The sequence below is a fragment of the Actinoplanes sp. NPDC023801 genome (assembly GCF_040639655.1).
Lineage (GTDB): Bacteria > Actinomycetota > Actinomycetes > Mycobacteriales > Micromonosporaceae > Actinoplanes.
The window spans coordinates 156,642-258,086 of record NZ_JBFAAI010000012.1 but is presented as its reverse complement, the minus strand read 5'-3'; the positions used below and the strand labels follow the sequence as shown (position 1 = coordinate 258,086).

Annotated in this window: 84 protein-coding genes and 1 pseudogene (1 of these 85 cut by a window edge); 53 read left to right on the top strand and 32 right to left on the bottom strand. The window is 71.7% G+C overall.

All coding sequences use genetic code 11. From position 1 onward, the window contains the following. Nucleotides 1–261: 261 nt before the first annotated feature. The 4 genes and pseudogenes from AB0G04_RS22830 to AB0G04_RS22815 all read left to right on the top strand — a co-directional run bounded on the left by AB0G04_RS22830 (nt 262) and on the right by AB0G04_RS22815 (nt 4,567). Nucleotides 262–1,599: an HlyD family efflux transporter periplasmic adaptor subunit gene (locus tag AB0G04_RS22830; protein WP_360986021.1), complete on the top strand. Its 1,338-nt coding sequence runs from the start codon at nt 262–264 to the stop codon at nt 1,597–1,599. After that, nucleotides 1,596–2,264, top strand: a pseudogene (locus tag AB0G04_RS22825) (ABC transporter ATP-binding protein); the annotation flags it as partial. The gene AB0G04_RS22830 and the pseudogene AB0G04_RS22825, both read left to right, overlap by 4 nt. Next, complete coding sequence (locus AB0G04_RS22820; protein WP_360986018.1) at nt 2,260–3,444, top strand: ABC transporter permease; 1,185 nt, start codon at nt 2,260–2,262, stop codon at nt 3,442–3,444. The pseudogene AB0G04_RS22825 and the gene AB0G04_RS22820, both read left to right, overlap by 5 nt. Nucleotides 3,445–3,538: 94 nt before the next feature. Beyond that, the gene (locus AB0G04_RS22815) at nt 3,539–4,567 is read left to right on the top strand and encodes a GGDEF domain-containing protein (protein ID WP_360986015.1); all 1,029 of its coding nucleotides are present in this window, start codon (nt 3,539–3,541) and stop codon (nt 4,565–4,567) included. Between the two features lie 9 nt (nt 4,568–4,576). Here AB0G04_RS22815 and AB0G04_RS22810 read toward each other — a convergent pair whose 3' ends face one another. The 5 genes from AB0G04_RS22810 to AB0G04_RS22790 form a co-directional block, all read right to left on the bottom strand. Further along, on the bottom strand, nt 4,577–11,173 hold the full coding sequence (locus AB0G04_RS22810) for a hypothetical protein (RefSeq protein WP_360986012.1): 6,597 nt from the start codon (nt 11,171–11,173) through the stop codon (nt 4,577–4,579). Between the two features lie 928 nt (nt 11,174–12,101). Beyond that, on the bottom strand, nt 12,102–12,287 hold the full coding sequence (locus AB0G04_RS22805) for a hypothetical protein (protein WP_360986010.1): 186 nt from the start codon (nt 12,285–12,287) through the stop codon (nt 12,102–12,104). 90 nt (nt 12,288–12,377) lie between these two features. Beyond that, nucleotides 12,378–12,692 (bottom strand): hypothetical protein, encoded by a 315-nt coding sequence (locus AB0G04_RS22800; protein WP_360986007.1) that lies wholly within the window; start codon nt 12,690–12,692, stop codon nt 12,378–12,380. 92 nt (nt 12,693–12,784) lie between these two features. Next, the gene (locus AB0G04_RS22795; RefSeq protein ID WP_360986004.1) at nt 12,785–13,261 is read right to left on the bottom strand and encodes a PPOX class F420-dependent oxidoreductase; all 477 of its coding nucleotides are present in this window, start codon (nt 13,259–13,261) and stop codon (nt 12,785–12,787) included. A gap of 11 nt (nt 13,262–13,272) precedes the next feature. After that, a complete protein-coding gene (locus AB0G04_RS22790; protein ID WP_360986001.1) occupies nt 13,273–14,697 on the bottom strand; it encodes a DUF2252 domain-containing protein in 1,425 nt (474 codons plus the stop codon). 253 nt (nt 14,698–14,950) lie between these two features. Here AB0G04_RS22790 and AB0G04_RS22785 point away from each other — a divergent pair, with 253 nt between their 5' ends. The 5 genes from AB0G04_RS22785 (at nt 14,951) to mmsB (ending at nt 21,764) form a co-directional block, all read left to right on the top strand. After that, nucleotides 14,951–15,934 (top strand): LacI family DNA-binding transcriptional regulator, encoded by a 984-nt coding sequence (locus AB0G04_RS22785; protein ID WP_360986042.1) that lies wholly within the window; start codon nt 14,951–14,953, stop codon nt 15,932–15,934. 337 nt (nt 15,935–16,271) lie between these two features. Beyond that, a complete protein-coding gene (gene araA / locus AB0G04_RS22780; protein ID WP_360985998.1) occupies nt 16,272–17,756 on the top strand; it encodes an L-arabinose isomerase in 1,485 nt (494 codons plus the stop codon). 27 nt (nt 17,757–17,783) lie between these two features. Further along, nucleotides 17,784–18,911: a multiple monosaccharide ABC transporter substrate-binding protein gene (gene chvE / locus AB0G04_RS22775; RefSeq protein ID WP_360985995.1), complete on the top strand. Its 1,128-nt coding sequence runs from the start codon at nt 17,784–17,786 to the stop codon at nt 18,909–18,911. A gap of 79 nt (nt 18,912–18,990) precedes the next feature. After that, a complete protein-coding gene (mmsA, locus tag AB0G04_RS22770) occupies nt 18,991–20,526 on the top strand; it encodes a multiple monosaccharide ABC transporter ATP-binding protein (protein WP_360985992.1) in 1,536 nt (511 codons plus the stop codon). Further along, the gene (gene mmsB / locus AB0G04_RS22765) at nt 20,523–21,764 is read left to right on the top strand and encodes a multiple monosaccharide ABC transporter permease (RefSeq protein WP_360985989.1); all 1,242 of its coding nucleotides are present in this window, start codon (nt 20,523–20,525) and stop codon (nt 21,762–21,764) included. Before mmsA ends, mmsB begins: the two co-directional genes overlap by 4 nt. A 194-nt stretch (nt 21,765–21,958) precedes the next feature. On the opposite strand, the gene AB0G04_RS22760 is transcribed toward mmsB, so the two are convergent. From AB0G04_RS22760 to AB0G04_RS22750, 3 genes are all read right to left on the bottom strand, one after another. Continuing rightward, nucleotides 21,959–22,393, bottom strand: coding sequence for a hypothetical protein (locus tag AB0G04_RS22760; protein ID WP_360985986.1), 435 nt, complete (start codon nt 22,391–22,393; stop codon nt 21,959–21,961). Between the two features lie 138 nt (nt 22,394–22,531). Next, the gene (locus AB0G04_RS22755; protein WP_360985983.1) at nt 22,532–23,800 is read right to left on the bottom strand and encodes a DUF1501 domain-containing protein; all 1,269 of its coding nucleotides are present in this window, start codon (nt 23,798–23,800) and stop codon (nt 22,532–22,534) included. Between the two features lie 6 nt (nt 23,801–23,806). Then, nucleotides 23,807–25,342 (bottom strand): DUF1800 domain-containing protein, encoded by a 1,536-nt coding sequence (locus AB0G04_RS22750; RefSeq protein WP_360985980.1) that lies wholly within the window; start codon nt 25,340–25,342, stop codon nt 23,807–23,809. Between the two features lie 115 nt (nt 25,343–25,457). On the opposite strand from AB0G04_RS22750, the gene AB0G04_RS22745 reads away from it, so the two are divergent. After that, the gene (locus AB0G04_RS22745; RefSeq protein ID WP_360985977.1) at nt 25,458–26,501 is read left to right on the top strand and encodes an ROK family protein; all 1,044 of its coding nucleotides are present in this window, start codon (nt 25,458–25,460) and stop codon (nt 26,499–26,501) included. Here AB0G04_RS22745 and AB0G04_RS22740 read toward each other — a convergent pair. Together AB0G04_RS22740 and zwf are read right to left on the bottom strand one after the other, a co-directional pair. Continuing rightward, on the bottom strand, nt 26,488–26,823 hold the full coding sequence (locus AB0G04_RS22740) for an STAS domain-containing protein (protein WP_360985974.1): 336 nt from the start codon (nt 26,821–26,823) through the stop codon (nt 26,488–26,490). The two genes, AB0G04_RS22745 and AB0G04_RS22740, sit on opposite strands and share 14 nt — an antisense overlap. 85 nt (nt 26,824–26,908) lie before the next feature. Beyond that, nucleotides 26,909–28,402 carry a glucose-6-phosphate dehydrogenase gene (gene zwf, locus AB0G04_RS22735; protein WP_360985971.1) on the bottom strand — a complete coding sequence of 498 codons (1,494 nt, stop codon included), beginning with the start codon at nt 28,400–28,402 and terminating at the stop codon, nt 26,909–26,911. 192 nt (nt 28,403–28,594) lie between these two features. Between zwf and AB0G04_RS22730 the strand changes: the two genes are divergently transcribed. Further along, a complete protein-coding gene (locus AB0G04_RS22730) occupies nt 28,595–29,533 on the top strand; it encodes an exopolyphosphatase (RefSeq protein WP_360985968.1) in 939 nt (312 codons plus the stop codon). A gap of 176 nt (nt 29,534–29,709) precedes the next feature. On the opposite strand, the gene AB0G04_RS22725 is transcribed toward AB0G04_RS22730, so the two are convergent. Further along, entirely contained in the window at nt 29,710–30,519 is an 810-nt protein-coding gene (locus AB0G04_RS22725; RefSeq protein WP_360985965.1) for a DUF1775 domain-containing protein, read from the bottom strand. 99 nt (nt 30,520–30,618) lie between these two features. On the opposite strand from AB0G04_RS22725, the gene AB0G04_RS22720 reads away from it, so the two are divergent. The 4 genes from AB0G04_RS22720 to AB0G04_RS22705 all read left to right on the top strand — a co-directional run bounded on the left by AB0G04_RS22720 (nt 30,619) and on the right by AB0G04_RS22705 (nt 32,926). Then, nucleotides 30,619–30,828, top strand: coding sequence for an RNA-binding S4 domain-containing protein (locus tag AB0G04_RS22720; protein WP_360985962.1), 210 nt, complete (start codon nt 30,619–30,621; stop codon nt 30,826–30,828). 43 nt (nt 30,829–30,871) lie between these two features. Beyond that, nucleotides 30,872–31,759, top strand: a complete 888-nt coding sequence (locus AB0G04_RS22715) for a hypothetical protein (RefSeq protein WP_360985959.1) — start codon at nt 30,872–30,874, stop codon at nt 31,757–31,759. Nucleotides 31,760–31,825: 66 nt separating this feature from the next. Next, nucleotides 31,826–32,332, top strand: coding sequence for a hypothetical protein (locus tag AB0G04_RS22710; protein WP_360985956.1), 507 nt, complete (start codon nt 31,826–31,828; stop codon nt 32,330–32,332). 36 nt (nt 32,333–32,368) lie between these two features. After that, nucleotides 32,369–32,926 carry a helix-turn-helix domain-containing protein gene (locus AB0G04_RS22705; protein ID WP_360985953.1) on the top strand — a complete coding sequence of 186 codons (558 nt, stop codon included), beginning with the start codon at nt 32,369–32,371 and terminating at the stop codon, nt 32,924–32,926. A gap of 45 nt (nt 32,927–32,971) precedes the next feature. On the opposite strand, the gene AB0G04_RS22700 is transcribed toward AB0G04_RS22705, so the two are convergent. Further along, on the bottom strand, nt 32,972–33,502 hold the full coding sequence (locus AB0G04_RS22700; RefSeq protein WP_360985950.1) for a GNAT family N-acetyltransferase: 531 nt from the start codon (nt 33,500–33,502) through the stop codon (nt 32,972–32,974). 80 nt (nt 33,503–33,582) lie between these two features. After that, nucleotides 33,583–33,951 (bottom strand): FKBP-type peptidyl-prolyl cis-trans isomerase, encoded by a 369-nt coding sequence (locus tag AB0G04_RS22695; RefSeq protein ID WP_360985947.1) that lies wholly within the window; start codon nt 33,949–33,951, stop codon nt 33,583–33,585. Between the two features lie 120 nt (nt 33,952–34,071). Here AB0G04_RS22695 and AB0G04_RS22690 point away from each other — a divergent pair, with 120 nt between their 5' ends. From AB0G04_RS22690 to AB0G04_RS22665, 6 genes are all read left to right on the top strand, one after another. Continuing rightward, entirely contained in the window at nt 34,072–34,965 is an 894-nt protein-coding gene (locus AB0G04_RS22690) for a lytic polysaccharide monooxygenase (RefSeq protein ID WP_360985944.1), read from the top strand. A 103-nt stretch (nt 34,966–35,068) separates the two neighbouring features. Then, nucleotides 35,069–35,344 (top strand): hypothetical protein, encoded by a 276-nt coding sequence (locus AB0G04_RS22685; protein ID WP_360985942.1) that lies wholly within the window; start codon nt 35,069–35,071, stop codon nt 35,342–35,344. Between the two features lie 38 nt (nt 35,345–35,382). Then, complete coding sequence (locus AB0G04_RS22680) at nt 35,383–36,774, top strand: DUF4331 domain-containing protein (protein WP_360985939.1); 1,392 nt, start codon at nt 35,383–35,385, stop codon at nt 36,772–36,774. A 23-nt stretch (nt 36,775–36,797) separates the two neighbouring features. After that, the gene (locus AB0G04_RS22675; protein ID WP_360985936.1) at nt 36,798–37,172 is read left to right on the top strand and encodes a phospholipase; all 375 of its coding nucleotides are present in this window, start codon (nt 36,798–36,800) and stop codon (nt 37,170–37,172) included. Nucleotides 37,173–37,182: 10 nt separating this feature from the next. Next, nucleotides 37,183–38,196, top strand: a complete 1,014-nt coding sequence (locus AB0G04_RS22670) for an AraC family transcriptional regulator (RefSeq protein WP_360985933.1) — start codon at nt 37,183–37,185, stop codon at nt 38,194–38,196. 113 nt (nt 38,197–38,309) lie between these two features. Continuing rightward, on the top strand, nt 38,310–38,813 hold the full coding sequence (locus AB0G04_RS22665; protein WP_360985930.1) for a hypothetical protein: 504 nt from the start codon (nt 38,310–38,312) through the stop codon (nt 38,811–38,813). A 138-nt stretch (nt 38,814–38,951) separates the two neighbouring features. On the opposite strand, the gene glgC is transcribed toward AB0G04_RS22665, so the two are convergent. Beyond that, entirely contained in the window at nt 38,952–40,184 is a 1,233-nt protein-coding gene (gene glgC / locus AB0G04_RS22660) for a glucose-1-phosphate adenylyltransferase (RefSeq protein ID WP_360985927.1), read from the bottom strand. A gap of 87 nt (nt 40,185–40,271) precedes the next feature. Then, complete coding sequence (locus AB0G04_RS22655) at nt 40,272–42,473, bottom strand: bifunctional diguanylate cyclase/phosphodiesterase (protein ID WP_360985924.1); 2,202 nt, start codon at nt 42,471–42,473, stop codon at nt 40,272–40,274. Nucleotides 42,474–42,648: 175 nt separating this feature from the next. Between AB0G04_RS22655 and glgA the strand changes: the two genes are divergently transcribed. Together glgA and AB0G04_RS22645 are read left to right on the top strand one after the other, a co-directional pair. Further along, nucleotides 42,649–43,866 (top strand): glycogen synthase, encoded by a 1,218-nt coding sequence (gene glgA, locus AB0G04_RS22650; protein WP_360985921.1) that lies wholly within the window; start codon nt 42,649–42,651, stop codon nt 43,864–43,866. After that, nucleotides 43,863–45,479, top strand: a complete 1,617-nt coding sequence (locus AB0G04_RS22645; RefSeq protein WP_360985918.1) for a family 10 glycosylhydrolase — start codon at nt 43,863–43,865, stop codon at nt 45,477–45,479. Before glgA ends, AB0G04_RS22645 begins: the two co-directional genes overlap by 4 nt. Before the next feature lie 23 nt (nt 45,480–45,502). Here the strand turns inward: AB0G04_RS22645 and AB0G04_RS22640 are convergent, their stop codons facing one another. Next, a complete protein-coding gene (locus tag AB0G04_RS22640) occupies nt 45,503–47,125 on the bottom strand; it encodes an ABC-F family ATP-binding cassette domain-containing protein (RefSeq protein WP_360985915.1) in 1,623 nt (540 codons plus the stop codon). Between the two features lie 56 nt (nt 47,126–47,181). On the opposite strand from AB0G04_RS22640, the gene AB0G04_RS22635 reads away from it, so the two are divergent. Next, a complete protein-coding gene (locus AB0G04_RS22635; RefSeq protein WP_360985912.1) occupies nt 47,182–48,969 on the top strand; it encodes a Xaa-Pro dipeptidyl-peptidase in 1,788 nt (595 codons plus the stop codon). Here AB0G04_RS22635 and AB0G04_RS22630 read toward each other — a convergent pair. After that, nucleotides 48,962–49,777, bottom strand: coding sequence for a PhzF family phenazine biosynthesis isomerase (locus tag AB0G04_RS22630; RefSeq protein ID WP_360985909.1), 816 nt, complete (start codon nt 49,775–49,777; stop codon nt 48,962–48,964). The genes AB0G04_RS22635 and AB0G04_RS22630 overlap by 8 nt on opposite strands. Before the next feature lie 112 nt (nt 49,778–49,889). On the opposite strand from AB0G04_RS22630, the gene AB0G04_RS22625 reads away from it, so the two are divergent. The 12 genes from AB0G04_RS22625 to AB0G04_RS22570 all read left to right on the top strand — a co-directional run bounded on the left by AB0G04_RS22625 (nt 49,890) and on the right by AB0G04_RS22570 (nt 61,754). After that, nucleotides 49,890–51,314 (top strand): sigma 54-interacting transcriptional regulator, encoded by a 1,425-nt coding sequence (locus AB0G04_RS22625; protein WP_360985906.1) that lies wholly within the window; start codon nt 49,890–49,892, stop codon nt 51,312–51,314. Nucleotides 51,315–51,319: 5 nt separating this feature from the next. Then, the gene (locus tag AB0G04_RS22620; protein ID WP_360985903.1) at nt 51,320–53,287 is read left to right on the top strand and encodes a VWA domain-containing protein; all 1,968 of its coding nucleotides are present in this window, start codon (nt 51,320–51,322) and stop codon (nt 53,285–53,287) included. Nucleotides 53,288–53,470: 183 nt separating this feature from the next. Then, complete coding sequence (locus AB0G04_RS22615) at nt 53,471–54,073, top strand: CDP-alcohol phosphatidyltransferase family protein (RefSeq protein ID WP_360985900.1); 603 nt, start codon at nt 53,471–53,473, stop codon at nt 54,071–54,073. Beyond that, nucleotides 54,070–55,038: a DUF881 domain-containing protein gene (locus tag AB0G04_RS22610; protein ID WP_360985897.1), complete on the top strand. Its 969-nt coding sequence runs from the start codon at nt 54,070–54,072 to the stop codon at nt 55,036–55,038. Before AB0G04_RS22615 ends, AB0G04_RS22610 begins: the two co-directional genes overlap by 4 nt. Further along, the gene (locus AB0G04_RS22605; RefSeq protein ID WP_106320077.1) at nt 55,035–55,367 is read left to right on the top strand and encodes a small basic family protein; all 333 of its coding nucleotides are present in this window, start codon (nt 55,035–55,037) and stop codon (nt 55,365–55,367) included. Before AB0G04_RS22610 ends, AB0G04_RS22605 begins: the two co-directional genes overlap by 4 nt. A 9-nt stretch (nt 55,368–55,376) precedes the next feature. After that, nucleotides 55,377–56,411, top strand: coding sequence for a DUF881 domain-containing protein (locus tag AB0G04_RS22600; protein ID WP_360985894.1), 1,035 nt, complete (start codon nt 55,377–55,379; stop codon nt 56,409–56,411). A gap of 15 nt (nt 56,412–56,426) precedes the next feature. Next, on the top strand, nt 56,427–56,807 hold the full coding sequence (gene gcvH, locus AB0G04_RS22595) for a glycine cleavage system protein GcvH (protein WP_106320073.1): 381 nt from the start codon (nt 56,427–56,429) through the stop codon (nt 56,805–56,807). A gap of 209 nt (nt 56,808–57,016) precedes the next feature. Next, nucleotides 57,017–57,466, top strand: coding sequence for an FHA domain-containing protein (locus AB0G04_RS22590; protein ID WP_360985889.1), 450 nt, complete (start codon nt 57,017–57,019; stop codon nt 57,464–57,466). 68 nt (nt 57,467–57,534) lie between these two features. Beyond that, nucleotides 57,535–58,203 carry a MerR family transcriptional regulator gene (locus tag AB0G04_RS22585; RefSeq protein ID WP_360985886.1) on the top strand — a complete coding sequence of 223 codons (669 nt, stop codon included), beginning with the start codon at nt 57,535–57,537 and terminating at the stop codon, nt 58,201–58,203. A 99-nt stretch (nt 58,204–58,302) separates the two neighbouring features. Beyond that, entirely contained in the window at nt 58,303–58,767 is a 465-nt protein-coding gene (locus AB0G04_RS22580) for a bifunctional nuclease family protein (RefSeq protein WP_092540989.1), read from the top strand. A gap of 143 nt (nt 58,768–58,910) precedes the next feature. Then, on the top strand, nt 58,911–59,459 hold the full coding sequence (locus AB0G04_RS22575; RefSeq protein WP_360985883.1) for a MerR family transcriptional regulator: 549 nt from the start codon (nt 58,911–58,913) through the stop codon (nt 59,457–59,459). A gap of 39 nt (nt 59,460–59,498) precedes the next feature. Continuing rightward, a complete protein-coding gene (locus tag AB0G04_RS22570) occupies nt 59,499–61,754 on the top strand; it encodes an excinuclease ABC subunit UvrA (protein ID WP_360985880.1) in 2,256 nt (751 codons plus the stop codon). Between the two features lie 139 nt (nt 61,755–61,893). On the opposite strand, the gene AB0G04_RS22565 is transcribed toward AB0G04_RS22570, so the two are convergent. After that, complete coding sequence (locus tag AB0G04_RS22565) at nt 61,894–62,685, bottom strand: alpha/beta hydrolase (RefSeq protein ID WP_360985877.1); 792 nt, start codon at nt 62,683–62,685, stop codon at nt 61,894–61,896. A 99-nt stretch (nt 62,686–62,784) separates the two neighbouring features. Here AB0G04_RS22565 and AB0G04_RS22560 point away from each other — a divergent pair, with 99 nt between their 5' ends. Further along, the gene (locus AB0G04_RS22560; protein ID WP_360985874.1) at nt 62,785–63,780 is read left to right on the top strand and encodes a sigma-70 family RNA polymerase sigma factor; all 996 of its coding nucleotides are present in this window, start codon (nt 62,785–62,787) and stop codon (nt 63,778–63,780) included. Here AB0G04_RS22560 and AB0G04_RS22555 read toward each other — a convergent pair. Both AB0G04_RS22555 and asnB read right to left on the bottom strand, forming a co-directional pair. Continuing rightward, a complete protein-coding gene (locus AB0G04_RS22555; RefSeq protein WP_360985871.1) occupies nt 63,679–64,125 on the bottom strand; it encodes an STAS domain-containing protein in 447 nt (148 codons plus the stop codon). The genes AB0G04_RS22560 and AB0G04_RS22555 overlap by 102 nt on opposite strands. A gap of 378 nt (nt 64,126–64,503) precedes the next feature. Beyond that, nucleotides 64,504–66,438, bottom strand: a complete 1,935-nt coding sequence (gene asnB, locus AB0G04_RS22550) for an asparagine synthase (glutamine-hydrolyzing) (RefSeq protein WP_360985868.1) — start codon at nt 66,436–66,438, stop codon at nt 64,504–64,506. A gap of 155 nt (nt 66,439–66,593) precedes the next feature. On the opposite strand from asnB, the gene AB0G04_RS22545 reads away from it, so the two are divergent. Together AB0G04_RS22545 and AB0G04_RS22540 are read left to right on the top strand one after the other, a co-directional pair. After that, nucleotides 66,594–67,298: a response regulator transcription factor gene (locus AB0G04_RS22545; protein ID WP_360985865.1), complete on the top strand. Its 705-nt coding sequence runs from the start codon at nt 66,594–66,596 to the stop codon at nt 67,296–67,298. After that, nucleotides 67,295–69,082 (top strand): ATP-binding protein, encoded by a 1,788-nt coding sequence (locus AB0G04_RS22540; RefSeq protein WP_360985862.1) that lies wholly within the window; start codon nt 67,295–67,297, stop codon nt 69,080–69,082. Before AB0G04_RS22545 ends, AB0G04_RS22540 begins: the two co-directional genes overlap by 4 nt. Before the next feature lie 95 nt (nt 69,083–69,177). Here the strand turns inward: AB0G04_RS22540 and AB0G04_RS22535 are convergent, their stop codons facing one another. Together AB0G04_RS22535 and AB0G04_RS22530 are read right to left on the bottom strand one after the other, a co-directional pair. Then, complete coding sequence (locus tag AB0G04_RS22535; protein WP_360985859.1) at nt 69,178–72,117, bottom strand: AAA domain-containing protein; 2,940 nt, start codon at nt 72,115–72,117, stop codon at nt 69,178–69,180. Next, the gene (locus tag AB0G04_RS22530; protein WP_360985857.1) at nt 72,104–74,590 is read right to left on the bottom strand and encodes a DUF3516 domain-containing protein; all 2,487 of its coding nucleotides are present in this window, start codon (nt 74,588–74,590) and stop codon (nt 72,104–72,106) included. Before AB0G04_RS22530 ends, AB0G04_RS22535 begins: the two co-directional genes overlap by 14 nt. 177 nt (nt 74,591–74,767) lie before the next feature. Between AB0G04_RS22530 and AB0G04_RS22525 the strand changes: the two genes are divergently transcribed. Next, the gene (locus AB0G04_RS22525; RefSeq protein WP_360985854.1) at nt 74,768–75,358 is read left to right on the top strand and encodes a DUF1707 domain-containing protein; all 591 of its coding nucleotides are present in this window, start codon (nt 74,768–74,770) and stop codon (nt 75,356–75,358) included. A 46-nt stretch (nt 75,359–75,404) separates the two neighbouring features. On the opposite strand, the gene AB0G04_RS22520 is transcribed toward AB0G04_RS22525, so the two are convergent. The 4 genes from AB0G04_RS22520 to AB0G04_RS22505 all read right to left on the bottom strand — a co-directional run bounded on the left by AB0G04_RS22520 (nt 75,405) and on the right by AB0G04_RS22505 (nt 78,160). After that, complete coding sequence (locus AB0G04_RS22520; protein WP_360985851.1) at nt 75,405–76,157, bottom strand: hypothetical protein; 753 nt, start codon at nt 76,155–76,157, stop codon at nt 75,405–75,407. Continuing rightward, entirely contained in the window at nt 76,157–76,438 is a 282-nt protein-coding gene (locus tag AB0G04_RS22515) for a hypothetical protein (RefSeq protein ID WP_360985848.1), read from the bottom strand. Before AB0G04_RS22515 ends, AB0G04_RS22520 begins: the two co-directional genes overlap by 1 nt. Before the next feature lie 91 nt (nt 76,439–76,529). After that, complete coding sequence (locus AB0G04_RS22510) at nt 76,530–77,069, bottom strand: hypothetical protein (protein WP_360985845.1); 540 nt, start codon at nt 77,067–77,069, stop codon at nt 76,530–76,532. A 68-nt stretch (nt 77,070–77,137) separates the two neighbouring features. Next, on the bottom strand, nt 77,138–78,160 hold the full coding sequence (locus AB0G04_RS22505) for an ROK family transcriptional regulator (RefSeq protein WP_360986039.1): 1,023 nt from the start codon (nt 78,158–78,160) through the stop codon (nt 77,138–77,140). A gap of 54 nt (nt 78,161–78,214) precedes the next feature. Here AB0G04_RS22505 and AB0G04_RS22500 point away from each other — a divergent pair, with 54 nt between their 5' ends. Both AB0G04_RS22500 and AB0G04_RS22495 read left to right on the top strand, forming a co-directional pair. Continuing rightward, nucleotides 78,215–80,722, top strand: a complete 2,508-nt coding sequence (locus AB0G04_RS22500) for a glycoside hydrolase family 2 protein (protein WP_360985842.1) — start codon at nt 78,215–78,217, stop codon at nt 80,720–80,722. Beyond that, the gene (locus AB0G04_RS22495; protein ID WP_360985839.1) at nt 80,716–81,567 is read left to right on the top strand and encodes a substrate-binding domain-containing protein; all 852 of its coding nucleotides are present in this window, start codon (nt 80,716–80,718) and stop codon (nt 81,565–81,567) included. The genes AB0G04_RS22500 and AB0G04_RS22495 overlap by 7 nt, the downstream gene beginning before the upstream one ends. 105 nt (nt 81,568–81,672) lie before the next feature. On the opposite strand, the gene AB0G04_RS22490 is transcribed toward AB0G04_RS22495, so the two are convergent. After that, the gene (locus AB0G04_RS22490) at nt 81,673–82,197 is read right to left on the bottom strand and encodes a DoxX family membrane protein (protein ID WP_360986036.1); all 525 of its coding nucleotides are present in this window, start codon (nt 82,195–82,197) and stop codon (nt 81,673–81,675) included. A 334-nt stretch (nt 82,198–82,531) separates the two neighbouring features. Then, on the bottom strand, nt 82,532–83,392 hold the full coding sequence (locus AB0G04_RS22485) for a universal stress protein (protein ID WP_360985836.1): 861 nt from the start codon (nt 83,390–83,392) through the stop codon (nt 82,532–82,534). A gap of 339 nt (nt 83,393–83,731) precedes the next feature. Between AB0G04_RS22485 and AB0G04_RS22480 the strand changes: the two genes are divergently transcribed. The 3 genes from AB0G04_RS22480 (at nt 83,732) to AB0G04_RS22470 (ending at nt 85,139) form a co-directional block, all read left to right on the top strand. Beyond that, nucleotides 83,732–84,004 carry a hypothetical protein gene (locus AB0G04_RS22480; RefSeq protein ID WP_360985833.1) on the top strand — a complete coding sequence of 91 codons (273 nt, stop codon included), beginning with the start codon at nt 83,732–83,734 and terminating at the stop codon, nt 84,002–84,004. A gap of 53 nt (nt 84,005–84,057) precedes the next feature. Beyond that, nucleotides 84,058–84,630: a histidine phosphatase family protein gene (locus tag AB0G04_RS22475; RefSeq protein ID WP_360985830.1), complete on the top strand. Its 573-nt coding sequence runs from the start codon at nt 84,058–84,060 to the stop codon at nt 84,628–84,630. Nucleotides 84,631–84,734: 104 nt separating this feature from the next. Continuing rightward, nucleotides 84,735–85,139 carry a hypothetical protein gene (locus AB0G04_RS22470; protein ID WP_360985827.1) on the top strand — a complete coding sequence of 135 codons (405 nt, stop codon included), beginning with the start codon at nt 84,735–84,737 and terminating at the stop codon, nt 85,137–85,139. Here the strand turns inward: AB0G04_RS22470 and AB0G04_RS22465 are convergent. Continuing rightward, nucleotides 85,136–87,733: a LuxR C-terminal-related transcriptional regulator gene (locus AB0G04_RS22465; protein ID WP_360985824.1), complete on the bottom strand. Its 2,598-nt coding sequence runs from the start codon at nt 87,731–87,733 to the stop codon at nt 85,136–85,138. The genes AB0G04_RS22470 and AB0G04_RS22465 overlap by 4 nt on opposite strands. A 191-nt stretch (nt 87,734–87,924) precedes the next feature. Between AB0G04_RS22465 and AB0G04_RS22460 the strand changes: the two genes are divergently transcribed. Together AB0G04_RS22460 and AB0G04_RS22455 are read left to right on the top strand one after the other, a co-directional pair. After that, complete coding sequence (locus AB0G04_RS22460; protein WP_360985821.1) at nt 87,925–88,803, top strand: alpha/beta hydrolase; 879 nt, start codon at nt 87,925–87,927, stop codon at nt 88,801–88,803. A gap of 74 nt (nt 88,804–88,877) precedes the next feature. After that, entirely contained in the window at nt 88,878–90,137 is a 1,260-nt protein-coding gene (locus tag AB0G04_RS22455; protein WP_360985818.1) for a hypothetical protein, read from the top strand. Nucleotides 90,138–90,268: 131 nt separating this feature from the next. On the opposite strand, the gene AB0G04_RS22450 is transcribed toward AB0G04_RS22455, so the two are convergent. After that, nucleotides 90,269–91,501 carry an MFS transporter gene (locus AB0G04_RS22450; RefSeq protein ID WP_360985815.1) on the bottom strand — a complete coding sequence of 411 codons (1,233 nt, stop codon included), beginning with the start codon at nt 91,499–91,501 and terminating at the stop codon, nt 90,269–90,271. Nucleotides 91,502–91,636: 135 nt separating this feature from the next. Beyond that, nucleotides 91,637–92,851, bottom strand: a complete 1,215-nt coding sequence (locus AB0G04_RS22445) for an MFS transporter (protein WP_360985812.1) — start codon at nt 92,849–92,851, stop codon at nt 91,637–91,639. Nucleotides 92,852–92,925: 74 nt separating this feature from the next. On the opposite strand from AB0G04_RS22445, the gene AB0G04_RS22440 reads away from it, so the two are divergent. The 6 genes from AB0G04_RS22440 to AB0G04_RS22415 all read left to right on the top strand — a co-directional run bounded on the left by AB0G04_RS22440 (nt 92,926) and on the right by AB0G04_RS22415 (nt 99,843). After that, the gene (locus tag AB0G04_RS22440; RefSeq protein WP_360985810.1) at nt 92,926–93,927 is read left to right on the top strand and encodes a LacI family DNA-binding transcriptional regulator; all 1,002 of its coding nucleotides are present in this window, start codon (nt 92,926–92,928) and stop codon (nt 93,925–93,927) included. A 43-nt stretch (nt 93,928–93,970) separates the two neighbouring features. Next, on the top strand, nt 93,971–94,498 hold the full coding sequence (locus AB0G04_RS22435; protein WP_360985807.1) for a hypothetical protein: 528 nt from the start codon (nt 93,971–93,973) through the stop codon (nt 94,496–94,498). A 154-nt stretch (nt 94,499–94,652) separates the two neighbouring features. Next, nucleotides 94,653–97,379: a LuxR family transcriptional regulator gene (locus AB0G04_RS22430; protein ID WP_360985804.1), complete on the top strand. Its 2,727-nt coding sequence runs from the start codon at nt 94,653–94,655 to the stop codon at nt 97,377–97,379. A gap of 160 nt (nt 97,380–97,539) precedes the next feature. Continuing rightward, the gene (locus AB0G04_RS22425; protein ID WP_360985801.1) at nt 97,540–97,776 is read left to right on the top strand and encodes a hypothetical protein; all 237 of its coding nucleotides are present in this window, start codon (nt 97,540–97,542) and stop codon (nt 97,774–97,776) included. 421 nt (nt 97,777–98,197) lie between these two features. After that, a complete protein-coding gene (locus AB0G04_RS22420) occupies nt 98,198–98,899 on the top strand; it encodes an RNA polymerase sigma factor (protein WP_360985798.1) in 702 nt (233 codons plus the stop codon). Next, nucleotides 98,896–99,843: a CU044_5270 family protein gene (locus AB0G04_RS22415; protein WP_360985795.1), complete on the top strand. Its 948-nt coding sequence runs from the start codon at nt 98,896–98,898 to the stop codon at nt 99,841–99,843. Before AB0G04_RS22420 ends, AB0G04_RS22415 begins: the two co-directional genes overlap by 4 nt. A gap of 115 nt (nt 99,844–99,958) precedes the next feature. On the opposite strand, the gene AB0G04_RS22410 is transcribed toward AB0G04_RS22415, so the two are convergent. Further along, nucleotides 99,959–101,445: the 3' portion of a beta-1,3-glucanase family protein gene (locus tag AB0G04_RS22410; protein ID WP_360985792.1), read on the bottom strand. It continues 133 nt past the right edge of the window; 1,487 of the gene's 1,620 nt are visible here — the last part of the coding sequence; its start codon lies beyond the right edge, outside the window; the stop codon is at nt 99,959–99,961.

The following is a 101,445-nucleotide window of genomic DNA, read 5'->3' as shown; positions in this document are numbered from 1 at the left end:
ACCGCCGCCTGAACAACCCGACCTCACCCGGCTCCGCTGCGCTACGCCGGGCGCTGCCGCCTGCCCACTTACTCACCTATTTTCGAGTCAGCGGTGCGGGCCGGCCGGTGATCACCGCATATGCCCGGCGGTCGCGCTGTCGGCCCGGACCCGGCGCCCGCGTCGCGGTGTGGCCCCGGTACCTCCTCGTGGCCGTACGATATGAGGCTTTTGATCTGCCATCGGCGAGCCTGAATGGTAGATCGGGATAGAGTGGCGGCTGTGTATCACGCCCGCTCACGTGCAGTGATCGTCGCCGCCGGTGCCCTGGTGCTGCTCCCGCTGACCGCTGCCTCCTGCGACGAGCAGGCGAGCCCCGTCCGGCTCGGCAACGCCGAGGTCGGCACGGTCGACGAGATCGTCGAGGCGCCCGGCTCGGTGACCGCGCGCACCTCCGCGACCCTGACCGCGCCAGCCGCCGGCACCCTTCGCGAGCTGTACGCCGAACCCGGCCAACAGGTCCGCAAGGGCGACGTGCTGGCCGTCATCGACTCGCCCGAGCTGACCAGGCGGCGCGACGCCGCGCGGGACGCCGTCGAACAGGCGCCGTCCGGCTCGGCGGTGACCGTCGGCGGGACGGCCGAGTTCGCCGCGGTCCGCCGGCGCACCGACAAGCAGGCCGCCGACGCGTTCGAGCAGGCCCGGTCCGCCGCCGGGAAGATCGCCGACCCGCAGGCCCGCAAGGCCCTGACCGACCAGGTGGACGCGGCCGAACGCAACTACGAGACCGCCTCGGACGCCTCGGCGGCGGCGCTGCGGTCGGTTCAGCGGGGCGTGGCCTCGCTCGGGCGCGCGATGGGCACCCTCTCCGCCGCCCAGCGGTTGCAGGCCGAGCAGGCGTACGCGCTGGCCGACGCGGCCGTGGAGGCGCTGACCCTCAAGGCGCCGGTGGCCGGTGTGGTGCAACTCGGCGGCCCGGCGCAGAGCGGCGGCGGCAGCTCCCTGGCCGGGCTGCTGGAGGGCGGGCAGGTGCCCACCGTCTCCGGCGGCACCGCGCCCGGGGTCGACGTCGCCGTCCCGGAAGGTGGATACGTGGCGGCCGGCACACCGGTGGTGACCGTGGTCGACACCGCCCGGCTCGGGCTGTCCGCCGAGGTCGACGAGACCGACGTGCTGCTCGTCGAGGCGGGCGTCGCCGCCGACATCGAACTGGACGCCGCACCCGGCGCCGCCTACCCGGCCAAGGTCAAGGCCGTTGACCTGCTGCCCACCACCTCGGCGCGCGGCGGAGTCTCGTACCGGGTCCGTCTCGAACTGGGCGAAGGCTCCTATCCGGACAGCGGGGAGGCCGCACCGGTGCCACGGCCCGGCATGAGCGCCGTCATCCGGTTGAAGGTCCGGCAGGCCACCGGCGCCGTGACCGTCCCGGCGTCGGCCGTGGTCAGTACCGACGGGCGCGACACCGTCTGGACGGTCCGGGACGGCCGCTACACCGCGGTGCCCGTCCGCCTCGGCGTGCAGGGGGAGGAGACCGTGCAGATCGTCTCCGGCGTCGGCGCGGGCGAGCGGGTCGTCGTCGCCGGGGCCGACCAGGTCGCGGCCGGCGACGAGGCACCGTGACCGCCGCGATCGTCGCCGACGACGTCAGCCGCACCTACGACCTGGACGGCGTCTCGGTGTCCGCGCTGCGCGGCGTGTCGCTGACCGTCGAACCCGGCGACTACGTGGCCATCGTCGGCAGCTCCGGCTCCGGCAAGTCGACGCTGATGCACCTGCTCGGCGGGCTCGACCGGCCGACCGGCGGCACCCTGCTGATCGGCGGCCGCGACGTCAGCAAGCTCAGCCCCGACGAGATGGCCGAACTGCGCAACACCACCATCGGGTTCGTCTTCCAGAGCTTCCACCTGCTGGCCCGCACCACCGCGCAGGACAACGTCGCGCTGCCGCTGGTCTACCGCGGTGTCGGCCGCCGGGAACGCCGGGAACGCGCCACCGCCATGCTCGAACGGGTCGGCCTCGCCCACCGCGTCACGCACCGCCCCAACCAGATGTCCGGCGGCGAGCAGCAGCGCGTCGCCATCGCCCGCGCTCTGGTCACCGGCCCGTCGGTGCTGCTCGCCGACGAACCGACCGGCAACCTCGACTCGGTCACCGGCCAGTCCGTCCTGGCCCTGCTCGAATCGCTCAACGCCGACGGTGTCGCCGTCGTGCTGGTCACCCACGACCGGGACGTCGCGGCCCGCGCGCACCGGCAGATCGTGATGAAGGACGGGCTGATCAGTGCGGCTGGCTGAGGCCTGGCGGGTCGCCCTCGACGCGTTGCGCGCCAACCGGCTGCGCAGCATGCTCACCATGCTCGGCGTGATCATCGGGGTGGCCGCGGTCGTCGCCCTCGTCGCCATCGGCACCGGCACCAAGCAGCAGATCGAGAACCAGGTCGAAGGACTCGGCTCGAACCTGCTGCTGGTCGTGCCCGGCCGGATCGAGGCGGGTTCGGCACCGACCTCCTCGCCGCTCACCCTCGACGACATCGACGCGATCAACCGGGTGGTCGGCGACCGGACGCGGGTCGCGGTCACCATCGCGTCGGGCGAGACGGTACGCGCCGGCTCGCGCACCCGGTTCGCCAGCATGCAGGGCGTCCTCGAGACCACGCCGACCGTATTCGTCCGCCGGCTCGACCGGGGCAGCTACCTGACCAGGACCGATGTCAGCACCGGCCGCCGGGTGGCGGTGCTCGGCGCCGGCACAGCCCGCGATCTTTTCGGCGACCGCGACCCGATCGGCCGGCAGGTCACCATCGGTGGTGTCCGGTTCCGGGTGATCGGCGTGTTCGAACCACTCGGGCAGAGCCTCGGCGTCGACCGGGACGGCGAGGTGCACGTACCGGTCACCGCGGCCCAGCGCCTCCTCGGCACCGAACGCATCGACGGCATCGCCATCCGCGCCCCCGACCGGGAACGGATCGGCGAACTCGCCGACGCCGTCGTGGCGACCCTCGCCGACCGCCACCCGGACACCGACTTCTCCGCCGTCACCCAGGAGCAGATCCTCGGCGTGCTCGGTGACATCCTCGGTGTGCTCACCGGCGTGCTGGCCGCCATCGCCGGGATCAGCCTGCTCGTCGGCGGCGTCGGCGTCTCCAACATCATGCTCGTGTCGGTACGCGAGCGGACCAGGGAGATCGGCCTGCGCAAGGCCGTCGGCGCCCGGCCCCGCGACATCGGCGTCCAGTTCCTCCTCGAGGCGGTGCTGCTCACCACGACCGGCGGGATCCTCGGCATGGCGCTCGGCGGCGGTACGGCGATCCTCGTCGACCGGTTCAGCCCGGTCCCGGCCGCCCTCACCTGGTGGTCGATGGCGCTGGCCTTCGGCGTGTCCGCGGCTGTCGGCATCGTGTTCGGCGTCGTTCCCGCCCAGCGGGCCGGCCGCCTCGACCCGGTCGTCGCGCTGCGCACCGAGTAGCACCCGGCTGGGCTCCGTCCCCACAGGGGAAGACCTCAGGTGAGGGCCATCCGAACCGAATGGTGGTTTCGGACCGGACTCGGAGGAGCATGCCTTGGCCCATCAGTTGCGCGACATGCACGGCGCCGCCCGTGCCGTCGCCTACCTGATGCTGGCCGCCGCGCCGTACAACCTCGTCACCGGCGTGCTGATGAAGCTGGGCGACCCACTCCCTGAACTGATGGCGCTCGGCGTCACCTCGATGGCGATGCTAGTGGTGGGGTTGGCCTGCCTGCGCCGCCCGGCAACCCTGCCCCGGCTGTTCTGGCTGCTGATGCCGTTCGCGGCGGCGGGCGTGGTCACCGGGCTGAACGTGGTCACCGAGGACGCCACCATGGGACCGCAGCTCTTCTACCTGTGGCCGCTGCTGTACGCCGCGATGTTCCTCAACCGTACGATCATCGCCCTGACCCTCGTGCAGATCTCCGCCGGGCACGCTCTCACCGCGTTCCAGTACCAGGACAGCGCCCAGGCTCTCCTCGACTGGATCGCGATCACGGTGGCCATGACGATGACCGCCGTCGTCGTCGCCGGCCTGCGGGAACGCAACGACCGGCTGCGCAGGGTCCTGGAGAGCCAGGCCACCTCCGACTCGCTGACCGGGGTGGCCAACCGGCGGGCGTTCGACGCCGAACTCGGCCGTGCCGTCGGTGCCGCCGGACCCGACGACCCGCTGGCCCTCGTCATGATCGACGTCGACCATTTCAAGACGATCAACGACACGTGGGGGCACGCGGTCGGGGACCAGGCGTTGCGTACCGTCGCCGACGCCCTCCGCGACGCCGCCCACGACCGCGAACACATGGTGGCCCGCCTGGGCGGCGACGAGTTCGCGGTGCTGCTCCGCGCCGCGCCCTACACCGCCGTCCGCTTCGTCGAGCTGGTCCGTACCCGCGTCCGCGAAACCACCGGCCTGCCCTGCGGCCCACCGAGCCTCAGCATCGGCATCGCGGTCGCCCCCGACCACGCCCACACCGCCGACGACCTGCAAAAAGCCGCCGACGCGGCCCTCTACCGGGCCAAGGAGGGCGGCCGCGGCCGCAGCATGATGGCCCACCTGCCCGCCGTCAGCCGCGCGGCCTGACCCCTTCCACTACTGCGCCACCGCGTCCCCCGGCACACCGTCCGCAGCCGGACGCCCGGTCAGCGGTGTCAAGATCTCCGGAGACCTTCTGGGGTACGGACCCCAGCCGTCCCGCAGCACGTGGATGTAGACCGCCTCCAGGCAGACGCCGATCCGCTCCACCAGGTCGGTGTCCTCCGCCGCGCCCAGCCGGACCGCCCGCGCGAAGTGATCCAGCGCCTCCATGTGCCGGCCCTGGTCGAAACAGCTGCGCCCGGCGTTCTCGTGCACCACACTGCGCACCGCCGGCGACACGTCGGCCTCCACCGCCCGCTGGAACAGCCGGTCGGCCTCCATGTAGTCGCCCCGCAGCCGCAGCACATGCGCCAGCTCGGCCTGCGCGATCACCATCGACTGCAGATCGTGTGCCGACTCGGCATGGGCCAGGGCCAGCCGGCTCGCGGCCGCGGCCATGCCGAGCTCCCCGAGCAGGCGATACACCTCCGCGCGTACGCTCAGAAGCCCTGCCTTGACGATGTTGTCCGCCTCGTCGGCGAGCGGGCCGTCGAGGCGTTCGCCCAGCTCCCGCAGAGCATCGCGGTTGTCGACGACCTCGCGCAGCGTGGCCCCGTCCAGCCGCCACCGGATGGCGGAGAGGTCGGCCGCGGTCAGCGGCAGATGGGGCGCCAGTTCCGGGCCCTGCAGCACCGCCTTGCCGTCCCACGGGGTTCCGCCGGAGGTTCGGGGCTTCTCGGCCGCTGCGTCACCGGCCCGCTTCCCGTCACCCGGCATGCTGCCGTCGGTGCCGCTGTTCGTGGCCTGTCGCGTGCCGGTGGGCCGCTCCTTGCCGGTGGGCCCCTCCTCGCCGCCGGGTTCCTCCTTGCCGGCCGCGGGGTCACCACCCTGCCCGGCGTGGCCGCCCGGACTGCCGGTCTTGTCCGCGCCGGTTCCGGTCCCCGTCTCCGTGCCCGGCGATCGGTCACCCTCGCCCGGGGCTGCCGCGCCGCCGGCGTTGCCCCTCCCGCCGGATGTGGCGGTGTCGCTGCCGTTCGTCCCCACCGCTCCGGAACCGGCTGGTTCGCCCGAGCCGGTCCCGTCCGTCTTCGCCGGCGCCTTGCTGACGAACCACCCACTGCCGAGCGCGGTGTCCGAGTACCGCCGGGGCTCGGTGTCCGGCCCCGACGTCGCGAGCCGCGCGATCGGCTTCAGGTTGTGCAGGGTGCCGTCGGGATCCATGTACGGCCGATCGGCATCCTCCGGCGCCGGGCGTACCAGCGGGAATCCGAGCTTCTCCCGCCCGGCATCACCGGTGGGCACCGTCCCCGCACCGCCCGGACCGGGGCTGGCGACGGCAGGCCGTTCACCGGTCGCCCCCGCCGTGGCGACGGGAGGCCCTTCGCCGGTCGGCCCCGCCATGGCGACGGCAGGCCGTTCGCCGGTCGGCCCCGCCGTGGCGACAGCAGGCCGTTCGCCGGTCGGCCCCGCCATGGCGACGGCAGGCCCTTCGCCGGTCGGGCCCGCCATCGGCGGACGTGTCCCGGCCGAAACAGTTGCGGTCGTCTCCGGGCCTCGGGCCACTGGTTCTCCGGCACCATCAGGGCCGTCCGGCCGCACCGGCTCACCTGCGGCCTGCGGCGTGGGCGCGTTCCAACCACTGGGCCGGGAAACGTCGGGGACAGCACCGTGCGGCGCGGCGGTGCCGTTCCCGGCCTCCGGGCGCTCTTCGGCGCGATGCGAGGCCCGCCCCGGCGCGGGATTCCCGCTGACCGGGGTGACGGCCGCCGCGGAGGGCGCCGGGGACATGGTGGACGGGGACGCGGCGTTCCATCCGCCGGCGGGCAGCGCCGACGCGGGCGTGACACCGTCCCGGACGGCCATCGGACCCGGCTCCCGGGAAACCGGGCCTGGTACGGATGGTGCCGATCGCGGCGTGGCGTCGTTCCAGCCGGCGCCCGCCTGAGGCGTGACACCGTTGTCCGCGGCCGCCCGCGGACCACCCGACGTCGGCGCGGGCGGCGCCGACCGCGGAGCGCTGCCGCCCGGCGTCTGTCCCGGCACGGGGCCAGCCGGCCGGCCGGATCCCGGCACGGACATGCCCGGCGTCTGTCCCGGCGCGGGCATGCCTGGCGTCTGTCCGGGCATGGGCATGCCCGGCATCTGTCCCGGTGCGGAGCCGCTTGGCCGGCCTGTTCCCGGTCCGGCCGGTGACTGCGGCCCGAAGCCGTTCCACGAGGTGTGCGGCCCGCCCGAGGTGGGAGCCGGCCCGGCCGGACGTGGTGCCGCCGGTGCTGCCATCGGGGGTGCCGAATGTGGTGCGGCCGGAGTTCCCGCCGGCCCGTTCCAGGCATCTGCCAGTGGCACGTCGGGCCGGCCGTCCTGCGGCGACGTGAGGCCCGATCGCGGACCACCCTGCGAGTGCGGCCCGGGCCCGTGCGACGGGACCGAGGGCCATCCGCCGGTCGGCGTACCCGCCGGGTTGCCGGCGACCGGCGGTTCGCCATGCCGCGGCGAGCCCACCTCGGGCGTGACGGACCCGGGACGGTCGGGCGGCCAGGCGTCGGCGGCGGCGTGCATCGGAACGCCTCCGGCACGTGCGGCGGGCGGCCAGGCCGTGGCCGCGGTGGGCTGCTCGCCGACGCCCGGCGTAATCGGCCCACCGGGTTGACCCGGAGCAGCCGCGTGACCCGGAACGGCCGGGTGACCCGGAACGGCCGGGTGACCCGGAACGGCCGGGTGACCCGGAACGGCCGGTTGACCCGGAGCAGCCGTTTGACCCGGAGCAGCGAGTTGACCGGGAACAGCGGGCTGAGCAGGCCGGCCGGGCTGATACGGCGCCGTACCCGGACCCGGGACCACGTGCTGCTCGGCCGTCCCGGCGGGAACCGGCCGTACGGCGGGCGGCCATGCGGCAGCCGGTGACGGCTGACCGGCCGGCCCCCCGGCATTCGCGGCCGGTGCCCACTCGCCGGGTGCCACCGGCCGGGCCGGGGAGACCGGCCGCGCACCGGGAGACGGCTGCGCCTCGTCCGGCACGATGGCCCACGGACCGTCCCCTTCGGAGAGGAACACGTGAGCCGCCCGCGGCGACCGCCGGGCCCGCTGCTGCGGAACATCGGCGCGCCCAGCCTCGTCCGGGTAGCCGCCGTCCCCGCGCCGGATCTCGCCGGTGGTGTAGGGGCTCAGCTGCTCGGCACCGGGATACCCCGGCCGGCCGCCACCGGCCCCGGAAGCACCCGCCCATCGGGCATCGCCCGGACCGGAAGCTCGGTGTGCCGCCGGGTCCAGGCCGTCCGGTGCGGCGACCGGGCCGGGGCCGTGGTGTGCCGCCGTTTGGTGGTTGTCCGGTGCGGTGATCGGGCCGGGGCCGCGGTGGGCCGCCGGGTCGCGGCTGTCCGGTGCGGCGACCGGACCGGAGTCGCGGCTTCCCGCTGCGTCGCGGGCGGGAGGTGCGGCGATGGGGGCACGCTGGGCTACCACGTTGCCGTCGGACGCGGCGGCGGCGTTCCCGCCCGGAGCCGCGTCCGGGTCCTGGGCCCCTGACTCGGCGGGCGTCCGGGCCCCGTTCGGCCCGATCACGCGCGCCGGCGGAACCGGGGCGGGCGCCGCGAGGACCCGCGGCGCAACCGGCGGGTCGGCCTTGACCACGCGCGGCACGGGAGGCGGTGTGGCGGTGCTGACAACCTTCGGCGGTACGGGCGGTTCCGCGCGCCGGAGCACCCGCGGCCCGGAGTCCGCCGCACCCGGAGCAGGTACGCCCGTTCCGGAAGGCGGCATCTGCGTCGCGCCGGGATGCGGGGCCTGACCGGGACCGTCGTGCGATCCGTCCCGGCTACCGAGGTCGACCGCCGGTTCGGCCTGCGTGGACCCCCGCTGCCCCGGCACGAGGCGTGCCACCGCGGACCGCCATCCGCCGCGCCCCTTCCGGTCGTTCCTCCCCGGGTCGCCCTGCTCTGCCGCGCCCGGCCCGCTGCCGTGCGGCGCCGCGGGTTCGCCATTCCCGTCCCGCCCGCCGACGCCGGGACCAGCGGTCCGGTAACCACCGTCGGCAGCGGCACCCGACGGCTGTTGCTGAGGCATGCCCCAGCCGTTCGCGTCCTGCTGCGGCACCATCGGCACGGACGCGCCGTGTTGCGGCACACCGGGTCCGGGCATCGGCGCACCGTGTTGCGGCACACCAGGTCCGGGCATCGGCGCACCGTGTTGCGGCACACCAGGTCCGGGCATCGGCGCACCTTGCTGCGGCACACCGGGGATGGGCCCACCGTGCGGTGGCCCACCGGCTGTCGGCGCGCCGTACTGTGGCGCACCCGTTGCCGGGGTGCCCGTCGCCGGATTGCCGGCGCCGGCCGCCATGGAACCGTCGGCGCCCGCACCGTTCAGTACGGCCCCGCCCCTGTTCTCCGAGCTGCCGGGCTCCCCGGCTCCGCCCGCCGGACCGCGCCCTGCCATGTCACGGGTAGGACCGTCATCCGGTTCGGAAGCCGTGGGAGCGGGCGCTGTGGCATAGCCGTCCCTGAGATCACGGCCGTCGCCGAAGTCACGGCCGTCGCTGAGGTCACGCGACCCGGTACCGGGATCCTGAGCCGGACGCCCGGCCGAGCCACCGTCGTCGGCGCGGGTCCTTTCCGCAGCGGCAACGTCCGTCTGTCCACGTTCCCCGCCGGCCCATGGCGTGTTCGCCGGCTCCGTGGCGGCCCATTGCGTGTTCGTCCGGTCCGCGTTCGCCCGGTCTGCCTCGGCCAGTGCGGCGGCGTCGGCCCGGCCCGGCAGGTCACGGTGCTCGGTGCGCGGCGTACCGCCGGTCGCCACGACCTGAGCGCCTGGGAACGGGACCTCGGCGCGGACGCCCCGGCCAAGGTCAGCGTCTCGGGCCGCCAGCTCGGGATCGTCTCCGCCGCGGCCCGTGGTGAGGTCGTCGGCCCATGCCCCGGCCCCGGTCGGACGGCGTTCGCCCAGGTCCGGGATGCCCAGGTCCGGGGTGCCCGGGTCCGCGGTGGGACGAGCGTCCGCCTCGACGGGCCGCACGGCTTCCCGGCGGGGCTCGCGGTCCTGGCGGTAGCGGTCGTACGACTCGTCGCCCGCTCCGAGTCCCTGGTCGAAACCGTCGGAGCCCGGCGCCGGCACCTGGGCGCGCCCGGTGACCGCGTAGTCGTCACGGCGTACCGGACCAGAACGCCGGGGGTCGGCCTCGTCACGGCGGGAGCGGCGGCCACCGGGCGGGCGGATGGGGCCGAAGTCGTCGTCCTCCCAGGCCCCGGTGGCGCGGGCACGCCCACTGGCGGTACGTCCCTGCTGGTCACGGCGCCGCTCGGCATCGCGGGCCGGCTGCTCTTCCCAGTATTCGTCGGCACCCAGCTCGATGGTGCGGCCGATGCCCGGACGGTCGTCGTCGTGCGGCGTCTCGCCGGTCTCCCAGCGTTCGTCGGCCCGGCCGCGGCTGACCCGGCCCTCGTCCCAGAGTTCGTCGGCACGGATCTCGACACTCCGGCGCCCGCGGCCCGTGAGGTCGTCCCGCGGGTCCAGCCGCTCGTCCCGCGGGTCCAGCCGACCTTCACGCGGGTCCGGCCGACCGTCCCGCGAGTCTTGGCGAGCGTCACGGATGTCTCGCGCCCCGCGGGACTCCAACGGTCCGCCGACGTCCCGGAGGTTGCGGTCGTCCGGCAGAGAACGGAAGTCGCGGTCCCCGGCTGCGGAGCGGTCTCCCGGCAGGGAGCGGTCTCCCGGCAGGGAGCGGATGCCCTGGTCCTCGGAGCGGACGTCACGGTCGCCGGTACGGAGGTCGCGGTCGCCCGGCGGGACACGAAGGTCACGCGGGTCCCGGTCGTCGCGGGCCGGGCGGGTGTCACGCGGATCGCGGTCGTCACGGGGTGCCCGCGGGTCACGGACGTCCTGTTCACGTCCGTCCCAGGCCGTGCGGGAACCCCGGCCGCCGCGGGTGTCACCGGTTCCCGGGCGGCGGCCACGGTCGTCCCAGCGGTCGTCCGGGATGTCCCGGTCGTCCCAGCGCGCTTCGGGCCGGGACGGCGCGTCGTCGCGGCGGCGCTCCCGCGGACCGGCGGGTTCGTCACGGCGGCGGTCCCGGTGTTCCGGGGTGTCGTCCCAGCGGTCTGAGCCGTCAGCCCAGCGGTCGGAGCCGTCGTCCCGGTATCGGGAGGCCGCGTAGCCACGGTCGGCGCGGGACGGTTCGCGGTCGTCACCGTGGCGCGCGTCGGACGTACGGTCATAGCGATTTTCGCCGCCGCGACGCCGGCTCGCGGGACCTCGCCGTAGTTCTGGGCGCGCCGCGGGGTCGACGATCGGGAAGTCCGGCTTGTCGAAGTCGACGCCGAGTTCGGGGCGGTTGAAGTCGATGTCGTCGAACTCGTCGCCGACCAGGTTGTCGACGGAAGTGTCGATCGGCTCGAAGTCGGGGTCGTCGAGCCAGCTGGGCCGTTCCGCGTCGAAGGGCGCCTTCCCGGGCCGGCGGGACGAGTCGTCCGGGCCGGCACTGCCGCGGCGGCGCGTGGGCATGACCGGGTCCGGCGCGGTGCGCTTGGTGTAGTGCTTCTCCTGCTTGACCGCGGAGCTGGGCATGAAGGAGTACTCGTCGTACTCGTCCGCCCAGTACTCGTCGTCCTCGAAGCTCATGACGCGGCCCCGAATCGGCTGGGGAAGGACCCAACGCCCCGAAGCCGCATCCGTGCCACCGTCCTCACCGTGTACCACCTCCGCACCCCGGTGCCCGCCCCTCGCGCCCGTGATCCATACCTGCCACGTGGTGGATGTGGAAGGTTAACCACGGATTTGCGCGGTGCGCCACCGCCCTGCGGATCCCCGTCACCGGCCTCGCGGACGGCCCGCGAGCGTCGATCGCATCGGCGCCGCAGCCCGCCGATTATGTGCGACCACCGGGATATACGTCCGGCGGGCGGTCCTGGTTCAACGGGTTGAGCAGTGACTATGACGGTGTTCCGGCGGGTCCTGTCAGGCGGCCGCCGGAGCTGCCCGGATCAACGTCGATCACTGCCGGGAGGTGATGGTTCCGGCTGTGACTTAAGAACTTTTTAAGCTTCCCTTCAGCGCAACCACGGACTGGCGGACGACCCTGAACAGGTGATGGCCGCCCGTCCCTCCTCCTTCGTCGATCCGATCGACGGTACGGCCAGGCCCGCACCGGGTGGCCTCTGCGCGAACGATCGCCTACCCTGTGTGAGGCCCGCAGCATGCCGTATGCGTGACGGGTCGGCGGCTCGCATGTGGACATCCGGTTTCCGGAGAGTGCCCAGCGGGTGGCGAAGGACACGGTCCGTTATCGCGGATCATGGGAGGGTGATCTGTCACGGTGGATGAGCGGCCCCATGGGGCCGGATCCACGAGCCCCTTGCACACGACGCGACACCTCGGCTTCCCGGCCCACGGCCGCCGCCCCCCCCAGTTTCATGGCGGCCGGACCGCGCCCGAGATTCTCCGCTGAGGCGACGCCCCCTCGTCCTCTCGCGGCTGGCGATTCTTGGCGCGCGGCCGGGACGGGAGGCAGCGGCGGGAGCCCATCTCCCGCCGCTGTCTCTCCCGTTGCTCAGAACCTGCCGTCCGTGGTGAAGCCACCGACGCGGGCGGGAAGTACCAAGCCGGCTGAGGCAAGGGCGGTGAGCAGGGCGGAGATCTCGGTGCGGGTGAGCGACGACGCCCGGTCCGGGTGGGGATGCGGGACCTCCAGCGCCGTGGCCGCCTCGATGGCCCGCGCGCTGATGGCCGCCTCCACCGCCCACAGCCGACCTTCCGCCCGCCCTCGCCGTCCGTCAACGCACTTTGTGCGACTCGCGGAACGAACCGGCACGGCGCCGGCCCGCCATCACCGTGACGGGAGCGGCGGCAGTCCGGCGATAGTGACGACGGCCCGGGCCACCGACTCCGGTGCGGCACCCGTCGCCACCGGCAGGGCACGGACGGATCGGGCGTTCCGGCCGGCCGGATCATCGATGGTCAGCAGGTACCAGCCTCGATCCTCGGACCAGCCTGCCCCCGCCTCGTCGTGGTCCCACACCGGCCGGCCGTGCAGGAGTACCTGCCGGGCGAGATCGAACGGTATCCAGCCCTCCCGGACCGCACCGTCGTCGGACCGCCAGTCGGCCACCGGTACGCCCGCCGCCTCGAGTGCCGCAGCCACCGCCCGGATGTAGGCCGCATGCCGCAGCGGTGTTCCGTCCGGAGTGCCCGGTCCGAAGCGTTCGGAGCCGTGAGGCGATCCGGGCGAGACACTCATCCAGCCGGAGAGGAGGCAGCCGGAGAGGAGGCGGCCGGCGAGGAGGCGGCCGGGGAAGGGCCGGAGGCCGAGGGCAGCAGTGACGCCGAACCCAGGATGCGGCTGACCGAGACCTCGATGACCACCCGCGCGGGATTGGGGCCGGGCTGGCGGTAGCGGGCGGCGTACCGGCGTTCGGCGTCGGCAACCGAGTCCGGGTCGTCGCGGATGACGGCGATGCCTTCGACGGTGCTCCAGCGGCGGCCGTCCACCTGGCAGATAGCCACCCGCTGCCGGCCGCGCAGCACGTTGCGGACCTTGGTGGAGTTGCCGGACGTGATCACCCGGGCCAGTCCGGTCCGCGGGTCGAGGGTGGCCCCGACCGCGACGACGTGCGGTGATCCGTCGGCGCGCAGTGTGGTGAGCGTGCACAGGTGACGCTCGGTCCAGAACTCGGCGAGGGCGGGGGAGTCGATCGGGATGGTGCCGCTCATGTCAGTACCTTTCAGAGGGCCGGCTCGGCCGGGAGTTCGCCGCGGCGGACAGCCGCGACCAGGGCCGCATGGTCGCTCTCGACCTGGTCGGCGTAGGCGCGGGCGAACCGGGCGAGGGACTCGTCGAGTTTGCCGCCGCTGCCCACGTACCCGGCGATCATGGACGCGCCGCTGCTGCGGGCGTGCGACTTGGCCAGCAGGTATCCGCAGATGCCGGCGTAGTCGGCGAGGGACCCGGCGTCGACGTCCTCGACGACGATGGCTCCCTTCATGTCGCGGAACTGGCGTACGTAGTACTGGTACTCGCCGACGGTGGTCCACCCGAGCAGCGGGTCGCTGACCGTCTGCAGCACCTGCTGGTATTCGACGACCCGCTGACCCTGGTGCCGGTGCCAGGCCAGGGCGCCGTGCTGATGCCGGGCGACGACCGAGCGGCGGGCCTGTTTGAGCTGCAGGAACAGCACGTCGTCGGGGCTGCTGGCCTCGCACAGGGCGACGTAGGCGCGCAGTCCCACCGACCCCACGCCGACGACCTTGTGGGCGATGTCGACGATCCGGTAGCCGCCGAGGATCCGGGCCCAGTGCGGTCGCAGCGTGCTCAGGTAGCCGTCGAGGGCCTCGGCCAGCTGCTCGCGTTCGTCGGCGGGCAGCCGGGTGATCAGCGGCGGTTCCTCGACCAGCCGCTGGGCGCCGTCGCTGCGTTCGGTGAACCGGGGCAGGGCCCGGTCGCTGGTGCGCCGGCGGGCCCGGCGTGCGGCGCGTTCGATCGACTCGCGGAAGCTGGCCTTGGTGGCGGCCGAGCGCATGGCCTCGACGTCGAGCCGGTCGAAGGAACGGGCCAGCAGTGGCTGGTCGGCGAGGTGGGCGATGTGTTCCCGGTACGACTCGACGCAGTGCTGCACGGCGTCGGAGCAGGCGTTCTCCCGGAAGCCGTTGACCCGTCCGGCGACGTGCACGCTCACCGTGAGGCGGCGCAGGTCCCACTCCCACGGCCCGGGATGCGCCTCGTCGAAGTCGTTGAGGTCGAACACGAGTTCACGCTCGGGGGAGGCGTAGAAGCCGAAGTTGCCGAGGTGGGCGTCGCCGCAGATGACCGGGGTGATGCCGGTGCTCGGCAAGCCGGCGAAGTCGTCGGCCATCAGGCCGGCGGTGCCGCGCAGGAACGTGTACGGCGAGACGATCATCCGGCCGATGCGCACCGGGATGAGCCGTTCGACCCGGCCGTCGTGTGCGGCGACGACCTGCCGGACCGGGTCCGGGCGGCGGTCGGGCACCCGCCAGAGCGCCATGTCGGAGCGGGGTGACCGGTCACGCAACGACCGGCCGATCTCATAGCGCTCGGCCCGGGGAGCGGCGGCCCGGCGTAACGAGGAGAATCCCTCGTCCGCTAGGCTGCCGAGCACGCCCGGGCCGTCGTTCTTTGAAGACGGTTCCATCGCTGCCGAGGGTACGTGCCACGGAAGATCGTCCGCGCGGGGCTCGTGAAAAGCGGATGTTATCGATAACATTTCTGGATCTGTGAGCTACTGCGGGTAACCGCTACGCTCCATCAGAACTTGAACTGTTCTCAACGTGGCCAGGTCGCGGCTGCCCGGCGCCGGACGGCGCATCCGGACCGATGCCAGGTTGAAAATAGTCCACCGGATCGGACGAGGTGCGCAAGTGGACAAGGGATCCCGTAGCCCGGCGATGACGGACGTTGCCCGTCTGGCGGGAGTCTCCCATCAGACCGTCTCGCGCGTTCTCAACGATCACCCGAACGTCAAGGAGCAGACCCGTATCCGGGTCCGCGCCGCGATCGCCGAGCTCGGCTACCGGCCCAACCGCGCCGCGCGTGCCCTGGTCACCGGGCGTTCCCAGCTGATCGGGGTGGTCGCTCGCAACAGCACGCTGTTCGGCCCGGCCACCATGCTGAGCGAGTTCGAACAGGCCGCCGCGGACGCCGGGTTCGCGGTCAGCGTGGGCAGTGTGCGCGAGCTGGACCGGTCCTCGATCTCCGCCGTCGTCGACCGGCACCTCGACCAGCGGGTCGCCGGGCTCGTGGTGATCGCGAACACCGCGTCGGCCACCGAGGCGCTCGCCGAGATTCCCGGCGATCTGCCGGTGGTCTTCATCGACGGCGATCCGGACAGCGGGCGCCCGCTCGTGACGGTGGACCAGGTGGCCGGTGCCCGGGCGGCGACCCGGCACCTGCTGGACGCGGGTCATGAGACGGTCTGGCACGTCTCCGGCCCGACCGACTGGTTCGACTCGGCCGGCCGGATCCAGGGCTGGCGGCAGACCCTGGAGGAGGCGGGCGCCGAGGTGCCGCCGCTGCTGTCGGCGGACTGGTCGGCGGCCGAGGGTTACCGCACCGGTCAGATGCTGGCCCGGATGCCCGAGGTGACGGCCATCTTCACGGCGAACGATCACTTGGCGCTGGGCATTCTGCGAGCGCTGCACGAGCGTGGCCGGCGCGTCCCGCACGACGTGAGCGTGGTGGGGTTCGACGACGTGCCCGAGGCTGCCTACTTCATTCCGCCGCTGACCACCGTCCGGCAGGCTTTCGGTGACGTGGCCCGGGCAGCGTTGAGCCTGCTCCTGGGCCAGATGCGGGACGAGAACGGAACCGCGAACCAGATCGTCGTACCGCCGCAGCTGATCGTCCGGGAAAGCGCGCCCCGGCGGGTCTGACCGAATTACCGCACCGGCGTTAATAGGCCGTTACCGCGTTGTTGCCGAGGGCGCGTTGACACGCTATTTGTTAGCGATAACACTGAGATTCTCCCGCCGGGATGTGGCCGCGGCCACCGCGCCGGCTGTCGCGAACTGCCGCTGAAGAGGTGGGCCCATGTCCGACCGTGTGTGCCGGTGTGCGAATGTGACCGGATGCGTACCGCGGCGGACGTAAGATCACAGGGACGCCCGGGGCATCTCACCCGCGGTGACCCGATGAAGAGTCGCCGGAGTCCGGCGGCAAAGGGCCGATTACGAGTGTGCGCCTGAACTTCCTCGACCGAAGGACCAACCGATGAATCCGCAGATCTGGTTCCTGACCGGAAGCCAGCATCTCTACGGTCCGGAGACCCTGGCGCAGGTCGCCGGCCAGTCCGCCGAGATCCAGCGGACCCTGGCCGCCGGTGGGCTCAACGCGGAGATCGTCGGCAAACCGGTGCTGACCGACGCGCGCGCCATCAAGCAGGTCATGCTCGAGGCCGGCGCCGACCCCGACTGCATCGGTGTCGTCGCCTGGATGCACACGTTCTCGCCGGCCAAGATGTGGATCGGCGGCCTGGACGCGCTGCGCAAGCCGCTGCTGCATCTGCACACCCAGCACAACGCGTCGCTGCCGTGGTCGACCATCGACATGGACTTCATGAACCTCAACCAGGCCGCCCACGGCGACCGCGAGTTCGGGTTCATCCAGGCCCGGCTCGGCGTGCCCCGCAAGGTGGTCGCCGGGCACGTGTCGGACCCGGCGGTGGTCCGGCGTATCGGCGGGTGGGCCCGGGCCGCTACCGGTCTCCAGCACCTGCGCAGCCTCCGGGTGGCACGCTTCGGCGACAACATGCGCGACGTCGCGGTCACCGAGGGCGACAAGGTCGAGGCGGAGCTGCGGTTCGGCGTCTCGGTCAATACGTACGGGGTGAACGACCTGGTCAAGGTCGTGGACGAGGTGTCCGACGCGGAGATCGACAAGCTCGTCACGGAATACCGGGACCTGTACGACATCGACGCGTCCCTGCTCGGCGAGCGGCACGAGTCGCTGCGCTACGCCGCCCGGATCGAGGCCGGCCTCCGTCAGTTCCTCACCGACGGCGGCTTCGGCGCGTTCACCACCAACTTCGAGGACCTGGGCGGCCTGCGCCAGCTCCCGGGTCTCGCCGTGCAGCGGCTGATGGCCGACGGTTACGGCTTCGGCGGCGAGGGTGACTGGAAGACTTCGGTACTTGTCGCCACGGTCAAGGCGATGGGTGCCGGAACGGGACGTGGTACCTCATTCATGGAGGATTACACCTACCACTTCGGTCCGGGCGAGCCTAAGATCCTCGGCGCACACATGCTCGAGGTCTGCCCGTCCATCGCATCGGCGAGGCCGCGCGCCGAGATCCACCCCTTGGGTATCGGTGGCCGGGAGGATCCCGTGCGTCTTGTCTTCGACGCCGCCGACGGCCCGGCGGTCGTCATGGGCATGGCTGACATGGGCGACCGGTTCCGCCTGGTCGCGAACGAGATCGAGGTGATCCCGCCGGACGAGCCGCTGCCGAACCTGCCCGTGGCGCGCGCGGTGTGGAAACCTCTTCCGTCACTCTCCACCTCCGCGGAGTGCTGGATCACCGCCGGAGGGCCGCACCACACGGTCCTCACCCAGGCCGTCGGCGCGGAGACACTGCGCGACTTCGCCGACATGGCCCAGACCGAACTTCTGATGATCGACGAGCGCACCACCACGGCCGATTTCTCTGACCGGGTGCGCTGGAACCAGGCTTACCACCGCCTGGCTCGCCCCCTGTAACGCCCGTTCTCGAAGAGGAGATCCACCGTGAAATATCCCCGGCTCGCGGCCGTACTGACCGCTGCCACCATGGTCGCCACCCTGGCCGCCTGCGGTGACGCCGAGAAGACCGTCGACAAGGAAGCCACCAGCGGCGACAACAAGGGCGCGCTGGTCGGCATCACCATGCCCACGCGTACCTCGGAGCGCTGGATCCATGACGGCGACAACCTGAAGAAGCAGCTCGAGGAGCTGGGCTACAAGGTCGACCTCCAGTACGCGGAGAACGACATCCCCACCCAGACCCAGCAGCTGGACAGCCAGATCACCAAGGGTGCCAAGCTCCTGATCATCGCGTCGATCGACGGCGAGGCGATCACCAGCCAGCTGGACAACGCGGCCAAGGCCGGCATCAAGGTCATCGCATACGACCGGCTCATCCGTAAGAGCCCGAACGTGGACTACTACGCCACCTTCGACAACTTCAAGGTCGGCGTGCAGCAGGCCACCTCGCTGCTGACCGGTCTCAAGGTCGTCGACGCCACCGGCAAGGACCTCGGCGTCAAGGGCCCGCTGAACATCGAGCTGTTCGCCGGTTCGCCGGACGACAACAACGCGACGTTCTTCTTCAACGGTGCCATGAGCATCCTCAAGCCGTACATCGACAAGGGTGTTCTGAACGTCAAGAGCAAGCAGACGGACTTCCAGACCGTCTCCACCCTGCGCTGGGACCCGGAGACCGCGCAGAAGCGTATGGAGAACATCCTCACCTCGACCTACAAGGACGGCTCCAAGGTCGACGGCGTCCTCTCGCCGTACGACGGCATCTCGATCGGTATCCTCTCGGCCCTGAAGTCGGCCGGTTACGGCACCGGCACGCAGGCCTACCCGATCGTCAGCGGCCAGGACGCCGAGGTCACCTCGGTCAAGTCGATCATCGCGGGTGAGCAGTACTCCACCATCTACAAGGACACCCGCCAGCTCGCCAAGGCGACCGGTGAGATGGCCGACGCCGTGCTCAAGGGCCAGGCGCCGAAGACGAACAACACCACCGACTACGACAACGGTGTGAAGGTCGTTCCCTCGCAGCTGCTCGAGTCGATCATCGTCGACAAGAGCAACTACCAGAAGGAACTCATCGACAGCGGCTACATCTCGGCCGACGCGCTGAAGTAGGTTCCACGGTTCCGTGCCCCGCCCGGATCTCCGGGCGGGGCACGGCCCCTCACCGGCCCATGAGAGGAGCGCTGCTCGAATGAGCGACACGATCCTGCGTATGCGGGGAATCACCAAGACGTTCCCGGGCGTCAAGGCGCTGCAGGACGTCAACCTGGAAGTACGCAGAGGCGAGATCCACTCCATCTGCGGGGAGAACGGGGCCGGGAAGTCGACCCTGATGAAGGTGCTGTCGGGTGTCTACCCGCACGGCACCTATGAGGGCGACATCGAGTACGAGGGTGACATCTGCCGGTTCTCCGGCATCCGCGACAGCGAGCACCGTGGCATCGTCATCATCCACCAGGAGCTCGCGCTCGCGTCGAATCTTTCCATCGCGGAGAACATCTTTCTCGGCAACGAGCAGGCCAAGCGCGGCTGGATCGACTGGAACAAGACCAACGCCGCCGCCGACGCGCTGCTGCGCCGGGTCGGCCTGGGCGAGCGGTCCGTCACGCCGGTCATCGAGCTCGGCGTCGGCAAGCAGCAGCTGGTGGAGATCGCCAAGGCGCTCTCCAAGGAGGTCAAGCTGCTGATCCTCGACGAGCCCACCGCGGCGCTCAACGACGAGGACTCGGCGCACCTGCTCGACCTGCTGCGCGGGCTGCGTGACGAGGGCATCACCTGCGTGATCATCTCGCACAAGCTCAACGAGGTGATGGGCATCTCGGACCGGGTCACCATCCTGCGGGACGGTAAGACGATCTGGACCGAGGACACCGCGAACCTCACCGAGGAGAAGATCATCTCCGGCATGGTGGGCCGCGACATGGACCACCGGTACCCCGAGCACACGCCGACGATCGGTGCGGAGGCGCTGCGGATCGAGAACTGGACGGTCTACAGCCCCACCCAGCCCGACCGCGCCCTGGTCCGCGACGTCAACCTGACACTGCGCCGCGGCGAGATCGTCGGGCTGGCCGGCCTGATGGGCGCCGGCCGCACCGAACTGGCGATGAGCGTGTTCGGCCGCTCCTACGGCCTCAATATCTCCGGCCGGCTGATCAAGGACGGCAAGGAGATCAAGGCCCGGAGCGTACGGGAGGCGATCAACCACGGCATCGCCTATGCCACCGAGGATCGCAAGCGGTACGGCCTCAACCTGATCGAGGACATCAAGCGCAACGTCTCGGCCGCCGGCCTGTCCAAGCTCGCCAGTGGCGGCTGGGTGGACGGCAACGAGGAGCGCCGGGTCGCCGACGAGTACCGCGCCAGCATGAACATCAAGGCGCCGAGTGTCGAGGCGGTCGTCGGCAAGCTCTCCGGCGGTAATCAGCAGAAGGTCGTACTCTCCAAGTGGATCTTCACCGATCCGGACGTGCTGATCCTCGACGAACCGACCCGGGGCATCGACGTCGGCGCGAAGTACGAGATCTACACGATCATCAACCGGCTCGCCGACGAGGGTAAGGCCATCCTGGTCATCTCGTCCGAGCTGCCCGAGCTGCTCGGGATCTGTGACCGCATCTACACCCTCTCGGCCGGCCGGATCACCGGCGAGGTGCCGCGCGCCGAGGCCACGCAGGAGAGCCTGATGACCCTCATGACGAAGGAAGTACAGGAGGTAGCGCCGTGACGGCCGCACCCGTGCAGACCGGCAAGGGACCGGCCGCGCCCCCCGCCGGCCGCGCACCCCGGAAGGTCAATTTCGACCTGAAGGAAAGCGGCATCTTCATCGCGTTCGCGATCACGATCGTGGTGTTCACCATCCTGACCGAGGGTGTTCTGCTGTCGCCGCAGAACCTCAGCAACATCATCGTGCAGCAGTCGTACATCCTGGTCCTGGCGATCGGCATGGTGCTGATCATCATCGCCGGGCACATCGACCTGTCGGTCGGGTCGGTGGTCGCCGCGGCCGGGGCGCTCGCCGCCGTGATGATGGTCGACATGAACATCCCGTGGCCGCTCGCGGTGCTGCTCACGCTGGTCTTCGGCGCTGTGGTCGGCGCCTGGCAGGGCTACTGGGTGGCGTACTTCGGCATCCCCGCGTTCATCGTCACCCTGGCCGGCATGCTGCTGTTCCGCGCGGTCACCTACGCGATCCTCGGCAACCAGGGTATCGGCCCGTTCCCGGAGGCCGTCCGGTCGCTGGCCAACGGCTTCCTCCCCGGCTTCCTCGGCAACGTGGGTCTCGGCTCCCTCGGTGGCGCCGACCTGTTCAGCATCATCTGCGGCATCGTCGTGGTCGTCGCCATGGCGTTCGTGCAGTACCGCACGCGGGCCGGCCGGATCCGCTTCAAGCAGGCCGTCGACCCGATGTGGCTGTTCCTGCTCAAGGTCGTCCTCCCGGCCGTCATCGTGATCTTCCTGGTCGTGCAGCTCGCCCGGTTCCGCAACCTGCCGTGGGTGCTGGTGCTGCTCGCTGTGCTGGTCGTCGGCTACACGCTGGTCACCAACCGTGCCGTGTTCGGCCGCCAGATCTACGCCGTCGGCGGTAACCTGCAGGCCGCCACGCTGTCCGGCGTGAAGGTCAAGTCCGTGGTGTTCTGGCTGTTCGTCAACATGGGCGTGCTCTCCGCCCTAGCCGGCATCATCTTCGCGGGCCGCCTCAACCTCGCTGGGCCGACCGCGGGCAACAGCTTCGAGCTGGACGCCATCGCTGCCGCGTTCATCGGTGGTGCCGCCGTCCAGGGTGGTGTCGGCCGGGTGGTCGGCGCGATCACCGGCGGTCTGATCATGGCCGTCATCAACAACGGCATGGGTCTGATGGGCGCCACCAAGCCCCAGCAGGTCATGCTCGTCAAGGGCCTGGTGCTGCTCGCCGCGGTCGCCTTCGACGTCTACTCGAAGCGCCGCGCCGCCGGCGCCAAGTGACGATCCGGCCCGGCGAAAGCATTCCCGATCGCTGGGCCGTTTCAATTCTGGGCTGCCGTTCCGGGTAGGAACGGCAAATGGGGCCGGCGCTTCTGGGAGAGGCGCCGGCCCCGCCATTTCGGCAATGGCGCACAAAATTGGCGATCACCCCTCGGGTGATCGCCAATTTCATTCCGTCACGGGCGGCCGGTCGGTCAGCCGCAGTTGATGCGGTACCCGGTGCCGGGGGTGTTCCAACAGGACCACGAGCCCTGGATCTTGCGCCAGCTGTCGCCGTCGACCAGCTCGGTGCCGTTGTACAGCCAGTCCCAGTAGGTCTTGATGAAGTCCGCGTCGCAGACACCGGCGCCCAGCGCCGTGCCGCCGTTGCGACCCACCGCGACCTCGACGGTCTTGTACTTGGCCTTGCCGGCCGAGTCCTTGCCGACGTACTTGTCGCCCTTGACCATGATGGTCTGGTCGGTGTTGTTCTTGAACTTACCCGCGAAGGTGCCCGGCTTGGAGCCGTTGCAGCGCGGCGCGGCCTGAGCCGGCGAGGCCGTCGCGAGCGTGAGACCGGCAGCGGCCAGCGTCATCGACGCGGCAGTCGCCGCCACGGTGCGCAGGACACGAGTATTACGGATTTGCAAGGTGTTTCCTCCCCGTTGCATGAAAACCTCGGCTCATGCTATTTGGGGATCAATTGTTTCCGCAAGTTGAAATAGGCGTCGGTCGACCCCGCCGATCGGCTGGAAATATCATTTGTCAACCCCGCCGATCGGCGGGTGTCAGCGGGCGGCGGCCAGACCGAATGCCGACGGTTTCACTCCCGGGAAGACACGGTCGAGAGCGCCGATCCCGCACCGCTTCTGCAACACCTCGCCGATCACCGATCGGTAGTCGGTGGTCACCGCCAGGTCGCCCTGGATCAGCGCCGCCGGAGCCAGGCCGGGCCAGTTCCCGTACACCTTCCCGCCCCGTACGCCGCCGCCGAGCAGCATCATCGCGTTGCCGTGCCCGTGGTCGACGCCGCGTGAGCCGTTCTCCTTCACCCGGCGGCCGAACTCACTGATCGTCAGCACGGTCACGTTCTTCATGCCGGCCTCACCGAGGTCGGTCACGAACGCCGCGAGTGCCGTGGCCAGGTCGGTCAGGTTGTCGAACATCCGCTGGCCCTTGACCGCCGGGCCGAGCCCGTCGTGCATGTCCCAGTCGCCGCAGTCGACCGCGGCCGTGACCAGTCCCGCCTTCGCCCGGATCAGCCGGGCCACGTCCCGCAGCGCGCCACCTAGGTCGGTGTCCGGGTAGACCGCGCCGTTCGCCGGCGTGTAACCGCCCTTCACCGAACCGGCGGCCGCAAGGGCCCGGTCGGCGGCCAGAGCGGGGCCGGCCAGCAGCGGCGGGGCGTCCGCGTACATCGCCCGCAACGCCGCTGCCATCGGCTTGCGGCCGTCCCCGGCCAGCTCGAAATCGTCGACGCCGACCATCGACAGGTCGGCCGCCGGCCCGGCCAGCAGCCGGGACGGCATCGACGCACCGAGCGACACCCCGGCGAGCGGACCGGTGGCGCCGGTCATGCCGAGCATCCGGTCCAGCCAGCCGGTACGGATCGACGAGCCCGGCGCGGCGTTCTCCATGGCCTCCATGGCGGCGAAGTGCGACCGGGTCGGATTCTGCTGGCCGACCGCGTGCACGGCGGCGAGCCGGCCGGCCTTCCACTGCGGCAACAGCGGGGCCAGCGCCGGATGCAGGCCGAACATGCCGTCCCCGGCGATCACCTTGGACTTGGGCACGGCGATGCCGGGACGGGCCTTGTAGTAGTCGGCGTCCCCGATCGGCGCGAACGCCGACAGGCCGTCGAAACCGCCGTGCAGCGACAGCACGACCAGGGTGTCCCCGGTGTACGTCCCGGCGGCGAAGGCGAGGTTGGTGCTCAGGGCCTCACCGGCCAGACCGGCGAGGGCGGCACCCCCACCGGCGGCCGCGGCGCGCCCCAGCAGACCCCGCCGGGTGAGCTGAGCCTTCTCGTTCTCGTCACAGCAGAGCAGTGTCGTCATGGAATGTCACCTCAGCTGGAAGGACGGCGAGTCCAGGACGAGTGCGATCAGGTACGGCGCGGCGCCGGCGAGCGACTTGTCCTTGGCGGTCAGAGGACTGGTCGGCACCTTGCCCGCGACACTGAGCACGGCCGCGGTGTGCCCGGCCGGCAACTTCACGCCGACGAGCCGCGTGGCGATTGCGTCGACAAGCGCCCCGTACGTCGCCGGCAGCACCGGCACCAGCGACCTCAGCAGGTCGGCGGGCCTGGTGAGCTGCTTGGGGTACCAGCCCGCGGCCAGGTTGAGGTGCAGGTTGCAGCGCAGCAGGAACGCCGACGGCGACGCCCAGGCGGCGGCCACGTCCGGGTACCCGTTCGGCGCGCTCCACCGGAACGGCGCGTTGCCCATCGACACCAGCGCGTTGTAGAGCGCGTCGAGCGACTTCACGCCCGAGGCGTCCGGTCCGAGACCCAGCGCGCGGACCGTGGCGACGGTGTCCTCGAACGGCGTCCGGGTCTTGCTCCCCGCCGACGCCGCGAACTCCGCCGAGGTGAACAGGGCACGCAGCACCGGAACGATCGCGGTGTCGTTGTCCAGGTAGACCTTCGCGAGCCGGGCCACCAGCGACGCGGGTGCCTCGTCGGCGACGAACCGGACGCACAGCTTGGTGGCGATCCGCACGGCGGTCAGCCGGTGACGGGCCAGGTGGTCGACGAACGCCAGCGCGGCGGCCTCACCGTCGGTGGCGGCGTTGGCGTGCCGGAACCCGAGGATGTCGACGGCGCCGGTGGCGTGCAGCGAGGCGTCGTAGACGTACGCGCGGGACGACTTGCCGACCGTCATGCCGGTGAGCAGGCGGGCCGCGGCCAGCACGTCCGGCTCGGTGTAGTGGTCCACGCCGACGGTGTGCAGCTCCATCAGCTCGCGGGCGTAGTTCTCGTTCGGGTGCGCCTTGGTCGACGACCGCTGGTCCAGGTAGGTCAGCATCGCCGGGTGCCGGGCACTGGCCTTGAGCATGTCGGCGAACCTGCCGAAAGCGTGCTTGCGGATGACCGTACGGTCGTAGTCGGCCCGGGTGTCCCAGACGCCGCTGGCCGGAGCCGTGACGTGCAGGTGGTTCGACCAGAACGCGACGACCTGCTCGAACAGCTGCCGCTCGCTCCACGCGGCCCGCGCGATCGCGGCGCGGCCGAGGTGCTTGAACGAGTCGTACGAATCCTTCGACGACTTCGCCCGTACGGTGGCCGGGTCGGCGCCGGCCAGCGGCAGCCGCGCGACGACCTCGTCGCACCGGGTGTCGGCGATCCGCGCCGGGTCGAGCTGCCGGTCCAGCCATCCGGCCACGCCCAGCTTCCGAGCCTCGGCCAGCGAGACCGGCGTCGCGCCGAAGGTGGCGCGGCGCAGCAGGTGGGCGACCGGGTCGGCGCCCAGGGTCCGGGCCAGGTCGGCGGTGCCCCCGGCGGCCGCGGCGGCCGGGGTCCCGGCGGTCAGGCCGGTGGCGGTGAGGGCGGCGGTGGCGACGGAACCGGCGAGCACGGTACGGCGGGTCGGCTTTGTCATGCCAGACTTTTCGGCCCGGCAGCCGTCGCGAGGCACGGCTGCAACCGTGACTAACGGATCCGCAATCCGGGCGCACCCGTGACCGGAAACGGGGTACTGACCTAGTCTCAAGACCGTGGATCAGGCTGAAACGGTACGCACTCCCTCCTCGTGGGTCGTCGTCGGGCTCGACAACGGCGGCACCTGCAACAACGCCACCGTCCTCGATGCGACGGGGCAGTTCCTCGTCAACAACCTCGTGGAGAACCCGAGCCGGGTGCTCGACGGGCCGGAGTCGGCTGTCGAGGCCCTCGCCGACGCGTTCAACGGCATCCTCCAGCTGACCAGCACCCCGCTGTCGCTGGTCCGCGCGGTCGGCCTGGACACGCCCGGCCCGGCCAGCGCGCACGGGGTCATCTCGTCCAAGGGCGCGACCAACTTCAACCAGGTCTCCTGGCACGGGTTCGACATCCGTGGCGCTCTGGAGGCTCGCCTCGGACTGCCCGTGGTCTACAACAACGACGGCAACGCGGCCGCCCTGTACGCCCACCACCGGCACTTCGGCGCCGCGGCGCCGGAGCACTCCTCGGTCTCCGCGATCGTCGGCACCGGCCTGGGCGGCGGTGTGGTCGAGGCCGGGCAGGTGGTCCGCGGCGCCGCCGGGATGGCCGGGGAACTCGGGCACGTGCAGATCCCGCTGCACGGTGTGCTCGAGGACGGCCAGCCGGTCCCGCAGTGCAATTGCGGCTTCGCCGGTGACGTGGAGAGCATCGCCTCACTCACCGGCATCAAGAACAATCTGCTGCCGTACTGGCTGACCCGCTTTCCGGACCACCCGCTGAACGACGAGCCGATCGCGAAGGCGGCCAAGGCGCTGCGCGGTTACGGCGAGAAGGACGACGCTCTCGCCCTCGCCGTCTTCGGTCAGCAGGCCAAGGCGATCGGCAAGCTGTTCACCATCGCCGCGAACTTCACCGATCCGTCTGCGTACTTCCTCGGTGGCGGAGTGGTCGAGGCGGAGCCGCACTTCCGGCAGTGGTTCCTCAACAGCGTGCGGGAGGCCACCGCGCTGCGTGACGAGCAGAAGGCGGTCGCGACCTTCGCCCTCGTCCCGGACCGCGACATGGCCGGGGCCCGGGGCGCCGCCGTGGCGGCGCTCAACCAGGTCAGTCCTCTTTGAGTGCCGCCGCCACGTCCGGGAACATCGGCAGGTAATCGCTGAGCCCCAGGGTGTCGAAGAGGCGGCGCAGGAATCCCGACGGGGCGGCCAATCGCACCCAGCCGCCCCGTTCGGCGGCCCGGCCGTGGGCGGTGACCAGCACGCCCACGCCCATCGAGTCACAGAAGTCGAGCCCGGAGACGTCGACCACCACGCGCGGGGCGGGGCGCTCGACGAGACGGCTCAGGTTCGCTTTGAGGGCCGGCGCGGTGTCGATGTCGAGAGATCCGCGCAGGACCAGCACGGCCGTGTTCGGTGGATGATGCGCGACCGAGACCTGCATATTCGGATGTCCTTTGCGTGGAACGGGCTCACCGGGGATCGATGAATACCCTATGCGAGCCCGTCACCACGCGCAGGTGCGCCACTCAGGCGGCGTTGCGCCACTTGCGCCCGTTGCGGCCGATCAGCCGGTCGGCGTCGGTCGGGCCCCAGGACGCCGCCTCGTAGGTCGGGATCGGGGATGTGTCCTTGTTCCAGTGCTCGATGATCGGGTCGACGATCCGCCAGCTGTGCTGAACCTCGTCGCTGCGGATGAAGAGCGACGCGTCACCGATCAGCGCGTCCAGCAGCAGCCGCTCGTAGGCTTCCGGGGACTCCTCGACGAACGTCTGATCGTACGAGAATTCCATGCTCGCCGTCCGCACCCGGAAGGAATGGCCGGGCACCTTGGCGCCGAAGCGCAGCGAGATGCCCTCGTTCGGCTGGATGCGCAGGATCAGCGCGTCGGCGTCGAGGCCGGTCAGCTGGTCGGTCGGGATCGGGAGGTGCGGGGGCCGCTGGAACTGCAGCGCCACCTCGGTGAGCCGGGCCGGCAAGCGCTTGCCGGTCCGCACGTAGAACGGCACCCCGGCCCAGCGCCAGTTGTCGACGTTCAGGCGCATCGCCGCATACGTCTCGGTGCGCGACAGCGGGTCGACGCCGACCTCCTCGCGATAGCCGGCCATCAGCTCCTCGCGGGTGCCGCCACGGGTGTACTGCCCGCGGACCGCGGCTTCGGCGATGTCGCGGTCGGTGGGCAGCCGGATCGCCTGGAGCAGTTTCACCTTCTCGTTGCGCAGGCCCTCGGCCTCGAACGACGCCGGCGGCTCCATCAGGGCGAGCGCGAGGACCTGGAGCACGTGGTTCTGCACGATGTCGCGCATCGCGCCGGCGCCCTCGTAGAAGCCGCCGCGGGTGCCGACGCCGAGCGTCTCGGCCACGGTGATCTGGACGTGGTCGACCCAGGAACGGTCCCAGATGGGCTGGAAGATCGAGTTGGCGAAGCGCAGCGCCAGCACGTTCTGGACGGTGTCCTTGCCCAGGTAGTGGTCGATCCGGAAGACCTGGTGCTCCTCGAACGCACCGTGCACGATGCCGTCGAGTTCCCGCGCGGTGGCCAGGTCCCGCCCGTACGGCTTCTCGATGACCAGTCGTGCGAAGGAGCCCTCGGTGGCCTGGTTGAGCCCGGCGCCGGCCAGCCCGGTGATCACCGGCTCGAACGCACCGGCCGGGGTGGACAGGTAGAACAGCCGGTTACCGGAGGTGCCGCGGACCGCGTCCAGCTCGTCGAGGGTCTCGGCGAGGCGCTTGTACGTCTCCGGGTCGTCGTAGCCACCGGCCACGTAACGCACGCCACCGGCCAGCTGCCGCTTCTCCGAAAGGCTGCGGCCACCCAGCGCGCTCTCGGCGAACTGTTCGTCGCTCATGGGTGTGCGGGCGACGCCGACCAGCGCGAACTGGTCGGGGAGGCGGCCGTGCCGGGCCAGGTTCTCGACCGCCGGCAGCAGCTTGCGGCGGGTCAGGTCGCCGGACGCGCCGAAGATCACCAGCGTGGCTGGCGGAGCGTTGCGCTCCTTGATGAGCTGAGGTGCGTGGTCCATGGTCTGCGAGTCCTCCGACCGGGTCGTAACCGTCCGTCTGAACCTTACGGCCGGTGACCCTCGGACGGTTCACCCGCTTCCTGGAAAGCGGGACAACGTGGCGGTGAACACGTCCTTACGTCGATGCAGGTCGGGCGATAGCGAAAAAAGTGGCAAACTGGTTCCAAAGGTGTGGCAACCGAGGGGGACCCTGTGAAGTACCGGCTCGTGACCCGTAGCGACTTCGACGGTCTCGTATGTGCCGTGCTCCTGCGCCATCTCGACATGATCGACGACATCCTCTTCGTGCATCCCAAGGACGTCCAGGACGGCGCCGTCGACGTCACCGACCGGGACATCCTGACCAACCTGCCGTACGACGCACGCGCCAACATGGTCTTCGACCACCATCACTCGGAGACCCTGCGCAACACCGGTGAGCTGGGCAATCACGTCATCGACGCGGACGCCCCGTCAGCGGCCCGGGTGATCTACGAGCACTTCGGCGGCAAGGAGCGGTTCCCGAAGGTCACCGACGACCTGATGCGGGCCGTGGACCAGGCCGACTCGGCCGACTACACACTCACCGACATCCTCAGCCCGACCGGCTGGACGCTGCTCAACTTCCTGATGGACAGCCGCACCGGCCTCGGCCGGTTCCGCAACTTCCGGATCTCCAACTACCAGCTGATGATGCAGCTCATCGACGCGTGCATCCAGCACAACGACGTCAGCGAGATCCTCGCCCTGCCCGACGTGATGGAACGGGCCGAGCTGTTCCACGAGTGCTCCACCCGGTTCGTCGAGCAGTTGCACCGTGTCTGCCGGATGGACGGCGACGTGGTGATCGTCGACCTCCGCGACGAGGAGGTGATCGAGGCGGGCAACCGGTTCATGGTCTACGCGCTGTTCCCGGAGTCGCGGGTGTCGGTGCACATCATCTGGGGGCGGCAGAAGCTCAACACCGTCTTCGCGTGCGGCAAGTCGATCCTGGACCGTACGTCACCGGTGGACGTCGGCGAGGTGATGCTGCGCTACGGCGGTGGCGGGCACCTCGCGGCCGGCACCTGCCAGGTCCCGCACGACGAGTCCGACCGGGTGGAACGCGAGATCATCGACGCGCTGCGCACCGAGCGGGTCGTCCCGGTCTGACCGCACGGACGGGGCTGTCGTGCAGCCCCGCCCGTGCGGCACGCGGATCACGGGCCTTGCCCGGGCCCCACCCGCCGGTCGTGGTTTCGCGCCCCACGCGCTTGCCCACGACATCCCCCACGCCCACCCGCGTGGAGGTTTTCCCAGTGCAGCAGGCCCGGCCTGCCGTGGGAGTCTCAGCCTTGGTAACTCCACTTGGAGTCGCCCGCGGCCACGGGCTCCTTCTCTCCGTCGTCCTCGGCGGCGTTGTCGCCGGCCGGGGTCTCGTCGGGCTCGCCCGGCTCCTCCTCGGCGCGGTGCCGTCCGCGAAGCATCGCGACGCCCGCGGCGAGCAGCGCCAGAGCGGCCACCACCCAGCCGCCGATCGACAGCAGCGACGGCCCGTCGTCCTTCGCGGCCTGACCGGCGAGCTGCTCGAACAGCGCCTCCTCGGCCGCGGAGCCGTCCGTGCCGGTCGCGGCGCCACCGTGGTGGGACACCGGCAGGCCGCCGTTCGACGGGGTCGTCGACACCGAGGCGGGCATGGTGGGCCCGGCCTTGCCGTCGGCGTACTTGGTGTCCACCGTGAACCGCACCGAGCTCAGCGACGGCATCGGCCCGAGCGCGACGGTCAGATCAGCCGACTTGCCGGGCTGGATCGACGTGCCGTTGACCGCGAGCCAGACGATCGAGTCGGACGCCTCGGTCACCGGGGTGCCGCCGTGGATGGTGTCCAGCGGCACGCTCAGCTTCCGGTACATGATCCGTGGCGCCCAGTTGTCCACCGACAGCGGGTACACCTCGGCGATCGGGGTGTCCGCCGGGATCTTCAGCGTCACCTCGGTGATCGGCGCGGTGCCCTCGTTGGTCACGTGGAAGCTCAGGTTCGCTCCACTGCCCTGCGGCACGCTCGCCGGGTTCACCGTCACGTCCGCCGCGGCCGGGCCGGCGGCGAACAGCACGCCGACGGCGGTCACAGCGGTCATCACGCCCGCACGGCGGGCCATCCCCAGATGCCTCACGACATGTAGTTCGGATCACCGGCCCCGATGGTTCAACGCCGACCCAGAAGATTTCGGGGAGATCTCGTGACGGATGATGAACCCATGCGTGACGTGCCCATCGACGGCGACATGATCCGGCTGGGCCAGTTCCTCAAACTGGCCGATCTCATCGACACCGGCGGGGAGGGCAAGATCCTCATCGCCAACGGGGACGTCACCGTCAACGGCGAGGTCGACGTGCGGCGCGGCCGGCAGCTCCATCCGGGGGACGAGGTGGAAGTCCTCGGGCGCAGGGCCCGGGTGGTTTCTTGACGGAGGCCGGAACCTCGGCAGGGTCCGTTTCGTCGTACTCGTCATGACCATCAACCGCGGGCTCATGACCGCTGTCGCCGTCCCCATCCTGCTCCTGGGCGCGTGCGCGCGGCCCGGCGTCGCCGGCGAGTCCGGCACACCCGGCTCCGCCGCGCCGGTCACCGAGAGCACCACCGCCGATCCGGCCGCCATCGCCCTGCGCGTGGAGTACCGCGGCGGTTTCGTCCCGGCCGAGACCATCCCCTCCCGGATCCCGCTGTTCACCTTCTACGCCGACGGGCGCGCGGTGACCGAGGGCCCGGTCACCCTCATCTATCCCGGCGCGGCCCTGCCGAACATGCAGGAAATCAAGATCAGCGCCGACCGCCTGCGTGAGCTGACCGATGCGGCGGTCGCCGCGGGCGTCAAGTCCGGAGCCGACTTCGGTACGCCCGGAGTCGCCGACATCCCCAGCACGAGGATCAGCGTCGTCACCGCCGGCGGCGAGCAGGTCGTCGAGGTGATGGCGCTGAGCGAGGCCAGCCCCGACGACCAGAACCTGACCGCGGCGCAGCAGGCCGCCCGCAAGCGCCTGACCGAGTTCCTGGCAACGCTGCACGCCCAGTTCGCCGACGCGGCCAGCCCGCCCGCCGAGCCCTATCGCGCCGAGCGCGTGGCGGTGCTCGCCACGCCGTACCAGGAGACCGGTGACGGTGCCGGTGGCGCCCCGGTGAAGTGGCCGGCCGCCGACCTGCCCGGCGGGTTCCTCAACGAGCAGCTGCGGATCAACTGCCTGACCGTCGACGGCGCCGAGAAGGACGAGGTCCTTGCTCTGGCGGCCAAGGCCAACGAACGTACGCCGTGGGAGTCGGCCGGGAAGAAGTGGCAGATCAAGTTCCGCCCACTGCTGCCCGACGAGAAGGAGTGCGCGGACCTGCGGAGGCAGGCGTGACGCCGATCGGAGAGCCGCTCGACGAGGGGGTACCACCGGTACACACCGGCGGTACACTTTCGGACCATGAGCACGATGGTGCGCGTCCTCGGGACGACCGGCGTGGTGATCCTGCTGAGCTACCCGATCTGGGCCCCGCAGTGGGGCAGCGGGATCCTGGGGGAGATCGCGGGGCAGCCCCTCTGGGCTAGCGTCGCGATCGTCGCCGGGTTCCTCGCCTTGGTCGCCCTCTACTGCCGGGCGCTGCACCGGACACTGTCACTGGTCCGGCCCGGCGCCCGGCGGGCCCGGCCCGCCTCGGTGTGGTGGATGTTCGCCATCCCGTTCAACTTCGTCGAGGACTTCTTCATCGTCCGCGCGGTCGGTGCCTCGCTGGCCGCGCACGGTGCCGGCGGGGCCGGGCGCTGGACCCGGCTGGGCTACGGCTGGTGCGCCTTCCAGATCCTGTCGCTGTTCCCCGGCCCGGCCGGCCTGGCCGGGGGAGCGGTGGCACTGCCGCTGTGGGCCGCCCACTGGGCGTCGACCGCCCGCCTCAACCGCCGGCTGGCTCTGGCGTTGTCTCAGCGCGGCTGAGACAGCGGTGAGAGCCAGCCGCGTTAGGGTCTGACGATGCCGCTGCCCCGCTTCGACCGGCTGGCGCCCGAGTCCCGGGCCGCGATCCTCGCCGTCGCCCGGACCCACTTCGCGCGCGACGGCCGCGACGGCGCCTCGTTCAACCGGATCATCGCGGCTGCCGGGATCTCGAAGACCAGTGCGTACCACTACTTCGACGGCAAGGACGACCTGTTCGCCGCGGTCGCCGCCGACACCGCCGCCCGGGTGCTCGCCGTGCTGGGGCCCTGGCAGCCGGTGCGGACCGCTGACGAGCTGTGGGACCGGCTCGCGGACGGTACCGCGCGGCTCCTCGAGCATCTGCGGCAGAATCCGGACGACCGGGCCGTGCTCGCCGCAGCCGCGCCGGCAGCAGGGACGGACGACCCGTGGATCACCGCACTGGTCGCCGACGGGGTGCGGATCGGCCTGATCGACGCGACCCCCGGTGTGGAACTGATCACCGCGGCCACGGCGGCGGTCGTCGGGGTGGCCGACACCTGGGCGCTGCGCCGGCCCGGCGAGGACGGCGCGCTGCGTCCCCTGCTGGAACGACTGTGGGCGGTCCCGCGGTGACTGTGGACCGTCCCGCGGTGATCACCAGGCATCAGCGTCGGGTGATCACCAGACGTCGCCGTCGCGCCAGTCGCAGGTGAGCGTGCCGGTCAGGTCCAGGCCGGGGACCGGGCGGACCAGGGTGCTGTCGTCGTCGTCCGGCGTACGCGTCACGCCGTCGGGCGCGAGCACCGCCGTCGAGCCCCGCCAGGGCACCCAGCCGCGGGCCAGATAGAGGCCGCGACCCTCGTCGGAGGCGGAGAGGGCGCCGAACTCGTGACCGCCGTCGATCAGGCGCTCGGCCTCGGTCATCACCGCGGCGGCCAGGCCCTGTCCGCGCCACCGCGGGTGCACCGCCACCGCCTCCACGTAACCGCACCGCCAGGAGCGGCCGGCATGCAGGAACCGGCGCTGCACCACCGAGCCGTGGGCGACCGGCTCGCCGTCCCGGGTGACGATCAGGTGCTGACCGCCGAGCGCGTGATCCCAGTCGTGGTCGTCGAAGCCTCCGTCGAAGGCCAGATCGAGCAGGGCGCGGACCGCCGTGCGCTCGTCCGGTCGCAGGTCGGCGGTGGGGGAGACGCGTACCGTGGCCATCCCGGAATTCTCCCGTCGCCACCGGGGCGGGTGGCCCCCGGGTGCGCAGCGCACCCCGAGGCCACCGGCACGGTGGTGGGTCAGTGCACCTCGAGCAGGTCGACCACGAAGACGAGCGTCTCGTTCGGCTTGATCGCGCCGGCCGCGCCACGGGAGCCGTAGCCCAGGTGCGGCGGGATGACCAGCTTGCGGCGGCCGCCCACCTTCATTCCGGCGACACCCTGGTCCCAGCCGGCGATGACCTGCTGGCCGGCCACCCGGAAACCGAACGCCTCGCCGCGGTTGTAGGAGGCGTCGAACTCCTTGCCCGTGGACTGGGCGACCCCCACGTAGTGGACGCTCACGAAGTCGCCGGCCTTCGCCTCCTGGCCCTGTCCCTCGACGATGTCCTCGATCAGCAGTTCGCTGGCGGGAGCGTCGGGAATCGGGCCGACATCGGGCTTGTTCATGAATCCTCCTGGTTTCTTACTGACTCGGCCATGCAATCACAGGACCGTGGCCGATGAACGAGCGGTGCCTGAAGTCCGTACCCCCGGGTGGCTCTTGCCCTGCCGTACCCGGGAGATCTCATGCTCGTCCGCCGCCTCGCCGCCGCCGGTCTGCTCGCCGCGACCGCCGTCCCCGCCCTGCCCGTGCCCGCGATGGCGCACGGGGCGCCGATGACACCGATCAGCCGTAGCGCGGCCTGCGGCGGCAACGGCACCCAGCGTGGCGCCGCCGCCTGCAAGGCCGCACTCAAGGCCACCGACGGCTTTCTCGGGGCGTACGACAACCTGCGCCTCGCGAACGTGAAGGACGACCGGGCGCGCGTGCCGGACGGGAAGCTGTGCAGTGCCGGGATCGACCTCTACCGCGGGCTCGACCTGGCGCGCGACGACTTCCCGTCGACGAAGGTCCAGTCGGGGCAGAAACTCAGGATCTCGTATCGGGGCACCATCCCGCACCAGGGGTCGTTCCGTCTCTATCTCACCCGCGCGGGCTACGACCCGGCGAAGAAGCTCACCTGGGACGACCTCGGCTCGCCGCTCGCCGACATCAAGGATCCGCCGCTGACCGACGGGGCGTACCGGATGCGGGTGACGCTGCCGAAGCGGACCGGGCGGCACATCCTCTACGTGGTCTGGGAGACCAGCAACACCCCGGACACCTACTACTCCTGCTCCGATCTGGTGTTCCCGGCGGCAGCGGCGGCTCCGTCCACTCCGGCCGCGCCGCCGGCCACGAGGAAGGCCGCGGTGGCGAGGACGACCGCGCCGGCCACTCCGGCGTCGTCGGCTCCGGCGCAACCGCCTGCCCGGGCGGAACCCCCGGCCACCATCGACGCCGAACCGGCCGCAGCCGCCGGGACGGGCAATGGGATGGTCGGTTTCGGTCACTGGCTCATCGGCGGGGCGATCGTCGTCGCGTTGCTGGCAGCGGCCGGTGCGGGCGTTACCCGTCTGCGCCGCCGGAAAACCCATTGAGCGGTTTCGAAAATTCCCGTTGAACCGCCGGCACGTGGATCTCGTACTGATCGGCGTCGACGATGCATCGCCTGTCAGGCCCCCCAACGATGAAAGGCCAAGCATGAGTCGTGTTCGTTACCGCGCTCCGGGCCGCACCTCGTGGCTGTCCCGCCGCCGTGTGCTAGCCCTCGCCGCGACCGGTGTCGGTGTCTCCGCAGCCTCGGTCGCCGGTCTCAGCCTCGCCGGCGAGGCCGAGAGCAAGGACAGCGGCGCGCCGCTGGTCATCTCGCTGCGCGATGTCAAGAAGGGCACGATCGACGTCTTCTCCGGTGAGAAGGTCAAGACGATCACCGACAAGAAGCTCGTGGCCAGCCTGCTCAAAGCCGCCGGCCGCTGACCTTCCGCGTTTCCTTCCGACAGGAGATTCCCCCGAACATGTCTTCCCATCGCGAAGCGCCGGAAATCAGCAAGGACCCGGTTGCCGACAGCTCCGACCTGTACGCGTTCGTCAGCCCCGACGACCCGGACACGGTCACCATCATCGCCAACTACGTGCCGCTCCAGATCCCCGCCAGCGGCCCGAACTTCTTCGAGTTCGGCGACGATGTGCTGTACGAGATCCACATCGATGTCAACGGTGACGCCCGCCCGGACATCACGTACCAGTTCCGGTTCCGCACCGAGCTGCGCAACGACAAGACGTTCCTCTACAACACGGGGCAGATCGAGTCGCTCGACAGCGAGAACTGGAACCGCCGCCAGTTCTACTCGGTGACCAAGGTCGACAGCCACGGCAAGAGCACCGTCCTGGCGAACAAGCTTCCGTGCCCGCCCTGCAACGTCGGCAGGATCAGCATCCCGGACTACCAGAAGCTCGCCGACGACGCGGTCCACAAGCTGAAGAGCCGCGAGAAGGTCTTCGCCGGCCAGCGTGCCGATGCGTTCTTCGTCGACCTGGGCGCGATCTTCGACCTGGGCACCCTGCGCCCGTTCCAGGACAAGCATCTGGTCGGCTCGCAGCTGTTCAACTACGCCGGCAAGGCCGTCAACGCCACCGACAAGACCAACGTGCACAGCATCGCCCTGCAGATCCCGCTGGACATGGTCCGCCGTGACGGCAAGAAGCGGGTCCGCGCCAAGGACGCCGGCGCGGTGATCGGCGTCTGGACGTCGGCGAGCCGCCGTCAGGTCGAGGTGCGCGGGGACAAGGGCGGCGGCGATGTGGTGGTCGGCCCCCAGGTGCAGGTGTCCCGGCTCGGTAACCCGCTGTTCAACGAGGTCATCGTGCCGATGGCACAGAAGGACAAGTTCAACAGCCTGCCGCCGAGCGAGGACAAGCGGTTCGCCGAGTTCGTCGCCACGCCCGAGCTGGGAGCGCTTCTGCCGGTGCTCTACCCGGGTCTCTTCGACAACCTGGCGGCGTTCAACAAGACCAAGGATCCCCGCGCCGATCTGCTGGCCATCCTGCTGACCGGCATCCCGGACGGCATCATCGAGGGCTTCCAGAACAACACCGGTGAGCTGCAGGCCGACATGTTGCGGCTGAACACCGCCATTCCGCCGGCCGAGAAGGAGAACGCCTTCGGGGTCGTCGGCGGCGACCTCGCCGGCTTCCCGAACGGCCGCCGCATCGCCGACGACGTGGTCTCCATCTCGATCAGGGCCGTCGCCGGTGCCACGCTGCCCCTGGTCAACAAGGAGTTCGAGGCGGACGCCGCGGCCGCCGCGGTGGAGCAGGGCTTGAGCATCAAGAACGTCAGCGCCAAGCTCCTGAAGAAGTTCCCCTACCTGCCCGTCCCCTTCGACGGTTTCAACAACCCGTCCTGATCTCGCCCGCAGGGAGTTTCGTCATGAGTCTCGGACACGGCGACCACCACCATCACCACCACACGTTCGCGCCGTCCGGCCAGGGCACGGTCATGCTGAACATCGGCGGTACGATCGGCGCGCTGATCATCAACACCCCGTCGGTGCTGCACGGCCACGAGATCGAGGTGTCCCCGGTCGAGGACACCGGCAGCCGGACCCACGCCGCGGTCCGCGCCCGATACGTCCGGTCCGGTGTCACCTTCTGTGTGGTCATCGACAGCCTGCCGGAAGGCCGTTACGTGGTCTGGCAGGACGAGGACACCCCGCTCACCCAGGTCGAGGTGCGTGGCGGCGCGGTCGCCGAGGTCACCTGGCCGGCGAATGTGGTTCCCGGGCGGACCCCTCTTCCGGTCTAGTCTGGACGCCATGGCAGGCGAGCGGCTCCCGGGCCCGGCGTCGCCGGGCGTGGACGTCCCGGTCCATGTCGGCCTGCGCACCTCCGACATGGACGAGGCGAACGCGTTCTGCCGCAAGCTCTACTACGGTCCACTGCGGATCGAGCCGGTCGGTGACCCCGACCGGCTCCGGTTCGCCGCCGACGTGGCGACGCTGGGCCCGATCACCGTCGGCGAGGTGCGGTACGGCACCGACATCCGTGTCTCGATCGAGGCGCTGGAGACGGCGTACCACGTCCTGGTGCCGCTCAGCGGCAACATCCGGTCCCAGCACCGCGGCACCTCGGTCCTGGCCGACGCCACCCGCGCCGTCGTCTACCGTCCCATCGGCGACATCGAGCTCGACTGGCCCGGCACGTGCCGCCTGCTCAGCGTCAAGGTTGACCGTGCCGCCCTGGAACGCGAGGTCGACGCCGCCCTCGACCAGCGTGTCGTCTCCCCGCTGCCGCTCGGTGCCACCTTCGACCTCGTCGACGGGCCCGGGCGTACCTGGGCCGCCCTGGCCCGCCTGCTCCTGCACGAGCTCCGCGGGCCGGACGCGCTCGCGAGCCGTCCCCGGATGGCGGCCCGCTGGCGCGACATGGTCGTCAGCGGCCTGGCACTCACCGTCGAGCACCCCTACGGCGAGGAACCGGCCGGCCTGCAGGGACCGCACCGCCCGCGTACCGTCAAACGCGCCCTGGACGCCATGAACATCGAGCCGGCCCGCCCCTGGACCATCCACGACCTGGCCGCCCTCGCCGGCGTCGGCGTCCGGGTGCTGCAGGAGTCGTTCCGCCAGCACGTCGGCATGCCGCCGCTGGCGTACCTGCGCCGCGTGCGCCTCGACGGGGTGCACGGCGAGCTGTCCCGCTCCGACCCGGGACAGGTCAACGTGAGCGAGGTGGCGTACCGCTGGGGGTTCACCCATCTGGGCCGCTTCGCCGGGGCCTACCGCGATCGTTTCGGCGAGACCCCGTCCCAGACCCTCCGCGGCCGCTCCTGACCCGGGCCTCGACGACCGGTCAACCCCCTGCGCCGGTACGGCCATCCGGGTTCCCTGCCCTGCGTCCCGGCCTGGCTGCCGTACCGGATCCGTCACGAATGGAAGGAACGAGATTGATAGGGCTCACCGTTCACGAGGTCGATTTCGCCGTCCCGGCCGCGGTTCGGTCGTTACCGTGGTACGACGGGAGGGCGGAGAATTTCGACGCGTCGGATCTGCGTTACTCCCATTTCCCGGCCCGGGTCACGTTCAGTGTGGATGACGTGGTGGTGATGGGGCCGCGGTTCCTGGTTCCGCTGTTCGACCTGCTCTGGTGTGTGCGCGAGGTGCTCGCGGACCTCCGCGGGAGGAGGCCGGCGTCGATCGGCTTCACCGAGTCGGCCGACCAGGTGCGTTTCCTTCCGTCGGCCGGAGACTGTGTGGAGATAATCTACGCCGAGTCGCGGTCCCGGCCCGGGGAACAGTATTTCCACGAGGCGCGGAGGGCGCGGGCGGACCGCAGGGAACTGATCGAAGCGCTGACGGATTTCCTGGCGTCGGGCATCAGGACACTGACCGTCAACGTCGCCGGACTCGACCGCAACGAACACTTCCGGGACCTGGCAGCCCCGTCCTGACCACCGGTGGGGTGAGGGTGAGGGGACGCCCTCAGCCCGGCGGGCGCGCTGGGGCCGTGCGGGAATGCCTGCGTCGCGGTGTGGCCCCGGTACGCGACAGGTGCGGTCGGGGCCGTCGTGGCCGTACCGGAGGAAGGTCTAGAGCTCCACCCTCTGGCCCTTGCCGATGACCACCACGCCGTTGTCGCTGACGGTGTAGAGCTTCCGGTCGCGGTCGAGGTCGACGCCGATCTGGGCGCCCTCGGGAATGACGACGTTCTTGTCGATGATGGCGTTGCGGATGACCGCGCGCCGGCCCACCGAGACGCCCTCCATGATGACCGCGCCGTCGACGTGGGCCCACGAGTTGACGCGGACGTTGGGGGAGATCACCGAGCGTTCGACGAGCGCGCCGGAGACCACGACGCCGGGGGAGATCATCGAGTCGATGGCGCGGCCCTGACGGTCGTCGTATCCGTGCACGAACTTGGCCGGCGGCCATGAGCCGTAGTTCGTGAAGATCGGCCAGTCGTGGTTGTACAGGTTGAAGATCGGCAGTGTGGCGATCAGGTCGAGGTGGGCCTCGTAGAACGAGTCGAGGGTTCCCACGTCGCGCCAGTAGCCGCGGTCGCGGTCGGTGGCGCCGGGGACGTCGTTGTCGCGGAAGTCGTAGACGTTGGCCTCACCCTTCTCCACCAGCATGGGGATGATGTTGCCGCCCATGTCGTGCTTGCTGTCGGGGTTCTGCGCGTCGGCGGAGACCGCCTCGCACAGGGCCCGGGTGGTGAAGACGTAGTTGCCCATCGAGGCGTAGACCTGATCGGGGGCGTCGGGCAGGCCGACGGCGTCCTTCGGCTTCTCGCGGAAGGCCCGGATGCGCTTGCCGTCGGCGCCGACGTCGATGACACCGAACTGGTCGGCGAGGCTGAGCGGCTGGCGGATGCCGGCGACGGTGACCGCGGCCCCCGAGGCGATGTGGTCGTTGACCATCTGCTTCGGGTCCATGCGGTAGATGTGGTCGGCACCGAAGACGATCACGTAGTCGGGCGACTCGTCGTTGATCAGGTTGAGGCTCTGGTAGATCGCGTCGGCGGATCCGGCGAACCAGCGCGGGCCGAGGCGCTGCTGCGCGGGGACCGGGGTGACGTAGTTGCCGAGCAGGGTCGACATGCGCCACGTCTTGGAGATGTGCCGGTCCAGGGAGTGCGACTTGTACTGCGTCAGCACGACGATCTTGAGATACCCGGCGTTGGCCAGGTTCGACAGCACGAAGTCGATCATGCGATAGATGCCACCGAACGGCACACCGGGTTTGGCCCGGTCAGCCGTCAACGGCATCAGGCGCTTGCCTTCCCCACCAGCCAGAACGATCGCAAGCACCTTGACTGCCATGGGGAGGACGCTAATATTCCGGCCGCCCCGGCGCCACCCGAAAGGGCGGTTCGAAATATCTTGCTGGCGTTGCAGCCTTCTTTCCGGTCAGGCTACCGCCTGCTGTACGGGTGCTCCGAGCAGCGCGCCGATGGTCGCGGCATCGGCCGGACGGCCGAAGTGGTAGCCCTGGGAGAGCGGGCAGTCCAGTTCCCGCAGCAGCTCCGCCTGCCCGGCCGTCTCCACACCCTCGGCCACCGCGACGAGGCCCTGGCCGCGTGCCAGTTCGAGGATCGCCCTGGTCAGACTCACGTCCTGGGGCAGCGGCGGGTCCTGGTGCCGGCGGATGAACGACTGGTCGATCTTGAGAATGTCGACCGGTAGCGCGTGCAGATAGGCCAGCGACGAGTACCCGGTGCCGAAGTCGTCGATCGCGATCCGGATGCCGTGCGCCCGTAGCGTCCCGAGCACCGGGGTGTCCGCCGCGTCGATCAGCACCGATTCGGTGATCTCCAGCACCAGCGCCGCCGCCGGCAACCGGGTGTCCGCCAGGACCGCCAGGACGGTGCCGGCGAAGTCGGGGTCGCGCAGCTGATGGGTGGACACGTTGACGGTCAGGTACAGGCCGTGCTCGTGGTGCCAGGCCGCGGCCTGTTCGCAGGCCAGCCGCAGGGCCCGGGCACCGATCACGCCGATCAGGCCGGTCTGCTCGGCCACCGGGATGAACACGCCCGGTGGCACCAGCTCCCCGTCGCGGCGCCAGCGCATCAGCGCCTCCACGCCGGTGATCCGGGACGTCCCGGTCTCCACCACCGGCTGGTAGTGCATGAACAGGTCGCCGTCGGTGAGCGCCCGGCGCAGCCCGGCCGCGATCCGGGCCCGTTCGGACTGCTCGGCGCGCAGCGACTCGTCGAACCGGGCCAGACGGGCGCCGCCGGCCTGCTTGGCGGCGCGCAGGGCGAGATCGGCATCGCCGAGCACCGCGTCGTTGCCGGGTACGCCGTCCGCGAGCCCGGCCCGCGCGGTGAGAGGGATGCGCCGCTCGCCGACCGCGTACGGCGCCGCCGACACGGCCGTCACCACGCGCCCGGCCAGCGCGGCCGCGCCCGTCACGTCGAGGCTCAGGAAGCCGAACTCGTCCCCGCCGAGCCGGGCCACCATCGCCACCTCGGGCGCGAACTCCCGCAGCCGGTCCGCCACCTGGCACAGCACCGTGTCGCCGACGTGATGGCCGTACGTGTCGTTGACCTCCTTGAATCCGTCCAGCGCGCACAGGATCAGCGCGAACGGCCGGTCCCCGGCGACGGCCCGGTCCAGGTGTTCGAGCAGCAGGTCGCGGTTCGCCAGCCCGGTCAGCCCGTCGTGCCCGGCCCGGTGGGCGAGCTGCTCCTGCAGCGCCTGCTGCTCGGCGAGCGCCGTGCGGGCCTGCCCGGCCCGTCGCTGGGCGAGCCGGGCCAGCAGCACGATCCGCAGCAGCAACAGCCCGCAGAGCCCGGCCGTGAGCAGTGCCGGGACGATCACCACCGCGCGCGGGTCGGCGATCGCCGGCAGCAGCGGGCTCGCGACGGCCGCCGCGTACATGGCGATCAGCGCGGGACGCCGGGGTGTCGGGTCCGCGGCCTCGAACTGGGCGGCCTGCGGATGCATCGCGGCCGCGGTGACGAACACCCACCAGAACTGGGCCGCCAGGTGCGGCAGGCCACCGGGCAGCAGCGGCGCGGTGCCCACGGCTCCGGACGCGGCGTAGACCAGGTGCGACGCGAGCAGCATGACACCACCGGCGGCCACGAGCCGGCCGGGCGCCCGGCGCGAGCCGGTGGCGGTCCGCAGCGCGGTCGCCAGGATCGCCAGGTCGAGGATCGCGTAGAGCACGGCGAGGGCGTCGTCGACCATCTGGTAGCCGGGCCGGCCCAGGTACGGCAGCACGATGAACGACCAGGCCAGCATGGCCACGCAGAGCACCACGGCGGCGGCCTCGGCGGCACCGCCCGGTCGCCGCAGACGGCTGAACTGGACGGCCGCCGCGGCATGCAGGGCGTACTGCAGAGCGAGGGTCAGGCCCATCGGCGTGGTCGCGGGAACCCCGCCGCGCACGGTCCAGAAGGCCGCGGCGGCCAGACCTGCCGCGCTCGCCGCGAGGAACAGCCACCATCCGCACCGGAGCCGCCGCGCGGCCCGGAACAGGATCACCGTGGCGGCCGCCTGCGGGATCAGCCAGGCCGGGCCGCTGCCGAGCAGGTGCAGGACGAGCACCACCGCGGTGCCCCCCGCGAGGGTGTACTGCCAGGCCGGGAGGCGGTGAATCTGCACGTTGCCATGTCACCTCGCGCCGGTTGCGGAACGGGTGCGGCGGGGGTCGGTCTCGGTAGCGTGGACGCGGTGGCTCGCGCGGCCGCCGGCGGCGGACGACGAGATCGTGCACCGCCTGTCGTCCGGCCGGGGCACGACTTGAAGGTCCGGCCACCGGGCCGACTATCCTGCCAGGGTGGCCGATGCTGATGTACCCCGTGACCAGGTGCGGATCGATCTGATCTCCCGGGAGTACCCGCCCGAGGTGTACGGCGGTGCCGGTGTCCACCTGGAATACCTCGCCCGTGACCTGCGGGGCCTCACCGACGTACGGGTGCACTGCTTCGGTGCGCCCCGCGACGAGCCGGGCGTCACGGCCTACCCGGAACCCGCCGAGCTGGCCGGGGCCAACGCCGCCCTGCGCACCATGGGCGTGAACCTGGCGATCGCCCAGGGCTGCGCGGGCGCCGACGTGGTGCACAGCCACACCTGGTACGCGAACTTCGCCGGGCACACCGCCAAACTGCTGCACGGCATCCCGCACGTGCTGACCACGCACAGCCTGGAGCCGCTGCGCCCGTGGAAGGCCGAGCAGCTCGGCGGCGGCTACGCGCTCTCGTCGTTCTGCGAGCGGACCGCGATCGAGAACGCCGACGCGATCATCGCGGTCTCCGGCGGCATGCGGCGCGACGTGCTCAAGGCGTACCCGTCGGTGGACCCGGACCGGATCCATGTCGTCTACAACGGCATCGACACCTCGCTGTACAGCCCCGACTCCGGCACCGATGTGGTGGACCGGCTCGGTATCGACCGCAACCGCCCGAGCGTCGTGTTCGTCGGCCGGATCACCCGGCAGAAGGGCCTGCCCTATCTGATGCGGGCCTGCCGTGACCTGCCGGCCGAGGCGCAGATCATCCTGCTCGCCGGCGCCCCGGACACCCCGGAGATCGCTGCCGAGGTCGCCGGCCTCGCCCATGAGCTGCGCGAGGTCCGCGACCCGCGGGGCGTCGTCTGGGTGCAGGAGATGCTGCCGAAGCAGGAGGTCATCCAGGTCCTCACGCACGCCACCGTCTTCGTCTGCCCGTCGATCTACGAACCGATGGGCATCGTCAACCTGGAGGCGATGGCCTGCGAGACCGCGGTGGTCGCCACCGCGACCGGCGGCATCCCCGAGGTGGTCGCGGACGGCGAGACCGGCCTGCTGGTGCCGATCGACCAGGTCCAGGACGGTACGGGCACGCCCGTCGACCCGGAGAGGTTCGTAGCCGACCTGGCCGCTACCCTCACCCGCCTGCTGAACGACCCGCAGCTGGCCGAGCGGATGGGCAAGGCCGGCCGTCGCCGCGCCGTGGAGAGGTTCAGCTGGTCCCGCATAGCCGAGGACACCCTCGAGATCTACCGGACGGTGCTGTGAGTCTGCTGCGCCGGCCGCCGGCGCGGGTGGCGATGCTGCTGTCGGCGGTCCTGTTCGCGGTGGCGGTGTTGGGGCTCGGCCTGCTGCGGGCCGCTTTCCACGAGCCGCCGGCCCGGACGGGTGAGACGGTGGCGGTGGCCGAGGCACCGACACAGACGGTGACCGGGCGGTGCGGTGCGGTGCCGGTGACGGCGCCCCGGGAGCTGCGCGGCATGTGGCTCACCACGGTGTACAACATCGACTTCCCCAGCCGCCCGGGGCTGCCGCAGGAGCAGGTCCGCTCCGAATATCTGAAGTGGCTGGACCTCGCCGTCGCGCAGAACCACAACGCGATCTTCGTGCACGTGCGCCCGAGTGGCGACGCCTTCTGGAAGTCCGACTACGCCCCGTGGTCGAACTGGCTGACCGGCAAGCTCGACGGCACGGACCCCGGCTGGGATCCGATGGCGTTCATGGTCGACGAGGCCCACCAGCGCAACCTGGAGTTCCACGCCTGGTTCAACCCGTACCGGGGAACCCAGTTCGCGCCGTCCGGCGCCGGTACCGACCTGACCAAGCTGCCCGCGAACCATCCGCTGGTGGTGCACCCGGAGTGGCGGATCGCCCACCCGGCCGGTGCCAAGGGGCGGTTCTACTACGACCCGGGCCACCCGGAGGCCCGCAGATTCGTCGAGGACGCGATGCTGGAGGCGGTCGCCAGGTACGACATCGACGGTGTCCACTTCGACGACTTCTTCTACCCGTACCCCGGCGACGGCAAGGGCGAAGCCTTCCCCGACGACGCGACGTACGCCAGGTACGGCGCCGGGAAGAGCCGTGCCGACTGGCGCCGGGACAACGTGAACACCCTGGTCCGTGAGATGCGGCAGCGGATCGCCGAGCTCAAGCCGTGGGTGAAGTTCGGAATCAGCCCGTTCGGGATCTGGCGCAACGGCGGCGAGGGCTCCGACACCAGCGGCCTGGAGAGTTACAGCGCGATCTACGCCGACACCCGCACCTGGGTGCGGGAGCGCTGGCTCGACTACATCGTGCCCCAGCTGTACTGGACCATCGGATTCGACAAGGCCGACTACGCCAAGGTGCTGCCCTGGTGGGCAAAAACGGTCAAGGGAACCGGCGTCCAGCTCTACATCGGGATGGCCGACTACCGGGTCGGCGAGAAGGGCGACTGGAGCGATCCGGCCCAGCTCGACAAGCAGATGGCCCTGAACGACAAGTTCGGCGTCCAGGGGCAGGTCCACTACAACGCCAAGCAGGTCCGCGCCGACCGGCTCGGTTCGGTCACCCGCTACCGGGCGAAGCACTACTCGGCGCCGGCGCTGCTCCCACGGATCGCGCGGCTTCCGGCAGCACCGCCGGCGGCGCCGCGGATCACCGCGGCGACCAGATCCGGCGGGGGCGCGGTCACCCTCACGGTCACCGGGGGCGGCGGGGCGAGCTGGGCCCTTTATCGTACGGACAAAGGCACCGGGTCCCTGGTTGCGACGGGTCGCGCCGGTAGCCCGGTCGTCGACCGGAAGCCTCCGGCGGGCCCGGCCACCTACTGCGTCAGCGGTCTGGACCGGTCAGCCAACGAGGGCCCGCTGAGCAGCCCGTTCACCACCGCGAGCTGACCGCTGAGGGAACCGCCGGCCGGTCAGCCGGTGACCTTGCCGGCCACCACCTCGACGTGCCGGTCGGTGGCGACCGCCTCCAGCATCCGCCGGTCGTGGGTGACGAGCAGCAGCGTGCCGGTGTAACCGGCCAGCGCCGACTCCAGCTGCTCGATCGCCGGCAGGTCCAGGTGGTTGGTCGGCTCGTCGAGCACCAGCAGGTTGACCCCGCGCGCCTGCAGCAGGGCCAGCGCGGCGCGGGTGCGTTCGCCGGGGGAGAGGGTCGCGGCCGGGCGCGTCACGTGCGCGGACCGCAGGCCGAACTTGGCGAGCAGGGTCCGCACGTCGGCGTCGTTCCAGTCGGGTACGGCCGCCCCGAACGCCCGGGACAGCGGTTCGTCGCCGAGGAACAGGCCACGGGCCTGGTCGACCTCGCCGACCACCACTCCGGGCCCGAGATGCCGCCCGCCCGACTCCAGGTCCACCCGGCCGAGCAGCGCCGCGAGCAGGGTCGACTTGCCGGACCCGTTGGCACCCGTGATCGCGACCCGGTCGGCCCAGTCGATCTGCAGCGTGACCGGCCCGAGGGTGAAGTCACCGCGGCGGACCACGGCGTCGCGCAGGGTGGCCACCACGGCGCCGGCCCGGGGTGCGGCGGCGATCTCCATCCGCAGCTCCCATTCCTTGCGGGGCTCCTCGACGACCTCCAGGCGCTCGATCATCCGGTCGGTCTGCCGGGCCTTGGCGGCCTGCTTCTCGCTGGAGTCGGCGCGGAACGCCTTGATGTTCTTGTCGTTGTCGGTCGCCTTGCGGCGGGCGTTGCGCACGCCCTTGTCCGCCCAGGAACGCTGCATCCGGGCGCGATCGAGGAGGTCCTCCTTCTTGTCGGCGTACTCCTCGAACTCCTCGCGCGCGTGCTGCCGGGCGCGCTCGCGTTCCTGCAGGTACGAGTCGTATCCGCCGCCGTACACCCGGGTCTGGTTCTGTGCCAGGTCGAGCTCGAGGACCTTGGTCACGGTGCGGGTGAGGAACTCGCGGTCGTGGCTGACCACCACGGCGCCGGCGCGCAGCCCCGTCACGAACGCCTCGAGGCGGGCCAGCCCGTCCAGGTCGAGGTCGTTGGTCGGCTCGTCGAGCAGGTAGATGTCGTACCGGCTGAGCAGCAGCGACGCCATCCCCGCACGCGCCGCCTGGCCGCCGGACAGCGCGGTCATCGGCAGGTCCAGCTCGAAGCCGAGGCCGGCCTCGGCGATCCGCTCGTCCAGGTCGGCGCCGCCCAGGTCGAGCCAGCGGTCGAGGGCCGACGCATAGCGGTCGTCGGCGCCCGCCTCGCCCTCGGCCAGAGCGATCGCGGCCGCGTCCATCGCCTCCTGCGCGGCGGTCACCCCGGTCCGCCGACCCAGGAAGTCCCGCACGGTCTCGCCGGCGCGGCGTTCCCGCTCCTGCGGCAGATATCCGACGTTGGCGGTGGGCGGGCTCAGCGAGACGGTTCCGCTCTCGGTGGCGACCGCCCCGGCGAGGGTACGCAGAAGCGTCGTCTTGCCCGCTCCGTTCACCCCGACCAGGCCGATCACGTCACCCGGCGCGACGACCAGGTCGAGTCCGGTGAAGAGGGTGCGGTCCCCGTGTCCTGCCGCGAGTTCCCGGGCGATCAGTGTGGCGCTCATCGGCGCTCATTTTAGGCGTACCCCCTGACATCGATGTTTGGCGATACGGTGTGCCGATGCGACTGCTTGCCAGGAGCCTGACCGTGCTCCTCGTCCTCGCCGGACCGGTGGTGACGGCCGCCGATCCGGCCCGCGCCGCGACCGGTGGCACCCAGCCCGTCCACGACTACGCCGCAGCGATCCGGGAACAGGTCTGGGTGCAGAGCCCGGCCGACAGTGACAGCGACGGCCGGCCCGACCGGGTCGCCGTGCGGATCATCCGGCCCGCCACCAGCCAGAAGGTGCCGGTCATCTTCCAGCCCAGCCCGTACTACGCGGGCCTCAACGACATCCCCAACCACGACGACATCGACCGCGACGGCAGCCTGTCGTCCTCAGCCGCGGTGGCCGCGAACCGGGCCGACACCATCACCTTCGCCGGGTACCTCGACAACTACTTCGTGCCGCGCGGGTACGCCGTGGTCTTCGCCGACAGCCTCGGTTCGGGCGGCTCGGACGGCTGCCCCACCTCGGGCGGGCGCAACGAGACCCTCGGCATGAAAGCCGTGATCGACTGGCTCAACGGCCGGGCGCCGGGCTTCGACGCCGCCGGGGCCCCGGTCGAGGCGGGCTGGTCGACCGGCCGTACCGGCATGATCGGCGTCTCCTACAACGGCACCCTGCCGAACGCCGTCGCCGCCACCGGCGTGCGCGGCCTGGAGACGATCGTGCCGATCGCGGCGATCAGCAGCTGGTACGACTACTACCGCGCCGACGGCGGGGTCGTCGCGCCCGGCGGCTTCCAGGGCGAGGACACCGACATCCTGGCCAAGGCCGTGCTGACCAGGGCCAATCCAGAGGTCTGCGCCGACGTCATGGCGCGGCTGGAACGCGAGCAGGACCGGGAGACCGGCGACTACAGCCCGTACTGGGCCGAACGCGACTACCTGCGCGACGCCCACCGGGTGCGGGCCAGTGTGCTGCTGGTGCACGGGCTGCACGACTTCAACGTGCGGACCCGGCACGCCGGCCAGTGGTGGGACGCGCTCGGGAAGAACCACGTGCCGCGCAAGATCTGGCTGCACCAGGCCGGGCACACCGACCCGTTCAACATCCGGCGGGCCGAGTGGCTGTCGACCCTGCACCGCTGGTTCGACCAGTGGCTCCACCGGATCGACACCGGGATCATGCGGGAGCCGATCGCCGACGTCGAAACCGCCCCGAACCGGTGGACGACCTCGCACTCCTGGCCGCTGCGGGGCCGCGACACCACCGTCCGGCTGGGCGACGGGCCGCGGCAGACGTTCACCGACGACCCGGCCCGGACCGCCGAGTCGCTTGCTGCCGCGCCGGACACCGCCGACGCCGGCCGGTTCGTGCACCTGAGCCCGCCGCTGCCGAAGGACGTGCGGCTCTCCGGCACCCCGGAGGTGACGGTCCGTGCCGACATCACCGGTGACTCGCCGTACCTGACCGCGCTGCTCGTCGACTACGGGACCGCCGACCGGTTCGTCCGCACGCGGACGCTGCCCGAACAGGACTGCATCGGGCCCGGCATCGACGGCGATCCCGGCTGTTTCGCCAGGCGGGAGTACGTGACCGCGCCGTCCGATCAGGAGATCGTCACCCGTGGCTGGATCGACGTGCGCAACCGGTTCTCACCGGCGCGGACCACGCCGATCGAGGCCGGGAAGCCGTACACGTTCCGGTTCGAGCTGCAGAGCACCGACCACGTGTTCGCGGCCGGTCACCGGATCGGCGTGGTGCTGATCTCCACCGACCGCGACCACACGCTGCGCTATCCGGCCGGCACGGTGGTCGGCGTCCGGCCGGGCGCGTCGTCGATCGAGCTGCGTCTCAGCTGATCTCCACCGCTGCGCCGCTCACCTGGACCCCGCTCACCGCGGGGTCCAGCTGGACGGTGATCCGGCTCGGCCGTCCCATGTCGTCGCCCTGGCGCAGTTCGAGCGTGGCGTCCGCGGCGACCAGTCCCAGCTCACGCAGGTAACCACCGAGGGCCGCGGCGGCCGCACCGGTCGCCGGGTCCTCGTACACCCCGCCGACCGGGAACGGGTTGCGCACGTCGAACGAGCCGGCCGTGTCGCGGAACACCAGTTGCACCGTGGTCCAGTCACGCGCCGTCATCAGTGCCTTGAGCGCCGGCACGTCGTAGTCCAGCTCGGCGAGGCGCTCGCGGCTCCGCCCGGCGAGGACCGGATGGAACGCCCCGGCGTACGCGACCCGCGGCGGCAGCGACGGGTCCAGGTCCTCCGGTGCCCAGCGCAGCGCCGCCAGCAGATCGGTCAGATCCGCGCCGCCCAGCTCGGCGACCTTCGGATCCACGCTGGTCAGCGTGGCCCGCCCGGCATCGTCGACGAGTACCGGCACCTCACCCGCGTTGGTCAGGAAGACGTGCCGGCCGGGGCCCAGCGCGACCGCGGCCGCCACCGTGGCGTGCCCGCAGAACGGCACCTCGGCGAGCGGGCTGAAGTAGCGCACCCGGAACCGGTCGCCGTCACGTGCGGTCACGAAAGCCGTCTCCGAATAGCCGACGTCAGCCGCGATCGCCTGCATGGCGGCGTCGTCCAGGGCGCCCGCGTCGAGGACCACACCGGCCGGGTTGCCGCCGGCCGGATCGAGCGTGAATGCGGCGTACCGCGCAATCTCCGTCATGGGTTGGAGCGTGCCGCGCGGCACGGACCGTAACCAGAGCCAATCCCGCGGCCCTGGATGTGTCCGCCCGCACAATCGTTGTTTGTCATATCCGCGGAGTAGCGTTCCCCCGGTGACAGAGGCGACTACCGCGATCACGCCCACCCCACCCGCTGACCTGCCCCGGACCGTCGGGGAACTGCGTGCCTCCGGGCACGAGTTCCGCACGGTCAAGGAGGAACTCCGCGACAACCTGCTGGCCCGGCTCGGCTCCGGCGAGCCCCGGTTCCCCGGCATCGTCGGCTATGAGGACACCGTCCTGCCCGAGGTCGAGCGGGCCCTGCTCGCCGGCCACGACATGGTGCTGCTCGGCGAGCGCGGCCAGGGCAAGACCCGGCTGATCCGGGCTCTCACCGGCCTGCTCGACGAGTGGACGCCCTACATCGCCGGGTCCGAGCTGCACGAGCACCCGTACCACCCGCTCACCCCGGCGGCCCGGCGACTGGCCGCCGAGGCCGGTGACCTGCTGCCGATCGCCTGGCTGCACCGCTCCGAGCGGTACGGCGAGAAGCTCGCCACCCCGGACACCAGCGTGGGTGACCTGATCGGCGACGTCGACCCGATCAAGGTGGCCGAGGGCCGCGCCCTGGGCGATCCGGACACCATCCATTTCGGCCTGGTGCCACGCACCAACCGGGGCATCTTCGCCGTCAACGAGCTGCCCGACCTGGCCGAGCGCATCCAGGTGTCGCTGCTCAACGTGCTCGAGGAACGCGACATCCAGGTCCGCGGCTACCAGCTTCGGCTGCCGCTCGACCTGCTGCTCGTGGCGTCGGCCAACCCGGAGGACTACACCAACCGCGGCCGGATCATCACCCCGCTCAAGGACCGGTTCGGGGCGGAGATCCGCACCCACTACCCGATCGATCTGGAGCTGGAGACCGCCCTGATCCGGCAGGAGGCGTCGCTGGTGGCGTCCCTGCCCGAGCACCTGGTCGAGGTCCTCGCGAGGTACACCCGGGGCGTCCGCGAGTCGCCGTCGGTGGACGCCCGCTCCGGGGTGTCCGCCAGGTTCGCGATCGCCGCCGCCGAGACGGTGGCCGCGTCCGCGCTGCGCCGGGCCGGGCTGCGCGGCGAGCGTGAGGCCGTGGCCCGCGTCTGCGACACGGTGTCGGTCACGTCGACGCTGCGTGGCAAGGTCGAGTTCGAGAGCGGCGAGGAGGGCCGGGAGACCGAGATCCTCGGGCACCTGCTGCGGGTCGCCACCGCCGAGACGTTCCGCGCCCGGCTGGGCGGCCTCGACCTGTCCGGGTTCACCGATCTGGTGGCCGAGGGCGCCATCATCCAGACCGGCGACCTGGTCAGCGCCGAGGAGCTGCTCGGTCAGATCGGCACCGTCCCGGGCCTGGCGAAGGTGCTCGACCGGCTCGGCCTGGGTGACGCGCCCAGCCCCGGGCAGGCGGCCTCCGGCATCGAGTTCGTGCTGGAGGGCCTGCACCTGACCCGTCGCCTGGCCAAGGAGCTGACCGACGACGGCCGCACCCTCTACGGGAGCTGACCGGGATGAGTGGGAACGTCTTCCGATACGGGGCATGGCGCGACGGGCCCGACCCGCTCGCGCCGCCCTATGACGTGCGGGCGGCCGTCGACGAGATGGGCGAGCGTGTCCTGGCCGGTGACAGCCTGCGCGACGCGCTGCGCGATCTGATCCGGCAGGGCCCGCGCGACGGCCGCGGGCTGGACGCGCTGCGGGAACGCGCCCGCCGGCTGCGGCGCGAGGCGCTGCGCCGCGGCAATCTCGACGGTGCGGTGACCCGGGCCCGGCAGATGCTCGACCAGGCCCTCGCGACCGAGCGTGACGCGCTGGCCGCCCGCGACGACGACGCGGCCCGGTTCAACGAGGCGATGCTCGACAACCTGCCCCGGTCGGTGTCCCAGGCCGTCGCGGACCTGTCCGGCTACGACTGGGCGTCCGCCGAGGCCCGTGAGATCTACCAGCAGATCCTCTCCGGGCTGCGCCAGGAGGTGGTGGAGCAGCGGTTCGCCGGCATGAAACAGGCCCTTCAGCAGGGTGACCTGTCCGAGGTCGCGGACATGGTCCGTGACCTGAACGGCCTGCTCGCCAAACACGCCCGCGGCGAGGACACCGGCGACGCGTTCCGTGACTTCATGCAGAAGCACGGCCGGTTCTTCCCGGACAACCCGCGCGACGTCGACGAGCTGATCGACTCGCTGGCCCGGCAGGCCGCCGCCGCGGAACGGCTGATGCGCTCGCTCAGCCCGCAGCAGCGCGAGGAACTGCAGCAGCTGATGGCGCAGGCGCTCGGCGACGGGCCGCTGGCCGGGCAGCTCGCCGAGCTCACCGACAACCTGCGTTCGCTGCGCCCGAACCTGAACTGGGGGCGCGGGGAACGGATGCGCGGCCCGGCCGATCTCGGGTACGGCGACGCCGCCTCGGCGCTCGGCGAGCTCGCCGACCTCGACGAGCTGATCGACCAGCTCGGCCAGGACCATCCCGGTGCCACCCTCGACGACGTGGACGTCGAGGCCGTGGAACGCCAGCTCGGCCGGGGTGCCGCCGACGACCTGCGGCGGCTGCGCGAGCTGGAGCGGGAACTGCGGCGGCAGGGCTGGGTGCAGCGCGACGCCGACGGGCTCACCCTCTCGCCGAAAGCGCTGCGCCGTCTCGGTCAGACCGCCCTCTCCGCGATCTTCCGGGACCTCGCCGGCAAACGCGGGCAGCACGACACCCGCGACGCCGGCGCCGCGGGTGACCTGATCGGATCGTCGCGCCGCTGGGAGTTCGGTGACGACCAGCCGCTCGACGTGGTCCGCACGATCGGCAACGCGGTCCGGCGGCGGTCCGCCGGTGGCCGGGCGAGGGTGCCGGTCCGCCTGGAGCCGGACGACTTCGAGGTGGCCGAGACCGAGCGCCGTTCCTCGGCCGTGGTCGCGCTCTGCGTCGACCTGTCCTACTCGATGTACGCCGACGGCCGCTGGGGCCCGATGAAACAGACCGCCCTGGCCCTGTCGCACCTGGTCGCCACGAAGTACCCGCAGGACGCGCTGCAGATCATCGGTTTCGGCCGGTACGCGCAGATGCTGTCCCAGGGTGAGCTGGCCGCCGTCGAACCGACCGCGGAGAAGGGCACGAACCTGCAGCACGCCCTGAAACTGGCGGCCCGGCACGTGCGCCGGCACCCCGGTGCCGAACCGGTCGTGCTGGTCGTCACCGACGGCGAGCCCACCTCCCACCTGGAGGAGGACGGCGAGGCGATCTTCTGGTGGCCGCCGCTGCCGGAGACGATCCAGGCCACGATCCGCGAGGTGGATCTGCTGACCAGGTTCGGCGCCACGCTGAACGTGTTCATGCTCGGTGAGGATCCGGGACTGCGCCGCTTCGTGGGTGCCGTCGCTCACCGCAACGGTGGCCGGGTCTTCAGCCCTGAACCCGGGGAGCTCGGCCGGTACGTGATCGACGACTACGTCCGGGCCCGGCGCGGCCGGGCAGCGCGCCGAGCCGCCAGCTAGCCTCCTAGGATGCCCTTCGCGGTGTGGCGGGTGTGACTGCGCGTCAGGCGTGCGGACGCGGCTGGTTATAGTTGCTCCGCGACCGGGACGTACATGCACAGCCGCCACAGCGCGCAGCGGCCGGTTTCCGGGCTCGCGCACGAGTCGGGCGGGGGCCTCGGCCGAGGGGGAGAGGAAGTCGCGATGTCGCAGCAGCCTGCGCCGTCCATCGAGACCTCCGACCGGATCTGGACCCTGCCCAACGCCATCAGCATGCTGCGGCTGCTCGGGGTTCCGCTCTTCCTCTATCTGCTGCTCGGTGTGGAGAACGACGTCGGCGCGGTGATCGTGCTGATGGTCGGCGGTTCCACCGACTGGGTGGACGGCTACGTGGCCCGCCGGATGAACTCGGTCAGCCGTCTCGGTGAGCTGCTCGATCCGTTCGCGGACCGGCTCTACATCGTGGCGACCCTGGTCGGTTTCACCGTGCGCGAGGTGATCCCGCTGTGGCTGACCGGGGCGTTGCTGCTGCGCGAGGCGGTGCTCGGCGTGGTGCTGCTCATCCTGCGCCGGCACGGATACGGGCCGCCGCCCGTGCACTATGTCGGCAAGACCGGCACGTTCCTGCTGCTCGGATCGTTCCCGATCATCCTGCTGGCCAAGGCGGTGCCGTCGTTCGAGTGGTGGGCCGGCCCGGTGGGCTGGGGCCTGGCCTGGTGGGCGCTGGGGCTGTACTGGTGTGCGGCCGTCCTCTACCTGATCCAGGCGGTGCGGGTGCTCCGCGCCGACCGGGAGGCGTCGTCGTGATCCGGCCGGCTGCCGAGCCGGGCCTGCCCGAACTCGACGGGCCGCCGGATCCGGACGGTGGGGCGGGAAAACGGACATATGCTCCCGACTTCCTGACCGCGCTGTTCCAGAACCCGCTCGACCCGGGCTACGCCGACGCGGCCGCACGCCGGGCGAAGGAGGGCCCGCGGACCGGGGCCCGGCGCCTCGCGGCCGGCGGATCGGCCGCGCTGACTCTGATGCTGATCGGCGTTCTGCTGGTGGTGGCCTACCGCCAGACGATGGCCGAGGAACCGGCCCGCACCACGGCGCGGGAGTCGCTGATCGGTCAGGTGCACAACCGGCGGGCCGAGACCGAGGAGCTGCAGCGCCGGGCCGACCGGCTCGCCGACGAGGTGGCGGCGCTGCGGGACAGCGAGCTGGGCGGTGAGGCGGTGGCCCGGCTCCAGGAGTTGGAGGCGGTCACCGGCATGGCCCGGGTGCGGGGCTCCGGCGCACGGATCACGCTGGTGGACGGGCCCACGTCGGTGGACGTGGTGACCGGGGAGCGGCGGGCCGAGGCGCAGGTGAAGGACACCGATCTGCAGCTGGCGGCGAACGCGCTCTGGGAGGCCGGCGCCGAGGCCATCATGATCAACGGGCAGCGGCTGACCGCGACGTCGCGGATCCGGCAGGCCGGTGAGGCGATCCTGGTGGACATCCGGCCGGTCGGCTCGCCGTACCAGATCTCGGCGATCGGTCCCGACGACCTGGCCGACGCTTTCCGCGAGGGGTACGCCGGCCAGTTCTTCGAGACGTTGTCGGACCGGTTCGGGATCTCCTTCAAAGCCACCGAGGCCGATGATCTGACCCTCGAGGCGGCGGCCGGGTTCAAGTTGCGGTCGGTGCAGCCGAGCGTCGCGCCGTCGGAATCTCCCTCGTCGAACGCGTCGTCCGGTGCGGGGTCGTCCGTGCCGGACATCTCAGTGACGGAAGGCGGCCGATGATCGCCGTACTCGCCCTGCTCGCCGGTGTCCTGCTGGGCATCCTGTTCGAGCCGTCCGTTCCACCCGAGCTGGTGCCGTACCTGCCGATCGCGGTGGTGGCGGCCCTGGACGCGGTGTTCGGCGGGGTGCGCGCCAAGCTGGACGGCATCTTCGACGACAAGCAGTTCGTGGTGTCGTTCATCTCGAACGTGCTGGTCTCGGCGCTGATCGTCTACGTGGGTGACCAGCTCGGCGTCGGCGGTCAGCTGTCGACAGGTGTCGTCGTCGTGCTCGGCGTGCGGATCTTCGGTAATGTCGCGGCGATCCGACGCCACCTCTTCCGGGCATAGGGACGTGCGATGACCGACCCCGACGACACCGTGGACAAGACCCCGGAGGGCGCTGCCGCGAGCGTGCCCCGGCAGGCGGACAAGGAGACGGCGGGCTCGCGTTCGGTGGCGGCGGAGGCGGACGAGGAGCCGACCGTGTCGCTTGCCGGGCGGGAGCTGACCGCACCACGGCCGGTGGACCCGCACGAGGCGGACGGTCAGGCGGACACGGCAGGGGCGGGTGCTGCTCCGGCCGTACCAGAAGGTGATCTTGATCTCGGGCGAAGCGTGCCGGAATCCGCGGGGGAGACATCCGACACGTCACCCGATCCGTCGATTTCCGTGCCGAAAACAGAGAGTGATCCTGGTCGCCCGGCCCGGCGGCGCCCCGCCCCGGCCGGCACGCTGATCTGGGTGCTGCTGGCCCTGCTCGGATTCACCCTGGTGGTGCAGCTGCGCAGCAACGACGCCGACGAGGGGCTGTCGGCCATGCGGCAGGAGGACCTGGTCCGGATCCTCAGCGACCTGGAGGCCCAGGACAGCCGGCTGCTGGCCGAGATCCAGGCCCTGGAGCAGAGCAGACAGCAGCTCAGCTCGGAGGTCGGCGGCAAGGAGGCGGCGCAGGCGGAGGCCCAGCGGCGCAGTCAGGACCTGGGGCTGCTGGCCGGCACGGTACCCGGCCGCGGTCCCGGTCTGGACATCACACTGAGCAATGTCCGGGCCTCGGACGTGCTGAACACCGTGCAGGAGCTGCGTGGCGCCGGCGGTGAGGTGATGCAGCTCATCGGCGCGAACGGGGCTGCCGTACGGGTGGTCGCGTCAAGTTTCTTCGTGGACGCGGCCGGTGGTGGCATCATCGCGGACGGCGAGGAACTGACCGGCCCGTTCCACCTTCTGGTGATCGGCCCGGCGGGCACGATGAGTACGGCGCTGCAGATCCCGGGCGGGGTGGTGGCGTCGGCGAAGAACGACGGCGGTAGCGTGACCATGGACTCGCGTTCGCTGGTCGAAGTGACCGCTGTGCGTAAGGCGGCAGCCTTGCGGTACGCGCGTCCGGTGTCGTGATTAACGGAGGAAGCGTTGATTCCTGAGGATCTGCGGTATACCGCGGAGCACGAGTGGGTCGCCGGTGACGGCAGCGGGCCGGTGCGGGTGGGGATCACCCATTTCGCGCAGGACGCGCTGGGTGACATCGTCTACGTGCAGCTGCCCGACGAGGGCACGGTGGTGCAGGCGGGCGACTCGCTCGGCGAGATCGAGTCGACCAAGAGCGTCTCGGAGATCTACGCGCCGATTTCCGGCACGGTGGTGGCGAGGAATGCCACGCTGACGGACGAGCCGGAGATCATCAATGGCGAGCCGTACGCCGCCGGGTGGCTTGTCGAGATCGCTCCGGACGATCCCGCGTCGGTGGCCGCACTGCTTGACGCGGCGGCCTACCGGGCTCTCACCGAAAGCTGAAGCGTCGCCGGGTTTCATACCCGTCCATTCGTTCCCCGCGAGTCCGGTTGCTCAGCGATATTGGCGCTGACTAGGCTCGCGGAGCACACGAAGAACTGTTATTCCTTTGAAACCGATAGTCGTGCGTCGGGCCGAAATGGCCCCGGCGGGGCCGCAACGTCGCCAGCCTCGCCGGGAGGCGACGACCAACTGATCCGTGAGGTGGTCCGATGACGCGCCCAGACGACGAGTTCCCCCCGCTCGACGTCACGTCCACGCTGAACCTTGGCGCCCTTGACGAGGTGCTCGAGGGACCCGAGACGGACGTGGTTCCGAGCCGTGTGGCCGGCTCGCTCCCCCCGGGGATGGCTCTGCTGGTGGTGCGCCGTGGGCCCAACGCCGGCGCCCGCTTCCTCCTCGATCACGACGTGACGACCAGCGGCCGGCACCCGGACAGTGACATCTTCCTCGACGACGTGACGGTGTCGCGCCGCCACGCCGAGTTCCACCGCGACGGTGGTGTCTTCACCGTTCGCGACGTCGGTTCGCTCAACGGTACGTACGTGAACCGGGAAAGGGTCGAATCCGCGACCCTCAGCAACGGTGACGAGGTCCAGATCGGCAAGTTCCGTCTGGTGTTCATCGCCGGTCCGCGGCCGGAGGGCGAGGGCCGGGCGTGACTCCGTCGGGGGCGGCAGCGCGTGATCCGGGGGCCTCGCGCCCTCAGGACGGGCGTGAGGGTGCGCTGATGAGCATCGGGGAGGTGCTGGCCCATCTGCGCACCGAGTTCCCCGACACCACGATCTCGAAATTGCGGTTCCTGGAGGCGGAGGGTCTGGTCGACCCGCAGCGCACCGCTTCCGGGTACCGCAAGTATTCGTGGAACGACGTGGCCCGGCTGCGGTTCGTGCTGACCGCTCAGCGCGACCAGTACCTCCCCTTGCGGGTGATCCGGGAGCAGCTGGACCGGATGGAGAAGGAGCCGGTCACGCCGCAGCGTCCCACGTTGGTCGCGGTCGGTACCCAGCAGGCGAAGGACCCGGCGGACTCCCGCATCCCGAAAGCCGATCTGATCGAGCGGACCGGGGTGGAGGAGGCGCTGCTGGCCGAGCTGGAGCAGATCGGCCTGGTCACCGCACGTCCGCCGGGCTGGTACGACGCCGATCAGGTGATCATCGTGGAGGCCGTGGTGGGTCTCACCCGGTACGGCCTGGAGGTTCGTCACCTGCGTGCCTTCCGCAACGGCGCGGACCGTGAGGTGGGCCTGTTCACACAGCTGCTGGCGCCGATGGTGCGTCAGCACGACCCGGCGGCCCGGGCCCGTGCCGCCGAGACCGCGCGTGAGCTGCAGGCGCTCTCGCAGCGGTTGCACGCGGCGCTGGTGCGTTCGGGTCTACGGGGTGAGTTGGGTCGCTGAAAGGCGATGCCGCATGGATCGGACACCCGTGGTGTGCGTGTACCGTGCAGGTTAGGGCGGCTGCGGTGCGGCCGAGACAATAACGACACGGAGGCGGCGGTGCGTGAGCTGAGCGTGGTCGGGGTCCGGGTGGAGCTGCCCAGCAACCAGCCGATCGTGTTGCTGCGGGAGGTCGACGGCGACCGCTATCTGCCGATCTGGATCGGTGCGGTGGAGGCGACGGCGATCGCCTACGAGCAGCAGGGGGTCAAGCCGGCCCGTCCGCTGACCCACGACCTGTTGCGGGACATCCTGGCGGCGCTGAAGGCCCCGCTGAAGGCGGTCGAGATCACCGAACTGAAGGACAACGTCTTCTACGCCGATCTCTTGATCGGTGACAATCTGCGGGTCTCGGCCCGGCCGAGTGACTCGATCGCGCTCGCTCTGCGTGTCGGCGCTCCGATCCGTTGTGCCGATCAGGTGCTCACCGAGGCCGGCATCGTCATCCCCGATGAGCAGGAGGACGAGGTCGAGAAGTTCCGGGAATTCCTCGACCAGGTGCGTCCCGAGGATTTCGCGGGCTGACATCGACCGGCGCCGTTCGTCCGTGCGCGGCGTGTCGAGCGGTTACCTCCATGTTTCGGCCTCGATTGAGATATACGCTCGTGAAGTCCAGGTGAACCGGCATACCGCCTAGATTTTGATCATGGGCGCGGGGAGGTAGTCGCGTGCACGAGCAACCTCTTGAAGGCCCACTCGTCGGCGAGGACGGCGAGGTCGGATATCGGGGAGTGACCGCCTGTCAGGCCGTCGGCATCAGCTACCGGCAGCTCGACTACTGGGCCCGGACCACGCTGGTGGTTCCGAGCGTGCGGGACGCCTCCGGATCCGGCACTCAGCGCCTCTACTCGTTCCGTGACCTGGTCGTCCTGAAGGTCGTCAAGCGTCTGCTGGACGCCGGGGTGTCGCTGCAGAACATCCGCCGGGCCATCGAGACGCTGCGTTCGCGCGGAGTCGACGATCTGGCCGAGATCACGCTGATATCGGACGGCACGACGGTCTACGAGTGCCGGTCCCCGGAGGAGGTCGTCGATCTCCTGCAGGGCGGTCAGGGCGTGTTCGGCATCGCGATCGGTGGCGCGTTCAAGGAGATCCAGGGCTCGTTGTCGCACCTGCCGTCGGAGCCGGCCGCCGGGCCGCAGCCGGTCGGGGCGCCCGCGCAGCCGGCCGAGGGTGACGAGCTGGCGGCCCGCCGGGCCCGCCGTCGCGCCGGATAACGGACGGTTTCTGATCGCATCCCGCGATACGGTCGCCCGGTGACCCACATCGCAGACAGCCACGATGTCATCCAGGTCCGCGGGGCCCGCGAGAACAACCTTCGCGACGTCTCCCTGGACATTCCGAAACGGCGACTGACGGTCTTCACCGGGGTGTCCGGTTCGGGGAAGTCGTCCCTGGTGTTCGGCACCATCGCCGCCGAGTCGCAGCGGATGATCAACGAGACGTACTCGGCTTTCCTGCAGTCGTTCATGGGCAGTCCGGCCCGGCCCGACGTCGACGCCCTGCACAATCTGAGTGCCGCGATCGTCGTCGACCAGGAGCGGATGGGCGCCAACGCCCGGTCCACCCTCGGGACTGCCACCGACGCGTACACGATGCTCCGGATCGTCTTCAGCCGCCTCGGCACACCGGGCGCCGGCAGCGCGCTCGCCTACTCGTTCAACGCCGAGGGCATGTGCCCCGGCTGCGAAGGGCTCGGCAAGGTGTCGACCCTCGACCTCGACCAGCTCGTCGACCGGTCGAAGTCGATCAACGAGGGTGCGATCACCGTCCCGAACTTCAGCGTCGACGGCTGGTACGTGCGCGGCTTCGCCGAGTCCGGGCTGTTCGACCCGGACAAGCCGATCAAGGAGTTCACCGAGCGGGAGCTCGACGACTTCCTCCACAAGCCGGCGACCAAGGTCAAGGTCAACGGCATCAACACGACGTACGAGGGACTCGTCGTGAAGGTGCAGCGGATGTACCTGACGAAGGAACGCGAGTCGGTGCAGCCGCACATCCGTGCCTTCATCGACCGGGCGGCGACGTTCGCGGCCTGCCCCGGCTGCGGCGGCGCCCGCCTCAAGCCGGCGGTGCTCGAGTCCCGGATCGACGGGCGCAACATCGCTGAGTGCTCGGCCATGCAGGTCAGCGACCTGGCGGTGTTCCTGGCCGGGGTCACCGCACCCTCGGTGGCACCGGTCGTGGCGAACCTGCGGCAGACCCTGGACTCCCTCGTCGAGATCGGGCTCGGCTATCTGTCGCTGGACCGGGAGTCGGCGACACTGTCCGGCGGGGAGGCGCAGCGGGTCAAGATGGTGCGGCACCTCGGTTCGAGTCTCACCGACATCACGTACGTGTTCGACGAGCCGACGGTGGGCCTGCACACGCACGACATCCAGCGGATGAACGGGCTGCTGCTGCGCCTGCGGGACAAGGGGAACACGGTCCTGGTGGTCGAGCACAAGCCGGAGACGATCTCGATCGCCGACCATGTGGTGGACATCGGACCGGGCGCCGGGCCGGCCGGCGGCCGCATCCAGTTCGAGGGGCCGGTGGCCGAGCTGCGGGCGTCGTCCACGCTGACCGGGCAATACCTGGAGCATCGCGTCGGCGTCAAACCGCTGGTTAGGCCGCATAACGGAAATATCCCCATCCGTGGGGCCAATACACACAATCTGCAAGACGTTTCCGTGGACATCCCGACCGGTGTGCTGACCGTCGTCACCGGGGTGGCCGGATCCGGCAAGAGCTCGCTGATCTACGGCTCACTGCGGCACCGCGACGGCGTGATCGTCGTCGACCAGTCCGCCATCCGGGGCTCCCGGCGCAGCAACCCGGCCACCTACACCGGGCTGCTCGACGCCGTCCGTACCGCCTTCGCCAAGGCCAACGGCGTCAAGGCCGCCCTGTTCAGCGCCAACTCCGAAGGTGCCTGCCCGAACTGCAAGGGCATCGGACTGGTCTACATGGATCTGGCCATGATGGCCGGTGTCGCCAGCGTGTGCGAGGAGTGCGAAGGACGGCGCTTCACCGCCGAGGTCCTCGGTTACAAGCTGCGCGGCCGCGACATCAGCGAGGTCCTGGCCATGCCGGTCGGCGAAGCACTCGAGTTCTTCACCGAGAAGGCCGCCCGCGCCGTCCTCGACCGGCTCAACGCCGTCGGACTCGGATACATCACTCTCGGCCAGCCCCTCAACACCCTCTCCGGCGGCGAGCGGCAGCGCCTCAAACTCGCCGTCCACATGGGCGGCGGCACCGCCACCTACCTGCTCGACGAACCCACCAGCGGCCTGCACCTGGCCGACGTCGACCAGCTGTTGGCCCTGCTCGACCGGCTCGTCGACACCGGCAACACGGTCATCGTCATCGAGCACCACATGGCGGTGATGGCCCACGCCGACTGGATCATCGACCTGGGACCCGGAGCCGGCCACGACGGCGGAAAAATCATCTTCACCGGTACGCCCGGCGAACTCGTCGCCACGTCCGACACCCTGACCGCCCGGCACCTGCGCGAATACGTCTCCTGAAGCCCGCCGCTCCAGCCGGCGTGGTGACCCGTGGTGCGCATCGGGCCGCGGGTCACCACGCCGGACGAGCGGAAGCGGTGGCGTGGTGATGTGCGGTGCGGACCGGGCCGCGGGTCACCACGCAGCGCAACGGCCGCGGTCAGTCCCGGTTCCGCAGGAAGTCGAGGGCGATCGTGGCGAACAGCGGCGAGTCGATGATGTCGTAGTGGGTGGTGCCGGGCACGATCGCCAGGGCGTGGCCACCCTTCGGCCGTCCCTCGCCGGTCCAGCCGCCGTCGCGCAGGCCACCGTCGAGCAGGTTGAAGATCTCCACGAAGTGGCTGGGCGGCACCATGTCCGCGTCCGCGCCCATGACCAGCGTCGGCACCCGCAGGCCCCGCACCTCGTCGGTGAGGTCGTAGTCCTGCTGCATCGCCTCGCCGATCTTGTCGAGCAGCCGCGGGAAGTCCTCCGGGCGCGGGGCGACCCGCTGGTACAGCTCGTACATCGGGGTCTCCTTCATGAACTCGGCGGCGGCTGCGGTCACCTGGCCCTGCTGCTCCAGGATCTCCGGATAGGTGGCACTGCGCCGGATCCCGGCCGACGCCGACACCAGCTTGCCGATCTTCTCCGGGTGCCGGATCGCCAGGCGCAGACCGACGCCGCCCCCGAGGGAGAAGCCGACCACGTCCGGCTTGTCCAGTCCCAAGTGGTCGATCAGGGCCGCCACGTCGTCAGCCATCGCGGCGAAGTCGAACGGACGGTCGATGTCCGCGGTACGCCCGTGACCCTGCAGGTCGGGCAGGATCACCTGGTACTGCCCGGTGAAGGCGGACAGCGACGTGCCGAACATCTCGCCCGAACCCAGGCCACCGTGCAGCAGGACCAGCGGCCGGCCGGAACCCTGGATCTCGTAGTAGAGGTTGATGCCGTTCACGTCGACGTAGCTCATGGTCGCTCCCTCATCGTTGCGGTCTACGTGGGGTAGACACACGGCGTCCCGGAAACTCATCGGTGCCGCCGGGAAAAATTCCGCGATAGGTTTCGGCGTGTGAGCGAAGCCGTCACCAATCCACCGATCGAGGCCGAGCTGGAGCGTTTCCGCCCCGAGCTGGTCGGCTACTGCTACCGGATGATGGGTTCGGCCTTCGAGGCCGAGGACGCCGTCCAGGAGACGATGATCCGCGCCTGGCGCGGGCACGACACCTTCGAGGGACGATCGTCGCTGCGGTCCTGGCTCTACCGGATCGCCACCAACGTGTGCCTCAACATGGCCGGCAGCGCCCAGCGCCGGGTCCGCCCGATGGACCTCGGACCGGCCGGCTCCGGCCACGCGACCGACCCCGGCGCCATCCACCCCGAGCAGATCTGGGTGGGCCCGGTCCCCGACGAGCGAATCCTGCCGGAGGGCTCCGACCCGGCGAACCTGATCGCCGAACGCGAGTCGATCCGCCTGGCGTTCGTGGCGGCGCTGCAGCACCTGCCGGCCCGGCAGCGGGCCGTGCTGATTCTGCGGGAGGTGCTGGCCTGGTCGGCGCAGGAGACCGCCGACCTGCTCGACACCTCGGTGGCCAGCGTCAACAGTGCCCTGCAGCGGGCCCGTGCCACGCTTGCGGCCGCCACGCCTTCGGCGGGCGACGCCTTCCATCCTCTCGATGCGGACCAGCGCGAGCTTCTCGGCCGCTACGTCAAAGCCTTCGAGGCGTACGACCTGAGCGCGCTCACCACACTCCTGCACGAGGACGCCACCCTGTCGATGCCGCCGCTGGCCCTGTGGATGCGCGGCCACGACGACATCACGGCATGGATGGCCGGCACCGGCAGCGGCTGCCGCGGGTCCCGTCTCGTCCCGGTGATCGCCAACGGCATGCCGGCGTTCGGCCAGTACCGGTCCAGCCCGACCGGCACCGGCCACGACCCGTGGGCGCTGATCGTCCTGGAGATCTCAGACGGGCGGATCGCGGCCGTCAACAACTTCCTGGACACCGCCCGCCTGTTCCCGCTGTTCGGGCTCCCGCCCCACCTGCCGCCGGCCGACCTGCCCTGACCCTCCGGCCGCCTGCCCCGACCCTCCGGCCGCCTGCTCTGATTCGTCGGTCGCCGGCCCGGCCAGGTCGAGCAGGTCGGTGAGCCCGAGCAATCCGAACAGCAGCAGCAGGCCGGGGGCGGCGCCGGTGACGACCAGCCGGCGGCCGTGCCGGCGCGCGGTCAGCCGTAGCCTGGCCAGCGCCTCGACGGTGACCACATCCGGCCGGTGGATCCCGGCGACGTCACACATCACGACGTCGCCGGGCCGCCCGCGCAGCAGGTCGGCCAGACATGCGCACAGCGCGGGAATGTCAGAGCGTGTGATCGTCGCTCGCACCACGAACCGGACCGCGGAAACCCCCATGGTGGTAGGACCACGGCCGCGGCCGGAACTAATCGGCCGGTCGCCGTCCCCGGATCAGACGCAGTTCCAGGAGAAGCGGCCCTGAGGGATTAACCGGACCGCGTCCCGATCTGGATCGTTTCCGGAAGGGTCGGCCGATCATGCTGTTCCGGGCGGGAACCGGGGCGGGGAGTCCCTTCATGACCGGCCGGGGAGGCGAACGGCGGGCGGGCCCGGCCCGGTGGCGGCCGGGCCGGGCGATCAGGGTGCCGGGCAGCCAAGGTGCCGGGCAGCCAAGCGTCGGATATTCAGGGCGTCGGATTCAGGGCGCCGGGCAGCCAAGCGTCGGATAGTCGGGGTGCCGGATAGGCGGGGCGCCGGGTGACTACGGCGGGCCCTTCACAGGCCGATCGAGGACAGGCCCTCCTGGCGGGGCGTCGGCAACCGGTGGGGGAGCGGCTCGTCGACGACGATCGAGCGTTCCACGGCGATGGCGTGCCACAGGCAGAACATCGCGACGGTCCACACCTTGCGGGACCGGTCGGCGCCGCCCGCACGGTGCTCGGCCAGCAGGCCCCGCACGTACTCGAGGTCGATCAGGTGGCCGGCCTGCGACGTGGACAGCAGGTGGTCGACCCAGTCGCCGATCGGGCCGCGCAGCCACAGCCGGGTCGGCGTCGGGAAGCCGAGCTTCTTGGCCGAGCGCACCGACTCGGGCACGATGCCTTTCATCGCCTCACGCAGCGCGTGTTTCGTGGTCACGGTGCCGGGCGGCAGCTTCAGGTCGGTGGGCAGACCGGCGGCGGCCGCGTAGACCTGCTGGTCCAGGAACGGCACGCGCAGTTCCAGGCTGTGGGCCATCGACATCCGGTCGGCCTTGACCAGGATGTCGCCGGGCAGCCAGGTGTGCAGGTCGACGTACTGCATGGAGGCGACGTGGTCGACGTCGGCGGTCTCGGCGTACAGATGCGCGGTGATCGCCGTGTGGGGCTGGGACGTGAAGCGCATCACCCGCGCCTTCTCGTCCGGGTCGAAGATCCGGGCGTTGCCGTAGTAGCGCTGCTCGATCGGGGTGGTGCCACGTTCCAGGAACGACCGGCCCCTGACGCCCTCGGGCAGCACCTCGGCCAGATGCCGCAGGCCCCGCTTCATGCCGGGTGGCAGCCGGTCGACCCGGTCCAGCGACAGCGGCTCGCGGTAGATGGTGTAGCCGCCGAACAGCTCGTCGGAGCCCTCGCCGGACAGCACCACGGTGACGAACCGGGACGCGGTGCGGGCCAGGAAGAACAGCGGGATCAGCGACGGGTCGGCCACCGGGTCGTCGAGCAGCTGGATGATCCGCGGCAGATGGCTCAGCACGTCCTCGTCGGTGACGACGGTCGGCGTGAGGCGGATGCCGAGCTGGTCGGCGGTGTCCTGGGCGATCTCGATCTCCGAGTAGCCCTGGGCGGCGAAACCGGCGGTGAACGCGTGCAGGTCCGGCTTCTCCCGGGCGGCCAGCGCGGCGATCGCCGACGAGTCGACACCGCTGGACAGGAACGTCCCGACCGGCACGTCGGCGTGCAGGTGCTTGCGGACGCTGGCGGTGAGGGCGTCCTGGATCGCCTGGTACGCCGCCTCCGGCTGCACCCGCAGCGGGCGCAGCGACGGCCGGAACCAGCGGTGCATGCGGATCCCGCCGCCGGGCGTCCAGATGATGCGATGACCCGGCGGCAGCCGCCGGATGTGCCGGTGCAGCGTCATCGGGTCGGGCACGAACTGGAACGTCAGGTAATGGGCGAGAGCCTCGGTCTCCAGGGCCGCGCCGGCCGGAGCGGCGAACGGGTCGAGGACCTTGCGCTCGCTGCCGAGGAACAACCCGTCCGCGGTCTCCAGCATGTAGAGCGGCTTGATCCCGAAGGCGTCGCGGGCCGCGTGCAGCGTGCCGGTGCGGTGGTCGTACGCCACGAAGGCGAACATGCCGCGCAGCCGGGGCAGGGCGGCCTCGCCCCAGTAGTGAAACGCCGCGGCGAGCACCTCGCTGTCGCCGTCGGTGGCGAACGTCGCCTGGTGCTCGCGGATCAGCTCGGCCCGCAGCTCCCGATAGTTGTAGATCTCGCCGTTGAACACCACGGTCCACCGGTCGGCGTAGTGCAGCGGCTGGACCGAGTGCTCCCGGTCGATGATCGCGAGGCGCTTGAAGCCGAACGCGAACCCGTCACCGAACTCGATCTGGGTGTCGTCGGGCCCGCGGTGGTGAATGCTCGTCAGCGAGGTCGCGAAGGCCTCACGGAACGAGGCGTCCAGCGGGCCGGCGTCAGAACGGCTGCTGACGAATGCGCTCAGGCCACACATCGAAGTACCTCCTCAATATTGCAAGGAGGCGACGGTAGGCAGCGACCTGTGAAGAACCTGTGCGGAATGTGCTGTGATTGTGCGCGGCACGAATCCGGGACCTGATCCTCACGGGTTCCTCATATTTCTTGGGCCGCTGGACAGGCTGGGACAGAATGCGAGCCGTGACCGCCCGCATCCTGGTAGCCGACGACGACCCCAAGCACGCGCAGCTGATCCGCCTGTACCTGGAACGGGAAGGGCACCAGGTGCTGACCGTCGGTGACGGGCGGGCCGCTCTCGAGCAGGCCCGCGCCCGCCGTCCCGACCTGGTCGTGCTGGACTGGATGATGCCCGAGGTCGACGGCCTGGACGTCTGCCGGATCCTGCGCGCCGACCCCGACGCGGGCATCGCGAACGTGGCGATCCTGCTGGTCACGGCCCGGTCCGCGGAGAACGACATGCTCCTCGGGCTGGACATCGGCGCCGACGACTACCTGAGCAAGCCGGTCAGCCCGCGCGAGCTCACCGCCCGCATCCGCGCTCTCCTGCGCCGCACCCGCGGCGGCGAGGCCTCCGAGGTGCTGCGGGTCGGCGGGCTCGAGGTCGACGCGCCCCGGTTCGAGGTACGGGTCGACGGCGAGCCCGTCCGGCTGACCGCCAAGGAGTTCGGCATCCTGGAACTGCTCGCCCGGGAACCCGGCCGTGTGTTCACCCGCGGCCAGATCCTGGACAAGACGTTCGGCTTCGAGAACGAGGTGTCCGAGCGGACCGTCGACGCGCACGTCGTCAACCTGCGCCGCAAGATCGAGGTGAACCCGGCCGAACCCCGGTACGTGCAGACCGTCTACGGCCGCGGCTACCGGATCGCCGAGCCGTGAGCTTCCGGCTGCGGATCTTCCTGCTGGTGCTGTTCGTCGCCGGGTCGGCGATCGGCGCCACGGCCTGGCTCACCCTCAGCCTGGCCGCCCGCGAGGTCGCCCGTGCCGAAGAGGCCCGTGACCAGCACGAGGCGGAGATCGTCGACGCCATCCGTGCCTACGGCGTGACCACGGGTCACTGGCTGGGGATCGACGCCGTGGTCGCCGATCTGTCCGACCGGACCGGCCTGCACATCCGGGTGGAGACCCGCGACGGTGACGTGGTCACCGACTCCGACCACATCGAGCAGCGGGCGTCCGGGCCGGTGCAGCGGCTGCCCAGCACCGTCGAGCCGGTGCCGGAACTGGACCAGGACATCCTCACGGCGGCCCGGAGCGCCGGAATGTCACCCGAGGCCCGGCTCGCCCAGCGGCTGAAGGACCCGGCCGGGCGGTTCGAGCCACCGGTGCCACGACGGCCGCAGCTGCCGGTGAACCTGTTCAGCCCGGAGCGGGCCGATCGTGAGCCGACCGAACGGGCGCTGATCCAGGCGGCGCAGTACCGTGCGGCTCTGGCCGCGGTCCAGTGCATGTCCCACGGCGGCGCGGGGTCCTCGACGCTGACCCTGACCCGCCCGCCCTACCTCGACGAGCCGCGCCGCCTGGCCGACCCGGAGTGCGCCACGAAGGCCGTCACCCAGGTCCGGAACGATCTCCCGTGGCTGAGCGACGCGTGGGCGGGGCTCGCCGCCTGCCCCTACACCGGCCAGGGGTACGACAAGTGCCTGCTGCTCGGGTTCCAGACGGCGGTGCAGAGTCCGGCGGTCGTGCCGGTGCAGGTGTACTTCGGCGCCCGGCAGGACCAGGGCCTGGAGGTGATCCGGCAACCGGCCACGATCGGCGCCGCCGCCCTGCTGCTGATCGCCGCCGCCGGCACCGCCGCGATCGCCCGGCGGGTGAGCCGCCCGGTCCGGCTGCTCACCGGTGCCTCCCTGCAGCTGGCCGCCGGTCGCCTGGACGTACGGGTGCCGACCCGCGGCCAGGACGAGCTGGCCCGGCTGTCCGGCGCGTTCAACGCGATGGCGGAGGCACTGCAACGCAGCGAGGAACGTCAGCGGCGGCTCGTCGCGGACGTCGCCCACGAGTTGCGTACCCCGCTGTCGAACCTGCGCGGCTATCTGGAGGGCCTCGCCGACGGGGTGATCGAACCCAGTCCGGAGCTGTTCGCGTCCCTGCACGAGGAGACCCTGCTGCAACGGCGGATCCTCGACGACCTGCAGGTGCTGGCCCTGGCCGAGGCCGGGGAGCTGGGTTACGACCCGATCCCGCTGGACCTGTCCGACCTGACCGAGGCCGCTGCCACCGCGCACCGCGTCGTCGCCGGCAACGCCGGTATCGAGGTGATCGTGGACGCGCCCGAACCGGTCGAGGTGTGTGTCGACCCGGACCGGCTGCGGCAGGTGCTGGGCAACCTGATGAGCAACGCGATCCGCTACACCGACGCCGGCGGGCGGGTCGAGCTGCGGGTCGCCCGGGACGGCCCGGACGCGATCCTGACCGTACGCGACACCGGCGTGGGCATGAACGCCGACGAGGTGTCCCGCGTGTTCGACCGGTTCTGGCGTGCCGACCCGGCCCGGCAGCGGGCCACCGGCGGCTCCGGCCTCGGCCTGACCATCGTCCGCCGGATCGTCGCCGACCAGGGCGGCGACGTGAGCGCCACCAGCGAGCCGGGCCTCGGTACCACCTTCAAGGTCCGGCTCCCGGCGGTGACCGACATAAGCCGCATCCTCGATCCCCGCTGACCGCACGCCGGCCCGGCCCGCGAGGTGACCTGGGAACGGAATGAACGTGCCGGCCCCCGGGACGGAGCGAGGCACAGGTCACCACGCGGGGGTGGTCAGCCGAGGGAGGCGGCGATCTCGAGGGCGGCTCGGCGGGGGTCGCCGTTCCAGCGGGTGGGGAACGCGTCGATCAGGCGCCAACCGGCGCGGTGCAGGGCCGCCTGCCGGGCCAGGTGGGCGGCCGGGCCGTCCGGGTGGACGCCGCAGAGCACGCCGACCGCTGACGACGCCGGGCCGGCGCACAGGTCGAGCCGCCACGACCCGACCGCGTATCCGGGGCGGACCGGCACCTCGAGCCGTTCCAGTTCGGTGGCCAGCCGGGCCGCCCAGCCGTCCGGCGGGGCCGGAGCAGGTCCGGGACGCGGCGGGCCGGCGGCGTAGCGCAGAAAGTCGCCGAGCAGCCCGTCCGCGGCGGTCAGCGAGCTGAGCACGACGAGCCGCCGCCGGGCCCGGGTGATCATGACGTTGAACAACTGCGGGTCGGTGACGAACCGCCGCCGCCCGGCCGCGTCGCCGTCGACCAGGCCGAGCGAGACGATCACCGCGTCGGCCTCGCTGCCCTGGAACGCGTGCACCGTGCCGACCCGCAGCCCCAGCTCCTCGATCCGTTCCACCGGGAACGCCGCGACCAGCGCGGACTCCAGAGCGTCGGCCTGGGCCCGGAACGGCGTGATCACCCCGATGCCACGGAATCCGGCCGCGGCCAGCTTCTCGACCGTCTCCGGGCAGGCGGCCACCTCGGCCGCGTTGACGCCGTCGGCAAGCGACGCGCCCGTGACCGCGACCACGTCGATGGCGTCGGTCCCGTCGGCGGCCGGCGTACGCGTCATCGTCGCGATCCGGCCCTCGTAGAACCGCTGCGCCGAGAACCCGATCAGGTGCGGGACGCTGCGGAAATGTTCGGTCAGCCAGGTCGTCGGCGCGGCCGAGGCGGCCATGTCGAACGTGCTGACGCGCCGTACGTCGAGCCGGTCGTCGGCGCCGTGCCGCTCCAGCACCGCGCTCACCCCGGCGTCGCTGACGAACGACACGAACCGCAGCTGCCGCGGATCACCCACGATCAGTGCCCGTCGCGCGCGGGCCAGCACCGGAGCGGCCCGGATCTGGTCGACGTGCGACGCCTCGTCGATCACCACGAGGTCGAACAGCCCGGGCGCGGCCGGCAGCAGGTCCTCCACGTCGGCGACCGTGCCGATCCACAGCGGCAGAGCGCGCACCAGCGGAGGCGCGTCCAGGCGAGCGAGTAGCTCCCGGCGCCGGTTGCGTCCCGCGCGCAGGGCCGTGGCCAGCGCCGACGCGGCCCGGCGGGCGGCGGTGTCCCAGCGCTCGGCACTGCGCGCGGCATGCCGGATCGCGGTTCCGGCGGACACCCGCAGCGCGGCCTCGGCCTCGTGCACCGCGGCCCACAGCCGATCAAGATCACCACCGCCGGTCACGGCGAGACGTGCGGCGGCCCGCTGCGCGTTCGCCGCGGCGAGCGCTTGCCCAACCCGATCCATCGGTACGTCCGGACGCGCGCGCAGCATCCGCAGACCACGACCCCGGGCCGCCGCCGCCCGCCGCCGAGCCCACCAGCCGAGCCGCCGCCCGCCGCCGTCGCCGCGCCCGGCCATATCGGCCCCGCGGAGGGCGCCCGAGGTGTCGGTGTGGGAGGTGGGGAGGGTGCCGAAGGAGCCGCTCTCGGCCACATCGGCCCCGCGGAAGGCGTCCGGGGAGGGGAGGGGGCCGAAGGAACCGCGGTGGGTGGACGGGGGAGTGCCGTGGAAGTCGGCGTCGGCGGGGATGCCGACCAGGCGGGCGGCCTCGTCCAGGTCCACGTCGTCGTCGAAGGCGCCCGGCACGTCGGCGGCCAGTCCCGCCAGCAGCGGCTCCAAGTCGGGCAGCCCGGCCGCCAGCCGTTCGGCGCGCAGGACCGTGGTGATCGCGGCGCGCGCCGACCGTACCCGCGAAAGGTCTTGAAGGATCGCCTGCCGGTCGGCGCGCAGCTGCCGTGACCCGGTGCCCTCGTCCGCGCCCGCCGCGAGGGCAGCCGCCAGCCCGGACCGGCCGGCCGCGTCGCCGAACAGCACCGACTCCGGCCCCGGATAGCGCGCCAGCAGGGCGGCGAGCACTTCGGCGGCGTGCGGCGACTGTGTCGCGATCAGCACCGAGCCGCCGCGCAGCACCACCTCGAGGGCGGCCGCGACGACGGTGTGGCTCTTGCCGTTGCCGGGCGGCCCGGACACCACGGTGACCGGCGCGGTCCGGGCACGCGCCACCACCCGTGCCTGCGCTCCGCTCAGCGGCAGCGGCGAGACGACGTCGTCGTCCGCCGGGAAATCCGGATCCGCCGGGGGGCCGGGCACCGCCGCCGGGCCGCACCCGTAGACGGCGGACAGCGCCGTCCCCGACAGGTCACGTCCCGCCCAGCTGCGCAGACTGTCCCGCAGTCCGCCACCGAACACGTCCCGGGCCACGAACAGCGCCGCCCCGGCCACCAGCACCAGCCGGTCGGCCGGCAGCCGCCCGCCCGGGTCGGTGACCGCGTCGAACTCGAGGCCCGTCGCCTCGGCCGCGGCCGTGAGCCAGGCCCGCGCGCCGACCACGTCCAGCCAGCCGGCGGTGCCCAGACCCGGCGCGTTCTCCAGCGACGCCGCCAGTTCCCGGTCCGCGATCAGCGGGGTGACCTCGACGTCACCGGCCGGCGCCACCCGGTACCCGGTGAGCGTGCGGTCCAGGTGCACCGGCTGGCTGAGCAGCGGCACCCGGACCTTGCGCTGCTTGCCGTCGATCTCGGCGCGGCCGGCGAGGAAACCCCAGCCCCGGTGCAGGATCCGCTCCTCCCGGTGCAGGGCGTCGACGGCGGCGAGCCGGTCGCCCGCCTTGCGGGAGACGCGATCGGAATCGGTCAGCCATACCAGCGGCTGGGAGCCCTGCGTGACGTCGAGGATCCGGTCGGCGCCGGCCGGGGCCAGCTCCGCCAGAACAGCCAGGACGCTGCTCTCAGTGAGGGCCAACGGCTGTGACCGTGATCGCCGCGGTGCCGGCCTCGTCGGACTCGGCCAGGTCGACGACGGCGTCGATGCCCCAGTCGTGGTCGCCCTCCGGGTCCTCGAACACCTGCCGGACCGTCCACTGGGTGGCGCCCTGCTCGATGTGCAGGAACGCCGGCCCGCGCGCCGCCGGGCCGGTGCCCAGCGAGTCGTACTCCTCGAAGTACTCCTGGATCGCCTTCTGCCAGCGTTCCGACGTCCATCCGTGCTCGGCGTCCATCTCGCCGAGCAGGTCCCAGCGGCGCAGCGCCGCCAGTTCCACCCGCCGGAACATGGCGTTACGCACCAGCACCCGGAAGGCGCGGGCGTTGCGGGTGACCGCGGGCGGCTTGTCGTCGATGCGGACCTCGGTGATCTCGGCGCCCGGGTTCTGCAGCCGTGCCCACTCGTCCAGCAGGCTCGAGTCGACCTGGCGCACCAGCTCACCGAGCCACTCGATCAGGTCGGTGAGTTCCTCGGTACGGGCGTCCTCGGGCACCGTCTGACGCAGCGCGCGGTACGCGTCGGCGAGATAGCGCAGCACCAGGCCCTCGGAACGGGACAGGCCGTAGAACGACACGTACTCGGTGAACGTCATGGCCCGCTCATACATGTCGCGGACCACCGACTTCGGCTTCAGCTCGTAGTCGGCGACCCACGGGTGGCCCCGGCGGTACGTCTCGTACGCCGCCTCCAGCAGCTCCTTCAGCGGCTGCGGCCAGGTCACGTCCTCCAGGAGCTGCATGCGCTCCTCGTACTCGATGCCCTCGGACTTCATGGCGTTGACCGCCTCGCCGCGGGCCTTCTTGCGCTGCTCGGAGACGATCTGCCGGGGGTCCTCCAGCGTCGACTCGATCACCGAGACGACGTCCAGCGGATACTCCGGCGACTCCCGGTCGAGCAGTTCCAGGCAGGCCAGGGCGAACGGCGACAGCGCCTGGTTCAGCGCGAAGTCGAGCTGCAGGTCCTCGACAAGGCGATAGACCCCCTCATCGGTACGTTCGATGACGCCACCCGCGAGCAGGGCGCGTGCGATCCCGACCGCCCGGCGGATGTGCCGGCGCTGGGCCGGCCGCTCCTCGTGGTTCTCGGTCAGCAGATGCTTCAGGGCCTGGTACGGGTCGCCGCCCCGGTTCATCACGTTGAGCAACATCGCGTGGCTGACCTGGAACGACGACGTCAACGGCTCCGGCTCGGCGTCGACCAGCCGGTCGAACGTGGGACGGCCCCAGCCGATCTGCCCCTCCGGCGGCTTCTTGCGGACCACCTTGCGGCGCTTCTTCGGATCGTCGCCGGCTTTCGCGAGCGCCCGCTCGTTGTCGATCACGTGCTCCGGCGCCTGGATGATCACGGTGCCCATGGTGTCGAAGCCGGCACGCCCGGCCCGGCCCGCGATCTGGTGGAACTCGCGTGCCTTGAGCAGCCGGGTCTTCACGCCGTCGTACTTCGACAGGCCGGTGAACAGCACCGTGCGGATCGGCACGTTGATGCCCACGCCGAGGGTGTCCGTACCGCAGATGACCTTGAGAAGACCGGCCTGGGCGAGAGTCTCCACGAGCCGGCGGTACTTCGGCAGCATGCCCGCGTGGTGCACACCGATCCCGTGCCGGACCAGGCGCGACAGCGTACGCCCGAAGCCGGACGTGAACCGGAAGTTGCCGATCGCGGCGGCGATCGCGTCCTTCTCGGCCCGCGTGCACATGTTGATGCTCATCAGCGACTGCGCCCGCTCCAGCGCCGCGGCCTGCGTGAAGTGCACGATGTAGACCGGCGACTGCTTGGTGGTCAGCAGCTCCTCGATCGTCTCGTGCAGCGGCGTCATCGCGTACTCGAAGGTCAGCGGGACGGGCCGCTCCGCGTTGCTGACCACCGCCGTCTCGCGGCCGGTGCGCCTGCTCAGGTCGTCGACGAACCGGGTCACGTCACCGAGCGTCGCCGACATCAGGATGAACTGCGCCTGCGGCAGCTCGATCAGCGGCACCTGCCACGCCCAGCCCCGGTCGGGCTCGGCGTAGAAATGGAACTCGTCCATCACGACCTGGCCGACGTCGGCGTCCGCGCCCTCCCGCAACGCCAGGTTCGCCAGGATCTCCGCGGTGCAGCAGATGATCGGGGCGTCCGCGTTCACGCTCGCGTCACCGGTCAGCATGCCCACGTTGTGCGCGCCGAACGTCGCGCACAGGGCGAAGAACTTCTCGCTCACCAGCGCCTTGATCGGGGCGGTGTAGAAGGTGGTGCGGCCGTCGGCCAGCGCCGCGAAGTGCGCCCCCGTCGCGACCAGGCTCTTGCCCGAGCCGGTCGGCGTGTTCAGGATGACGTTCGCGCCGGTCGCGATCTCGATCAGCGCCTCCTCCTGATGCGGGTACAGCGTCAGGCCCTGCTCGGTCACCCACGTCTGGAAGGCGTCGAAGACAGCGTCAGGTTCAGGGGCGCCCGGGATGCGATCGGTCAGCGTCATGATCGGTCAAGTGTGTCAGCTCGCGCCGAACGCGGCGTACAGGGGACCGGCGATACCTCCGGCCACACCGAGGATGGACGCGACGACCGCGACGGCTGCTCCAAGTTTCCGCATGGGGCGCACTCTGCCCGGTCACGGTTGCCGGCACGGTTGCCGCCGGGTTGTAGCGTCACCGGCGTGGAGCTTCAGGTGCCGGCGCCGATCTCCGACGGCGACCGGGAACGGGTGGCGGAACAGCTGCAGCAGGCCTGCGGCGACGGGCGAATCACCCTGGAGGAGTTCAGCGTACGCGTCGGGGCGGCCTGGGCAGCGAGCACCGACGTCGAACTGGCCCGCGCCACCGACGGCGTCGCGGCAACCCCGGTGGTCGGCTCCAGCCGTACCGTCGAGAAGGTCGTCACCGTCCTCAGCCAGCGCAAACGCCAGGGTCAATGGCGGTTGCGCTCCGGCCGCCTGGAATCGGTGACCGTCCTCGGGTCCACCCATCTCGACCTGCGTGCCGTCGCCACGGCGGAGGACGTCATCGAGATCGAGGCCCGGGTGTGGTTCGGTGAATTCAAGATCACCGTGCCGGAGGGGGTCGAGGTCGAACTGATCGGCACCGGTGCCCTCAGCTCGGAGGAGATGAGACTCGCGGCTGTCCCGCGGCTGCCGGGCACCCCGGTCATCCGGGTCCGGGTGAGCGCCTGGTTCAGCAGCGTCGAGGTGCGGTCGAAAGGCCCGGGCAGCAACATCCGCAGCTGGCTGGCCGAGACCCTGGGCCTCTGACCGCACACGTCTACCGGTCGGCACCCTTCTACCGGTCGGCACCCTTCTACCGGTCGGCTCCGCTGCGCTGCTGAACGATGTGGGCCCGCTCGTGCGCCGGCAGGTTCTGTCCGGCGGTCTTGTCGGCTGGTTTCTCGGCTTCCGCGCCGGGCCGCTCGGCGGTCTTGTCAGCCGGTTTCTCGGCCTCGGTGCCCGGTCGCGCGGCTGGCTCGTTGCCCGGTTTCTCGACCGGGGTGGTGCCGTTGCGGTTCTCGGTGAGGCGCGCGGTCTGTCCCGCCGCGCCACCAACCACGTCGGTGGGCCCGATCGGCGGAACGGCCTGCGAGGCGGCCTGGCGGGCCCGGGCCAGCGCCTGGGCCGAGGCCATCATCGTACGGACCCCGGTGACCTGCTGAAGTGCCAGCATGTAGGCGGTCCGCTGCTGCGCGTGGACGAGCGGGTCCGGAGCGATCGGGTCGTAGATCGTGGTGCCCGCCACGACCAGCCCCTGCCCGGCGGCCAGCGACCGGGCGGCCTGCATGAGTCCCTGCGCGGTCGCCAGGGTCCGGCCGTACTCGGTGAACGTCGTGGCCGCCGCCTCCGCCTCGGTGCGCAGCCCGTCGGCAAGGACCGCGGCGGCGGCCATCCGCTCACTGAAGGCGGCGCCCGCCGCGCCCACCCAGCTGTGCCGGGCCTCGTCACCGGCCAGCCGCAGGGCGGTCGCGCAGCCGTCGGCCTCGGCGCCGAGCCGCCCCCTCAGCCAATGCGCACCGGAGAACAACGACGCGGGATCCCCGTCGAGGCGCGTGTCGATCGGCATCACCGGCCCCCGTTGATGCTCTGCGCGTTGCCGGCGTCCTCGGCGGCGTACGCCTGACCCGCCTCGGTCACCCGGGACGCGGCCGCGCCCAGCCCTTCGGCCAGACCGGTGGCGCTCCGCGTCAGACGGACGAGCAGGTCGTTGAAGATCGGCGTGTCCATCCCGGCGTCCGGTGTTCCCGGCAGGCCGGCGGCCGTGGTCCCCAGGCTCTGCCCGGCCCGCAGCAACTGATCGGCGATCCCCTCGAGCGACACCGGGTCGACATGCAGTCGGTCGGTCATGGCCTTCTCCTCCCCAAGCCGGATGCCGGGGTGTACCAGCCACCACTTGGATCGGTTCAATGACACACAGAAATTTATTCACGACGGTACGTCACCGTCGGTAGTGGAAGAGTCGCCCCTGTCCGATCCGGTCGGGAGCCGTCGATCCGCCGAGTTCCGCCCGGTGGGCGGGGTTGAGCAGGTAGTGCTGCAGCGTCCTCTCGACGAGTTCCGGGTCGGCGGCCGGCCACAGGTCGCGCACCGTGATCGTGGGCCGCGCCAGCTTGTCCTCGGCCCCGAGCAGCCACCGCGGCGCGTGGCGCTCGAACCGGTCGGCGGATGACGGGGCGATCAGCACCCGGACGGCCGGCACCGAACCGTCCAGGATGCGCCGCACGTCGACGACCCCGGACCACGGCGACCATCGGGTGCCAGGATGCCCCGGTGATACAGGCCGGACGGGGTGAGGATCAGACGGCCCGGCCCTGATCGCACCATCGCGACGGCCCGCCGACAACGCGCCGCCCAGAAACAGGACCGCGAACACCGCGAAGAGAACCAGCCCGGCGACCGCGGCCTTCGGAGTCCGGGCCGTGACCGGCCGGCGACGATGAGCCTCGTCGAGCCACAGTCTGTCCCCGCCGATGGTCATGATCGGGCTCCTCTCCGTTACGGACACAGGGGCATACACCCGCCGGCCCGCGACAGTTCGACGCCCGCTCAGGCGGTGAGGTGGGACTGGAGGACCAGCGCGGCCGCTCCGGTGGCCGCGGCGATGGTGGCGGCGGGCGAGACGGTGACCGTTACGGATCTCTTCCAGGTACGGGCGTCGGCGACCCGGATCCGGCGAGCGATGGCCGGGCCGTAGACGAACGACGCCGCAGCGAAGCCCGGGCCGGTCAGTACCAGCAGGTCCACCCCGAACAGGTTCACCGTGGTTTCGGCGGCCGCCGCGGCGTACTCGGCGGAAGTCTCCAGCAGCTCCCGGCTGGGACCGGGACCGGATCGCGCCTGCCGGGCCACCGCGGCGAAGGCGGCGGGCACGTCGCGGGCGTCACCTTCGGCGCCGGCGGCCGCCACGACGGTCCGCGGCCCGGCCATCGCCTCCAGGCAGCCGCGTGCCCCGCACCAGCATTCGGGCCCGTCCACCCGCACACACACGTGACCGAATCCGGCCGGCCGGGCGCGTCCGTCGAGGACGACGCCCGCACCGAAGGCCGTGCCGAGGTAGAGGGCGGCGAACGGGCGTTCCGGTTCGACGCGTTCCACCCAGTAGGCGCCGACCGCCGCCGCGGTGGCCTGGTCCTCGCTCAGCACCGGGAGGCCGGCGATCTCGTCGGGCGGCGGTGCACCGGGTGAGGCGAGACCGACGCCCAGGCAGCGGCCGCGGTCGACGCCCGCGACCTGCAGCAGTCGCTCGACGCCGGCGGTCAGTGTCCCGGTGGCGGGGGTGGCGAGCCGGGCCAGGACGCCGCCGGTCTGCCCGGTGAGCACATAGATGATCCGGTTGCCGTCGTGGTGGATGCCGACGGCGACGCGGGCGGCCGGGTCCAGTCGTAGCAGGGTGCGCGGTTTGCCGCCGCTCGGGCTGCGGCCGGTCTCCAGCACGAGTCCCTCGTCGAGGAGTTTGCGTACGGTCGTGGAGACGGCGGCCTCGGTGAGGCCGGTGCGGCCGGCCAGTTCGACGCGGCTCAGTGGCTCGCCGGCGCGGATCGCGTCCAGGATGCGTGCCCGAGCACTCATGGTCACGCTCCCATTTTGTTGACGGGGTTACTTCACTGGCTTAAGAATCATCGTATGCTGCTGCGACACGACTTGAACACCGGCTGGACCCTGCGCGCCACCGGCGGCCCCGTACCGCCCGCGATCGCCGCCGCCACGCTGCCCGCCACCGTTCCCGGGACCGTTCACGTCGACCTGCTCGCGGCCGGGCTCATCCCCGACCCGTACACCGGCACGAACGAGGCCGGCCTCGTCTGGTTCCACCGGTCCGCCTGGCGCTACGAGACCACCCTCACCGCGGAACCGGCCGCCGACGGCGAACGCGTCGACCTGGTCTTCGACGGTCTGGACACGGTCGCCGCCGTCGAACTCGACGGCCACGAGATCGGACGGACCGCGAACATGCACCGCGGCTACCGCTTCGACGTCGGACGTCTGCTGCGCGCCGGCGCGATCCCGCTGACCGTCGACTTCGCGTCCGCCCTGGAGTACGCCGAAGAGATCGAGCGCCGGATCGGGCGGCGACCCCGGGCGTACGCACATCCCTTCAACGCCGTACGCAAGATGGCCTGCTCGTTCGGCTGGGACTGGGGCCCCGACCTGCAGACCGCCGGCATCTGGAAGAACGTCCGCCTGGAACGCTGGCGCACCGCGCGGCTGGCCGCCGTCCGCCCGCTGGCGACCCGCGACCATCTCACCGTGCACGTCGACGTGGAACGCGCCGCCGACGTCCCGCTGTCCGTCGAGGTGACCGTGGGCGCCCACCGCGCCACCTTCGCACTGCCGGCCGGCACCGACAGCGGCAGAGTCGGCATCGCCGTACCCGACGCCCCGCTCTGGTGGCCGGCCGGTTACGGTGACCAGCCGCTGGTCCCGGTCACCGTCACCCTGCTCGCCGCCGGTGAGACCCTCGACGAGTACCACACCCGGGTCGGGTTCCGCGACGTGCGCCTCGACGAGACGCCGGACGAGCACGGCACCGGGTTCACCCTGCTGGTCAACGACCGGGAGATCTTCGTCCTCGGCCTGAACTGGATCCCCGAGGACCATCTGCTCACCCGTCCGACCCACGCCGACCTCGAGGCCGCCGTCGACCGGGCCGTCGCCGCGAACGCCAACCTGCTGCGCGTCTGGGGCGGCGGCGTCTGGGAGAGCGACGACTTCTACGACGTCTGCGACGAGCGAGGCGTCCTGGTCTGGCAGGACTTCCCGCTCGCGTGCGCCGCCTACGCCGAGGAGGAGCCGCTGCGCTCGGAGATCCTCGCCGAGGCCCGGGAGAACATCACCCGTCTCGCCCCGCACCCGTCGCTGATCCTCCTGAACGGTGGCAACGAGAACATCTGGGGCCACGAGGACTGGGGCTGGAAGGCGGAACTCGACGGCGCGACCTGGGGCGCCGGCTACTACTACCGCGACTTCCCGGCGCTGGTGGCCGCCCTCGACCCGACCCGCCCGTACCACGCGGGCAGCCCGTCCAGCCCCGGCTTCGACCCGGCCGACGTCCACCCCAACGACGACCGGCACGGCACCCGCCACGAGTGGGAGGCATGGAACCGGCAGGACTACACGTTCCACGACAACTTCGTGCCCCGGTTCTGCTCCGAGTTCGGCTGGCAGGCGCCACCCGCGTGGTCCACTCTCACCGAGGCGCTGGACCCGGCCGACCTGCACCAGGAGTCGCCGGCGTTCCTGCTGCACCAGAAGGCCGAGGACGGCAACGGCAAACTCAACCGCGGTCTCGCCCACCACATGCGGGTCCCGTCCGATTTCGCCGACTGGCACTGGGCCACCCAGCTCAACCAGGCACGCGCCACCGCGTACGCCGTCGAACATCTGCGGGCCAACGCGCCGCGCACCATGGGCAGCATCATCTGGCAGCTCAACGACTGCTGGCCGGTCACCTCATGGGCGATGGTCGACGGTGCCGGCCGGCGCAAACCGGCCTGGTACGCACTGCGCCGCGCGTACGCCCCGAGGCTTCTGGCGTTCCGGCAGCGCGACGGTGTCCCGGTGCTGGCCGTCGTCAACGACACCGACGAGTCGTGGGACTCACCGGTCCGGCTCCGCCGGACCACCTTCGACGGGACCGTCCTGGCCTCCGCGGAACTCGAGCTCCGCGTGCCCGCCCGCTCCGTGCAGATCAAGACCCTGACCCCCGAGTTGTACGCCGTGACGGCCGCGATCGGTGAACTCCTGGTGGCCGACGCCGTGCCCGTCCCCGGCGCGGACCGCACGTCACCCGCCGCCACGCGTACCGCCGGAGCCCTGCGCGCCGTTCACCTGTTCGCTGAGGACAAGGACCTGGCCTACGACGCGGACGCCCTGTCGGCCGAGGTGACCGCAGTCCCGCACGGCTTCGAGGTGACCGTGACGGCGCGGTCGTTCGCCCGCGACGTCGCCGTCCTCGCCGATCGCCTGGCCCCGTCCGCCGAGGTCGACGACATGTTGATCGACCTGCTCGCCGGCGAGTCGCACACCTTCACCGTCACCACCACTGCGGCGGCCACCGCGGGCGCCACCGGCACCACGGGCAGTGCCGATGCGATCGGGCGGGTGCTGTACTCGGCGAACCGGCTGTGCTGATCGGGCTCGTCCTCACCGCCGGCGACGCCCGCGTCGGTGTGGAACCGTTCTTCCTCGAGCTGACCGCGGGGCTCGACGAGGTGCTGTCCGAACGGACGGCGAGCGTGTTCCTGCTCGTCGTCCCGGACGCGGCGGCCGAGCGGGACACGTATCGCCGCTGGGCCGCGCAACGTTCGGTCGCCGCGGTGGTGCTGGTCAACCTGGTGCACGGCGACGACCGGCCGGCGCTGCTGGCGGAGCTGGGACTTCCGGCCGTCCTGGCCGGCCGGCACGGTGGGACGTACCCCGCCGTGGTCACCGACGACGGGCGTGCCGTGACCGCCGCGCTGGACGTGTTGCGGGATCTGGGACATCGGGTGGCCGGCCGCGTGAGCGGGCCGGTCTCCCTGGCGCACACCACCGAGCGCGGCGCGGCGGCCGAAGCGCACCCGCTCACCGTGCTCGTCATCGAAGGCGACTACAGCGCCGCCTCCGGGATCCGCGGCTTGCGGACGCTTCTCGCCGCCGAGCCACCGCCGACCGCCGTCGTCTTCGACAACGACGTGATGGCGGTGGCCGCCGCCCGGTACCTGGCGAGCGAGGGCATTCCGGTCCCCGGGCGGCTCAGCCTGATCGCCGGGAACGACTCTGCGCTCTGCGAACTCGCCGTACCACCGCTGTCGGCCCTCGGCACCGACGCCCACGAACACGGCCGTGTCCTGGGCCGTGCCGTGCTGGCGGTACTCGACGGCGAGCCGCCGTCGGTACGTGCCGCCCCCTCGGCGAAGGTCCGCCTCCGGGAGAGCACCGCGCCACCACCGGCGAGTCCGGCGTCGCCGCTCGCCGGCCGGCTGCGGAACGGCTGAGACACGTCCGCCGCGCGAATGTGTCGCCGGCACCCGGTCATGCCGGCGCCGGGACAGGGTGAAGCCCGGCCGGGGCGCCCCGGCCGGGCTGTGGGGAGGGGTCGTTCAGATCAGCCAGCGGTTCTTCTGGACCAGCGGGAGCTTCGCCCACCGGCGGCCCAGGCCCCAGGTGTGTCCGGCGTAGGTGAGTGCCAGCACCGCGGCAGCGAGACCGTAGACGACGTGGTAGTCCATCAGCGGGTTGCTCGACCGGGTCGGCTCGCCGCTGCTGGTCTGCTGGGCGAGCGGCCATTCGGCGGCCCACATGAAGGCCATCATCAGACCGGCGGCGACGGCGGCGATCCGCAGGCCGATGCCCAGGATCAGCGCGACGCCGACGCCGAGCAGGCCCAGCATGAACAGCCAGTCCGCCCAGACGGCTCCGGCGATGCTGTGGAAGAAGTTCTCGAACGGGCCGACCTCGACTCCGGAGAGAAACCCTTTGGTCGGCGATCCGCCGTTGATCCAGGCGCGTTCGGCAGCCGTCGCGTACCCGAGCCCGAAGGTCTTGTCCAGGAACGCCCAGAGAAAGACAGAGCCGGTGGCGATCCGCAGCACCGCCAGCAGCCGGGCGGCAGTGTGAGTGAGCATCGAGCCGGGTGCCTCGACCTGCTCCAGCTGGGTGATGTTGTGGCGTGCGGTGGTGGCCATCTGGTCCTCCTCCATACCTCGTTCGTCACCTATGACTCTCCGCTTCCGGGCCGGTGACCGCCGGTGCCGCACTGCCCCTCCCGGCGCGGCCGAGGTCCCGTCCGTTTCGGGACCAACGGCTCTGCGGGTACCCGCGCCCCCCGCCGCGCGTTGCCGGGCGGCATCGGCCGAGCCGGCGCCACGGACGCCGGCGAGGGACGCGCCGTTGACGCGTCCCTCGCCGGATCCGGGCTCAGCCGTACGCCGGCCACCGGTGAGACCGCGGCCCGGTGATTCAGCGGTCCAGCAGGACCGGGCAGTCCGCGTGATGCAGCAGCTGAAGGCCGGTCGAGCCGAGCAGTGTCCCGGTGACGGTGCCGTGCCCCCGGCTGCCGACGACGATCAGTTGTGCGTCGTGTGAGACGCCGTTGAGCACGGCGGCCGCGCTGTCGTAGGAGAGCAGGGCCTTCACGGCGACGTCCGGATATTTTTCGCGCCACGGGGCCAGCTGCTCCTCCAGGCGGGTACGTTCGGCGGCCTCCTGTCCGGGTTCGACGACACCGACCGCCGCGGCGCCGGCCAGGTAGAGAGGCAGCGCGGGCAGATAGGTGCGGACCACGGTGAGCCCGGTGCCGCGGACGGCGGCCTGGTCGAACGCGGTGCGGAGCACCCGCTCGGCGTGCGGGGAGTCGTCGAACCCGACGGCGACCGGGCCGTCGGTGACGTCGCCCCGGCCGCGGACCACCGCGACCGGGCAGCGGGCGTGCACGGCGATCCGCTGGCTCACGGAACCGAGCAGCAGGCTGGCGAACCCGCCGCGGCCACGGCTGCCGAGAACCAGCAGGCCGGCGTCCTCGGTCTCGGCGAGCAACCGGGCGGCGGGGTTGCCGGCCAGGATGTCGATCTCGCACGACAGGCCGGGACTGATCTCATGTGCCAGGGCTACGCCGCCGCGGGCGATGCCTTCGGCGACCTGGCGGGCGGCGCCGAACCGGCTGTCGGTGAATTCGTAACGCGACTCCGCCCATTCCCCGTCGAGGACGTGGGCGACGCGCAAAGTGGTTCCGCGCCGATCCGCCTCACGGGCCGCCCAGCGGACGGCCGCCCGGCTCGATCCGGTCCCATCGGTGGCTACGACGAGCGTTCCGCTCCGCATGGCTCCTCCTCGGTCCGGTTCCACCTCGATTCCACGTGTGTCGATGCCGGTGGGGGAGGGCGGTTGGTCACGTCCCCGCGGGACCATCGCCGGACCGGGCGGATGCCAGGGGCGGCGGCGGAGGCGGTCAGGGTCCGGGCCGGCCGGGCGCCCCCATCGCGGGCCCGGTCGAGCCCGGGCGGATCGGCCCCCGCATGCCGGTGACCGGCTCGGGCATCAAGGGCCGGCATTCATTCCTTCGTGGGCCCCTACCGGGTGTGTCAAAAGGGATCTTTCGTGCTTCGCCTGCCGATGATCTCGGTTGGTACCGAAGATGTCACGGGAAGGGTGGTGGCGCTGGTGGTGATTCTGCTCGTCGCGATGTTGGGCCTGTTGGCCGCTGCGGTGCTCGCGTTCTGGCCGTCGGAGGAGGAACGGGCGGCCGGTACCGGGCCGGACCGTACCGCCGGGCACGCCGAGCCGTCCGCCCCGAGCAGTCTCGAGGGCGTCCTCACCGCTCAGCTCGTCGCCGGCGAGATCACCCGGGGACAGTATCTGCGCGCCCTGGAGCAGATCGCCGCCCGCGACGAGGAACGGCATCCGATGGCCGTGCCGTGGGACGCCCGTCCGTGACCCTGGTTCCTCCGCCCCGCGCGGGGTAGACATCAGGGGGACGGGGAGGGCGCATGGCGGAGATTGTTCTGATCCGGCACGGGCAGACCGAGTGGAGTGCCAACGGCCGGCACACCTCGTACACGGATCTGCCGTTGACCTCGGAAGGGGAGCGGCAGGCCCGCGCCGCCGGCGAGCGGGTCGCCGGGCGGGAGTTCGCGGCCGTGCTGTCCAGTCCGCGCACGCGGGCGCTGCGCACCGCCGAGCTGGCCGGGCTCAGGGTGACCGAGGTGACCGAGGACCTGGCCGAGTGGAACTACGGCGAGTATGAGGGCATCACCACGCCGGAGATCCGGTCCGGACGGCCGGGCTGGTCGCTGTGGACCGACGGCTGTCCCGGTGGCGAGTCGCCGGAGCAGGTCGGCGAACGCCTGGACCGGATCCTGGGCCGGGCCCGTGAGCTGCTGTCCGCCGGCGACGTGGCGCTGATCGGGCACGGACACTGCCTGCGGGTCGCCGGGGCCCGCTGGATCGGGTTGCCGCCGGCCGCCGGCGGGTTGCTCCGGCTCGACACCGCCACCTACTCGGCGCTGGGCTTCGAACACGGCGACGACCCCGTGCTGGCCAGCTGGAACGCCCGCTGCTGACCGTCGGCGGCTGACACCGAACGCACAGCATGCACCCATGGTGACGCACAGCCCCGAGGCGAATCGTGGAGGTCACACGAGGGATCCAGTGAGGGGAAATCACCATGCTCGGACAGATCGACCACGACGTGACCACCATCGCGCCCGCGGCTCAGCCCGTGGTCGCCGTACTCGGCCCACAGAGCCGGGTCGCCGGCCTGCCACAGCATCTGCCGTCCGGCTGGCTGATGCGGATGCTGCCCGGCCTCGACGACGTCCGGTTCGGGGAACTGGTGGTGCTCAGCGGCGCGACGACGGACGGCGTCCGGACGGCCCGGTCGGTGCTGGCGCCGGCCACCCGGATCATCGCGCTGATCGACGACTGGGCACCTCCCGAACTGGTCTCCGGTGCCCTCGACGCGGGCGCCGACGTGTGCGTGCGCGGTGGCCACCCGGGCATCCTGGCCGGCCACCTGGTCGCTTGCCGCCGCCGTCAGCTCGCCGAACGCTGGGCGGCCCTCGAGATCTAGCTCGTCAGCATCCGGGCCATCTCGGTGCGTGAGCGGACCCCCAGCCGGGCGAACACGTTGCGCAGATGATGGTCGACGGTGCGTGGGCTCAGGTGCAGTTCCTGGGCCACCTCACGATTGGTGGCCCCACCCGCGACCAGGGACGCGATCCGTTCCTGCTGGGCGGTGAGGGCCGGGCCGGACGGCTGTGGCGTCTCCACCCGTTCACCGGCGGCCCGCAGCTCACGCACGCTCTGCTCGGCCCACGGCGCCGCGTCCAGCAGCTGGAACGTCTCGGCGGCACGCCGCAGGTGGGTGCGGGCCTCCATGTTGCGGCGGCGCCGGCGCAGCATCCGGCCGTACAGCAGCTCGGTGTGCGCCCGGGGGAAGCCGCCTTCGCCCTCGTGCGCGAGCGCCGCGTCGAAGTGCCGGGCCGCGGTTTCCCCGTCGTCGGCGCGCAGCGCGCGGCAGCGGTCCCGCAGCGCCAGCCAGGCCGGCTGACCGGTGCGGCCGGCCCACCGGTCGAAGGCGGACGCCACCGGTTCCACCGCTGCCCGCGCCCCGGACTGTGCGGCCGTCTCCAGCAGGTGCGGGACCACGGCCACCCGCAGCAGCGCCGATCCCGGGCCGGGCGGGCCGCTGACCACCGCGAGCAGACGTTCGGCGGCGGCCGGGCAGCGCCCGTCGACCAGGTCGAGCAGGGCCAGAGCCCACTCGCAGAGCGGACGGGACGGCCCGTCACCGACCGACGCGATCCGGTGCAACGCGGTGTCCCGGTCGCCGACCAGCGCGGCCAGCACGGCGAGCACCGCGAGGTGAGCGGCGGCCAGGACCGGCTGGCCGGTGCCGCGGGCGACCGCCGCCCCGTCCATGGCGGCCTCGTTGGCCGCGGTGTAGTCGCCGGAGGCCATCCCGGCCAGCGCGGCGAGCTCCAGCGCCTGTGGCACCAGCACCGAGGCGCCGGCCTCCCGGGCCAGGACGGCGGCCCGCCCGGCCAGCGCGGCGGCCCGGCGGGCGTCGCCGATCAGGATGCCCGAGGTGGCGGCGCGCAGCAGTGGCCCCGGTTCGGCCACCCGGTCGGCCAGCGCCACGGCCTGCCGCAACGGGGCGAACGAGGCGTACTCGTCGCCCTCGGCGATCCGGGCCAGCCCGGCCACGTGCCGGAAGGCGAGCGTGACGGCCGGTGGCTCGTCACCGTGCTCCCCGGCGGCCACCCGGCGGGCCAGCGCAGCGTAGCGGTCTTGCTCACCGGACCGGCACGCCGACTCCCCGGCCAGGGCGAGGGCCTCCAGCGCGGTGCCGGGATCGGTCTCGGCCAGTTCGGCGGCCACGTCGAGCAGCACGTCGCGGGCGCCGGGGCGGCTCTCCGGCAGGCTCATCTCGGCGGTCAGGGCGCGGGCGCGTACCCGGGCCGTGCCGCCCGCTGCCGGAATCCGGCGGATCAGCATCCCGGCCTGGTGCGGGCGTCCGGCGAGCCACGCCGAGCGGGCCGCGTCCAGCAGCAGCCCGGCCCGCTCGGCGGCGGTGGGGCACAGGCCGGCCGCGTACCGCCGTGCCTCCGCCGCGACCGCCGGATCGGCCGACCGCGCGGCACCGGCGAGGTCCCGGGACAGGGCCGCGTCCGGGCCGGTGGTCGCGGCGGCACGATGCAGCAGCGCGGGCAGGCGTGCGCCGCGTGACTCCAGGACCTCGGCCAGCGCGGCGTGGGCGGTCCGGCGGCGGGCCACCGGCATTTCGGCGTACGCGACCGCCCGCATCAGCGGCCCGCGGAAGTGCACCCCGGCCGCCGTGACGGTGACGAGTCCCCGCCGTTCGGCAGGCGCGAAGTCGGCGAGTTCCGGTGTGCCCGGCGCCGCCGCGAGGATGCTGTCCGGGGCGGCGCCGGGTGCCGCGGCAGCGAACAGCAGCAGTTCACGGGTGGTGGCGGGCAGGGCGTCGAGTTCGGCGGCCAGCCGCCGGCGCAGCGGGCTGTCCGGCGGCAGCGACTCCGGCGGTGGCGCATAGCCGCGGCGCTGTTCCGGCGTGAGTCCGCGAACCAGGTCGGTCAGAGCTCCCGGGTGTCCGGCGGCGATCTCGATGAGCGTGCCGGCGACGTCCTCGGCCAGGTCGGGGGCGTGGGCGGCGAGGATCCGGCGGGCGGCGACCGGGCCGAGCGGCGTCAGCCGGTGCACGGGGAATCCGGGTGGTTCGGCCCCGGCGGGCACGGACAGCACGATCGCGACGCGGTCCGTACCGATCCGGCGGGCGGCGAAGAGGACCGCCCGCCAGGAGTCCGGGTCGAACAGGTGGGCGTCGTCGAGCAGGCACAGGACGGGGCGGCTGCGCGCGGCCGTACGCAAGGAGGTCAGCGCATCGCCGGCGTGCCGCGGTTCCTCGTCACGGAGGGGAGTGAGCAGTTCCCGCAGGCTCGCGTACGGCAGGCCGCGCTCGTCCTCCCAGCCGGTGGCGGTCAGCACCGTCCAGTCCCGGGCATGGTCGCCCGCGACGGCTCGCAGCAGTGTGGTGCGGCCCTCGCCCGGCCCGGCGGAGAGCACCAGGACGCCGCCGTGGCCGCCGGCGGCCGTGGCGGTGAGCAGGCCGATCTCTGTGACGGCGTCCGGCCGAAGTTTATGCACTGTCGGTGCATCAATCATGCGGCGAGTCTGCCCTGCTCCCGGGCGGAACGGAACACTGTTGCGGCAAATGAAATTTCCGGGATGTTGCCACCCGATGACAGAACGCCGGTGATTTCGCCGATGCGCGGGGGCCCGGATGCCCCCAAAACTGACGCTCGTCGATCCGATCCCCCACGGTAAGGAGAGTCGACGTGACATCTGTCCCCAAGCGGGCACTCCGCTGGCTGGCCGTCGCGGCCACTGCGGTCACCCTCGTCACCAGCGCCGGTGTGACCAGCGCGCAGGCCGCGGACAACCCCTACGAGCGGGGCCCCGCGCCCACGCTGTCCGCCCTGCAGGCCTCCCGCGGTCCGTACGCGGTCAGCCAGACCTCGGTCTCCAGTCTCAGCGTCACCGGCTTCGGCGGCGGGGAGATCTACTACCCGACCACCACCAGCGACGGCACCTTCGGTGCGATCGCCATCTCACCCGGATTCACCGCCTACTGGTCGAGCATCTCGTGGCTCGGGCCGCGGCTGGCCTCGCACGGTTTCGTGGTCATCGGCATCGAGACCAACACCACCGGAGACCAGCCGGCGTCCCGCGGCCGGCAACTGCTCGCCGCGCTGGACTACCTCACCCAGCGCAGTTCGGTGCGCGGCCGGGTCGACGCCACCCGGCTCGCGGTCGGCGGGCACTCGATGGGCGGCGGCGGAAGCCTCGAAGCCGCCAGCGACCGGCCGTCCCTCCAGGCCGCGGTGCCGCTGGCCCCGTGGAACACGGACAAGTCCTGGAGTGAACTGCGGGTGCCGACCCTGATCATCGGTGGGGAGAACGACAGCATCGCCTCCGTCACCTCGCACTCCATCCCCTTCTACAACAGCATCCCGGCGTCGGCGGAGAAGGCGTACCTCGAGCTCAACAACGCCAGCCACTTCTTCCCGCAGAGCACCAACACGCCGACCGCCGTCCAGTCCGTCGCCTGGCTGAAGCGGTTCGTCGACAACGACACCCGCTACGACCAGTTCATCTGCCCCGGACCGAGCAGCACGTCGATCTCCGACTACCGCAGCACCTGCCCCATCGCCTGAGGCGTCACCCCGTTCGCCCGGCGCATCCGTCCAGGGATGGATGCGCCGGGCCGCGGCCCGTATTCTTCGTGCTCGTGCCCAACCCCCTGGCGGCCCTGCACGGCCTGGCCCGCAACCCGGCGCTCCCGGTCACCCTCCTGCTGCGGCTCGCCGCCGACGACCGGATCACCCCATGGGACCTGACCGCCCGGCGCACCTGGACCGACGAGGCCTTCGACGCCCTTGCCGCACACCCCGACCCCGAGGTACGCGAAGCGCTCGCCCGCAGCCCCGGAGCCACCGGCGGCCAGCGCGCCCGGCTCGCCGGCGACCTCAGCATCCGGGTCCTGCAGGCGCTCCTCGAAGGCCCGCCCGCCCGCTGGTCCGACCCGCTGCCCGGCTGGGTCCACCACCGTCTCGCCGGACACCCCGAGCCCCTGGTCCGTGACCTGCTCACCTACCTGCCCGGCACACCCCGCGACGTGGTCGCCACGCTCGCCCGCGACCCCCACCCCGGCATCGCCGACGCGGCCCGCGCCCTGCTCGACCGCAAACCCTACGAACCCACCTCCCTCGGCACCGGGCAGGCAGTCCTGTTCGCCGCCAGCGACTCCGAGTGGAACCGGGAACGCGCCGCCGCCGATCCGGCCCTGCCCGCCGCATGGGTCACCACGCTCGCCGCCGACCCGTCACCCCGCGTCCGGCTCGCCGTCTCGCAGCGCCCCGAACTCACCGAGGAACAGCGCGCCGCCATCGACTACCCCGCCTGTCAGGACACCCCGTTGCTCGACTGGGTGCTCGCCGCCGGACCCGCCGAACTGCGCCGATGCGCCCGCTCCGCCCACCCCGGCCTGCGGCGCAGCGCGGCCTGCCATCCCGGCCTGCCATCCGACCTGGTCGGCGCGCTCGCCGCCGACAGCGACCCGGCGGTGCGGGCGCTGCTCTGCGCGTACCGGGCCGACGTCCCCGGCGACCTGGTGCTGCACACCTACCTCGACTGCCTCCCGGGCTCCGCCGATGTCACCGGTTCCTCCGGGTTCGCGGGCCTCTCCAGCGACGATCTGGTCCGGCATCCGGCCTTTCCGCGTACGGGACTCGCACGCCTGTCGTCCAGCCCGGACGAACGCGCGCGGGCCCTCGTGCCCCTCGACCCCGCCGCGCCGGCCGCCCTGATCGAGCAGCTCAGCCACGACCCGTCCGCCGTGGTCCGGGCGGCGGCCGCATCCGATCCCCGGATCCCGTCGGCCCGGCTGCTTGAACTTCTCGAAGACCCGGCGACGACCGCGGCGGCCGCCGCCAACCCGAGCCTCCCGCTTCCGGTCATCGAACGCCTGATGGCCGCCGCCGAACCCTGAACCCACCCTTCACCGGCCATGCTCCCCGGGGCAGCCGACGCCGGCGCCCGACCTGCCCTCCTGCTCGTCCCGCGTGGTGATGTGCGGCCTGCGTGGACCGCGGATCGGCACGTTCGCGGCCGCTCCGCGTCTCAGGCCGGGACGTGTTCGGGCAGCGTGCGGGCGGGCTCGACGGCGCGGTCGAGGCGGAAACTGATCAGAGCAAGGCCCAGACCGGCGACCGAAAGTGCCACGCCCAGCCAGGCGGAGGCCAAGTAACCCCAGCCCGCGGCGATGACCACGCCACCGAGTGCCGCCCCGATGCTGTTGGCGATGTTGAGCGACGACTGGTTGACGGCCGCGCCCATCAGCTGCGCGCCGGGGGCGACCGCGATCAGCCGGGACTGCAGAGCCGGGACGATGAACAGGCTGGCCGCACCCACCAGGAACGCGCCGACGACGAGCCCGGCCGGGTTTCCGGCGGCAACCGCGAAGAACGCCGTCGTGACGATCAGTCCGAGGAAGCCGAACAGTACGCTGCGCCGCAGGTCGCGGTCGGCGGCGACACCACCGAGGCCGATGCCGACGGTCATGCCGAGGCCCATCGCCGCGAGCACCCAGGGGACGGTCGGCTCGGACAGGCCGGTCACATGCGTGGTGATCGGCGCGATGTAGCTGTTCACGGCGAAGAACCCGCTGGTGCCGACGGCGACGGCCAAGGCCACGAGCCAGACCTGCGGGGAGCGGAAGGCGCGCAGTTCGGCACGTGGCGATCCGCCGGGAGCGGCGGACATGGCCGGTACGGTCGTGAGCACCGCCACCAGACTGAACGCGAAGACGGCGGCCACGGCCAGGTAGGCGGCCCGCCATCCGTGCGCCTGCCCGAGCACCGTGATCAGCGGAACACCGATCAGGTTCGCCGCGGTGAGCCCGCCGATCACGATCGACACGCCCCGCCCCTGGCTGCCCGGCCCGAGGAGCGCGGCGGCGAGCAGTCCGGCCGCTCCGAAGTAGGCGCCGTGTGCCAGGGCCGCGACGAACCGGGCGGCGAGCACCAGCTCGAAGGTCGGTGCGAGCGCGGACGCCGTGGTACCGGCGACGAACACCGCGAGCAGCCCGAGGACGAGCCGCCGTCGCGGTACCCGGGTGGTCAGCACCGCGATCGTCGGCGCCCCGGCGACGACACCGAGCGCGTAGATCGTGATCATCCAGCCGGCCCGGGCGAGTGCGTCCGGTACCGATGCCGCATAGGCCCCGGGCAGCAGGTTGCGGGCGATGTCCGGCAGCAGCCCCATGGCGACGAACTCGGTGAGCCCGAGTCCGAAGCCGCCCAGCGACAGGGCGATCAGTGCCGCCCACCGGCGACCCGCGGTCAGTGAATCCACCGGGGCACTCTAGAACGTTCTAGTCGACCCGTGAATGGAACGTTCTAGTAATCACACGGGCTCAGCCGGCCGTACCCGCACGCCTTTCGCCCTTCCGATTGCCTGTCCTGCCACGGACGGCGGGGTGGCTCTGCGTCAGGGATGGGCCGGGACCGCGGAGCGCGCCGGTGTGCGGAAGCTGAGCACGGCCAGGAGCAGGCCGCCGGTGGCCAGGACGGCGCCGATCCACACCGAGGACAGATAGCCCCAGCCGGCGGCGATCGCGGCGCCGCCCAGGGCCGCGCCGAGGCTGTTGGCCACGTTGGCGGCGGACTGGTTGACTGCGGCGCCCATCAGCTGGGTTCCGGGGGCCGCCTCGATCAGATGGCTCTGCAGCGCGGGCCCGATGAACGCGCTGGTCGCGCCGACCAGGAACGCGCCCGGGAACAGGGCGGCCGCGTGTCCGGCTCCGAGACCGAACAGGATCACCGCGGCGACCACGGCGGCGAACCCGTAGAGGACGGTGCGGCGTACGTCGCGGTCGGCGGCGGCGCCTCCGACCGCGATGCCGACGGTCATGCCGAGGCCCATCAATGCCATCACCCACGGTACGGCGGTCGCGGACAGCCCGGTGACGTGCGTGGTCAGCGGCGCGATGTAGCTGTTGACGGCGAAGAACCCGGCGGTGCCGACGGCGACCAGGGCGGCGGCCAGCCAGACGCGCGGGGAGCGGAAGGCGCGCAACTCGGCGCGTGGTGAACCGCCGGGAGCGGCCGCCACGGCGGGAACGGTGCTCAGGACGGCGATCAGGCTCAGCGCGAATACCGCGGCGACCAGCAGATATGCCGTACGCCATCCGTGGCTCTGCCCGATTCCGGTGACGAGCGGGACGCCGAGGAGGTTGGACGCGGTCAGCCCGCCGAGCACGATGGCGAAGCCCTTGCCCTGATTGCCGGGCCCGAGGATGCGACCGGCGAGGATGGCCGCGGCGCCGAAGTACGCGCCGTGGGCCAGGGCGCCGGTGAAGCGTCCGGCCAGCACGAGTTCGAAGGTCGGCGCGGCGATCGACGCGAGGGTTCCGGCGAGGAACAGCCCGAGCAGTCCGAGCACGAGCTGTTTGCGCGGGAGCCGTGCGGTCAGCGCCGCGATCGTGGGCGCTCCGACGACGACCCCCAGGGCGTAGCTGGTGATCATCCAGCCGGCTTTGGCGACGGCGTCCGGTGCGGAGGCCGCGTACTCGGCGGGCAGCAGGTCGCGGGCCATCTCGGGCAGCAGGCCCATGGCGGAGAACTCGGTCAGGCCGAGCCCGAAGCCGCCGAGCGAGAGCGCGAGCAGGGCGGCCCAGCGGCGGCGCGGGGTGAGGGTGTCCACTGCCGGAATCCTAGAACGTTCTAGTTGCCGTGCCGATAGAACGTTCTAGTTGTCACACCCCGTACCATCGCGGGATGCGGTCAGGGGAGCGGCGGATCACACTCGCCGACGTGGCGGCCGAGGCCGGGGTGTCGGTGGCGCTGGCGTCGATCGTGATGCGGGGCGCGCCGGGCGCCGGTGCCGTCACCCGCGAGCGGGTCACGAAGGTGGCGGAGGAGCTCGGCTACCGGCCGGACAGCCGCGCCCGGCTGTTGCGCAGCGGACGCAGCCGCCTGCTCGGGGTGGTCTTCGACGTGCGGCACCCGTTCCACCACGATCTGCTCACCGGGCTGTACGACGCGGCGGGCGCGGCCGGCTACCAGCTCACCCTCAGCGCGGTGACACCGCGGCGCGGCGAGCGGACGGCCATCGGTGACCTGCTCCAGGACCGGTGCGAGGCGATCGTCCTGTTCGGCGGTCAGATGCGCACCTCGGAACTGGCGTCCATCGCGGCCCGGCTACCGGTGGTGGCGATGATGCGCAGTGCCCGGCGCCGCGACATCGACGTGGTGCACAACGACGACGCCCTCGGCTCCCACCAGGCCGTCGACCATCTCGTGTCGCTCGGGCACCGCCGGATCACGCACGTCGACGGTGGCACCCTGCACGGGTCGGCCGAGCGCCGCACCGGTTACCAGGAGGCGATGCGCCGTCACGGCCTGGCCGACCACGTCCGGGTGGTACCGGGCGGGCCGGGTGAGGAGGACGGTGCCCGGGCCGCGGAGAAGCTGCTGGCCGACCCGCCGACCGCGGTGACCGTCTTCAACGACCTGAGCGCGACCGGCCTGCTCGACGTGCTGCGCCGCAACGGGCTCACCGTGCCCGGGGACATCAGCGTGGTGGGCTACGACGACACCAGCCTGAGCCGGCTTGCCCACATCGATCTGACCACGATCGCCCAGGACATCGACGCCCTGGCGGCCGGTGCCATCGACCGCGCCGTCGAGCGCATCGAAGGCGTCCCGGCCGGGCCGCGGGCGGTGGTCATCCCGCCGAGGCTGGTGGTCCGCAGCACCACGGGACCCACGCTCCGATGACCCGGTGACGGAACCGGCTCCGGGCCGCGGCAGTCCAAGGGCCATGACCTTCAAGACCGGATCCGGTACGGCCCGGTTCGTCCTGCTGGCCGCCGCCTGCGTGCTGCTCGCTCTCGTCGCGTCCTGTTCCGGGCCGGCCGGGTCCGGCGCGACGACGCAGCCGGCCGCCGCCGAAGTGGGAGCCGGGGCGTCCACCGTCCCTGAGGGGCGGGCGAGCCACAAGACCGTCCCCGTGCCCGAGGGGCGGGAGGGCTGGAAGACCATCGAGAACCGGGGTGTCCACGTCGACGTCCCCGCCGACTGGGAACGGACCGACATGAGCGGCTGCGAGTTCGACTTCGCGCAGTGGGCGCCCGGCCCCTCGTCCTGCCGGTTGACCACGGGTCTCGCCTTCTACGGCGCCGCCACCTTCGACCCGTTCCGGGGTCCCGAGATCCAGCAGACCGCTGGCGCCGCCTGGTCCGGCTATGTGTACGCCGGCAGCTTCGCCGTCTACGTCATGGGCACCGACCGTAACCTCGTGCAGGAGGTCCTCGACTCGGTGCGCCCGCGAGCGAGCAAAGGGCCGTGACCGGGCGGAGCGGCGAGCGGCTTGATCACTGTCGGAGGCGCCGCCCGGGTCATCGCTACCAGATGAGCGAGATGTGACGTACCCGAGAACTTATTGATGGGTGTGCGCCTCACTTCCTAGGCTGACCTCCGGAGATCCAGGGGGGTGAGGCCGCGTGCCCGCTCTGCTCGGCCGCGAGGCACTGCTCGCCACCATCGACGCCCGGCTCGCCGCCGGCGGTGGGGTGGCCCTGCAGGGACCGCCCGGCATCGGCCGGAGCGCGCTGCTCGACACCGTCGCCGACCAGGCCGCGGCGCGGGGAGAACTGGTGCTGCGCCTCCGTCCGGCCCGCGGCGAACGCGTTCTGGCGTACGCCGGGATCGCCGATCTTCTCCGTCAGTTCCCGGCCGAGGCGATCGCCGCCCTGGCGCCCGCGCCCCGGCACTCGCTCGCCGCGCTGCGCCAGGGCCGCCCGTCCCGCACCGGGGTGCCGGCCCTGGCCCGGCGCCTGGTCCTGCCGGAACTGCTGGCCCACTGCGCGCGTACCGGCCCGGTGCTGCTCGTCCTCGACGACGTCCAGTGGCTCGACCCGGAATCGTCCGAACTGATCGCTTTCGCGATGCGCCGCCGCCCCGGCCCGCGGGTCCGGATGCTCGCCGCCGAACGTCGTCCCGGCCCGGCCCGCGCGGCCCGCCTCTGCCCGGCCCCCGCCATCGAACTGGCCGTGCCGCCACTGTCCCCGGACGATCTGACCGCCCTGCTGGAGAGCCGCGGCCTGCCGTGCCGGACGGCCAGTCAGCTGCACCGGGCCAGCGGCGGCAACCCGTTCCTGGCACTGGCCCTCGGCGGTGCCGTCGTCAGCGGGCCGGCCTGGCGCCCGGCGCCGCTGCCCGGAGCGGTCCGCGACATGGCCCGCGAACGGCTCGGCCTGCTCCCCGCCGAGGTGCAGGCCACTCTGCTCACCGCGGCCCTGGCGACCGAGCCGACACTCACCCTGATGCTGCGGGCCGGGCGTGACGACGCGGCCAACGAGCTGCGCCTCGCCGATGCGGCCGGGGTCATCGAGATGTCCGGTGAGCGAATCCGGTTCACACCGCCACTGCTCGCCCAGGTTCTCGCGGAGGAGACTCCGGCCGCCGACCGGAGCCGGGTGCACGCCGATCTTGCCGCCGCGGCGTACGACCCGGTGGAAGCCCTGCGCCAGCAGGCACTGCGGACCGCGCGCCCGGACCCGCAGGTAGCCGCCGACCTGGCCGCCGCGGCCGGCCGATGCGCGCAGCGCGGCGCCGAACGCACCGCCGCCGAGCTGTACCTGCTGGCCGCCGACCGCTGCCCGCCGGAGCGGTCCGCCGACCGGCTCGACTGGCTGGTCACCGCCGCCCGGACCGCGATAACCGGGGGAGCGCCCGCCCTGGCCGGGAGAGCCGCCGAGGGCGTCCTCGCCGCCGACGCCCCACCCGGGCACCGCGTCCGGGCCCGCCTCGTGCTGATCGACCTGGCCGGCCAGGCACTCGCCGAGATGGGTGAGACCTTCGCGGCCGCGCTCGCCGAGGCCGGCGACGACCCCGCCCTCGCAGCCCCGATCCGGCTGCGGCTGACCTGGGCCGGCTTCCTCACCGGCGATCTGGAGGCGGCCGCCGCCGAGGCGGGACGGGCCCGGGACGCGGCCCGGCTCGCCGGCGATCCGACCACCGAGGCGATGGCCCTCACCATCCTCGCCCAGATCCAGCGGGTACAGGGTGAAGCCGGGTGGCGGGGCACGCTCGAGGCGGCCCGTGCGCTGCCCGCGGAGCCCGCCCCCGACTGGCTGCACTACGGGCCGCACTACATGGCCGCCCGGATGGCGCTCTTCGACGACCGGCTCGACGAGGCGCGTGCCGAGCTGCTCAGCCTGCTCGCGGTCGCCGAACACGACCGGATCGGCGAGGCCCGGGTCGAGGTGCTGCGCAGCCTCTCCGAGGTGTCCACCAGGGCGGGCCGGTGCCAGGAGGCCCTGCGGTACGCCCACCGCGCGGTCCGGGCGGCCCAGGACGCGGGTCTGAGTCCCGGCCCGACCTGGTACACCGCCGCGGTCGCCGAACTGGCCGGCGGCAGCCTGGAGGCGGCGGCCGGATTCGCCCGCCGCGGAATCCGCTCGTCCCGCCAGGAAGGCGACGGCCTCTACCTGCGCCGCCTGCTGCACGCGCTCGGCCAGGCCCAGGTCCGCTCCGGCGACGCCCGCGCCGGGGTCGCCACCCTGCGGCAGTTGCGCGACCTGGAGGCCGAGGCGGGCAGCGCCGACCCGATGATCGTGCGCTGGCGGGCCGATCTGGCCGCCGCCCTGGCCGCGCTCGGCGAGCACGCCGAAGCCGCCGCCACCCTCACCCTCGCCCGGCAGGCGGCCGAACGACTCGGCACCACACCGGCGCTCACCGGTTACCTGGACCGGGCGGCCGCGATCGTCAGCTCCGAATCCGGTCTGCTGGACCTCGCCGCCGACCAGGCGACCGCCGCGGCCCGGCACTTCGAACTGCTGCGCCAGCCGGTCGAGCAGGCCCACGCCCTGCTGGTGGTGGCCGGTGCCGAACGCCGGCGGCGTCGCTACGCGGCCGCGCGGCAGGCGATCGCCGAGGCCTCCGCACTCTTTCGCGCGGCCGAGGCGTACCCGTGGCTGCGCGAGGCGGAACTCTCGCCCGCCCGCACCGAGGGCGCGGCCGACCAGGGGCTCACCTCGACCGAGCTGCGGATCGCCGGCATGGTCCGGGACGGCGCCAGCAACCGGGAGATCGCCAGCCGGCTCTACCTCAGCGTGAAGACCGTGGAGGCGACCCTCACGAGGGTCTACCGCAAGCTGGGCGTGCGCTCGCGTACCCAGTTGCTCTCGGCACTGCCCGCGGTGGGCGAGATCACCGGCTCGTCCTGACCTGCAGCGCAGCGACGCAGAGTGACGTGAGTTACCGGAATTCCGTGGCGGCGGTCACTTTTCTCGTCAGAGTTTTACCTGGTGGATTTGGGGATGAAGCCCGGCCGAGAGAGGGTTGAACCCGTCAGAGTTTCCGTCACTATCCGTCGAGGAGCTCGTCGTGAAGTTCATCCGTGACACCCGTACCGCCATCTCCCACCGCCTGGCCGAACGCCGTGCCCACCGTCGCCTGAGCGACGAACTCGCCGCCTTCCGCACCGCCGCGGAGCGCAGCGAGCTTGACCTCATGCTCGGCCGCCACAGCGCCGAGGAGACCCGCGAGATCCACGCCATCCTCAACCGTCAGGACGCCTCCCGCCGTTACCGGACGGCGCTGGACCCGGCCCGCCGCGGCTGACCCCGCTCGAGGGCCGCCCGGACCGTCCCCGGGTGGTCCCGCTTCGCCAAACCCCGGTGCGCGGTTCGCGCACCGGGGTTTCGGCGTCTTCCAGCCGTCCAGCCGCTGCGCCCCGTATCCAGCGCGGGCCCCTGCCCCCGGTGTGATCTTGCGCAACTGCGCAGCATGGCCCCGCCGCCCCGCACTCGACATCCCGGCGCCGAACTGCCGGCGGATCCGCGCCCCGGAACCCCAGCTGGCCTCACCGTTGTCTCAGCCGTCCGAAGACAGCGGTGCGGTCCAGCTTGGAGTCGGGGCTGGCTTGCATGGCTGTGTCAGCCGCTCCGAGACAGCGGTGAGAGCCAGCTGGGGGTGAGGGCGGCGGGGTGGGGCGGGTTGGGCGGTGGGGGGAACTCGGTGGGCGGAGCGGACAGTAACGGGCGTGACAGCAATCTTGCGGGCCCGGATCCGGGCCGGCGACACCGAAGCGTTCGCCGAGTTGTTCGACGAGCATGCACAGGCCGTGTACCGGCACGCCGCCTGGACGGATGGTGATCACGCGGGCGCCGACGACGTGGTCTCGCTGACGTTCCTCGAAGCGTGGCGGATCCGGGAGACTCTGCGGCCGGACGGCGACGGTCTGCGGCCCTGGCTGCTCGGCATCGCCACCAACGTGCTCCGCAACCGCCGGCGGGCGGCGCGCCGGCATCGGGCGGCGCTGACCCGGGTGCCGGCCGCCGGAACGGTGCCCGACTTCGCCGACGAGGTCGTCGGCCGCATGTACGACAGTGCCCAGCTGGCCGCCGCGGCTGCCGCGCTGCGGGCGTTGCGCCGGGCCGACCGTGAGGTCTTCCTGCTCTGCGTCTGGCAGGAGCTCGACTATGCCTCCGCCGCCGAGGCGCTCGGCGTGCCGATCGGGACGGTCCGGTCGCGGCTGTCCCGCGCCCGGGTCCGGTTGCGGGCACTCGCCGAGGCCAAGCTGAAGCCCGAGACGGAGCTGAAGCCCGAGGCGAAGCTGAACGACGACGCGGCGTTGAACCGCGAGGCAGAGCTGAAGCGCGAGGCGGGGTTGAAGGACGAGGCGGAGCTGAAGCAGGTGTCGAAGGGTCAGGGGCTCAATCCAGTGCGGGGAGACTATCGATGAACGACACCGAACTGCGGGCCGAACTCGCCGCGCTGCTGCCCAAGCCGGCCGGACCCCGGATGCCGCGTGACACTCTGCTGCGCCGTCGGGCGCGACTGCTGGCCGAGATCGATCGGGGGACCGGCTCACCCGTACGACGAAAAGGTCTGCTTCTGATCCTCGCCCCCGTGGCGGCCGTCGTCGTGACAGCCCTCGCCGCCACCGTGGTGGCCGCGCCGTGGGATCGTGGCTCCGCGCCGCCGATCGTCCAGGTGCTGCCCGGTGATCACGACGCGGCGGTGGAGTTCCTGAACGGGCTGGCGCTGTCGGGTGCCAGGTCCGCGCCGGAACGCGCCGAGGGCCGCTACCTGTACGTGCGCAGCCGCGTCGCGTTCGTCGCCTTCAGCGGCGGTGCGGACGGTGAACCGGTCGAGGCGAAGCTGCAGGAACCGCACGACCGGGAGATCTGGAAGCCCCTGTTCGTCGGCGGGAACGGCCTGGTCAGGGAGGACGGCGAGAGCATCGACACCGGTGCCGCGCGGCCCGTGGACCTGCAGCCGGAGCTGCCGGACGACCCGGAGGCGCTGCTCACGAAGATCTACGCCGAGTCGAAGGGGCAGGGCCACAGCTCGGACGGGCAGGCTTTCACCGTGATCGGCGACCTGCTGAGCGAGTCGCTGCTGTCGCCGGAACAGACCGCCGTGCTCTATCGGGCGGCGGCGAGGATCCCCGGGGTCGAGCTGGTGCCGGACGCGGTCGACGCGATCGGGCGGCACGGTGTCGCGGTGGCCCGGACCGAGCAGAGCCGGCGCCGGGAGTGGATCTTCGACCGGGCGACGGGCCAGTACCTCGGCGAGCGGTCCTACCTGGTTGAGGACACCGAATACGGCAGGACCGGGATGCTGCTCTCCACCACCGCGGAGACGACGAGGGCGGTGGTCGGCAGGATCGGGACCAGGCCTTGATCGTACGGGCGAACGAGCGCACCCGCCGGCGCCGCGAGCCAGGGTCGTGAGCCGCACGACGTAACGGGTGAGATTCGGGTGTTGCGTACCCGAACCTCACCCGAACGCTAGGAGGTCAGCCCCGGCGCCACTTCTGGTTGACGCCGCCCACGCAGGTCCACAGGTGCAGGACCGCGTTGTTGTTCGGGTTCACCTCGGCGATGTCGACACACTTGTTGGCCTGCGGGTTCACCAGATCACCCGCGGCGTTGAGGACGAACTGCTGTGCCGGGTTGCCGCTGCAGGTCGCGATCTGGACGGGTGTGCCGTCGGCGGTACCGCCCCAGGCGACGTCCATGCATTTGTTGTTCTGGGTGCGCAGCGTGCCGCCGACGAACTCCCAGCGCTGGTTGGTGCCGCCGGTGCAGTCCCACATGACCAGGCGCTGGCCGTCGTTGTAGTTCGCGTTCGGCACGTCGATGCACTTGTTGTTCCAGGTGCTGATGATCGCGTTACCGGTCGCGGGCGGCGGGTTGGTCGGCGGCGGGCTGCCGCCGGTGAACGGGGACAGGATGATCGCCGCCGAGCGCGGGTCGCCGCTGTGCACGAGCGACTCGAAGCCGCCGACGTCGTCGTACGCGAAGCCGTACGCCTTCCCGTCGGCCATGTTGTTGTGGATGATCCGCGAGTAGTGGTTGGGCGCGCTGTTGCGGTAGAACTGCCCGGCGTCGAGGACCGGCTCCTGCGTGGAGGTGCCGAGGGTGCCCCGGTTCAGGGCGGTGCACAGCGTCCGTTTGATCTCCGGCTCGATGAACGGCGGGGTGTTCGGCGCGTTGAACACGCCGTCGCAGCCCCAGACGTTGTTGCCGGTCGGCTTGCCCACCACGGCCACCTGGGCGCCGCTCGCGTCGGTGAAGACCATGTTGTTCCCGGACGTACGCCCGAAGAAGCGCCGGTTCGGCTCGTTGACCCGTGGCACGACCGTCAGGGTGCGGCTGGTGTACGAGTTCCATGCCGAGTTGATGTAAGCGTCGAGGTAGTTCGCGTTCATGAGTCCCGCACCGACCGCCTTGCCGGGCGCGAGCACCCGCAGCACGGTGCCGTCCGAGCGGGTCATGATCGAGCGGCTGAAGTCGCCGTTGGCCCGGATCTGGTCGATGACGTTCTGCCGGCCGTTCGCGACCGGGTCACCGGTGCGGACGGTGCGGCCGTCGGCGCCGGTGACGCTGACGCCGTGCGGGATCGCGAACATGTCGACCTGGGAGCTGTTGAGCCACAGCCCGGCGTCGTTGTAGGTGAACTCGGACCAGTCGAACAGGGTGTCCCGGTTGGGGTCGCCGCCGGCCCACGGTGCGGGCTGCACCAGGCCGTCCGGGGTCAGCCGGAAGTCGATCTTCTTTCCGAGCGAGAAGTAGATGCGGGCGGAGATGAACCGCGGGAACCGGACGGTCATGCTGCCGCCGTTGGCCGGGCCGGCGATGGAGACGTCCGGTGCCGGGGTGGGCGGGTTGCCTCCGGCCGGCCAGTTGAAGAACTGGCCGGCCGCGTTGACGTAGCCGAGCCGTCCGCCGGGGCGGATGTCCTGACCGAGGATGTACAGGTGGACGGCTTCGCCGCGGCCGG

What these genes read in the sequence shown, in the direction of transcription:
- AB0G04_RS22810 (WP_360986012.1), bottom strand. Translation starts at nt 11,173, where the DNA reads ATGAGCTTCGAGGACGACGAGTACTGGGCGGACGAGTACGACGAGTAC.
- AB0G04_RS22795 (WP_360986004.1), bottom strand. Translation starts at nt 13,261, where the DNA reads ATGAGCGGCACCATCCCGATCGACTCCCCCGCCCTCGCCGAGTTCTGG.
- AB0G04_RS22790 (WP_360986001.1), bottom strand. Translation starts at nt 14,697, where the DNA reads ATGGAACCGTCTTCAAAGAACGACGGCCCGGGCGTGCTCGGCAGCCTA.
- AB0G04_RS22785 (WP_360986042.1), top strand. Translation starts at nt 14,951, where the DNA reads ATGACGGACGTTGCCCGTCTGGCGGGAGTCTCCCATCAGACCGTCTCG.
- araA (WP_360985998.1), top strand. Translation starts at nt 16,272, where the DNA reads ATGAATCCGCAGATCTGGTTCCTGACCGGAAGCCAGCATCTCTACGGT.
- mmsA (WP_360985992.1), top strand. Translation starts at nt 18,991, where the DNA reads ATGAGCGACACGATCCTGCGTATGCGGGGAATCACCAAGACGTTCCCG.
- AB0G04_RS22755 (WP_360985983.1), bottom strand. Translation starts at nt 23,800, where the DNA reads ATGACGACACTGCTCTGCTGTGACGAGAACGAGAAGGCTCAGCTCACC.
- AB0G04_RS22750 (WP_360985980.1), bottom strand. Translation starts at nt 25,342, where the DNA reads ATGACAAAGCCGACCCGCCGTACCGTGCTCGCCGGTTCCGTCGCCACC.
- AB0G04_RS22740 (WP_360985974.1), bottom strand. Translation starts at nt 26,823, where the DNA reads ATGCAGGTCTCGGTCGCGCATCATCCACCGAACACGGCCGTGCTGGTC.
- zwf (WP_360985971.1), bottom strand. Translation starts at nt 28,402, where the DNA reads ATGGACCACGCACCTCAGCTCATCAAGGAGCGCAACGCTCCGCCAGCC.
- AB0G04_RS22725 (WP_360985965.1), bottom strand. Translation starts at nt 30,519, where the DNA reads ATGGCCCGCCGTGCGGGCGTGATGACCGCTGTGACCGCCGTCGGCGTG.
- AB0G04_RS22720 (WP_360985962.1), top strand. Translation starts at nt 30,619, where the DNA reads ATGCGTGACGTGCCCATCGACGGCGACATGATCCGGCTGGGCCAGTTC.
- AB0G04_RS22715 (WP_360985959.1), top strand. Translation starts at nt 30,872, where the DNA reads ATGACCATCAACCGCGGGCTCATGACCGCTGTCGCCGTCCCCATCCTG.
- AB0G04_RS22710 (WP_360985956.1), top strand. Translation starts at nt 31,826, where the DNA reads ATGAGCACGATGGTGCGCGTCCTCGGGACGACCGGCGTGGTGATCCTG.
- AB0G04_RS22705 (WP_360985953.1), top strand. Translation starts at nt 32,369, where the DNA reads ATGCCGCTGCCCCGCTTCGACCGGCTGGCGCCCGAGTCCCGGGCCGCG.
- AB0G04_RS22700 (WP_360985950.1), bottom strand. Translation starts at nt 33,502, where the DNA reads ATGGCCACGGTACGCGTCTCCCCCACCGCCGACCTGCGACCGGACGAG.
- AB0G04_RS22695 (WP_360985947.1), bottom strand. Translation starts at nt 33,951, where the DNA reads ATGAACAAGCCCGATGTCGGCCCGATTCCCGACGCTCCCGCCAGCGAA.
- AB0G04_RS22690 (WP_360985944.1), top strand. Translation starts at nt 34,072, where the DNA reads ATGCTCGTCCGCCGCCTCGCCGCCGCCGGTCTGCTCGCCGCGACCGCC.
- AB0G04_RS22685 (WP_360985942.1), top strand. Translation starts at nt 35,069, where the DNA reads ATGAGTCGTGTTCGTTACCGCGCTCCGGGCCGCACCTCGTGGCTGTCC.
- AB0G04_RS22680 (WP_360985939.1), top strand. Translation starts at nt 35,383, where the DNA reads ATGTCTTCCCATCGCGAAGCGCCGGAAATCAGCAAGGACCCGGTTGCC.
- AB0G04_RS22675 (WP_360985936.1), top strand. Translation starts at nt 36,798, where the DNA reads ATGAGTCTCGGACACGGCGACCACCACCATCACCACCACACGTTCGCG.
- AB0G04_RS22670 (WP_360985933.1), top strand. Translation starts at nt 37,183, where the DNA reads ATGGCAGGCGAGCGGCTCCCGGGCCCGGCGTCGCCGGGCGTGGACGTC.
- glgC (WP_360985927.1), bottom strand. Translation starts at nt 40,184, where the DNA reads ATGGCAGTCAAGGTGCTTGCGATCGTTCTGGCTGGTGGGGAAGGCAAG.
- AB0G04_RS22640 (WP_360985915.1), bottom strand. Translation starts at nt 47,125, where the DNA reads ATGAGCGCCACACTGATCGCCCGGGAACTCGCGGCAGGACACGGGGAC.
- AB0G04_RS22635 (WP_360985912.1), top strand. Translation starts at nt 47,182, where the DNA reads ATGCGACTGCTTGCCAGGAGCCTGACCGTGCTCCTCGTCCTCGCCGGA.
- AB0G04_RS22630 (WP_360985909.1), bottom strand. Translation starts at nt 49,777, where the DNA reads ATGACGGAGATTGCGCGGTACGCCGCATTCACGCTCGATCCGGCCGGC.
- AB0G04_RS22620 (WP_360985903.1), top strand. Translation starts at nt 51,320, where the DNA reads ATGAGTGGGAACGTCTTCCGATACGGGGCATGGCGCGACGGGCCCGAC.
- AB0G04_RS22615 (WP_360985900.1), top strand. Translation starts at nt 53,471, where the DNA reads ATGTCGCAGCAGCCTGCGCCGTCCATCGAGACCTCCGACCGGATCTGG.
- AB0G04_RS22605 (WP_106320077.1), top strand. Translation starts at nt 55,035, where the DNA reads ATGATCGCCGTACTCGCCCTGCTCGCCGGTGTCCTGCTGGGCATCCTG.
- AB0G04_RS22600 (WP_360985894.1), top strand. Translation starts at nt 55,377, where the DNA reads ATGACCGACCCCGACGACACCGTGGACAAGACCCCGGAGGGCGCTGCC.
- AB0G04_RS22590 (WP_360985889.1), top strand. Translation starts at nt 57,017, where the DNA reads ATGACGCGCCCAGACGACGAGTTCCCCCCGCTCGACGTCACGTCCACG.
- AB0G04_RS22585 (WP_360985886.1), top strand. Translation starts at nt 57,535, where the DNA reads ATGAGCATCGGGGAGGTGCTGGCCCATCTGCGCACCGAGTTCCCCGAC.
- AB0G04_RS22565 (WP_360985877.1), bottom strand. Translation starts at nt 62,685, where the DNA reads ATGAGCTACGTCGACGTGAACGGCATCAACCTCTACTACGAGATCCAG.
- AB0G04_RS22555 (WP_360985871.1), bottom strand. Translation starts at nt 64,125, where the DNA reads ATGGGGGTTTCCGCGGTCCGGTTCGTGGTGCGAGCGACGATCACACGC.
- asnB (WP_360985868.1), bottom strand. Translation starts at nt 66,438, where the DNA reads ATGTGTGGCCTGAGCGCATTCGTCAGCAGCCGTTCTGACGCCGGCCCG.
- AB0G04_RS22545 (WP_360985865.1), top strand. Translation starts at nt 66,594, where the DNA reads ATGCGAGCCGTGACCGCCCGCATCCTGGTAGCCGACGACGACCCCAAG.
- AB0G04_RS22530 (WP_360985857.1), bottom strand. Translation starts at nt 74,590, where the DNA reads ATGACGCTGACCGATCGCATCCCGGGCGCCCCTGAACCTGACGCTGTC.
- AB0G04_RS22520 (WP_360985851.1), bottom strand. Translation starts at nt 76,157, where the DNA reads ATGCCGATCGACACGCGCCTCGACGGGGATCCCGCGTCGTTGTTCTCC.
- AB0G04_RS22515 (WP_360985848.1), bottom strand. Translation starts at nt 76,438, where the DNA reads ATGACCGACCGACTGCATGTCGACCCGGTGTCGCTCGAGGGGATCGCC.
- AB0G04_RS22510 (WP_360985845.1), bottom strand. Translation starts at nt 77,069, where the DNA reads ATGACCATCGGCGGGGACAGACTGTGGCTCGACGAGGCTCATCGTCGC.
- AB0G04_RS22505 (WP_360986039.1), bottom strand. Translation starts at nt 78,160, where the DNA reads ATGAGTGCTCGGGCACGCATCCTGGACGCGATCCGCGCCGGCGAGCCA.
- AB0G04_RS22500 (WP_360985842.1), top strand. Translation starts at nt 78,215, where the DNA reads ATGCTGCTGCGACACGACTTGAACACCGGCTGGACCCTGCGCGCCACC.
- AB0G04_RS22490 (WP_360986036.1), bottom strand. Translation starts at nt 82,197, where the DNA reads ATGCTCACTCACACTGCCGCCCGGCTGCTGGCGGTGCTGCGGATCGCC.
- AB0G04_RS22485 (WP_360985836.1), bottom strand. Translation starts at nt 83,392, where the DNA reads ATGCGGAGCGGAACGCTCGTCGTAGCCACCGATGGGACCGGATCGAGC.
- AB0G04_RS22475 (WP_360985830.1), top strand. Translation starts at nt 84,058, where the DNA reads ATGGCGGAGATTGTTCTGATCCGGCACGGGCAGACCGAGTGGAGTGCC.
- AB0G04_RS22470 (WP_360985827.1), top strand. Translation starts at nt 84,735, where the DNA reads ATGCTCGGACAGATCGACCACGACGTGACCACCATCGCGCCCGCGGCT.
- AB0G04_RS22440 (WP_360985810.1), top strand. Translation starts at nt 92,926, where the DNA reads ATGCGGTCAGGGGAGCGGCGGATCACACTCGCCGACGTGGCGGCCGAG.
- AB0G04_RS22435 (WP_360985807.1), top strand. Translation starts at nt 93,971, where the DNA reads ATGACCTTCAAGACCGGATCCGGTACGGCCCGGTTCGTCCTGCTGGCC.
- AB0G04_RS22415 (WP_360985795.1), top strand. Translation starts at nt 98,896, where the DNA reads ATGAACGACACCGAACTGCGGGCCGAACTCGCCGCGCTGCTGCCCAAG.